This window comes from Pelagibacterium mangrovi (genome assembly GCF_036662815.1).
Taxonomy (GTDB): Bacteria; Pseudomonadota; Alphaproteobacteria; order Rhizobiales; family Devosiaceae; genus Pelagibacterium; species Pelagibacterium mangrovi.
The window spans coordinates 168,949-281,337 of record NZ_JBAFXA010000006.1; the positions used below are offsets into that span (position 1 = coordinate 168,949).

Genomic DNA, 112,389 nt, shown 5'->3' on the forward strand with positions numbered 1-112,389 from the left:
CCGCGCCGCGTTCTCCAGCAGCGCCCGGTTCCAGGCCGTCGCCGCGTTGTGCGTATCGAGGCTCCCCTGCGCCGCCGCCAACGGCGCCTGCCCGTAATGATCGTCCAGCGGATCGAACAGCGACAGATGCAGCACCCGCGCCACCGGCTCGGTATCGAGCATCAGCCGCTGCGTCCTGCCCCCCGCCGTATAGGCATAACCAACCGGCCACCCATCCTTGCCCGCGATCACCGCCATCCGGTCGGGCCGCAGCCCATAAAGCCCCTTCACCTCCCCCTCGACCACCGCCGCATCGAGATAGGCGTTGCCGGCCATCTGCAGATAGGCAAAAACGCTCTCCAGCAGCGCCTTGCCATCCTGCCGCCGGTTGGGCCGCGCGATCAGGTCGAGCAGCGGATGCTCGGTCAGAACCGTCTCGCCATCCCGCACCTCCAGCGGCACCCGCGCCGCGTTCTCGGCGACCAGCCTTACGCAGCGATAAACCACCGGATTGCGCGCAAACCCCGCATCGGCCAGCGCCGCGAACCCCTTTCGCGTTCCCCCGCCGATCCCCAGCGGCGAGAGCGTAAACAGCGTCTGCGCCGATTTGGTCTGCATGGGCGCACGCGATTGCCCGCCCCTCAGGCGGTCGAGCCAGTTGGCCATAATCTCATCCCTCTATGGATTGCCTCACCGGAACGCCGCAGCATCCCCATCATGGCTGAACCCTACCCCACCACCGTCACGCGGGGATAAGTCCGGGAGCATTTTCGCTTTTCTTTCGAACCGCTCAATTGCTCTAAGTCTTTATTTTGTCGCGCTTCCGAACCGCAAAAATGGTAGCCACTTTTGCTGGAAGCACTCTAAACCCGCACCCTCGGCACCGGCCCGTCCCGCAGCAACAATTCCGTCACCCCCCACACCAGCGCATCCAGCCGATCGGGCGAATGCCCCTCGGCCAGCCCGTCCGGCCCGAACGCACAAAGCTCGTCCTCCAGCTCGGCGAACATGCCCGCATGCTTGACCCGTCCCTGCGCGTAAAGCGCGGCGACCGGTTCGGCCCGCACCCATTTGGCCCGGCTCGCCCGCACAGCGCGCACCGGCACGCCGGCATCGATCTGGCGAAGCACCTCCCCCACCAGATCGCCGCCCTGGTTGACCTCGACAACGATGGTATCTGCCGCGAACTCATGGAACGCTTTGACCGCCACCCGCGCCCACCCCACCGGCGAAGTGCCCTTCACCGTCCGATCGGCCAGGATCACCGCCCGGTCGCCCCAGCGCCCGGCCACGACAATCCCGCAGGCGTCCGAATTCTTGCCGCGCGACACCGGCGGATCGACCGCCACCACCACCCGGCTCAATGGGGGCACCTCTCCGATCCGCCCCGCCTCGATCTGCCCCCGGCTCCACAGCGCCCCCGGCATCTCCTCGACAAGTTCCCCATCGAGCTCCTGCCGCCCGAGCACCGTTTCGTTGTATCGCGCCACCACCGCTTCGAGAAAAGCGGGCGCCAGATTGCGCCTGTTCGCCCTTGTCTTCATGCGGGTGATCACCGTGGTCGGCTCAGCCATCAACCGCTTGAGCAGTCGCGTCGGCTTGGGCGTCGTCGTCACCATCTGCCGGGGCCGGTCTCCCAGCCGCAGTCCGAATTGCAGCATGTCCCATGCCGCCTCTGCCTTGGGCCATTTGGCCAGCTCGTCGCACCAGGCCGCCGCAAATTGCGGCCCGCGAAACCGCTCGGGATCATTGGCCGGCATCAGCCAGGCTTCGGCGCCATTGGGCCAGACCAGCATGGCGCGCGCCGCGTCGAAACGGGGCCGCCGGGAACGGGGATGAACCGAAATGATCCCCGACACCCCCTCGACCATGATCGCCCGCGCCTCGCTCATTGTTTCCCCCACCAGCGCGATGGGCGATACGGGCCGCTCGCCGTCCGCAAGCGCGCGCACCCATTCCGCTCCCGCCCGCGTCTTGCCCGCGCCGCGTCCACCCAGCATCAGCCATGTGGTCCAGTCGCCTTCGGGCGGCTGCTGCATCTCATGGCCCCACAGATGCCAGCTATATTTGAACTTTTCGGCTTCGCCCGGCGTCAGATGCCGGGCACGCTCCGCCATCGCCGCCCGCCGGGCGGCAGTCAGCGGCGGAAGCCTACTCTTCGACGTCAAGGTCTTCGATCCGTTGGGCGAGGCGTTCGCGGATGGCTTCGAGTTCGGGGTCCATCCGCTCGCGCGGCTTGGACGTCTTCTTTTCCGCCGCCTCGATATCCCTGATCCTCTCGATGGCCTTGGCCATGGATTCGAGTATCCGCATTTCCGTCGCGCTCATGGGCTCCTCATTGAGTTTGTGTTCCAGCCGTGTGATCTGGCTTGCAAAAATTCCCAGCATCCGCCGCAGCAGGCTCGTGCTCCGCTGCCGTCCGGTCACGGGCGTGCGCAGGGCCCAAAGCCCTTTCTGCCGGCGATAATTGAGCTGGTTGCGCTTGATGTTGTGATTGGCCACGAGGTCGGCGATGGAAATCTCCCCCGCCTCATACTCCACGCGAATTCGCGCCCAGTCCGGCTCAGCCGTCTCGGTCATCATTTTTTCCCGTTCGCTGGATAAGGTCCGGTGAGCCCCGCCGGCCCTCAAGGCCGCAGTAATCTCACCATGCCACAACCATACCCCGCCACCGTGACGCGGGGATAAGTTCTGGAACAAATCGGCCGACCGCCCGCTTTTCAAGCATCGACGCGCCCCGAAGGACATAAGGAAAATCCATGAAGCCCCTCCTGCCCTTGCTCGCCGCCGCCCTTGCCGGCACCGTCTCCCTTCCCGCCCTCGCCCAGGACGCCCTCGAACTGGGCCGCGGGCACTCGGAAGCGTTCCTGGCCGGCGAACTCGAGCCCATCTGGGAGGAAATGAGCGCCGAAATGCAGTCCGCCCTCGGCTCGCTCGACGATTTCACCGCCTTCCGCGACCAGCTCGGCGCCGATCTTGGCGAGGAAGAAACCGTCCTCGACGAGCAAACCGCCACCGAGGGCGAATTCTCAATCTACACCCGCACCGCCGAATGGACCGACGCCCCCGCCCCCGTCCTCATGCAATGGGCCTATGATCCCGATGGCCGCATCGGTGGCTTTGTCGTCCAGCCCCAGCCCGTCGCCGCCGAATCTGCATATCTCGATTACCAGACCCAAGCCGATCTGCGCCTTCCCTTTGACGGGGAATGGTACGTCTTCTGGGGCGGCCACGACATCGCCGACAATTACCACGCCGCCGATCCGGCCCAGCGCTTCGCCTATGATTTCCTCGTCCACGAGGATGGCCAATCCTATTCCGGCGATCCCCAGACGCTGGAAAGCTATCATTGCTGGGGCCGCGAAATCCTCAGCCCCGCCGCCGGCGAAGTGATCGCCACCGTCAACGACTTCCCCGACCACCCCATCGGCGAAACCGACCCGCAAAACCCCGCCGGCAACCACGTCATCCTCGCACTGGCCGAAAACGAATTCGTCTTCCTCGCCCACATGCAGCAGGGCTCGATCACGGTCCAGCAGGGCGATGAAGTCGCCCAGGGCGACGTCCTTGGCCTGTGCGGCAATTCGGGCAACACCTCGGAACCCCATCTGCACCTCCACCTCCAGACCACCCCCGACCTCACCGCCGGCGAAGGCCTCCCCGCCCAGTTCCTCGACTATCTCGCCGACGGCGAACCGGTCGATCGCGGCGAACCGGAGAGAGGGCAGATCGTGTCGCCTGAGTAAACGATCCCCCTCTTCTCCCTTCCTCGTCGTCCCCCCTTGATGGCAACCTTCTGGTTTGTCGGGTCGAGCCCGACAATGACGAGGGGAAACGGAAACGAGGGAGATTCTTCCCTCAACGCTTGCGTCATTCACCCCTTCTCCCCTTGAGGGAGAAGGTGGGCCGGCGAAGCCGGGTCGGATGAGGGGTGCGCTGAGTCAGCGACGCCCACAACGGCCAGAGTCTACCCCCACCCTGCCAACCTCGTCGTCTTCGGGCTTGACCCGGAGACCCGCAACGTCCCCACACCCCGCAGCAGAAGTGTGTCCCCAAACCCCTCCCGCATCACCGGCCAACGTTGCGGATTGTCGGGTCACGCCCGACAATGACGAACAGAGAGCGTGGGGATGATGGAGAGCTTCTTGCCGTAACCCTTGCACCAATCACCCCTTCTCCCCTTGAGGGAGACTTCGAGCCGTCCTTTGGCCAATCGTGCCAATGGCGCGATTGGAGGCGAGAAGGCCATGAGAGCGGCGCCTGCCCCGCGAAGGCGGGGGCTCGAATGGCGGGCCGCGAAGCGGGCGGATGAGGGGGGCGCCGAGCCGGCGAAACACACAACGCCAGAAACTCACACCTCCCCCACAACTTCCCGATTTTCTCGGAACCCCTCCCAGCCTTCGGGATTGTGCCGTGTAAGGCCGAGCACCAATCAAGGGAGAAAACCATGCAGGACGAGCACCCCCCACACCGAGGCTTCGGCTTCTGGGCAGCGATGGCCATCTCCGTGCTCATCCTCATTTTCGGCCTTCCCATCTTCGGCGGCGGCATCTGGCTCGCGACGCTGGGCGGCTCCTGGTATTACATCTTCGCCGGCCTGGGCCTGCTCCTCACCGCCTTCTTCCTATTCCGCCGCTCGATGCTCGCCGTCTGGGTTTATCTCGCGACCTTCATAGGCACCCTCGCCTGGGCCCTCTGGGAAGTCGGCCTCGACGCCTGGGCGCAAATCCCGCGCCTCGTCGCTCCCACCGTCGTTCTGATCCTCGTCCTCGCCCTCATTCCGGTCCTGCGAGGCCGTTTCGCCACGCCGCGCGGCACGGTCGCCGCTGCTCTCGGCGGGGTTTTCGCCCTCGTCGGCTCCATCGCCATCCTCAACATCAGCCATGACGGCACCGCCCTCGCCCAGGAGGAAACCCCCGCCGAGACCGCGCAGGAAGCGTTGCCCGACGACGCAGGCGAAGCCCCCGCCGGCGAGACACCGACCATCGACCAGGACACACCGCAACCTCCCCCAGCCCCCGAGACACCCGTCGATCAAGAGCCGGCGCCCGAGGCTCCGGCGGATGCCGAGCCTGCTCCCGAGGTCGTGCCCGCCGAAACCGCCACCAGCCCCACCGGCGTCCCCCTGCGCGCCGCCATGGAGATGCCCCAGACCGGCGCCGATTGGCCCGCCTATGGCGGCACCCATCACGGCACCCGCTATTCACCCCTCGCCCAGATCACTCCCGAAAACGTCGCCCAGCTCGAACGCGCCTGGGAGTTCCAGACCGGTGTGATGCCCCCCGAGGACGCCGGCGACAGCCAGCGCTGGTCGCCTGAAAATACCCCGCTCAAGATCGGCGACGACCTTTACGTGTGCACCCCCACCAATGTCGTGGTTTCCATCGACGCCCAGAGCGGCCTCGAGGAATGGCGCTACGACCCCGTCGTCGCCCCCGAAATCCTCTCGATCGGCGCCTGCCGTGGCGTTTCCTATTTCGAAGACCCCGAGGCCGATACCGACGCCCTTTGCGCCCGCCGCATCATCTCGGGCACCGAGGATGGGCGCCTCTTCGCCCTCGATGCCGATCTGGGCGAGCTCTGCCCCGATTTCGGCCTCAACGGCCAGGTCGACCTCGAAGACGGGCTGGGCGACACCGTCCCCGGCTGGATCGGCGTCACCTCCGCCCCCACCATCATTCGCGGCATCGTCGTCGTGGGCTACAACGTCAACGACAACGAGGCCGAGGACGCCCCCTCGGGCGTCGTGCGCGGCTATGATGCGGTCAGCGGCGAGCTCGTCTGGGCCTGGGATCTGGGCAACCCCGACAATCGCGGCGCCCCGCCCGAAGGCGAGGTCTATACGCGCGGCACGCCCAACATGTGGACCACGGCGGCCGCCGACGAAGAGCTCGGCCTCGTCTATCTCCCGCTCGGCAATTCGGCCGTCGACTATTACGGCTCGAACCGCTCGGATCTGGAAAACGAATACGCCACTTCGATCGTCGCCGTCGACGTCGCCACAGGCGATGACGTCTGGCATTTCCAGACCGTCTATCACGACGTCTGGGACTACGATCTGGGCAGCCAGCCCGCGCTTGTCGATTTCCCCGCCGAGGGCGGCACCGTCCCGGCGCTGATCCTTTCCTCCAAGCAGGGCGAAATCTACGTCCTCAACCGCGAAACCGGCGAATCCCTCTTCGACGTCGAGGAGCGCGAAGTGCCCCAGGGCGGCGTCGAGCCCGAATACCTCTCACCCGTCCAGCCCTTCTCGACGTATCACTCGCTGGCCATGGACCCCATCGAAGAGCGCGACATGTGGGGCATGACCCCGCTCGACCAGCTCTGGTGCCGCATCCAGTTTCACGATTCGAGCTATGAGGGCATCTACACCCCGCCCACCACCGATGAATGGTACGTCCAGTATCCCGGCTACAACGGCGGGCAGGATTGGGGCGCCATGGCGGTCGACCAGGAGCGCGGCATCCTCATCGCCAATTACAACGACGTCCCCAACCGCCTGCGCCTCGTGCCGCGCGACGAGGCCGACGAGATGGGCATGAGCACCGCCATCTTCGATGACGGCATCGGCGGCGATCCCCAGATCGGGGCGCCCTACGCCATCGATATCGACGTCGGCTGGCGGAGCGATTTCACCAAGCTCATGTGCAAGCAACCTCCTTATGGCGGCATCCGCGCCATCGACCTGGCCACCGGCGAAACGCTCTGGGACCAGCCCTTCGGCTCAGCCCGCGCCAATGGCCCGTTCAACCTGCCGACCTTCCTGCCCTTCGACATCGGCACCCCCAACAATGGCGGCCCGGTGGTCACCGCCGGCGGGTTGATCTTCGTTGCCGCCACCACCGACAACATGATCCGCGCCTTCGATATCGAAACCGGTGACGAGCTCTGGAGCGACGTTCTCCCCGCCGGCGGCCAGGCCACCCCCATCGTCTATGAGCATGACGGGGTGCAATATCTGGTCATGATGGCCGGCGGCCATACGCCGATGGAGACCATCCTGGGCGACCACGTCATCGCCTGGACCCTCCCCGGCGGTTCGGACGCCGGCGAAACCACCGGAGATTCCGAAGCGCCTTAGCTCTCTTTGCCGCGGCGCCGGAAGCGCCCCCAAACTTTTCCACCGTCACGGAACCGTCATCGGCAGGTGACTTGACCGTCACATAACGCCAATAGCGTCCCGCCGACCGAAACCCCATGGAGGCAACCATGTTTCGTCGGACGCTAGTTTCTTCTCTCGCCATTGCGCTCTGCGCATCCACCGCAATCGCCCAGGACCTGGTCCAGGCCGAAAGCGAATACTTCACCGCCGCTCAGGACGTCCTGGCGGATCGCCTCGCCGGCGAGCCCAACACCAACCAGGCCATGAACGTCATCCTGTTCGTCGCCGACGGCATGGGTATCGGCACCAATTACGGCATCCGTCTCTATGACGGTCAGCAGGAAGGTCTGCTCGGTGAAGAGCACAATCTTCCCCACGACCTGTTCCGTCACTCGGCCATCATCAAGACCTACAACATCAACGCCCAGACCCCGGATTCGGCCCCGACCGCCGGTGCGATGAACACTGGCGTCAAGCAGGTGTTCAACACCATCAACGTAGACGAAACCGCCGTCTATGATGATTGCTCGACCGAAGTTCCGCTTCGCCTGTTCTCTGAACTCGTTTCGGACGCCGGCAAGTCGGTTGGCGTCGTCTCCTCGGCCCGCATCACCCACGCCACTGGCGCCGCCGTTTACGCCAAGACCGTGAACCGCAACTGGGAAGGCGAAGCTCCTGAAGGCTGCACCGACATCGCCGCTCAGCTCGTCGACCAGATGGAAGCTGGCGTCATCGACATCGCCCTGGGCGGCGGTGCCCGTGCGTTCGCTCCCGAAGGCGCCAATCTCCCCGTGGGCGCCGGCAACCGTGCCGACGATGTGAACCTCGTCGATCGCGCCGGTGAATTCGGCCAGGTCGTCTTCAACGCCGAAGAACTCGCCGCCGCCGATCTGTCCCAGCCGGTGCTCGGCCTGTTCAACTCCTCGGACATGAACTACGAGCATGACCGTCCGGACAGCGAACCCTCGCTCGCCGACATGACCACTTCCGCCATCGAAGCTCTTCAGAACAATGAAGAAGGCTTCTACCTGATGGTCGAAGGCGGCCGCGTCGACCACGCCAACCACGGTGGCAACGCTCACCGCGCCTTCACCGACGGTGTTGCTTTCGCCGACGCTATCGAAGCCGCCATCGAGATGACCGATCCGGAAAACACCCTGATCATCGTCACCGCCGACCACGAGCACGTCATCAGCTTCAACGGCTATTGCGGCCGTGGCACGCCGATCACCGGCCTTTGCATGGACATCGCGTCCGGCCAGGTCGAGCACACCGGTGAGCCCGTCCTCGCCGATGACGGCCTGCCCTACACCGTCGTCACCTATGCCAATGGCGCCGGCTCGGTTCTGATCGAGCAGGAAGACGGCACGTTCTCGGGTTCGCGTCCTGAACTGACCCAGGAAGAAGCTCTGGACCCCGATTACCTGCAGCAGGCTCTCCTGCCGATGAGCTCGGAGTCCCATTCGGGCGTCGACGTTGGCCTCTGGGCCACCGGCCCCTGGTCGCACCTGTTCGGTGGCACCATGGATCAGGAAATGATCTTCCACATCATGAACCACGCTGCCTTCGGCGCTGAATAAGCCCGGTTCACGAAATCCGGAGGGGCCGGCTTGCCGGCCCCTTTTTCATGCAAGTGTCACACTGGGCGGCATCCCGTCTGCTAGAACCTCTGACGAAAGTCGACCAGCCCCATTAAGGCAAAGGAGATCGTCATGAACCGTCGCGGATTCTTCGCCACCGCTACCGGGGCCGTCATTGCCGCCCCCTTCATCGCCACCGGCGCCATGGCCGCCGAACCGCAGGTCCGCCTGCGCGAACTCTACAACAACGACATGAGCTTCACGCCGTTCGCCGTTGAAAACGAAGGCATCCGCGTCGCCATCGAAGGCTTCATGGCGCCCCCGCTCAAGGCCGACAGCGAGTTCTACGTGCTCACCAACCGCCCGATGGCCGTGTGCCCCTTTTGCTCGTCGGAAGCCGAATGGCCCAACGATATTCTGGCGGTCTATGCCCAGCGCGTGGTCGATGTGATCCCCTTCAACGTCAAGATCATCACTCGCGGCACGCTCGAGCTGGGCACTTATACCGATCCCGAACTCGGCTTCGTCAGCCGCGTCCGCCTCATGGATGCCGTGCAGGAACGCGCCTGAGTCCATCCGGCGCTTCCCCAATCTCAGCTTGTCATTCCGGGGCTTAGTCCCGGAATCCGGCAGCAGCCTGTGCCCGCGCCACCCGCATCGGCTTCCCTCCCGACCCCACCGGCATAATCGATACTCCGGCCCCCGCGAGCCCTCATGACCCTCGGCCTTCACATCACCGACCTCGAGGTCAAAGCCCCGTCGGGCCGCATGCTGCTCGCCGTCCCCACGCTGTCCCTCGCCCCCGGCACGTGCCTTGGCGTGCGCGGCCCCTCAGGCGCCGGCAAATCCACCTTCCTCTTTTCCATTGCCGGTCTTGCCGAAAACGCCACCGGTGCCATCCGCTGGGGCGAAACCGACCTGATGCCGTTTTCCTCTGAGGCGCGCGCCACCTTCCGCCGCCGCAATGTCGGCATGGTGTTTCAGGATTTCCTCCTGTTTGAGGAACTCTCCGCCGCCGCCAACGCCGCCCTCCCCGGCGCCTACGCCAGCCGCTCGCGCCAGTCAGCGATCGCCGACACCGCCAGATCCGTCCTCGCCCGCCTCGGCATTTCCCACGGCGCGCGCACCGTCGAAAGCTTTTCGGGCGGCGAGCGCCAACGCGTCGCCATCGCCCGGGCTCTGGCCGCCGATCCGGCCATCATCCTCGCCGACGAACCCACAGCCAGCCTCGACCGCTCTACCGCCGACGCGCTGATCGACGATCTCATCGCCCTGGTCCGCGACACCGGCAAGACCCTTGTCGCGGTCAGCCACGATCCGCACGTCTACACCCGCATGGATCGCGTCATCGAAATCGTCGACGGCAAAATCGCATCCGACGAGACGATCGATGCGTAACGTGAGTTCCAACGCCACCCCAGCACAGCCCTCATCCCCGTCCCTTTCCCCTCTGAGGGAGAAGGGAGTTCCTCGCGCCGCTCTTGAGTTCTTGTATAGACGCCGCAACGGCTACCCTTCTCCCCCTGAGGGAGAAGGTGGGCTTTCGCTGAAAGCGAAAGGTCGGATGAGGGGTGCGCAGCGCGTCCACAGCCGCTCACCTCTGGGTTTTCTTATTCACCTTCCTGCCCACGCCACGGAAGGCATGACCATCCACAAGCCAGCCCAACCGCCGGGCCCCACAGCGATATCATGAACCCCCTCAGCCCCCTCTACCGCGCCATCGAATGGCTGCCGGTCACAGCGCAGGACGCCATCGTCCTTATCGTCCTGTTGCTCCCTGCCCTGATCGTGGGTGGCCTCGTCCTGTTCGGCTATCGCCCCTTCTCCCTCGTGCGCGCCATGCTCTGGCGTTTCCGCTGGACCAACACGCTCTTCATCGCCCTGATCGCCATATCGGTCGGCATAGGCGTCGGCCTCATCGCCCAGGAGCGTGGCCTGCGTCAGGGCACCGCCCGCGCCGCCGATCCGTTCGATCTGGTGATCGCCGCCCCCGGCAGCGAAATCACCATGCTGTTCGCCGCCGTCTATCTCCAACCCTCCGACGTCCCCCTGCTCTCGGGCGATATCTACGACCGGGTCGCCACCGCTCCCGACGTATCGCTGGCCGCTCCCATCGCCTATGGCGACAGCTTCAATTCCTATCCCATCGTCGGCTCCACCGCCCAGTTTGTCACTCACATGTCCGAAGCCCTCGCCGAAGGCGAGATGTTTGCCGCCCACGCCGATGCCGTCATCGGCGCCCGTGTCGATCTCTCCATCGGCGACAGCTTCACCCCCGCCCATGGCGTGGGCGACGCCGCCGAGCACGACGCGCACGCCCATGTGGAATACACGGTCTCGGGTCGCATGCAGCCCACCGGCTCTCCTTGGGATCGCGCCATCATCGTGCCCGTCGAAGCGGTATGGGAAATCCACGGCCTCGCCAACGGGCACGCTCCCGAAAACGCCGACCAGCTCGGCCCACCCTTCGATCCGGACTATTTCCCCGGCACGCCGGCGATCCTGGTTTCAGCCGAACAGCTCTACGTCAACTATGCGCTGCGCGCCCAGTTCACGACAGCCGAAACCATGGCCTTCTTTCCCGGTGCCGTCCTCGCCAGCCTGCATTCGCTGATGGGCGACGTGCGCCAGGTGATGAGCATCATGGCCATCGTCACCCAAATCCTCGTCACCGCCGGCGTCCTTGCGGGGCTGGTCATCCTCACCCGCCTCTTTGCCCGCCGCCTCGCACTGCTCCGCGCTCTGGGCGCCCCGGCCCGGTTCGTTTTCTCGGTGGTCTGGTCCTATGCCGCCACGTTGATTTTCCTCGGCGCCATCGGCGGCGTCGCCGTGGGCTTTGCCGCCGCCGCGATCATCTCGCGCATCGTCACCGATCAGACCGACATTCTGGTATCCGCCACGCTGAGCTGGCCCGAGTTCCACCTGGTCGCCGGCTTCGTCAGCCTCACCGTCATTCTCGCCCTCGTCCCCGCCTTCATTGCTTTGTCACGACCCGTAGTTACAGATCTGCGCAGTTAGTTTATAACATTCAGCACACGAAACTGGATCATGATCAGAGCCGCCGTCCTCTCCCTCGCTCTCCTGGCCACCCCCGCCTTCGCGCAGGAAGTCCACGACGGTCATGAGGATCACGACGACCATGTCGCCGAGGCCAACGGCATCCGCGCCCTGCACGCCTGGACCAACGCCACCAGCGGTTCTACCGCGCTAGTGTATGTCGAGATCGAAAACGGTTCGGACGCCGAAGTCATCCTGACGGGCGGCGAGACCGAAATCGCCCAGTCCGTCGAACTGGTGGGCCTGCAGAACTCAGGCGGCGAGCTTTCCTACACCGCGATCCCCGAAATGCCGATCGCTGCCGGCTCGGAAATGGTCCTCTCCCCCAACGGCCTCGCCCTCCAGCTCAACGGCCTCAGCGAGGCTCTGGTCGAAGGCGAGCATTTTCACATCGATATCGAATTCGGCGACATCCATCTCGACACCTCCGTCGAAATCCAGTCCGCCACCGCCACCCAGCACAGCCACGCCGGGCACAATCACTAGAGTGTAGAAGACCGCACCACGCGCTTCTCTTCTCCCCTCGTCGTCCTCGGGCTCGACTCGAGGACCCACGACCTCTCACCGGCCCTCAGAAGATCCGACAAACCCCATCATCTCCCCGGTCTCTTCCGCATCCCCCCAATTCACCGCCCCCTGCTGCCGCCACGGCATCGCCCCCGCGCCATCCACAACCACCGTGCTCGGATATCCCAATATCGCGAACGCGTTCCCCACATTCCCCTCGACCTGCCGCCAGCTTTCCAGCCCCACGCCCAGCTCGTCCAGAAACGCGGCCACCCGCTCGTAATCGAGCGTATCCACCGAAACGAGCACCAGCCGTTCGCCCAGGTCCTCCGCCTCGGCGAAAGCCTCCAACTCGGGCAATTCCTCCCGGCAGGGCGCGCACCACGTCGCCCAGAAGTGGAGAATGGTCGGTCCCTCGACAAGCTCGGAAAGATCCACTATCCGCCCGCTGCCATCCTCGAGCATCACCGCCGGCTGCGCCGACGCGTTCGCGCCGAACGCCAGCCCGGCCAAAAGAGCAAGTGCCAAAGTCCTCGTCATGTGCCCTCCCTACCGCGTCCCGATGACCCTGCGGTGACACATTCCCTCGCGCGCCGGTGGCTGCTAAGACGGTGCCAAATACCCGAAGGCCCCCCATGCACGATATCATCCGCGCCATCCTCTCCTCCTCGGTTTACGACGCCGCCGTCGAGACTCCGCTCGAAAAGATGGGTCCACTTTCGGACAAGCTCGGTCGCCCGGTGTTCCTCAAGCGCGAAGATTTGCAGCCGGTCTTTTCCTTCAAGCTGCGCGGCGCCTACAACAAGCTCGCCTCCCTCACCGAGGCCGACAAGGCCAAGGGTGTCATCTGCGCCTCGGCCGGCAATCACGCACAGGGCCTCGCCTATTCGGCCACCCGCATGGGCCTGCGCTCCGTCATCGTCATGCCCACCACCACCCCCTCGATCAAGATCGAGGCCGTCAAGCGCCTGGGCGGCGAAGTGGTCATCCACGGCGACGCGTTCGATGACGCGCGCCTGCACGCGCTGGCTCTGTGCGATGCCCAGAACCTCACCTTCGTGCATCCCTATGACGACACCGAAGTCATTGCCGGCCAAGGCACCATCGGCATGGAAATCCTGCGCCAGCATGGGGGCCCAATCGCCGCGCTCTATCTCCCCATCGGTGGCGGCGGTCTGGCTGCTGGTGTAGCCGCTTACGCCAAATTCCTCAGACCTGACATCAAGATCATCGGCGTCGAGCCCGAGGACGCCGCCTCGATGAAAGCCGCCCTCGCCGCCGGCCGCCCCGTCCCGCTCAACGAGGTCGGCATCTTCGCCGATGGCGTCGCGGTCAGGGAAGCGGGCGAAAAGACCTTCGATATTCTCAAGGATACGCTCGACGATATCGTCACGGTTTCCACCGACGAGATCTGCGCCGCCATCAAGGACATTTTCGAGCACACCCGCGCCATCGCCGAACCGGCCGGCGCCGTCTCGCTGGCCGGCCTGCGCAAGCACGCTCCGACGCTGCAAGCCCCGGGCGCCGCCATCGCCATCTGCTCGGGCGCCAACATCAATTTCGACCGCCTGCGCCACGTCGCCGAACGAGCCGAGCTGGGCGAGCGCGCCGAGGCCGTCCTCGCCGTCACCATCCCGGAAAAGCCCGGCTCCTATCGCGCCTTCATGCGGCTTTTGGGTGCCCGCGCGGTCACCGAGTTCAATTACCGCATCGCGCCGGGCAACAGCGCCCACATCTTCGTAGGGGTCGGCCTCAAGGGCGGAGATGCTGAAAAGGCCGAGCTCATCGCGCTGCTGCGCGAGCACGGCCATAAGGTCCTCGACCTGTCCGACAACGAGGTCGCCAAGCTCCACATCCGCTATATGGTTGGCGGCCGCGTCGAAGGTTTGCGCAATGAATTACTCTACCGCTTCGAATTCCCCGAACGCCCCGGCGCGCTCCTGAAATTCCTCGAAGGCCTGGCGCCCGATTGGAACATCTCACTGTTCCACTACCGCAATCACGGCTCCGACTACGGCCGTATCCTCGCCGGCATCCAGGTCCCGCCCGCCGAACGGGAAGCGTTCGAAGCCTATCTCGACACCCTCGGCTACGCCCATTGGGATGAAACCGACAACCCGGCCTATTCCATGTTCCTGGCCGCCGCCGGTTAGACCCGGGCTCGTGGCCCGGGTCTGGGTCTTATCCCAGAAGGCCGGGCAAAAAGGTCACCATCTGCGGGAAGGCAACCATCAGTAGCGTGATCGCCATGGTGATGGCGACGAATGGCCAGATATCGACCTTGAACACCGATATCTTGGCGATATCGGCGGCAATGAAGAGCTGCAGCCCCACCGGTGGCGTTATCGTTCCCACCATAATGGTGACGATCACGACCATGGCGAACTGGAGCTGATCGATGCCGAAGGTCGAAACCAGCGGCATGAAGATCGGCACGAAGATCAGCATCGCCGCCGTGCCTTCGACGAACAGCCCGATGATCAGGAACAGGCCGATGACGATCATCATGAAGATCATCGGATCGTCGGTGACCGACCCCAGCCACCCCTGCATCATAAAGCCGAAGCCCGACGTGGTGAGCGCGAACCCGAACACCGACCCGGCCGCGATGATGAACACGGGCACCGCCGTCGCCTCCACCGTTTCGGCCAGGATGGGCAGCATGTCCTTGATGGTCAGTTCGCGATAAACGAAGAACCCCAGGAACAGGGCGTAGGCGCAGGCGATCACCCCCGCTTCGGTGGGCGTGGTCGCCCCGGTGAAGATACCGCCCAGGATGAATACCGGCGCGAGCAGTGCCGGCAATGCACCGAGCACCGGCCTCAACCGTCCCTGCCAGGGCGTATATTCATCGCGCGGATAGCCACGACGCACGGCGAGGAACCAGACGACGAGCATCATCCCGATCCCGATCACCAGACCGGGAATGACCCCTGCGAGAAACAGCGCGCCGACCGAGATATTGGTCACCGACCCGTAGATCACCATGGTGATCGAAGGCGGAATGATCGCCCCGATCGTTGCCGAAGCCGAGTTGACGCCTGCGGCGAAGCCCTTGTCATAGCCCTGCCTTGCCATGTGCGGGATCAGGATGCGCCCCTGCGACGCCGCGTCGGCGGTCGCCGAGCCCGACATGCCGGCGAAAAAGATCGACGCCAGCACGTCCACCTGCGCCGATCCGCCCGGAAAGTGCCCGACAAACCCCTTTGCCACGCCCAGCAGCCTGTCGGTCAGCCCGCCACGGTTCATGATGACGGCAGCGAAGATGAAGAACGGCACGGCCAGAAGCGTATAGGAATTGACCGCTCCCAACATGCGCTCGGCGGCGATGGTCACCGGCATCCCGCCCACGAACAGCGAGAGCATCCCCGCCACCAGCATGGCGGCGGCCACCGATGTTCCCGTCAGCAGCAGAACGACGAAGGAGATGAGAAGAACCGCAAGCTCCATCACACCACCTCATGGGGTGTTGGCGCCGTTTTCGCCCGCCGCGAGAGAAGTCCGCGAACCACATAGATCAGCGCCAGCCCGGCGCCCACCGGCACCGCGAGGTAGAAGATCACCCGAGGCACGCCCTGCACCGTGTAAAACGTCGTCGCGCGGTACTGCCAGGCCGTGAGCGCACCCGACCAGAGCATGATCGCGACCGCCGCCAGTTCCACGAGACGCCGGAACGTATCGGCCACCAGCCACTGTTTATCCGGCAGGAGCCCCACCAGCGCATCGAGTTTGATATGGGCGTCCTTGGCGAACGCCACGGCCACCCCGAGGAAAGTGATCCAGACGAACAGATATCGGCTGACTTCCTCGGCCCAGGCCTGGGGGTTGCCGAAAAAGAAGCGCAGGACGACCTGAATGAAGGTGAGAACGACGATGGCGGCCACCAGAATCGCCCCCACGGCAAGGAGCAGCCGCACGAAGCGGCTGTCCTCATTGTGCGAGATTGGCTCCATTATTGCGCCGCCAGCAGGTCGAGCAATTCGGCTGATCCGTCGCCCCGCGCCCGGACTTCCTCGATCAGCGGGGTCATGGCGTCGCGCCATTCCTGCGGATCGGCCGGGTCGGCAACCGTCACCCCCGCTTCGGCCAATAGATCGTAAGCAGCCTGCTCAGCGGGAATGTTGACCTCCTCGTCGAGCGCCTGCGTGATCTGAATTGCAGCGGTTTTCAAAAGCTCTTGGTCTTCCGGCGGAAGCGCCGCGAACTTTTGTTCGTTCATGGCGAACAGCATCGCCCCGAACATATGCCCGGTCTTAAGCAGCGATCCCGAGACCTCCTCGAAATGCATGTCGAGCGCCGTTGCGGGAGGCGAATCCAGCCCCTCGGCCACCCCCGTCTGCATAGCCGTATAGACCTCGCCCCAGGTTACCGGGGTGGGCCGCGCGCCCATCAGTTCAAACATCTTGATGAACACATAGTTCTCCGGCGAGCGGATTGTCATTCCTTGCATTTCGGCGATGGTCGTGGGCGGGGTTTCGGCTGTGAACAGCAGGTCGCGGAAGCCCAAGCCGAAATAGCCCAGAACCTCGATATTGCCCGCCTCGCGCATGCCGTCGGCCAGCGCCTCGCCGAACTCGCCCCGGAAGGCGGTGCTGGCGTGGTCCCAGTCGCGGAACACGAAGGGCAGCGAGGTCACCGACATGGGCGCCCACACGTGATCGGTGATCCCGGTCGAGGTGATCGAGATATCCACCGCCCCCTGATTGACGAGGTCGAAGGCCTCGCGTTCCTGCCCGAGCTGGGCGGCGGGGAACACCTGTATGGTGATCCGCCCCTCGCTCATTTCGTTGACCGCTTCGGCAAAGCGGTTCGCCGCAAGGTCCGCGGCCCCACCCACGGCGTGATGGTGGCCGAGCCTGAAGGTCTGCGCATTGGCAAACCCGGCAAGCATGGAAACCGCGGCAAAAGCGGCGGCTCCCAGAAGGTGTTTAATCCCCATAATGTTCTCTCCTTTGTTTTTTATTGAAAAAGCCGCGGCCTTTTGCGGGCCGCGGCTTTCGAAAGCTCAGTAGCTGACCGTCTGTCCGATCACCGGCAGTTCGCGCGGAGCGAACCCCAGTGTCAGCAGCCGGAAGCCGTTTTCGGTCACCACCAGAAGGTCCTCGGTGTGGTACATCGATCCCTGCTCGTCGCGCGTGCCGGGCTCGATGTTGATCACCATGCCGGGCTTGAGCGGCGTCTTGTCTCCGGGCCGAAGCATGGGGGTCTCGTGCAGTTCCACCCCGAAGCTGTGCCCGATATGGGGCATGTGGAAGGCGATGCCGTTCTTTTTGAACTCGTCGACGCAGATATGGAACAGGTCCTCGGCGAGGATTCCCGGCTCCACCGCGTTGATCGTCGCCACCTGCGCATCGACCAGCGCCGCGTAGGTCTGCTTCTGCATGTCGCTCGGCGAGCCCGCCGAATAGGTCCGCGCGAAATCGCTGGCATAGGCGCCATAGGTGCCGCCCACATCGAAACGGATCATCTCGCCTTCCTTGGGAGCGATTTCCGGATCGGCGATGTGGTGGGCTTCCGCCGTGCGCTTGCCGCTCGAAAAGCACATGAACAGCGTACCGTCCGCGCCGTAGCTGATGATGTTGGACGCGATCCTGTCCGCCATCTGCCGTTCGGTTTCCCCCAGCTTTGCCGCCGCCATGGCGTCGAGCACGGCGCGATGGGTCTGCTTGGTCGTCGCCTCGAGCAGGTCGATCACCTCGGGCGTCTTGATGGCGCGCACCGCCGCTATCGCCTCGGTCGTATTGACCAGCTTGAGTTCGGGCAGCGCCGCCATCAGCCGCTCATGCGAGCTGGCCGGCAGGTAATCGAGATCCATCCCGATCCGGCCCTTGTCGAGCCCGGCGCTCTTGAGCGCCTTCACCAGCTCATCGATGGGATTTTCGGCAAACTCGATATAGGTGCGCAGATCGGTGATCCAGCTTTCCGAGCGGGTCAGCCCCTCCTCGATCTTGCAAATCACCATGAACGGCTCCTTGTCCGCCGGCAGCACCGCGAAGGCCTGACGCGGGCGGATCTTGCCGACCGTCAGCACATAGGCGCCGGAGACATAGGTGAAATTCTCCGGGCTCATCGCCACCAGCGCGTCCAGCCCCTCGGCTTTGACGAGCTGCATCAATGCATCCCGGTTGGGTACAAACTTCATAACAATGGTCCTCACTTTGCAGCCTTCCGGCCGTTACCCCTCAACGTTGTCACCATTTCGAATTCATTTCAACGGTAAATTACGTGCAAAAAGAGCCTATTATAGGTGCAATCTGCTTATTGATTGCGCACGAAAAACAAACGCGATAAGGCGACTGCGATACCGGAATCTGCTAAGGAAGAAGCGTGATGATCATCAGCCTGGAGGCGCAAATGTCAGCCAAGACCGATACCGAACTGGACAAGGTGATGGCGGAGAATTCGGCATTGATGACCCAGTTCGAACAGGCGCTGATCGTCTCCAAAAACGCCTTCGAGCAATGGGTCGTCCGCTGCGGCGCCGCTGCCGGTATGAAGGGCTTTTCCCCACTCGAACTGCTGGTCCTGCACAAGGTTTCCGGCCACGAGCGGCCCAAGCGGATCGCCGACATCTGCTTTTCCATAAAGATCGAGGATACCCACCTCGTCTCCTACGCCCTGCGCAAGCTGGGCAAGGCCGGCTACGTGCAGAGCCGCAAGCAAGGCAAGGAGACCTTTTATTCGGCAACGGCGGCCGGCGGCGAAGTGGTCGACAACTACAAGGCGGTGCGCCGCAAATATCTTATCCGCTCGCTCTCGATGCTGTCATCGAGCGAGGTCGATCTCGAACATCTCGCCTCGATCCTGCACGCGCTTTCCGGCATCTACGAGCAGGCGGCCCGCAACGTCGAATATTCGCTCTAACCGAGCCAAATCGGCCGATGGCCGGGCGAATCTATTCGCCACCACCTCCACCGCCGTCTCCTCCGCCACCACCGAACCCGCCAGTGTCGGACGCGTCGGCGTCGCCCCGGCTGTCGTGGTGACCCGACGTCGCCATGACAGGCGCCCCCGAATCTCCACCGGTGTCGCCTCGCCGCGAATTGCTGCCCGTTCGCGTGAAGGCCCGGACGAACAGCACGGCAATGCCGAGCAAAACGACGATGGCGAAAATGCCGATAGGTTCGATGGTCATGGCGGCACCCTAGCCTCATGACATAACGCAAGGCAATTGCGGGCGCCTCCATGAACTTTCCATGACATTGCCTCCGGCCCCTTGTCAGCCCGCGCCGCCTGTCGCACACATCGCCCGATAAACAAGGGGACCGCCGATGGCCGAGCACGACGACGATCCATCCAGCACCTGGGGCACGCCCGCCGAAGTCTTTCTCGCTTTTCTCAAGCTCGGTCTCACCGCCTTCGGCGGCCCCATCGCCCATCTGGGCTATTTCCGCGACGAGTTCGTCACCCGCCGCCGCTGGCTGTCCGAAGCCGCCTATGCCGATCTCGTCGCGCTGTGCCAGTTCCTCCCCGGCCCCGCGTCCAGCCAGGTCGGCTTCGGGCTGGGACTGATGCGTGCCGGCCCGCTCGGGGCGCTGGCCGCCTTTCTCGCCTTCACTCTTCCCTCGGCCATCCTCATGGTGGCCTTCGCATTCGGCGCCGCTATGATCGAAGGCCCGATCGGGTCGGGCATCCTCACCGGCCTCAAGATCGTCGCAGTCGCCATCGTCGCGCAGGCCGTCTGGGGCATGGCGAAATCGCTCACCCCCGACCGCCAGCGCGCCACCATCGCGGTTCTCGCGGTCCTCATCGTCATCGCGCTGGGCGGTTCGCTCGGCCAGGTCGCCGCCATCGTCTTCGGCGCGGTCGCCGGATACACGGTCTGCCGCAACCTCGCGCTTCCCGAGGCGGGCTCGATGTCCTTCCCGGTCAGCCGGACCGTCGGTATCGTCGCCCTCTGTGCGTTTTTCGCCCTTCTCGCCGGCCTGCCGCTGCTGGCGGGCACCGGCCAGCCCCTCGCCGTCTTCGATGCCTTCTATCGGGCCGGCTCGCTGGTCTTCGGTGGCGGCCACGTCGTCCTGCCCCTGCTCGAAGCCGAAACCGTTGCACGCGGCTGGGTCGGCGGAGATGGCTTCCTCGCCGGCTATGGCGCGGCCCAGGCGGTGCCCGGCCCGCTCTTCACCTTCGCCGCCTATCTGGGCGCCGTCCTCGGCCCCGAGCCCAACGGCATCGCCGGCGCGGCCATCGCCCTGGCCGCGGTCTTCCTCCCCGGCTTCCTGCTGCTGGTGGGCGCGCTGCCGTTCTGGAACGCCCTGCGCGCCCGCCCCTGGGCGCGCGCCGCGATGGCGGGCACCAACGCCGCCGTGGTCGGCATCCTCGGCGCCGCGCTCTACGATCCGGTGTTCACCTCGGCAATAACCAGCCCCGGCGCTTTCGCGCTGGCGCTGGTCTGCTTCGCACTTCTGATGGTGTGGAAGGCCCCGCCCTGGCTGGTGGTGGTCGTCGCAGCCATAGGCGGGATCGCCGTTTAGCTTGCGATCAGCCGCCGCAGCTTGCCAATCGCGGTCTCCGAGTTTTCCTCATAAGCGATAGTGCCGAAGAACTGCCCGTTCTCATCGAGCAGGAATACCGAAGCGGTGTGATTGACGTTATAGCCGCCGCCTTCGAGCGGCGCCTTCTCGGCCATCACGCCCCAGGCTTCGGTCATCTTCTCGATCTCCGCCGGTTCGCCAGTGAGCCCGGTGATCTTGTCGGAAACCCAGCCCACATACTCGCCTAGCACCTCTGGCGTATCGCGCTCGGGATCGACGCTGACGAAATAGGCATCGACCGCGTCGGCGTCATCGCCGAGTTCGGCGAACCAATGCTGCATGTCGCCCAGCGTCGTGGGGCACACATCGGGACAGTGTGTGAACCCGAAGAACACCAGCGAACGCCGGCCGACGAACACCGAATCGTCCGCGGGCTCGCCCTCATGAGTCACGAGTTGATAGTCCCCCGCCCCATATTGTTCTTCCGGTGCCGCCGCCAATTGCGTGGACCCCGATTGCGGCTGGGAGAATGTGTTCGAATACCACAGCCACCCCGCGCCGACCGCCGCCACGGCAACCAGCGTCCAGAGAACCGTGCGAACCGTCTTGAGCGCACCCATCTCAGTGTCCTTCATGTTCGGAATGATCGCTCATGGACGAAGCGCCGAACGCCTCGACCGCAAGCTCGATTTCGACCTCGCCCGCATGCTCGAAGGTCAGCGTCACCGGCACCGTCTCGCCCTCGACGAAGGGCTGGGAAATCTGCATAAACATCAGATGCAGCCCGCCCGGCGCCAGCGCCACCGTTTCGCCGGCCGGAATGTCCAGCCCGTCGGGCAGTTGCGACATCTGCATCACATCGTTGATCACCGCCATCTCGTGAACCTGCACGTCGGGCGAAAACGAGGACGCCGCCCCGATCAGCCTATCGGCTTCCGTCCCATTGTTGGTGATCGTCACATACCCGCCCCCGACGGGCGCATTGGGCAGGGTTGCGCGGGTGAAAGCGCCCGAAAGCGTCAGATCGCCCACCGTCACCCCGTTCGCCGCGTGGGCATGCGCATCCCCGCTGCCTTCTCCCAGGCTCACCACCGGGTCCCAGCCCATAGCCACGTCGCCGCAATATTGCTCGACGGGAAACACGATATCGCTTTCAGGCGCGTCCTCGGCGAAACTGCCGGTAAAGACGAAGGTTTCCACCGCGTCGTCGGCCACCGAGCCGCCCGACCATTCGATATGGCCGTCCCCCTGGTCCAGCGTCCAGCCGTCCTTGGCTTCCGCCTCGGCATCGACAAAGCCCTCGGGCAAGGTCACCCGCACCCTGTCGGTCGGCGCGCCGTCGCAGCCATGGGGCAGGATCAGCACGCCCCGATAGCTTTCGCCGGGCGCCGAGGTGCCGGTCTCAAATGTCATATGCGCCATGGCAGGCGCCGCGAATGTGCTCAAAGCTGCGGCGGCGAGTGCCACGCGCGAAAGAATGCCGATCATTTTCGATCTCCAGCAAATATAGGTCCAAACATTGGGGAGCGACCGGGTCGCTCCGGGGTTCAGACCAGTGCCGGCGGCGCTCGCGGATTGGCCGATCCATAGCCGTCCTGCTCGCGAACGAGATCATCGGCGAGGATGAACCCGGCATCGGCCAGCGCGACATAAGCCGGCTCGGCCACGCATGGCGCGGGCGGCAGGTCCGCCACCCCGGCGCGGCAGGCATGGCACGGCAGATGACCATCGCCCTCGCCATCGGGGCTGGAGCCGCAAAACGAGAGGTCGGCGACTGTCCATTGCAGCCCGTCATCGACCTGGGCCACGGCAACCGGCTGATGCGCGAACGACAGGAACACCAGCGCCAGCACGGCCAGCGCCTTTACGATCTCCCCGCCGATGTCGCGCACAAGGCCCATGCCCCGGCATCCTTCGGTTCTTGCGTTCGCAAGCCTTTTACACCATTCCGCAACAACGCCAATGCGTCATCTTGCTTGTGCCGGAAGATGACATTCGCCTGAGCGTTTAGTCATACTTATACGCCCTCCACAAGCCTCCTGGCCGATTCCGACATCGCCGTTTCCCGGTGGAGATGCCGTTGCTGGACCCCGGGATTTAATCCCGGGGTGACACGGTGCGACGATGGCACGGCTGCGCCACATCCCTAATCTGTCATTCCGGGATTTGTTCCCGGAATCCAATGCTGACTCGGCCACGGGCACGAAATCCGGTGTGTCACATGCCACTGCCCATACCCAATTTTCACACCCTCCCCAACCCAACTTTCCGCCTTTACATATAGTAATACTATATGCAATTGTTCGCATCGCGGCCCGGACCGGAGGGAGGCTTCGCCCGGCGCCAAAAGGAGGAAAAATCCATGAAATTCGTAAAGCAGCTCGCGCTGGGCGTGAGCACTGTCGCCATCCTCACCTCGGCCGCGATGGCTCAGGATGGTCTGTCCGGCATGACCATCGGCTTTTCGCAGATCGGTTCCGAGTCCGGCTGGCGCGCCGCCGAAACCTCGGTCACCCGATCCGAGGCCGAAGCGCGCGGCATCAATCTGCAGTTCTCCGATGCCCAGCAACGCCAGGAAAACCAGATCCGCGCCATTCGCTCGTTCGTCGCCCAGGGCGTCGATGCCATCCTGCTCGCTCCGGTGGTTGCCACCGGTTGGGAGGAAGTTCTGACCGAAGCGCGCGACGCCGAAATCCCCGTCGTCCTTATGGACCGCGGCATCGACGGCCCCGAAGACCTCTACCTCACCGCCGTCATGTCCGATCAGATTCTCGAAGGCCGCGTCGCCGGCGAGTGGCTTGCCGAAACGGTGGGCGATGAGGAATGCCGCGTCGTCGAGCTTCAGGGCACCGTCGGCTCCTCGCCCGCCATCAACCGCAAGCAGGGTTTCGAGGAAGCCATCGCCGACTTCCCCAATATCGAGATCGTGCGCTCCCAGACCGGCGATTTCACCCGCGCGCTGGGCAAGCAGGTGATGGAAGGGTTCCTGCGCGCCGAAGGCGGCGGCGCCGACATCTGCGCGCTCTACGCCCACAACGACGACATGGCCGTCGGCGCCATCCAGGCAATCCGCGAAGCCGGTCTCACGCCGGGCGAAGACATCCTCGTCGTCTCCATCGACGCAGTGCCCGACATCTTTACTGCCATGGCGGCCGGTGAAGCCAACGCCACGGTGGAGCTCACCCCCAACATGGCGGGCCCGAGCTTCGACGCGCTCGAAGCCTATCTCATCGACGGGGTCGAGCCCGAAAAGCTCATCATCACCGAATCCACCCTCTACACACAGGACGACGACCCCGAAGGCGAAGCCCAACGCCGCCGCGACCTGGGGTATTGATGGGGTTGGTGTCTGCCGAAAGGCTGCGCACCCCTCACCCCCGACCCCTCTCCCTCAAGGGGAGAGGGGGGCTCATCCGGCAGCGTCGAAGCTCTTACCGAAACGCTGCGGCACTCTACCCTTCTCCCCTTGAGGGATTGAGGAGTGTCCCGAAGGGCAAATCTCTCCGGTGGAGAGATTTGAATGACGAAAGTGGGCCCGCGAAGCCGGGTCGGATGAGGGGTGCGCAGCGCTTGCTGCAAACGCTGGCGCTTCAATCATGCAGGACAGGCTGAACGAACACACCATGCCCGACCCCATCCTCGCCGCCGCCTCGATCGACAAATCCTTCCTCACCCACAAGGTGCTCGATAACGTCGGCATCGAGCTCTACCCCGGCGAGGTCCACGCGCTGCTCGGCGAGAACGGCGCGGGCAAATCCACCCTCATCAAGATCCTGACCGGCGCCTACACCCACGATTCCGGCACCATCACGCTGGACGGCCAACCCATCCACCCGCGCGACACCCGTCACGCACAGGAATTGGGCATCGGCACGGTCTATCAGGAGGTCAATCTCCTCCCCAACATGACGGTTGCCGAAAACCTCTATATCGGCCGCCAGCCCATGCGCCTCGGCTTTGTCGACACCCGCAGGATGGAGCGCGACGCCCGCGACCTCCTCGCCCGCTACGACCTTGCGATCGACGTGGGTGCCCAGCTCGACACCTATTCGGTTGCAATCCAGCAGATCGTCGCCATCGCGCGGGCCGTGGACATTTCCGGCAAGGTGCTGATCCTCGACGAACCCACCGCAAGCCTCGACAGCCACGAGGTGGAAATCCTCTTTTCCATCATCGGTCAGCTTAAATCGCGTGGGATGGCCATCGTCTTCATCACCCACTTCCTCGATCAGGTCTATGAAATCGCAGACCGCGTCACCGTGCTGCGCAACGGCAAGCGCGTCGGGTCACGCCTGATCGCCGGCCTCACCCGCATGGACCTCGTCACGATGATGCTCGGCGAAGCCCTCAAGCAAGAAGACGCGATGCGCATCGGCACCGCTCGGAAGCCGGGCGAGCTCTACGCCTCGTTCCGCAACTATTCCCTCGTCGGCAAGGCCTCCCCCTTCGACCTCGACCTCCACAAGGGCGAGATCGTCGGCGTGGCGGGCCTCCTGGGCTCCGGCCGCACCGAGATGGCCCGGCTCCTGTTCGGCATCGACAAGCCCGACAGGGGCGACTTGACTGTCGCCGGCAAACCGGCCCGCCTCAACGAGCCCCGCGACGCCATCGCGCTCGATTTCGCCTTCGCCCCGGAAGACCGCAAGGTCGACGGCATCGTGGGCGACCTCACGGTGCGCGAAAACATCATGCTCGCGCTCCAGGCCCATCGCGGCTGGATGCGCCCCATGAGCGGCGCCGAGCAGGCCGAACTCGCCGACCGCTTCATCAAGGCCCTCGACATCCGCTGCACCGGCCCCGAACAGCCGGTCAAATTCCTCTCGGGCGGCAACCAGCAGAAGGTGGTCCTTGCCCGCTGGCTCGCCACCAATCCGAAACTCCTGATCCTCGACGAACCCACGCGCGGCATCGACGTGGGCGCCCATGCCGAGATCATCCGCATGATCAACCGCCTCTGCGACGAAGGCATGAGCCTGTTCGTCATCTCGTCCGAGCTCGAGGAAATCACCGCCTATTCCTCCCGCGTCCTCGTCTTGCGCGATCGCGCCATCGCGGGCGAGCTCAGGGGCGAAGCCATCAACACCACCGCCATCATGGAAATGATCGCCAGCGAGCCGGAGGCCGCCCGATGACCCGCTCGCTCATCAAACCCCAATTCATCGCCCTCGCCGCGATCCTTCTCATCAACTGGCTGCTATTCCCCGGCTTCTTCAACCTCTTCATCCGCGATGGCCGCGTCTACGGCTCGCTGATCGACGTCCTCAATCGCGGCGCCCCGGTCGCCATCCTCGCCATCGGCATGACGGCGGTGATCGCCACGCGCGGCGTCGATCTTTCGGTCGGCGCGGTGATGGCGATTTCCGGCGCCGTCGCCGCCACCATGGTGCAGGGAGACGGCAACGCGCTGATCCTTGTCGTCCTCGCCGCGCTCGCCGTCGGGCTGCTCTGCGGCCTCTGGAATGGCGTCCTCGTTTCGGTCCTCGATCTCCAACCGATCATCGCCACGCTGATCCTGATGGTCGCCGGGCGCGGCATCGCCCAGACCATCACCGAAGGTTTCATCGTCACCTTCAACGATCCGGGACTGATCTTCCTCGGCTCGGGCTCCATCCTGGGTCTGCCAACGCCGATCATCATCATGCTGGCGCTCGCGATAATCACCACCATGGTCATGCGCCTGACCGCGCTGGGCCTGTTCATAGAATCGGTCGGCGTCAACCGCTCGGCCTCCTCCTATGCCGGCCTGCGCGCCCGTTCCTTGCTGATCGGCGTCTATGCCTTCGCCGGCTTTTGCGCCGCCATCTCGGGCATCATCGCCGCCGCCGACATCCGTGGCGCCGACGCCAACAATGTCGGCCTGTGGCTCGAACTCGATGCCATCCTCGCCGTGGTCATCGGCGGCACATCGCTGATGGGTGGACGGTTCTCCATTCCCATGTCGGTGGTCGGCGCGCTGATCATCCAGGCGATGAACACCGGCATCCTCGTTTCCGGCTTCCCGCCCGAATTCAACCTGCTGGTCAAGGCGGCGCTGATCATCGTCATCCTCATCGTCCAATCGCCCCTCGCGAGCCGCATCTGGCACTTCGCCGCCCGCCGCCGAGCGCCGCGCCCCGAGGTCAAACCGTCCGAGGCCAGCCCAAGATGAACCCGCGCTACTGGCCGCTCGTCGCCACCGTCACCATCTTCGTCCTCGCCTATGCGCTGGCGGTCATGCAGTTCCCGGCGCTGTTCTCCACCCGCGTTTTGGGCAACCTTTTGACCGACAACGCCTTCCTCGGCGTGGCCGCCGTAGGCATGACCTTCGTCATCCTCTCGGGCGGCATCGATCTTTCGGTGGGCTCGGTCATCGCCTTTTCCTCGGTGCTGATCGCCGTGTTGGTCACCCAGTTCGGAATTCACCCCCTGCCGGCCTTTGCGATCACGCTCACCGTCACCACCCTGTTTGGCGCCACCATGGGCGCGATGATCCATTATCTCGAAGTCCCGCCCTTCATCGTCACTCTAGCTGGCATGTTCCTGGCCCGTGGCGCCACGTTCCTGCTCACCCAGGATTCCATCTCGGTCGATCACGGCTTCTACGATTGGGTCCGCCAGTTCTATTACGTCATGCCCGGCGGCGGGCGCCTCACCTTCAATGGCGGGCTGATGCTGGTGGTGTTCGCCATCGGCACCATCGTCTGCCACCGCACCCGCTTCGGCTCCTACGTCTATGCGCTGGGCGGCAATCCCCAGTCCGCCGCCCTGCTCGGCGTCCCCGTGGCCCGCACCACCATCGGCATCTATGCGGTTTCGAGCTTTCTTGCCGGCGTCTCGGGCGTCGTCTATTCGCTCTACACCTCCTCGGGCTATCCGCTGGCGGCAGTCGGTGTCGAACTCGACACCATCGCAGCCGTGGTCATCGGTGGCACGCTGCTCTCGGGTGGCTTCGGTTTCATGCTGGGGTCGCTGGTGGGTGTCTTCATCCAGGGGATGATCCAGACCTACATCGTCTTCGACGGCACGCTGTCGAGCTGGTGGACCAAGATCGTCATCGGCGGCCTGCTCTTCGGCTTCATCGTCATGCAACGGGTCATCATCGCGGCATCCAAACGCCGCTGGCGGCGGCGAGGTCCCGCCGCCGCCTGAAGATCGGCGCCATTCAAGCGCTGTTGAGGTGCAGGATATTGCCGTCGGGGTCCTTGAACCACACCATGCGGAAATTGTCCGCCTTGTGGATGCCGTCCTCGTAATCGGCGCCCATCTCGGGATAGTGCTCGAAGGTGACGCCCTTGGCGCGCAGATCGGCCACGATCGCCTCGATATCGTTGCCGCAATCCCAGACCACGGCATTGGCCTTGTTGGTCCCGGCAAAATCGGATGGATAGACAAGCAGATATGTCGAACCGGTCTTATAGACCAGCACCCCGCCCATCCCGTCCTCCTCGAGTTCGAGCCCCAGCGTGTCGCTGTAGAACCTCCTCGCCCGCTCGATATCGCTGACCGCGACTATGGCCGAGGAGATCTTGTCCTTGAGTACACTCATGATGGTTCTCCTTGTGATTACGACACAAGGACGCGCGGTGCGCCCGGGTTCCGACAGCCCGCGCAAAAAAGAGGCGGGAGAAACTCCCGCCCCTCGGATTCATTTGCTGGCGTTCACCGCGCGGCGGTAACCTGTTCGGTGGTCAAAATCCCGAACTCATTGCCCCAGGCGTTGCGGATATAGGTCCCGATCTGGGCGATATCCTCGTCGCTGAGCTGGTTGCCGAATGCAGGCATGTAGCCGAAGCCATGAACGATGGTGTTGGCGACGAAATCGGCATCGGCCAATTCGCCATTGCCCGCCAGAACGGCGCCCGCGCCGCCCTGTCCGCCCGCGCCATGGCAGGCGGCGCAATTGGCCGCGAATTTGGGAGAGCCCAGATTGGCCACCTCCTGCACGTCGGACTCCTCGGTGATCGCGCCGGTCTGCTCGGCGCCATCGTCCTCTGCCGCGCCTTCATTGCCGGTGTTGGGGTCCTCCCATTCCTGCAAATTCTCGCCGCCGCCGGCGGCGGCACCTGCATTGTCACCCGAGGCGATCCCGAGCGAGCCGCCCTCTTCGCCATAGGTGAAGATCAGGATCGAGCCGGGATTGTGCAGCACGGAGGTGTTGAGCCCGTCGCCGAACTTCTGGGCCGCCGAACCGAAGGCGTCGGTCGCGATGAACACCGTGCCGCCATCGGGCGAAACGATCACGTCGCGATACCGGTTCTGGGTCGAAAGCCAGGCTTCGGGCAGCCCGTCGGCGTCCTGCCCATCCTCGGTGAGATGCTGCACATAGAGCGTGCCGTGCTTGAGCGTCGGGATCAGCAGCGAATTGTCCCATTCGGGAATGCCGCCTTCGCCCGCCTCGTAATAGAGCACCGAGGAGGGCGCGATGGTGGGATCGCAGATATAGCCGCAAATCTGGCCGAACTCATATCCATCCTCGACGGTGAAATAGGTCGCGATCGGATCGATCATCTCGCCTTCGAAATCGCTTTCGGCGAATTGCGGCACGTCGTCGGGCAGCGGATCGGTGTTGGTGTCCACGCCCTCGGGCGCTTCGCTCCAGTTGATATAGGTGTAAGCCTGGTCGTCGATGAGGCCGGCCACATTGGGCCAGCCGTAATTGCCGCCCGGTTGGATGATGTTGAACTCGTCGTCCGAAGCCGGTCCGTGTTCGACCTCATAGAGCGTGCCGTCCGGCCCGAAGCCGATACCCTGCGGGTTGCGGTGCCCATAGCTCAGGATGTGGCTCGTAACGCCCTCGATCTCGGGATTGTCCTCGGGGATCGAACCGTCCAATTCCATGCGCAGGATCTTGCCCGAATAGGTGTGCCAGTCCTGAGCCTCCACCTCCTCGGCGGTCGGCAGCACCTGCGCCATGTTGGGCCGGCGCAGATTGCGCCCGAAATTGGCGCCCTGCTCGCCGATCGAATAATAGAGCTTCATATCCGGCCCGATCACCACGCGCCCGGCATTGTGATCGTTCCAGGCCGGCAGGCCTTCGATCACCACCTGCGGGTCGACCAGTTGCTGGAGATTGTTGTCCCAGGTGTACCGCACGATCTGCGCCGAGGGATCGGGCTCTTCGGCCGTGCCGTTGTTGATCGTATAGGAGAGATAGACGTAGTCGTTGCCCGTATCCTGAAGCAGTTCGGGATGCAGCGCGAGGCCGAGCAGTCCTTCATGCTGGGGGCCGGTATAGACGTCTTCGAGCGTCAGCAGCACCTGCTGGGCGCCGGTCGAAGGATCGACACGGGTCACTTCCCCGCTCGTGCGCTCGGTCACCCAGATCATGTCGTCGGGGGCCCAGCGCATCGCCCAAGGGTTGGAGAGCGCCGTGGTCAGCACGCGCGAGGAGAACAGATCGTTCTGGCCCTGGGGGATTTCGACCGGGGTCTCCTGCGCCATCGTCAGGCTTGTTGAAAGCATGAGAGCCGCCGCAACGGCGCCTCCGGCGATAATGCGCGCAAGCGAAATGGTGCCCGCGCCTGATGCATGCCGCGTTGCCATGAGCAATCTCCTATCTGAAAATGAATGCAGTCGTGAGGAAGCGGCCACCGCCAAGGCGGTGGCAACCAGCCCAACGCTGTTCTTATCCCCAAGGTTCCCTCGGTCGGGAAAAAAGCGGATCAGACCCCGCAGGAAGCTCTCACCGGCTCGATTGCGGCCTCGATTCCCTCCATCAGAAAGCTGACGGTTACCGAGCGCTGGGCCTGCGGCGTCGCGCGCACATAGAGCCTTTCGGTTTGCAGCAATTGCTCGATCACCGTCCGCGCGTCGGATTCTTCGTAAAACCCCAGCGCCGTGCGGTCGGGGCTCAATTCGAGCGACTGGCTGCGCGGCGGCTGGCGATCGTATTGCAGGGTGATCGTCCCGCTCTGGGATGTGGGCGTGCCCATGAACTGGCCGGCAAAGGCAAATTGCACCGCAGGCACGCCATCCTGGCAAAGGATGGTCAGCCGGGCCGGCGCGCGACCGCGCGGCAGCGCCGGAATGAGCTGTTCGGACTGGATCGCGGCGAAGGGCAACTCGGTCCCCTCGATCTGGGAAACCTCCACCCCGCTGGCCCACATGCCCTGCGCCGGCATCTCCGTCTCCGGATCGCCGCCGGTGAACTGGTCGGAGCGGAACAGCGAGTCATAGCATTGAAGCCGCTCGGTGGCCGGCCCGATGGCCGCGCAGCGCTCGGGCGAGGGTTGGGCCATGGCCGGCATTGCCGCCGACAGCGCCCCCACCAATGCCAGCACCACCGCCACGCGTTTTTCCGCCATGCACCCACTCTCCCACATTTTTGTCGTTGCCGCCAATGTGGTGGGCTGGCCCGCGTAAGTCCATACGGTTTCACGATGTTGTTTGGCGCGAGGGTATCCCGAACCATTTGGTCAACGCTTCGGCAAGCCCATCGTCTCCGCCCTCGCCCACCCAGGCCACATGCCCATCGGGCCGGATCAGCGCCGCGCTTGGCGCGGGAACAGGTCCGATGACCGGCAGCTCCCATGCCCCCTCGTACCGGGCCTCCACCAGTCGAACCGGCTCGCCGACATCGAAAGCGCCCGGCTCCCCGAGATTGAGCAGCACCGGCCGCCCATCATGGAGCAAGCCATAGACCCGCAGCGGCCCATCCTGCCCCGTCAGCTCCAGATCGGGCATCCGCCGCCCGACCAATGGATGGCTACCACCCAGATCGTAATGGACATCGAGCCCCGATATCATCCCGGCGAAGCGCTTGCGCGGCTCGTCCATGCCCAGCAGTTCGGCCATGGTTTCGCGCAGGGCCCGTGTGCGCTCCTCGGCCCGCCGCAGCAGCGCGACCTGCGCCATGGTGTTGCGCAGCACGCGGGCCGCCACCGGGTGGCGTTCGTCATGATAGGTATCGAGCAGATCGGCCGGAGCACTCCCATTGACCACCCGTGCCAGCTTCCACCCCAGGTTCACCGCATCCTGCACCCCGATGTTAAGCCCCTGCCCGCCGGCCGGATAGTGGATATGGGCCGCGTCGCCCGCCAGCAGCACCCGCCCCTTGCGATAGGCCACCGCCTGCCGCGTCATATCGGTGAACCTCGAAATCGAAACCGGGCTGTGGATGCCGTAATCGGTGCTATAGACAGCAATCAGCGCCGCGCTCAGATCGGCCAGCGTCGGTTCGCCCGTTCGGCCCAGTTCCTGCTCGGTCACCATCACCCGCACCGGCTGGCCCTCGCCCATCCTGCTCAGCCCGTGTATTCCCATCGCGTCGTGGCGCGCGCCCCATTGAGGCTCTTCGGCCACCTCGACCTCGGCGATCAGATGGCTGATCGTGGGGTCCCATCCCACGAACTCGATCCCCGCTGCCTTGCGCACGACGCTTCGCCCACCGTCGCACCCTACCAGATAGGCCGCCCGCAGCGTCCCGCCATCGCCAAGGTTCACAGCAACCCCCGCTTCGTCTTCGACGAACCCGGTCACCTCCGCCTCGCGATAATACCTCACCGCCAGTTCCTCGACCCAGCCGGCGAGAATGCGCTCGATATGGTTTTGCCACAGCGCCAGTCCGTAATTGTGCCGGGTGGGGAAATCGCTGATATCGAGCGGTATCCAGGCAAATCCGGCGACCTGCGCCACCTGCCCCGCATCGAGGAACCGATCTGCGATGCCGCGCTGATCGAAGATCTCGATGGTGCGCGAATGCAACCCGCCTGCCCGCGACCCCACCAGTTCCTGGCCCGCGCGTCGCTCGACGATCGCCACGTCGACGCCCGCCAGCGCCAACTCGCCCGCCAGCATCAACCCGGTCGGCCCGCCGCCGGCGATCACCACCTCATGTTCGCTCATCCCCACTTCCTCGGCCGTCCGTTTCAGGACGCCCGAATCTAGCGAGAAAACCCTGCTCGCCAATTCTTGAACTGAATTCTTTTGCCCCCAGATATGTCATGGCCCCTGGCGGCCCTCCGGCTCCTCTCCCGTTCTCTCTAATTTAACGAAGTTACTCCAGTTTGCCGCACGGGGGAGGCTCGCTGGGTTCGGCGGGCCGTTCTTGAGACACCAACGCTCGAGGAGATCAGTCGAACTCTAATTATCGTCCGGAGCCGGCACACGGCCCTTTAGTAGAGTTTGACTATGCTCAAGATCGTCACCGGCAGCATCGGCCGCCGCATGTCGTTTTTGCTCGTAATGTTTGTCGTCGGCTTCGTCGCGCTCGCGAGCTTCCAGCTTTCCACTACCCATTCCAATCTGATCGAGCTCAAAAAGCAGGAAATCCAGAGCGTCGTCCAGGCGAGCGTTTCCATGCTCGACAGCTTCAACGCGCGCGTCGAGGCAGGCGAAATGACGCTCGAAGAGGCGCAGACGCAGGCCAAGGCCGCGCTCACCGCCGTCAGCTATTCGGGCGACGACTACGTCTTTGCCATCACCCATGACTACATCATGGTGGTCAACCAGAACCCCGACGTTGTCGACACCTATATGCGCGACCGCACGGACTCGCGCGGCAAGCGCTTCATCGAGGAATACACCGATGGCGCCCGCCTCGATGGCTCGATCTTCACCACCTTCGGCTACGACGCCAACGCCTCGCTGGGCGAGGTGGACAAGCTCTCCTATGTCGAAAACTACGCCCCCTGGGGCTGGGCCATCGGGACCGGGGTCCTCCAAACCGATATCGACGCCATCTACCAGAACAATCTGATCACCAGCGGCGGCATCGCCCTTGCGATCATCGCCTTCCTTTCGATCGCCGGCTGGATGCTGTCGCGCAGTCTCACAAAGCCCATCAACACGCTCAACGCCCAGATGGTCCAGATTGCCGATGGCGATTTCGACGTCGAAATCGGCGGCACCGACCGCGCCGACGAGTTGGGCACCATGGCCCGCTCCGTCGAAGTGTTCCGCGACAACGGCAAGAAGGTCACCGAGATGACCGAGGCCGAAGCCGCCCGCATCATCCACGATCAGCAAGCCCGCACCGAAATGATGGCCGAGCTTCAGGAGGCTTTCGGCGACGTTGTCGATGCCGCCATCGCCGGCGATTTCTCCAAGCGCGTCCCGGCCAAATTCCCCGACGCCGAACTCAATGCGCTGGCCGGCTCGGTCAATACGCTGGTCGGAACCGTCCACGAAGGTCTCGACGAAACCAGCCAGGTGCTCGGCGCCCTCGCCAATACCGACCTCACTCGCCGCATGGAAGGCCAATACCAGGGCGCGTTCGCAACGCTCAAATCCGACATCAACTCGGTCGGCGACAAGCTTGCCGAGATCGTCGGCCAGCTTCGCGAAACCTCGAATGCCCTCAAACTCGCCACCGGCGAAATCCTCTCGGGCGCCAACGACCTCTCGGAACGCACCATCAAGCAGGCCGCGACCATCGAGGAAACCTCAGCCGCGATGGAACAGCTCGCCACCACCGTGGTCGACAATGCCAAAAAGGCCGGCGCTGCCAGCGAAAAGGCCGGCAGCGTCTCGCGTTCGGCCGAAGAGGGCGGCCAGGTCATGGCCAATGCCAACGTCGCCATGGAGCGCATCACCACCTCGTCGGCCAAGATTTCCAACATCATCGGCATGATCGACGACATCGCCTTCCAGACCAATCTTTTGGCGCTGAACGCCTCGGTCGAAGCGGCTCGCGCCGGGGAAGCCGGCAAGGGCTTCGCCGTGGTCGCCGTGGAAGTGCGCCGCCTCGCCCAGTCCTCGGCGGAGGCCTCGAGCGAAGTCAAGGCGCTGATCGACCAGAGCGCCGTCGAGGTCAATGCCGGCACCAGGCTCGTCGCCGAAGCCGCCGGCAAGCTCACCGCCATGCTGGATTCGATCCGCGCCACGAGCGAACTGATGGACGGCATCGCCGGCGACAGCCGCGAACAGGCCTCGGCCATCGAGCAGGTCAACGTCGCCGTCCGCCAGATGGACGAGATGACCCAGCACAACGCGGCGTTGGTCGAGGAAATCAACGCCTCGATCGAGCAAACCGAGCGTCAGGCAACCGAGCTCGACCGCGTGGTGGACGTGTTCACCCTCGCCGACACCCGCCAGTCCGCCGAGGCCCGTGCCCCGGGCATCAAGGGGCTGCAACAAAAGGTCCGCGCCGCTGCCAAGACCTATCTCAGCCACGGCAACGCGGCCATCAAGGACGATTGGTCCGAATTCTGATCGAACCTGCAAAAAAGGGCGCCCATCGGCGCCCTTTTTCAGGTCAACGTGAAGCGACGCGTCCAACCCCTCCCGCACCGCCAGCAGCGTTGCGGATCATCCCCCCAATCACCCCAACAACATTTCCAGAATATCGTCATGGATACCCCGCCAGTCTTCCTCGCTCAGGGGGTGGAAATCGAACCCCCGTAGCAGGAACGCCCCCTCGCAGGCCAGCAGCGCCAGCCGTGTCTTCCTGCCCCGTGGCGTCGATGTGTCCAACTCACTCAGCAGCTTGGCGTAATATTCCGAGGCTCCCGCACGATATCGCGGCGAGCGCATGAAATTGACGATCAGCGCGATGCTGCGCTCGGTCATGAGGGTATCGGCATCCCGGCTACCTTCGATGTGCCCCCGAATTCGGCTCTCCGGCGTATCGCCCGACCTTGCGATCACGTCCTCGGCGATCCGGTCCACCGCCGCGAAGACGCGGTTAAACATGGCGTCGATCAGTGCGTCCTTGGTGGGGAAGGCATAAAGCACCCCGCCCTTGGAAACTCCCGCCTCGGCAGCCACGGCGTCGATGGTCAGCTGAGCCGCCCCCTCCCGCTCCACCACGCGCTCGGCCGCGTCCAGCAATGCATCCCGGTCGATAGTTTGCCGTCTGCCCATTTCACCCCTTTTCAATCCGTCTAGACGGATTTATATATCGCCTTCTCATACAACGCAAATTGAGAAACTCATGTCTGCCCCCAACAATCGGTGGCTCGTGCTGGTTGCCGTGATGCTGGCCTTCACGCCCGTGGTCATCGATATGACCATCCTGCACATCGCGATCCCCTCGCTCACCCTGGCGCTGGGCGCGACGGGCACGGAAATCCTCTGGATCATCGACATCTATCCGCTGATGATGGCGGGCCTGCTCGTGCCCATGGGCACGCTGGCCGACCGGATCGGCCACCGCCGCATGCTGCTCACCGGCCTCGTGGTGTTCCTTTTCGCCTCGGTTGCCGCCGCTTTCGCGCCATCGGCCGCCGCGCTGATCGGCGCGCGGGTGTTCCTCGCCGTGGGTGCTTCGATGATCATGCCCAACATCCTGGCCATCATCCGCCAAACCTTCGAGGACGAAAAGGAACTCGGCATCGCGCTGGGCCTCTGGGGCACCATCGGCGCCGCCGGCGCGGCCATCGGTCCCCTGGCAGGCGGGTTTCTGCTCGAGCATTTCTGGTGGGGTTCGGTGTTCCTCATCAACGTGCCCGTCATGCTGATCGTCTGGCCGCTGGCCTATTTCACCGTGCCGCGCCGCGCGCCTCAGGGGCGGGGCAAATGGAGCATTGGCCAGGCCCTTGTGTTGATCGCTGGCCTCATTGCCACGGTCTATGCCATGAAGTCGGGCTTCAAGCCCGCCAGCGACCCGCTGGTTACGGGCGCCAGCCTTGTCGCCGGCCTTGCCTTGCTCGCCTGGTTCGTCCGCCAGCAGATGCGCGCGCCCGAACCCATGCTGGACCTGTCCCTGTTCGCCATGCCGGCCGTTACCGTGGGCATCGCCATGGCGGTCGTCGTGTCCGGGGCGCTGGCCGGGGTCGAGTTGACCATCGCCCAGGAGCTCCAGTTCGTGGTCGGTCGCTCGCCGCTCGAAGCGGGCCTGTTCATGATGCCGCTGGTCATCGCCTCGGCCCTCGGCGGCCCCATTGCCGGCTACATCACCGCCGTTATCGGGCTCCGGTCCGTCGCCGCGCTCTCCCTGCTGGTCGCAGCCGCCAGCCTTGCGGGGCTGGGGTTGAGCGATTTTCACAACGCCGGCTGGGAGGTGATCATCTTTATGGTGACGCTTGGCTTCTCGCTCAGCGTGGGGCTCACCGCCTCGTCCATCGCTATCATGAGCAGCGCGCCTGCCGCAAAGGCCGGGTCAGCAGGGGCGCTGGAAGGCACGGGCTATGAATTGGGCGCCGGTCTGGGCATCTCGATTTTCGGCGTGCTGCTATCCTCGGTCTATGCCAGCGCCATCAGCATTCCGGGGGCTTTGGCCGACCGTGTGGAGGCCGGCGCCGCCAACTCGATAGGCGAAACCATGATCGCCGCCGAACGGCTCGGCGCCGACGGCGCGGCTCTGGCCGAAGCGGGCCGCACCGCCTTTACCGACGCCCATGCCATCGTGCTGCTCGTCGCCGCGACGGCCATTGCGCTGCTTTCGGTGGCGGTGTTCTTCGCCCTGCGCGGTTATCGCGCCGCAAACACCTCGGCTGCCGCTCACTGAGCGGCGGCGCCTTGGCAAGGACACGCCCGCCACCTAAATGTTACGAACACGTCCCGCCAAAGAGGAGCCCGCCATGCCCAATCACCCCGCCTATGACCTCATCGCCGAAGAACAGGTCCCCGAGGTCAGCGCGCTGGCGCGCCATTACCGGCACAAAAGGACCGGGGCGGAAGTGCTCTCGCTCATCAATGACGACGAGAACAAGGTATTCGGTGTCTCCTTTGCCACGCCTCCCGAGGATTCCACCGGCCTGCCGCACATTCTCGAACATTCCGTTTTGTGCGGATCGGAAAAATTCCCGGTCAAGAAGCCTTTCGTGGAAATGCTCAAGGGCTCGCTCCACACCTTTTTGAACGCCATGACCTTCCCGGATAAAACCGTCTATCCGGTGGCCAGCCAGAACCTTGCCGATTTCTACAACCTCACCGAAGTCTATCTCGACGCCGTTTTCTTTCCCCTTCTCAGCCGCGAGACGTTCGAGCAGGAAGGCTGGCATTACGAGGTCGAAAACCCCGCCGAGCCGATGATCTTCAAGGGCGTGGTTTTCAACGAAATGAAGGGCGCCATGAGCTCCCCCGATCAGGTCAACCACGCCTACGCGCTCCAGTCGCTGTTCCCCGATACTGTCTATTCCAATTATTCGGGTGGCGATCCGCGCGTGATGTCCGATCTCACCTATGAGCAGTTCAAGGCCTTTCACACGCGTTATTATCATCCGTCCAATGCCCAGATCATTTTCTATGGCGACGACGATCCGGCAAAGCGCCTCGACCTTCTCGATCAGGTCCTCTCACGCTTCGAGCGCGGCGAAAAGGCGCCGGCCATCGCGCCCCAGCCGAAGTTCGCCGAGCCGCGCCGCGTTGAAAAAACCTATCCTTCCGATACCGAAAATCCGCGCTCGACCTTCGTCACCCTCAACTGGATGCTCGAGGCGACCGACGATATCGAGGAGCAGCTAGCGCGCACCGTCATGCGCCGCGCCCTTGTCGGCAATTCTGCCGCCCCCTTGCACAAGGCCCTGACCGAATCTGGGCTGGGCGAAGCGGTGATTTCCACCGCCCTCGAAATCGCCCAGCCGGCGCTCAATTTCGGCCTGCGCAATGCCAATGCCGGTGATGCGGACAAGATCGAGACGCTTATACTCAATACCCTCGCCCGGCTCGCCGAGCACGGTATCGACGATGCCACCATCGAAGCGACCTTGAACTCCCTCGAATTCGAGCTGCGCGAGCGAAACACCGGCGGCTATCCGCGCGGCATCGCCTATTTCTTCGGCGCGCTCGGCAATTGGCTCTATGGTCGCGATCCCATCGACGGCCTGCGGTTCGAGCAGGCCCTCGAAGCGCTCAAATCCCGCATCGCTTCGGGTGAAAAAGTCATCGAAGCGATGATCCGCACCCATCTGCTCGACAACACCCACCGCACCACGCTCGTCCTGCGTCCCGACCCCGAACAGGCCGAACGCGAAGAGACCGCCGAGCGGGCTCGCCTCGATGCCGTCCGCGCCGCCATGAACGACAATGAATTGGCCGCCGCCGTCGACACGACCAAAAAGCTAAAGGCGCTCCAGAACGCTCCCGACAAGCCTGAAAATCTTGCGCGCATTCCCACCCTCACGGTCGCCGACCTGCCGCGTGAAGGGGCGACAATCCCCACCGAGGAACTGGCCGTCGAAGGCGTGCGCACGCTCTTTCACGACCTCGCCACCAATGGCATCGTCTATTTCGATCTCGGCTTCGATCTGAAGACGCTGCCGCGCGATCTGCTCCCCTATCTCCCGATCTTCTCGCGGGCTTTAAAGCAGACCGGCACCAGCACTGAGGATTTCGTCGCCCTCACCCAGCGCATCGGGCGCTCGACGGGGGGCGTCGCGGTTTCGCGCATCACCTCTCCCATTCTCGGTAGCGATGAAGCCGCCGCCTATCTTCTGGTGCGCGGCAAAGCGGTGACCGAAAAGACCGGCGAGATGCTGGCCATCGTCAACGACATATTGACCGATGCCCGGCTCGATAATCGCGACCGCATCCGCCAGATCGTCGCCGAAGACAAGGCGCGCTCGGAAGCCTCGCTCGTTCCGGCCGGCCATCAATACGTCTTCGCCCGCCTGCGCTCGACGCTTCACGAAGCCGACTGGCTGGGCGAGCAAACCGGCGGCATCACCCAGATCCTGTTCCTGCGCGACCTCGCCGAGCGCATCGAAACCGACTGGCCTTCGGTCCTTTCGGCCCTCGAAGACATTCGCAGCCATTTGATCAACGCCAACGCCGCCATCGTCAACGTCACGACCGACGGTTCGGCCTGGCCTGCCTTCGCCGCCGAACTCGAAGCCTTCCTCAAAGGCCTGCCACGCCGGGACTTCGCCCGCGCCGACTGGTCGCCCCTGCCCCATCCCTCCAATGAGGGACTGACCATTCCCGCGCAGGTCAACTATGTCGCCAAGGGCGTCAACCTCAAGGCGCTGGGACACGAACCTTCGGGGGCGCTGTCGGTGGTCACCAAGTTCCTCGGCACCTCCTACCTCTGGGACAAAGTGCGCGTGGAAGGGGGTGCGTATGGCGGTTTCGCCAACTTCAATCCCCTTTCGGATACCTACGCGTTCGGCTCGTATCGCGACCCCAATCTGGTGGCGACGCTCGACGTTTATGACGCCGCGCCGGCGTTTTTGCGCAAAGGTGTCAGTAAAGCCGATATAGAGCGGTCGATCATCGGCACAATCGGCGATCTGGACCCGTATATGCTGCCAGATGCCAAGGGATTTACTGCGCTGGTCCGCACCCTCACGGGGGTCACCGACGCCTATCGCCAGACCCGCAGAAATCAGGTTTTGTCGGCCTCGGAGGCCGATTTTTCGAGGGCTGCGGACCTGCTCGACGAGGTGGCGCGCAATGGGCATGTAGTGGCTATGGGATCGGAGAAATCTATCACCGCCGCCAACCGCGAGCGCAATGGATTCATGAGTGTTTCCAAGGTGTTGTAGCGGCGATCCATCGCACGCCATAGGGCTCCAGTTCAATCTCGAGGCGGCCGGCCTCGAGGTTGAACACCCCTTCGCCCAGAACCACTTCGGGATGGCCGTAGCGGGCGGTATCGATAGGGAAGTCAACGGCTTGCGGTTTTCCCGAGAGGTTGTGCAGCATCAAAATCCCGCTCTGCGCCGCCCCATAACGATGGGCCAATACCGCGTCATTTCCGGTCTCGATAAACTCGCACCGTTCAGTGCCAAGTTCGTGGTATTGAATGCGGAGTTGAGCCAAGTGTTTAATGTGGTTGAGCAAAGATTTTGAATCGCCCTGCTGATCGGCCACATTCACCTTCTTGTACCCATAGGCATCATCGGGAATTGTCCTGAAGGCGAGCTTGCTCACGGCGGCCGACGAGAACCCGCCATTCTTTCTCCCGCTCCACTGCATCGCCGTCCGCACCGCCTCGCGCTCGGGCAGGTCGAGGTCTTCTCCCATGCCGATCTCGTCGCCATAGGGGATGATCGGGCTGCCGGGCATTGAGAACAAAAGGGAATAGGCCATTTTGAGCCGATCCCGATTGCCCTTGAACATGGGCGCCAGCCGCCGCCTGATGCCGCGACCGTAAATCCGCATGGTCTTTTGGGGCGCGAATTTTTCCAGCACATCATCCATCTCCCCCTCTTCGAGCCGTTCGAGATCGGCCTCGTCGAGATTGCGCAGGAAATTGGCCCATTGTCCGTTGGCCGGCGGGCGCGGGAGGGAGTTTATGGCGTGGTGCACGGGGGCTGCGTCCTCGCGCGCCAGGGCGAGCAGGAGATAATTGTCGAGGTAGAAATTGAACATCATGTTGAGCTGTTCGCCGTCGAAGAAGGACGCCAATTGTCCTGGATCTTCATCGACTTCGCCCATCAGCAGCACGTCGGGCTTGCGGCTGGTGGTGTGCTGATAGATGTGACGGAGGGTGGCGTGGGTGACGTCGATCTCTTTGTCGGGATGCAGGGGCCGTTCGATCAGGTGGGAGGCGGCGTCGATCCGGAAGCCGGAAATCCCGAAGCTGCACCAGAAGTCGATGATCCGCTCTATCTCGTTGCGAACCGCGGGGTTTTCGTGGTTGAGGCCGGGCTGAAAATCGTAGAACCGGTGGTGATAATAGGCGCCTGCGAGCTCGTCATAGGTCCAGACGCCGGTCTCGGCCCCCGGAAACATCGGCCCCCGGCCCGGCGGGGTGGCGGGCGGGTGATCTGACCAGATGTAGTAATCGCGGAACGGGGACTGCCTGTCGTGCCGCGCCGAGCGGAACCAGGGATGCTCGATCGAGGTGTGCTGCACCACCAGATCGGTGATGATTCTTATCCCCTGCTCTCCAGCCGCGCGTATAAAGGCGATGAAATCGTCGAAACTGCCATAACGCGGGTCGACCGCGAAATAATCGGTGACGTCGTAGCCATTGTCGCGGTTGGTGGACGGATAGAATGGAAGGAGCCAAAGGCAGGTGACGCCGAGATCGGCGAGATAGGGCAGCTTGCTCGCAAGCCCCGGAAAATCGCCGACCCCATCGCCATTGCCATCGCAAAACCGCTCGACATCCACCGCGTAGAAGACCGCGTTCTTCCACCAATCATCCATGACCATCCTCACCTCGTTCATCGGTTCGGAACGATGGAGGTTGGGCTTGGTTCCTTGGGGCTACTAAGCCGGCGTCACGCGCCAGACGACATGACCCACGTCGTCGGCGACCAGCAGGGCGCCGTCGCTGGCGATGGTCACCCCGACCGGACGGCCATTGGAGAACTTTTCGTCATCCGAGAGAAAGCCGGTCAGAAGATCGACCGGCTCGCCCAGCGGACGGCCTTGCGCGAAGGGAACGAGGAGCACCTTGTAGCCCGAGAGTTTCGAGCGGTTCCAGGACCCGTGCTGGCCGATGACCATGCCGGCAGGCAGGCCGGGCAGGGATTTTCCATCGTGCCAGCAAAGGCCCAGCGACGCGGTGTGGCCGCCCAGCGCGTAATCGGGAGTGACGGTCTTTGCGATCAGATCGGGCTTTTGGGGCTGGACGCGATCATCGACGATATCGCCCCAATAGACATAGGGCCAACCGTAAAAGCCACCATCGCGAACCGAGGTCAGATAGTCGGGCGGGGTTTCGTCGCCCAACCCGTCACGCTCGTTGACCACGGTCCAGAGCATGCCCCCTTCGGGCTCCCATGCCATGCCGACCGGATTGCGCAGGCCGCTGGCAAATACCCGGTTTTCTTCGGTTTCGATATCGATTTCGACGATCATGGCCCGGCCTTCCTCGGCCTCGAACCCCTCATCGGCGATGTTGGAAAGCGACCCGATGGCGACGTAGAGCTTCTTGCCATCGGCGCTGGCGATGAGGTTGCGCGTCCAGTGGCCGCCGTCCTTCATTGTGAAGATGGTCCGGCCCGGCGCCGAAATCCGGGTCTGGCCCTCCTCATAGGGAAACGCCATGACGCTATCGGAATTGCCGACATAGAGGGTCGAACCGACCAGCGCCATGCCGAAGGGCTGGTGCAGGCCGGAGAGGAAAATTTCCCGCACTTCGGGCACGCCGTCCCCATCTTTGTCGCGCAGCAGGGTAATCCGATTGGCGCTGGGATAAGTGGCCCCGGCGCGCTTCATTGTGCGGTTGGTGGCGAAATCCATGAAGCTGCGGACATCGCGCGCGATGGTGGCCGATTCCGCGACCAGAACGTCGCCATTGGGCAGCACGTAGATCCAGCGCGGATGCTCGAGGTTTTCGGCGAAGGGCGCGACCTTGAGGCCGGAAGCGACGCCGGGCTTTTCCCCATTCTGCCAGCCGCGCGCCGTCGGCATCTTGAGCATGGGAATGGCCCCTTGCGGTTTTGGCGCCGGGATGGCTGGCGAGGTTCCGAACCTCGGCGTCTGGGGTTTGACCCGCGTGTTCCACCAGAGCAGGCCCGCGCCCACCACGATGATGGCCAGCACGATAAGCGCCAGCAGTGCAATTACCCAAGACGACATGAAATCCTCCGCGCCCGCTTCAACGATAGAGCATTTCCGCTTTATCCGAGTCGCGGGGAATGCTCTTGTCCCGACTTCTTCTTATTGCTCGATCATGGACCAACGGCAACCGGACACAACCGTACCGGGCGTTACGGTTTGTGTTTACATCGGCGTGCCGGAGGCGTAGAGATAGGGGTGACAAGGATGACTGCCCCCGATGGCATGAAGCATCCATTGGCCAAATGACCGGCCGGAACCGTAAATCACCTTCGCACCGATAGGTTACCTCATGCCTGCATATCGTTCGAGAACCACCACTCACGGCCGCAACATGGCTGGCGCGCGCGGGCTTTGGCGCGCGACGGGCATGAAGGATGGCGATTTCGGCAAGCCGATCATCGCCGTGGTCAACTCCTTCACCCAGTTCGTGCCGGGTCACGTGCATTTGAAGGATCTGGGGCAGATGGTGGCGCGCGAGATCGAGCGCGCGGGCGGAGTCGCCAAGGAATTCAACACCATCGCCGTCGATGACGGCATCGCCATGGGCCATGACGGGATGCTCTATTCGCTGCCCAGCCGCGAGGTCATCGCCGACAGCGTGGAATATATGGTCAACGCGCACTGCGCCGACGCCATGGTCTGCATTTCGAACTGCGACAAGATCACGCCGGGCATGCTCAACGCCGCCATGCGGCTCAACATTCCCGTGGTCTTCGTTTCGGGCGGGCCGATGGAAGCGGGCAAGGTGGTCCACCGCGACAAGCTGCAGGCGCTCGACCTCGTGGACGCCATGGTGGTCGCTGCCGACGACAGCTACACGGACGAAGAAGTTCAGGCCATCGAGGAAGCCGCCTGCCCCACCTGCGGGTCGTGCTCGGGCATGTTCACGGCCAATTCGATGAACTGCCTGACCGAAGCGCTGGGCCTGTCATTGCCCGGCAACGGCTCGACCCTGGCCACCCATGCGGACCGCAAGCGGCTGTTCCTTGAAGCCGGGCATCTGATCGTCGATCTGGCCCGCCGTTATTACGAACAGGACGACGAAAGCGTCCTGCCGCGTTCGATCGTCACCAAGGAAGCGTTCGAGAACGCCATGGCGCTCGATATCGCCATGGGCGGTTCGACCAATACCGTGCTGCACATCCTGGCCGCCGCCTATGAAGGCGATGTCGATTTCACGATGGACGATATCGACCAGCTCAGCCGCAAGGTTCCGGTGCTGTGCAAGGTCGCTCCGGCCAAGCAGGACGTGCACATGGAAGACGTCCACAGGGCCGGCGGCATCATGAGCATTCTCGGCCAGCTCGACCGCGCCAATCTGCTGCATCGCGAATTGCCGACCGTCCATTCGGCGACCATCGGCGATGCGCTGGATCGGTGGGACATTTCGCGCACCAATTCGGAAAGCGTGCGCCAGTTCTTCATGGCCGCCCCCGGCGGCGTGCGGACCACGCAGGCTTTCTCCACCGAGAACCGCTGGACCGAACTGGACCTCGACCGCAAGGACGGCGTGATCCGTTCGGCCGAACACGCCTTTTCCAAGGATGGCGGGCTGGCGGTGCTCAAGGGCAATATCGCGCTGGACGGATGCGTTGTGAAGACGGCGGGCGTCGATGAATCGATCCTCAAATTCACCGGCAAGGCCGTGGTCTATGAGAGCCAGGACGACGCGGTTTCGGGCATCCTGACCGGTAAGGTCAAGGAAGGCGACGTGGTGGTGATCCGCTATGAAGGGCCCAAGGGCGGGCCGGGCATGCAGGAAATGCTGTACCCCACCAGCTATCTGAAATCGAAGGGGCTGGGCAAAGCCTGCGCGCTGTTGACCGACGGGCGGTTTTCGGGCGGCACCTCGGGGCTTTCGATCGGCCACGTTTCGCCCGAAGCGGCCAATGGCGGGGCGATCGGGCTGGTCGAAGCCGGCGACAGCATCGAGATCGACATTCCCAACCGCACCATCAACTTGCTTGTCTCGGACGCCGAGATGGCGCGCCGCCGCGCTGCCATGGACGCCAAGGGCGAAGCAGGCTGGAAGCCTGTCGAGCCGCGCAAGCGCAAGGTGACGACCGCGCTCAAGGCCTATGCCGCTTTCGCGTCGAGCGCCGACCGCGGCGCCGTTCGCATCCTGCCCGAATAACCCTGCCTTTTCCGCCGCTCCGTTGGAGCGGCGGCTTCTGTTTTTTAGAAAGTCGGAATATGTCCAGTCCGGCCTCCGGGCATCAGGATCGTCGTCTGTTCGCCATCGGACTGGTGCTCATCACCTACGTCTTCTTTACGATCTGCGACACCTGCGCCAAGTGGATGGCGGTTTCGGGCATGCCGCCCCAGCAGGTGGCGTTCGGGCGCTATGCGCTGCAATTTGCCTTCATGGCGGGATTGCTACTTCCCCGGCACGGGCTGGCCAGCTTCAAGACGCGCCGACCGGTTTTGCAGGTGCTACGCGGGATGGGGCTGCTGGGGATGACGGCGTTCAATTTCTTCGCCGTGCTTTATCTGCCGCTGACCCTCACCTCCTCGATCATGTTCGGCATGCCGCTGCTGATCACTGCGCTTTCGGTGCCGATGCTGGGCGAGCAGGTGGGCTGGCGGCGCTGGCTGGCCATCGTCATCGGGTTCGTGGGCATCCTGATCGTCGTGCAGCCCTGGGACGCGGATTTCCACTGGGCGGTGTTCTTCTCGCTGGCCAGCATCATTTCGGCGGCGTTCTATTTCATTCTCACGCGTATGCTGACGGCGACCGAGACGACCAACAGTCTCCAGCTTTATGCCGGACTGGTCGGAACCGTCTGCCTGTTGCCGTTCGCCGTGATGGCCTGGACATGGCCGGAGGGGCCCTGGGCGTGGATCATTTTCCTGGGCGTGGGCACCACGGCGATGATCGGGCACTGGATTTCGATCATCGCGCATCGCTACGCGCCCGCTTCGGTTCTGGCGCCGTTCGCCTATAGCCAGATCATCTGGATGACGCTTTCGAGCTGGCTGATCTTCGCCCAGCCGCCCACCGCGTGGCTGTTCGTGGGCGGGCCGATCGTCATCGGGTCGGGGCTTTATATCTGGCTGCGCGAGCGGGCCCTGGCCAAGCCTTCGGTGAGCCCGACCTCGGCGACGGAAGCCGAGCAACGGACGAATGTGGTGCCGGCAAAATAGCAAATATGGGTGGCGGGGCCTTGGCGAAGCAAAATCTCTTCGCTATAAGGTCGCTCCTTCTCTCGAACCCTGGAGGCGTTGCATTGCTGCTTTTTATCACGCCCTCCACGGGCAGCGCACTGGATTTCCCGCGTTAGGAATCCCCGCGCCCGCCGGCATCTCCGCATCGGCGATATCGGCCTTTTTTCCCATATTCTGATCCGGACAACGGACGCCTGAGGCCGTTGCCGCCTTTGCATAAGGACCAGTGCGCCCGAACGCCTGGCATTCGCAATGACTTCGAGAAAAAAGATCTCGCGGAGCAACGTGTTCCGCTCGGTTTTCGTCTTCGTGTGGCGCTATTGGCGCCGGCAACCCCTTCGGCTGGCGGGGATCAGCGTGCTGATCGTGGCGGCAACGCTGGCCGACGTGCTGACGCCGTACTACGCCGGACAGATCGTCGATGCGGTCGCCAGCGGCTCGACCGGGGACGAGGCGTCGCTGGCCTCGGCGTTGACGGCCTTCGGCATGCTGCTCGCGCTGGGGCTGGGCGCGCTGATCCTGCGGTTCTTCTTTTTCCGCGGCATCATCACCTTCACGCTTTCGATGATGAAGGAAATCGTGGGGGAATCTTTTTTCCGGGTGCAGCGGTTTTCGACCGACTGGCACGCCAACACCTTCGCGGGCTCGACGGTGCGCAAGATGACGCGCGGGATGTGGGCGGTCGATATCTTCAACGATACGATCCTGATGGCGATGCTGCCCTCGGTGGTGATGCTGGTGGGGACGACAGCGCTTCTGGCCGCGTTCTGGCCGCTGATGGGGCTGGTGATCGGGCTGGGTTCGCTCGCCTATATCGTGCTCACGGCGGTGCTGACGGTGACCTATGTCGCGCCCGCCGCTTCGCTCTCCAATAGCTGGGATACGCGCACGGGCGGTGCGTTGGCCGATGCTGTGAGCTGCAACGCCGTGGTCAAGGCGTTCGGGGCGGAGGCGCGGGAGGAAACCCGGCTCGACTGGGTGGTCAACAAATGGCGGGCGCGCACCAGCCGGACGTGGAATCGCGGCAATATCAACGGCACTGTGCAGGTGGCGACGCTGCTCGTGCTGCGCGCGGCGATCCTCGGGGTGGGATTGCTGCTCTGGCAGCAGGGGGCGGCGAGCGCGGGCGATATCGCGTTCGTTCTGACCTCGTTCTTCGTGTTGCAGGCTTATCTGCAGGACGTGGGGATGCACATCCGCAACCTGCAGCGCTCGGTCAACGACATGGAAGAGCTGGTCGAGATGGATGCGCAGGCCTATGGCATCGCCGACAAGCCGGGGGCTTCGCCCATCCGGATCGGCGATGGGGCGGTTGCCTTCGACAACGTCACCTTCCGCTATGGCGGGCACACCAGGCCGCTGTACGAAAACTTCTCGGTCGATATTCGTTCGGGCGAGAAGATCGGGCTGGTGGGGCATTCGGGATCGGGCAAGACGACCTTCGTCAAGCTCATCCAGCGCCTGCATGACATCAACAACGGGAAGATCCTGATCGACGGGCAGGATATCGCCGAGCATGAGCAGATGAGCCTGCGGGGCCAGATCGCCATCGTGCAGCAGGAGCCGATCCTGTTTCACCGCACGCTGGCCGACAACATCGCCTATGCGCGGCCCGGTGCGACCCGGGCGGAGGTGATCGAGGCGGCCAAGATGGCGAACGCCCACGACTTCATCGTGACCCTGCCCAGGGGCTATGAGACGCTGGTGGGCGAGCGGGGCGTCAAGCTCTCGGGGGGTGAGCGTCAGCGCGTGGCGATTGCACGGGCGTTCCTTGCCGACAACCCGATCCTGATCCTGGACGAAGCGACGTCGAGCCTGGATTCGGAAAGCGAGCTTCTGATCCAGCAGGCGATCGAGCGGCTGATGACGGGGCGGACGACCCTGGTCATCGCGCACCGGCTGTCGACGGTGCGGGCGCTGGACCGCATCCTGGTCTTCGACAAGGGCCGAATCGTCGAGGAAGGCGATCACAACGCCCTGATCCGGCGCGAGGGCGGGATCTACCGGCGGCTGTTCGAAAAGCAGGCGCTGGAATTGACCAAGGGGCTGGTGGCTTAGGGCTGGAACCGCTCGGCCTCTTCATCGGGGCCGAGCGGTCCGCCTGCGCCGACCGAGGTGAGATAGGCGTCGATATTGGCGGCGATCCGGTCGGAGGCGGCGGCGAAGCCGGAGCCGGCCGGGCCGGCGGCGATGGCCATTTCCACGGCATAGCCCGCGCCCCGGTCGCAGGCGACGCCGCTCAGGGAATTCTGTTCCTGATCGAGCGCGAAACTGCGGCACAGACCCCCATCGATGGGATAGGACCCCAGAACCATCAGATCGCCCTCCGGAAGGGTGGTCGCGGCGCCCGCCGGGGCCGTGGCGATGGCTAGCGCCACCGAACCGAGCCCCCCATAGGGGCCGGCGGTTTCTCCCGATTGGCCCAGCAGATAACCACCGCCCGCTCCAATGGCCAGCAAGAGGCAGGCGGCGAGCGGCAGGGCGGCACGAACCCAGCGGCGGGCCGGAAAGGGGATGACGGTCGCGGGGGCGCTTTGTTCTTTCACTGCATCGACAAGACCGGACGGCGCGGGAGCGGCGAGGATATCGGCGAAGGCGGAGCGGGCGGCATCGGCGCTTGAGATAAACATCCGGGCGCGTTCGGCCAGCGCCGGGTCGGCGGCGATGGCCGCGGCCACCCCTCGTCCGGTTTCGGGGTCGAGTTCTCCATCGACATAGGCCATCAGCATTTCATCGGTCACTTCTGTCGGTTTCATCTTGTTGTTCCCGCCGTTCTGCCGGTTGCGGCATTGGGTTGAGCCAGACCTTCGGCCAATCTGATCCGGGCCCGCGCCAGACGGCTCATGACGGTGCCCACGGGCACATCGAGGACTTCGGCCGTATCGCGATAGCTCAGCCCTTCGACGCAGACGAGCGTGAGCACGCTGCGCTGTTCCTCGGGCATGGCCGCCATCAAATCCCAGGTGCGCGAGAGTTCGGAACGGTCTTCGACCAGCCTCCTGCCGTCCTCGCCCGGCCTGTCGTTTTCCGGGTCGGTGACGTCCTCGAGAACCTCACGCCGTCGCTTGCGATAGGTATCGACCCAGAGATTGTGCAGGATACGCATCATCCAGGCGTCGAACCGCGTATCGGGCGTATAGCTGTCGCGGGCGCGCAATGCACGCTCGCACGCGGCCTGCACCATGTCGTCGGCGTCGGTCGAGACACGCGTCAGCGACAGCGCGAAGGCCCGCAGCCGGGGCAGGATTGCAATGATCTGATCGCCGATATCGGCCGGCACTTATGCCTCCCGCCTTCACTACGTCGCCATGCAAACGTGCCAGAGCCACGTTTATTCCCCGGCGTGTTCACTTTTCTCAAATTGGGATGAATAATTGCCTGCGCCGGTCGTTATCGATGCAAGCCCGTTTTCCCCCTGAGAGGCCAAATGCCCCTTCGTCCCCTGTTTTCTCTTCTGCTCGCCCTGCTGGTGCTCGCATTCGGCGCATTGGCTCCCGTTACCGTGTGGAACGGCAACGGCTTTGTTTCGGCTGCCATGGCACAAGATGATGACGATGATGATGACGACGATGATGATGATGATGATGATGATGATGGGGACGACGACGATGATGATGATGATGCTAGAGACGATGATGACGACGATGACGAAATCGTCAGGCGCGTGATCGTCCCCCCTGCTCCTCCGGCGCCGATTTTGCCGCCCTCGCCGCCGCAGCGGCCCGAGCCCGATGCTGAATTGCTGATTACTCTGCCTCGGGATTTTTCGATCGAACAGGTCGAAGCCCTGGGTTTTACGGTACTTTCGACAAGCGAAATCGGGCTAATCGAGCGCAGCGTCGCCCGGCTTGCCCTGCCCGACGATTTGCCGCTCGAAGACGCGCGCGCGCAATTGGCGAGCCTGTTTGCGGAAACGGCACCGGTCGAGAACACGCTTTATTCGCTCCAGTCCCTGCCCTGCTCGCAGGACGGGTGCGCGGCGATGGAGATGGTGGGATGGGACGGGGAATTCGTGTGCGAAGCGAGCCCGCGCATCGGCATCATCGACACGCCGGTCGATATGACCAATGCGGGCCTCAAGGACGGCAGGATCGATACGCTTTCGGCGCTTTCGCCCGACAGGCAGCCGGCGCCTTCGGACCATGGCACCTCGGTTGCGGGGCTGATCGTCGGGCAACCGGGCAGCACCGCACCCGGCCCGCTGCCCCATGCCGAACTGATCGCCGTGGGGGCCTTCCATCGCGGGGAGTTCGGGGCGATTTCAGCCGATGCGCTGGATGTGATCCGCGCAATCGATATGCTGGCCGACCATGACATCGACGTATTGAACATGAGCCTTGCGGGCGAGGAGAATTCGTTGGTCGCCGAAGCGCTTGAAGCATTGATGGCTCAGGGCGTTTCTGTAGTGGCTGCCGTGGGCAATCGCGGGCCAGCCGCCCCACCGCAATTTCCCGCAGCGCTGGAGGGGGTTATCGCGGTGACGGCCATCGATGCCGAACGCGAAATCTATCGGCAGGCCGTACACGGCGATCACGTGGATTTCGCGGCTCCGGGGGTCCAGTTATGGACCACTACGGAAGGCGGCGGGGCGTTCCAGTCCGGCACCTCGTTTGCCGCCCCGCTCGTTGCCGCCGCGGTCGCACTGGCCGCTTCGCCCGAAGAGCTGTCCGGCACCGCCCTCGACCTGGGCGCGGCGGGGAGAGACCCGGTGTTCGGGCACGGCCTGATCCAGTTCCCCGGTTGTGGAGTCTGATGTGAAAAAGCCCTCCCGCTGGCGGGAGGGCTTCGTCGACTTTACCGAGGATCAATCCTCGTCGTCGTCGTCGTCGTCATCATCGTCATCGTCGTCGTCGTCATCGTCGTCGTCGCGATCATCATCATCATCATCATCATCGTCATCATCATCGCGATCATCGCGATCATCGCGATCATCGTCGTCGTCGTGCCGGTCGTCATCGTCGCGGTCGTCCCGGTCATCGTCGTCGTCATCGCGGTCGTCCCAATCGTCGTCGCGGTCGTCGTCGCGATCATCCCAATCGTCATCACGATCATCCCAATCGTCGTCGCCGCGATCGTCCCAATCGTCATCGAAGCCGCCGGTCAGGCTGAAGCCGCGATCGTCGCAGAAATCGCTGGCTCCGCGAACGCTGGAACCGAACAAATTCTGGGCGGTGCTGGTGGTGGGACTGCTGCGCAGGGTTTCGCAGGCGTTGCGGATATCGGAGCCCGATTGGGCCTGTACCGGCAGTGCCAGCAGCGAAACGCCGGCGAGCAGGGCCGAAACAGTTAAAATAGAGCGGGTTTTCATCTCAACCTCCTGAGGGGGTGGTTGGCCAAAAGGCCGTTTACACCCAGCAAACGGATGAGATTTCGATTTATTCCCGCAAATGTTTTCGCTCACATCCGACTGATGACCATGGCATCGAAAATCGCGATCAGATGCAGCGTGGCCCCGATCACAACGAAGCTGTGCCAGAGGACATTCTGGAAATGGAGCCGCTCCCACAGGAAGAAGACGATACCCGCCGAATAGGCGATGCCGCCGGCGACGATGAGCCAGAGCGCTGTTTCGGGCAAGGCGGCGGCGAGCGCGTGGAAGGCCACGATGCCGCTCCAGCCGATGGCAAGATAGAACGGAATGGCGAGGCGGCCGAAATGCTGCGGAACCAGGAGCTTGAGCGCAATGCCGACCAGCGCCGTTGCCCAGACGAAAATCAACAGCCGATCGGCTATCGCAACATCGCCCAGGACGGTCAGAAACGGGGTGTAGGTACCGGCGATGAACAGGAAGATCGCCGCCTGATCGATGCGGGCCAGCCAGGGTTTCAGGGGCCCTGCCGGGCACAGGTTGAACGCCATGGAGGCGCCGAGCAGGACCACGAACGAGACAACATAGACCGAAAGCGCGACGGCCTGATCGGGGGCTGTTTGCGTGATGGCGATGGTCAGCAGGACCGAACCGGCAACGAGTGCCACCACGAGCCCGATGCCATGCACGATGGCGTCGGCGACCAGTTCCCCGAGGGTGAAGGCACGGCGGCGGCGCAGGACATATGCCCTGGCGTTGCGGCTCAGTTTGGTGCCCATGCCGGTTTCTCCTTTGCCGTTCATCCCGCCAAAACTAACGCGCGGTTTGGGCAAAATGGTGAACGCTAATGCACGCGGCTTGCCAGCGGCTCGGTCGGTTGGGCAGCGGAAGAAGACACTCCCGGATCGGGCGGCGGCGCGAAGACCACGCAATTGCTGCCGGCCTGCTTGGCACCGTAAAGGCCGATATCGGCATGGGCGAACCAGTGGATGGCCGAACGCAGGCCGGGCGCCAGCGGGGCGATGCCGAAGCTGGCGGTGACCGAGAGAACGCCGCCGGCATGGCGGAAGCGCAGCCTTGCGATTTCCTCGCGCAGGCGCTCGGCGCACTGGCTGGCTTCATAGGCAAGGGTTTCGGGCAGGAGGATTCCGAATTCCTCGCCGGCGATACGGCCGAAGGTGTCGGTGGAGCGCAGGCTTTCGGCGGCGCGGTTGGCGACCGATTTGAGAACTTCTTCGGCCATTTGCGGACCGAGGGCGATATTGACGTCGCCGAACCTGTCGATATCGAAAAACATCAGCGCGGCTGGCCGCTCGTAGCGGGTGGCCCGCACGAATTCGCGCTCGACCTCGGCCTGGAAACGGTGGCGGGTGAACGCACCGGTGAGACTGTCTGTCTCGCGATATTGCAGGGAGGCGAAATGAGACATCGCCAGCCGCGCGAGATCGAGGGCAATCGACACCTCATCGGCGGTGAACTGGCGCGGGCGGGTATCCATTATGGCGAGCACGCCGATGGTGTAGCCATCGGCGGTTTGGAGGGGCACGCCGAGATAGGCGCGCATGCCGGCATCGCAAAGGACGTTGCCGGCGCCTTCCTGGGCGAGCGTATCGGGGATGGCCAGCGGACCGCCGACGACCAGGGCGGCCAGGGAATCGGCGCGGTCGATCATGTGCGGCACGCCATTGCCCGCGAGCACGATTTCCGTGGTGCGCTCGATAATGGAAATGGAGGCGACCGGCGCGCCGATGGCGGAGCGGGCGACGTTCAGGATATGGTCCAGCGCGCCGGGCGCGGCCGATCCGGGCAGGCCGTATCGGCGCAGCGCGCCGAGCCGCCCTTCTTCATCGCTGAGCGTATCCGCAACCATGGGTGGTCCCCTGCTTGTCTCGCCTGGGGACAAATGTAACCCGGATGGGCCCGATTACGCAGTTTCACCGCGTCCTATGGTTACGCAGTCCTAACGGGGGCCCCGATCAGCGCAGTGCAGACAGCAGCGCGCCCGAGGCGTGACCGTCGGCGAGAAGGCCGGCGGCGCGCTGGAAAGCGATGATGCCTTGCCGCGTCTTGGGGCCGATCACGCCATCGGGCGTGCCGACATTGAAGCCACGGCGGTTGAGAAGGCCCTGCAATTCCTCGCGCTGGCTGCGGGTGAGGCCGACCTCGTTGGCCGGGAATGGCCGTGCGAAGGGGCCGACCCCCAGGACACGATCGGCGAGGTGGCCGACCGCCAGGGCGTAATTGTCGGAATTGTTGTAGCGCTTGATGACATCGAAATTGGACAGCAGAACGAAGACCGGGCCGCTGCCGCCGGCCGGCATGAAGATGCGGCCCATATCGGCCGGGCGCGGGAAGCTGCGGCCGCCGGTGCGGCGCACGCCCATCGCCTCCCATTGGCCGAGCGATTGCCGGCCCACATCCCAGGCGCGGCCATAATCGAAATTGCCGGGAAGCTGGACTTCATAGCCCCAGGTCTCGCCGGGCCGCCAGCCGTGGGATTTGAGGTAGTTGGCGGCCGAAGCGAGTGCGTCGGGCACCGAATTCCAGATGTCGCGCTTGCCGTTGCCGTTGTAGTCGACGGCATAGGCCATGAAGCTCGAGGGCATGAACTGGGTGTGGCCCATGGCGCCGGCCCAGGAGCCGACCATCTGCGGGGCGGCGACGTGGCCGGCCTGGAGAATCTGGAGGGCGGTCAGCAGCTCGTTCTTGAAGAAATCGTAGCGGTAATTGCCGTGGGTGAGGGTCGCGAGCGCATGGATGACGTTGTTGCCGCCCATGTAGGAGCCGTAATTGGTTTCCATGCCCCAGATGGCGAGCACGATTTCGGACTGGACGCCCCAGTTCTGCTGGACGACGCCGAGGGTTTGCGCCCATTCCCCGCGCATGGCGCGGCCCGTGGAGATGCGGGTGGAGCTGACGGCGTCCGATACGTACTGGCCGGTGGTCTTGACCATTTCGGGCTGGCTGCGCGTCAGGTCCATGATGCGGCTCGACGGGGAAAACCCCGCGAAGGCCTGATCGAAGATGGCGCGCGAGATGCCGCGCGATGAGGCTTCGGACCACATGGAGGCGACAAAATTCTGCACGCTGGACTGGGCCAGGGCCGCTTGCGGCAGCATGGCGCCTGCACCGGCGGCCAGCGAGAGCGCGAGCAGATTGCGTCGCGACAGCTTGGGCATGTTGGATGAAAGGGCTTTGCTACTCATGGACGGACCTTCTCCGCTTCCAATCGCCGGCCCACCCTGCCACAACTTTATGGCAAGACGCTGTCCTCGCCCCCCGGGGGACAGCCTGATGGTCCGTGGCGTTACTCAACTCGATGGGACAAGAATGGGGCAAGGACTTTAAGAGCGCGTTAAGCACGTTGGCCTTGAGCGCCCGATTGCTTAAACTGGCGTTCACTCTCTCGTGAGCCGCAGATGTTCCTCACCCGATCCGATCTGGTTTCCGACCTCGAAAATCTCGGTGTTTTGCCGGGCGATATCGTCATGGTTCATGCGGCGGTTGGTTCTGTCGGCGAGATGATCAATGGGCCGGACACGCTGATCGATGCGCTTCGCGAGGCGGTTGGCGAGGGTGGGACGATCATGGCCTATACCGATTGGGACGCGCGGTATGAGGCGCTGCTCGACGAGGGCGGGCGCGTGCCGGGGCCGTGGCGGGATAGGATTGCCGGGTTCGACGCGGAGCGGTCGCGGGCGGTGCGGGACAATGGGATATTTCCCGAATTCCTGCGCACGGTGTCGGGTGCGCGGCGCAGCGACAATCCGGGGGCGTCGATGGCGGCGTTGGGCGCGAGGGCCGAATGGCTGACGCAGGATCATCCGCTCGACTATGGCTATGGGCCGGGCTCGCCGCTGGCAAAGCTCGTGGAGGCGGGGGGCAAGGTGCTTATGGTGGGGGCGCCGCTCGATACGATGACGCTCATCCATCACGCCGAGCATCTGGCCGCCCTGCCCGACAAGCGCATCAAGCGCGTCGAGGTGCCGTTTGCGCGCGAGGGAGGCGTTGCGTGGCGGATGAGCGAGGAGTTCGATACGGCGGATGCGGTATGCCCGCAGCTCGATAGTGTCGATTATTTCACCGCGATCGTCTCGGCCTATCTGGAAGGCGGCCGGGGACGGCAAGGGGCGGTTGGCGAGGCGCGATCGGTTCTGGTCGATGCCAGGGGCATGCTCGAGCACGCGGTGAGCTGGCTCGAGCATGCGGTTAGATAGGTCAGAGCGTTTTGGCGAGCGCTTCGAGCTGGTCGGCGCAGATGCCCCAGCCTTCGTGGAAGCCCATCTTTTCGTGCTCCTGCTTGGCTTCGACCGTCCAGTGCTTGGCGCGGGCGATGTAGCGGGTCTTGCCGCCCTCGTCGGCGAAGGTCAGCTCGCAGGTGAAGAACGCCTTGTCGGTTGGCTGCCAGCCGGCGGAGAACGCGTCGGTGAAGACGAGTTTTTCGTTGGGCACGACTTCGAGATAGACGCCGGGATTGGGATATTCATTGCCCTCGGGATCGGCCATCACCACGCTGCACGACCCGCCGGGGCGGACATCGACGTCGGCGCGGGGCGTGGTCCAGGGCTTGGGCGCGAACCATTGGGTGATGAGCTGGGGCTCGGTCCAGCAGCGATAGACTTTTTCGCGCGGGGCGTCGATCAGGCGATCGAGGACGAGTTCTTTTTCATTGGCGGGTTGGGCGGTCATGTTGGTCTCCATTGCTTGATGGCCATAGGACGCCGGGCGGGTCGTGGCGCCGACATTTTGCCAAACATTTTTTCCCGACGATTGACAGATCGAAGGGCATTATATAACTTAACGGATATCAAACTTATTGGTTATGTTATGACTGACGCCGAACGCCTCGATGCAACTTTTGTGGCGCTGGCCGACCCCACGCGGCGGGCCATGCTGGCCCGGCTGCTGGAGGGCGAAGCCACCGTAACGGAACTGGCCGAACCTTTCGAGATGAGCCAGCCGGCGATTTCCAAGCACATCAAGATGCTCGAACGCGCCGGGCTGGTGTCGCGCAGCCGCGATGCGCAGCGCCGCCCGGTCAAGATCGAAGGGTTGGCGCTCAAGGAGGCCACCGATTGGCTGGAGAAATATCGCAAGGTCTGGGAGGCCAATTTTTCCCGCCTTGACGATTTGCTCGTCGAACTCAAGGGAAAGCGCGAAAAGGAGCGTAACTGATGGGCCTGTCGACCACATTCACCGTTTCCACCCCCACCGATCTCGAAATCGCCGTCGAGCGCATGTTCGACGCGCCCTCAGATCTGGTCTTTGATTGCTACACCAAGCCCGAACTCGTCCGCCGATGGCTGACGGGACCGGGGGAATGGACGCTCCCGACATGCGAGATCGATCTGCGCCCGGGCGGGACATACCGCTATGTCTGGGCGGGGCCGGAAGGAGAAAGCATGGGCATGACCGGCACCTTCCACGAGATCGAGCCAACCTCCCGGCTGTCTTCGACAGAAGTGTTCGACGATGATTTCGGGATGGGAAAGATGCTGGTCACGTCGCTGTTCCAACCCCAGGGAGACAGGACGCGGCTCAGCCAGACCATTCTTTTCGAAAGCAAGGGGCAGCGGGACGCGGCGGTCGCGACCGGAATGTCGGATGGAATGGGGATGAGCTTTGAGTCGCTCGATGCGCTGCTGGCCGAGGTGAGGCCATCGTGAGCGCGGCGACGGCGGAAGCGTTCAAGGCGGTTCTGGCGACGCTCCAGTCGGATGCGGAAAAGGAAAAGTACAAGCGCTATTTCAAAACCGGTGAAGGCGATTACGCCCACGGCGACATCTTCATGGGCGTGCGCATGGGGAAGGTCTTCGATACCGCCAAGCAGTTTATCGACATGGAGCCTTCCGAGATCGAAATCCTGCTCGAAAGCGATATCCACGAACACCGGGCCGGCGCCGTCTCGATCATGGCCAAGCAGTATCGGGCCAAAAAGACGACCGAGGAGCGGCGGGAGGCGCTTTACGCGCTTTACCTGAGCCGCCACGACCGGATCAACAATTGGGACCTCGTCGACCTGGGGGCCTGGAACGTGGTGGGCGAACATCTGGTGGAGCGCCCACGCGACATTCTCTATCAATTGGCGCGCTCGGAGGTGATCTGGGAGCGGCGCACGGCGATGCTGGCGACTTTCGCCTTTATCCGGCGCAAACAGTTCGATGACGCCCTGGCCATCGCGGAAATCCTGCTCCACGATCCCCAAGACCTGATCCACAAGGCTTGCGGGTGGATGCTGCGGGCCATCGGGGCGGATACGCCGCAGCTTCTGGCGTTTCTCGACCGCTACGCCGCCGAGATGCCGCGCACCATGTTACGCGCGACGCTGGAAAATTTCGATCCGGACAGCCGGGCGAAATACATGACCGCCAAGAACCGTTAGGATTTTTTCTATTTTGTCGCGCTTCCGAACCGCAAAAGTGGAAACCACTGTTGCTGGAAACGCTCCGGTTACCACCCGAACACGAAGCCCAGGCCGGACTGGCCACCGTTCTGGCTGACATGGGCATTGGTGCCTTTGCCGAACTGGAAAAGCCCGTAGCTGTTGCCGCCGCCCTGCTGGTCGAGCGTGCCGTTGTGGCTGTTGCCTTCCTGATGGACGATGCCGAGATTGTTGCCGCCGCCCTGCGCGATGCCGGCGATGTTGCCGATGCCGTTCTGCCGAATCGAGCCGCTTTCGATTTCGTTGACCAGCGCATAAAGGCCCAGCCCTGCCTGGAGCATGCGATGCTGATCGGAATTGGAGGGAGCCAGATTGATCGAGAGCTGGCCGGCCTGGGCGGGCGCGACAGCCGAAGCGAGCGCGATTGCGAGGGCAATGCCTGCGAAAGTGGTTTTATGTGCCATGATCGAACTCCGTGTGTTTGGGTCGACGCCTGTGCGCCTGTGATGGAGAGATTGGCGCACTGGCCCTGAACCGACTTGGAAGGGGGCATTTATCTGGCGTTAAGATTGGCGACCCTGGGGAAACGCAAGCGTGAGGGAACCGCGAATGGCGGTCGCTTGTTTTCCGTGCTGAGGGAAAGCGCCGCGCACCCGGACGCAGTATTTTTCAATTGCTCATTGGCCCTTTGGGGCAAAAAGGATTTGCCATGGACGAGACAGAGACCGAAACCGCAGCCTCCAGAAACAATCCGCTGATTTTGGCACTGGGCGGATTGGCCGTCGTGGGCTGGCTGGCCTTTCTGATTCTCTGGTTGAGCTCGTCCGCCAGCACCGGGGGGCTTCGCAACGAGATCAATACGCTCACCTCGGAACGCGATCAGCTTGTAAGCGATCTGGACGCCATGGAAGAATCCGGTACGACGCTGGACGAATTGCGGGCGGAAGTCGAAACGCTGACCCAGGAACGCGACGCGCTGAGCACCGAGCGGGACGCCATAGTCGCCGAAAGCGACGAGGCGCAGGCAGCGCTGGAAACCGCCACCCAGGCGCTTGCCGAGCGGGAGGGCCGGATCGATCAATTGCAGGGCAATCTGACCGAGGCCGAACAATCTTTTTCCGACGTTCAGGACCGGATTGCCCAGAGCACGGCGGAACTGGCCGATGTGGGCAGCAGGCTTGAAACTGCACGGTCCGAAGAAGCGCAATTGCGCCAGACCGCGGCGCAACTGACCCAGGAAGCGGCCGACGCGACCAGTTCAGCCGCCGAAATCGAGGCACACGTCCAAACGGCGCGTGAAGCGCAGGCGGCGGCCCAGAGCCAATTGGCCGAGCTTCGGGCCAGCCAGGCGGAATTTCAGGAACAGCGCGAGAGCCTCGAAACGGTGATTGCCGAGTTGGAAACCCAAAGGACGACGCTGCAATCGCAGATCGAGAATGCCCAGACCCAGCGGGACGAATTGCAGGCCCAGACGACTTCGCTTGCCGATACGCTGTCGCAACAGGGCGAAGAGGTTGCGGCGCTGGAGGCCGAAATCGCGGAGCTGCAGAGCCAGGGGGATGTGGCGGCGCAGGCGTCGATCGATGGATTGGCGCCGGGGCGCTATATCGCACAGGCCGAGAGCGGGCGCGTCTTGACATTTCTTTTTGGGGAGGATGAGTCCTTTGCCGCGTGGCCCAGCCTCGTGCTCGATGCATCTTCGGCCGAGCCGGCGATGAGCGGGACATATTCGGTGGGGGACAATTCGCTGGCCATCGAGAGCATCGACGGGGAAAGCGGCGTGGAGACCCCGATCGAATGTAATTTTGCGTCCGGCGCTGGCGGGCTCACGCTGGAGGGCGATTGCGTGCTTTCGGGACTGACGCTGCGGCAATTGCGATAGGGGTCAATCGACATTCAGTCGAATGACACCAATCGCCTCGCTGGCTGTGGATAGGCTGCTGCTGGACCCCGGGAATAAATCCCGGGGTGACAGGGGGTGGGTGTGGGCATGGCGGGCGCCGTTTTGGTTCAGGCTCGCTTTCCGTTCGGTTCCAGACAATCGAAGGTCTGGTTTCCCACCTCCACGGTGAAGTCGATGTCATAGCTGGGGGCATTGCCCACTGTGACGCGGCCCAGCGAGATCGGGCCGGCGGCCGGGGCTGAAAAGCCACCGCCCTGATTGATGTTGGTGTTTCCCGCGCCGCCGACGGTCTTCACCGAAAAGCGATAGGTGCCGTTCTCGGGGCCCTGCGCGTTGTAGATCGCTTCGAGGGTGGTGCCGCCGCCCGCCGTGGTGGCGACCACTTCGCATACGACGGGGATCGTGGTGCCGGCATCGTTGGAACCGGCGTAGCTGGCCGTGCCGACCACCGTCATGGCGGCAAGGGCGAGGGCCGAGAACGTAAGGGTCTTGTTACCAATGATGGTGCCAATCATGGCCACCTCCTTTTTCCCGCCGGCCGGGCCGGAGCCCGAGCCGGCTGAAAGATGGTTGGGATATATATCAGCAGACCTGAACGAAGGCCGCAACGTTGCCCGAGCCGTACTGATCGACATTGGCCGAGCAGCCATTGCCGACCTGGACACCGGCGGCGACGTTGCCATTGCCGTCCTGGGTCAGGATCGAGGTGTGGTTGGAGCCGAATTGGCCGACGCCCGCCTGATTGTGGTTGCCGTACTGCCAGGTCTGCGCATCGTTTCTGTGGCCGTCCTGACCGGACGCGGCGACGTTGCCGTTTCCGTACTGGTTGTTGGAGGTCGAGTTGCGCCAGCCGTTCTGGTGGATGCCGATCTTGTTGCCCCAGCCGGACTGATGACCGCCCGCCGAGTGCTGCCAGCCCCACTGATTGATGAAGATGTCGTTGGCCATTGCGGGGGCGGCGACCGAGCCGAGGCTGGCGACCGAGAGCGTGGCTGCGATAACGAATTTCCTGATCATGTTCCGTCTCCTGGTTGACTGGCGGGTGTTGCTGCCGCCGGATGTCTCTTGCAGGATCAGGTTTAGAGCCGGCCGTTGGAACCGGCCCTGAAGCGGCTGTTCAGAAAGCGTTCATGGCCGAAAAAATGTCGGCGCCGATTATTCCTCGGGTTCCCAATCGACCCAATCGATGATGTGGCTTTCCCAATCGCTGGTGTCGGCCTCGTTTTCGGCAACCGTCCGGCCACGGATGGAAATGCCAGCGGCGTGGACGGTGTTGGGGTCGCCGGAAACGAGCGGATGCCACCAGGCGAGCCCCCTGCCCTCGGCGATCCGGCGATAGGCGCAGCTTTTGGGAATCCAAGCGATCTCGCGCACCTTTTCCGGCGTGAGCTTGATGCAATCTGGCACCTTGGCCTGCCGATTGGGATAATCCGAGCACGCGCAGGTTTCGCCATCGAGCAGCTTGCAGCGCACGTTGGCGGCGTAGATTTCGCCGGTGTCCTCGTCCTCGAGCTTGAGGAGGCAGCAGCGGCCGCAACCGTCGCAGAGTGCTTCCCACTCTTCGGTCGTCATCGCTTCGAGGGGTTTTTCATCCCAGAAGGCCATGGGGAAACCCACTCCAAAATCTTAACCCAATCGGAAGGTCTTACACAAAATTGTGGTGACCCGCCGTTTCAGTTAGCAATACAATATGCGCGGTTCGAGATCGAGCGCGCCCGATCGCCGCGTTCATACCATCAAAACCGAAGGCCCCACGGTGCAGGATCCGTTTTACACAAAACAGAAGCGCTCCAAGGGCAAGAACCGTCTGCTCCAGGCCGACGCATGGCTGGATTCGTTCCTTTACGACGGCATGCGGTCGACGAGCCGGGTCTATACCAAGATCCAGGACTTCTTTTCGCTGTTTTCCGTGCGCGGTATCAGCCGTTTCCTTGTCGAAATTGCGTCCGATGCCCTCAGCTTCGGGGCGATGGGATCGGTGCTGATGGTCGCGCTGGCGCTGTCAGCCATGGATGCGACGGCGTCGGGGGAGTTCAACAGGGCCGAGGATTACTCGGTGATCTTTCTCGATCGCTACGGCAATGAGATCGGGCGTCGCGGCATCCGGGCCGACGATTCCGTGGCGCTGGCCGAAATCCCCGACTTCATGATCCGGGCGACGCTGGCGACCGAGGACCGGCGCTTCTACGAGCATCTGGGCATCGACGTGTGGGGAACGGTGCGTGCACTGCTCTCCAATGCCGAGGGCGATTCGAGCCTGCAGGGCGGCTCATCGATCACCCAGCAACTGGCCAAAAACCTCTTCCTTTCCAACGAGCGGACGCTGGAGCGCAAGATCAAGGAGCTGTTCCTCTCGTTCTGGCTGGAGGCCAATTACAGCAAGGACGAAATCCTAAAGCTCTATCTGGACCGGGCCTATATGGGCGGCGGCAATTTCGGGGTGGTGGCGGCGGCCGAATATTATTTCGGCAAGCAGATTCAGGATATCGACCTGGCCGAGGCCGCGATGTTGGCCGGGCTGTATAAAGCTCCCACGCGGTTTGCGCCGCATGTGGACATCGCCGCGGCGCGCGGGCGGGCCAATGTGGTGCTCACCAACATGGTCAATGCGGGCTATCTGACCGAGGGCCAGGTGACCGCAGCGCGGCGGCGGCCGGCCGAGCCCGTGGACCGGTCCGACGAGATCAATTCGCCCAATTATTTTCTCGATTGGGCATTTCTGGAAACCAAGCGGATCGTCGCTGATAGCCCGGAAATTGGGTTCGTGGTGCGCACGACCATCGATCCGGAGCTGCAGACCCATGCCGAGGACGCGATCATTTCGGTGCTGCGCGAACAGGGCGCTGCCTACGAAGTGAGCCAGGGCGCCATGGTGGTGATGGAGCACAATGGCGCCGTGCGGGCCATGGTGGGCGGCACCGATTACGGCCAGAGCCAATTCAACCGCGCCACCGCGCCCAACCGTCAGCCGGGGTCGGCCTTCAAGCCCTTCGTCTATGCGACGGCGTTCGAGATGCTGGGGATCACCCCGCGTTCCTCGATTTCGGACGCGCCGGTCTGTATCGGCAATTGGTGTCCGCAGAATTATGGCCGCTCCTATCGGGGGGCCACCACGATCCGGGCGGCGGTTGCGTCCTCGATCAACACGGTGCCGGTGCGGCTTTCGATCGAGACGGGGCGCGAGCCGATTGCGGATATGGCGCATCGATTGGGGATCAGGAACGATTTTCCGGTGACCCGTTCGCTGGCGCTGGGTGTGGCGTCGGTAAGCGCGCTGGACATGGCATCGGCCTTTGCGGTGTTCGCCAATGGCGGCTACAAGGCTACCGGCTTCGGGATCACGCGCATCACAACGCTGCGCGGGGAAGTCGTCTATGAGGCTCATCCGGACCAAAATCGCGAGCGGCTTCTGGACGAGCAGATCGTACTGGCGATGAACGACGTGCTCCATGCCGTCAATTATGGCGGCACGGGCGGCCGGGCTGTTGTCGAAGGTGTTCCCAGCGCGGGCAAGACCGGCACGACCAGTTCCTACCGCGATGCGTGGTATGTCGGCTATACCGGCAATTACGTCGCATCGGTCTGGTATGGGAACGACAATTATTCGGCCATGAACAATCTGACCGGCGGGGTGCTGCCGGCCATGAGCTGGCAGAAAATCATGGCCTATGCCCACTCCAATATCGAGGTGAAGCCCCTGTTCGGCGTCGATATGGAGCCGCGTCCGCTGATTATCGCGGATGCCGAGGGGGGCGAAGGGGAAGAAGCGGCAATCGAACGCGCGCCGACGCTGGCGCCGGCCGCCGCTATCAAGCTGCTTGATCTGTCCGAGCAAATGCGTCAGGCACTGGGCAATGGCGCGGGCGGCGGACTCGAGCAGGCCGCCCTGCCCTCCCTGCGCAATGGATCATTCCCCAGTTTCGCGGAAACAGGAGAATGAATCCAAGTCCCTGTTTGATCGCGTTTCCGAACCGCAAAAGTGGATTCCACTTTTGCTGGAAACACTCTAGCGAAAGTCTCTGACGCCTTGGGGTTGCTGTTTCGACTGCTGGTGGGCCTCGCGGTCGCGATCTCGGTGGGGTTCGGCGCGAGCTATTATGCGCTGACCGACGGGCGATTGTTCGCGGCGGTGCGGGTTGGCCCCTGGGCGGCATGGCCGCAGGTGGGACAACCGCTGCCCGATCCCTATACGCGCGCCTATCTCGCCCGGTCGGGCACGCTCCAGCTCGGCTATGCCGAGGGTATTCTGTTCACCGCCTCCACCGACGCTTCCGGCGAACCGCTCAATGCCAATTGCCAATACCGCGTGACCGGCATGGTGCCGGGGGCGAGCTTCTGGACGCTGGTTGCGACCGACCCGCAAGGCACCAATATCGCAGCATCGTCCAGCCTCTCCGCGCTGCACAGCGAGCGGGTGGCGCGCAGCGGGGATGGGGCGCTGGTGGCCAATATCGGCCCGGTGCTGGCGCCCGAAAACTGGCTGGAGATCGAGCCGGGCGGGCCTTTCCAACTGCAATTGAGGCTTTATGACGCCGTGGTATTTTCCGGCGGCAACACGACAATCGAGGCCATGCCGTCCATCGAGCGGGTGGAATGCATATGAGCCGCCTGCTGTTCTGGATTTTCGGGGGACTGGTGCTTGGGGGGCTTATCCACCTCGTCGTCATCCTCACCCTGCCCGGCGCCGCCACGCGCGACATCTGGCATCGGTTCGAAGCCGTGGCACCACTCGAAACGCTCGTCGTTTTCGACGACATCGCACCGGGCGAGGCCAATCCGCTGGGACTCGACCCCGAACTGCTTTACGCGGCGTGCCGGCTGGAGCTGGGGGACGGCCCGGGCATCGTCAATGGGCAACTGCCCCTGGCGTTCTGGTCGGTGTCGGTGTTCAACCGGCAAGGGCATGTGATCTATTCGACGACCAACCGGTCAGGATCGGGTGCCTTGCTGGATATGGGGCTGTTCAACCCCGCGCAGACGCGGCTGCTGGCCGAACAGCGGTTCGAGATCGATGAAGGCTTGCTGATCGTGGAAGCGGGTGGGAATGACGCGACTGTGGTGGTGCGGCTGGCCCCGCCGCACCCGGCGATGCGCGAGCGCTATCGTGAGGCGCTGGCCAACCTTAGCTGCGACACGATCCAATAGTTCGATTATTTGCGGATGGATGGTTCGGGCGTGAACGGCGTTGTCTGATAGCGCGACGGGACACCTGTGTCCTTATAGACCATCCCTCCCCCGCCGGTGAGGCAGAAATCGCCGGCGCGGGCGCGCTCCACATAGGGCTCCATCAGGGCGAGCTGGGCATCGACCGCGCGGGCTTCCTCATGGGGCGTTTCGACAAGGAGGCGTTCGAGAGCTGTCGAATATGACGCGAAACGGTAGGTGAGCGCGCGGGTGAACCAGCCGATCTTTTGCTGGTTTTCCCATTTCCGGGCCGCGACCTCGGCCGGGGCATCGGCGGCGGCGAGCGAGACGCTGCTGACGGCGATGGCCCGCTGGCGATCGACCTCGATCACCCGGCAGATGGCGGCAAATGTCGAAGGGATGGTTGCGATATCGATCTCGATATCATTGGCCACCTTGCGATAGCGCACGCGGGACGACTGGAATTGTTCGCCGCGCAAATAGGCGTAGTAGCGATCGACCACGAAATTCGTGTCGAGATTGGACGCGAGCCGGGTGCGCTGGAGCTCGACGGCGGTGTCGTAGAACCAGTCATTGGCGTGGGGAGCGACGAGGAAGCGCCAGACGCGATCATGCATCTCGCGTTCTTCGTCGGTGAGGTTGAAATCCGAGACGGGTTCGCCATGGGCGGCGGCACGGCTTGCCCCGAGGGCGGGGAGAATTTCATCGTGCAGCACGCCGGGCTGGGCGCGCCCGAAATCGCCCGTGGGACGCGCGGTGCAGCCGGCAAGCAAAGCAAGCGCCGTGGCGGCAGCAAGGCCGCGAATCAAACGATGTTTCAACACCCTCAGCCCTTGCGTGTGCGCTTTAACCCGCTTGTCGGCTTGGGAGTGTTGGCGACGGCGCCGCGTTCATAACGGACGCCGGTGAACAGAATGACCTCCGCTGGTCCGCAAACCGGCGGCGCCGGGCGCGAACGCGGGACCTTGGGGCTGAATTGCAGCAGCATACCCATCGATGGCCTCGTTTTTTCCGTTCGTCCCCGGGCGAGCCCCAACCGACACTATGCCGTTCCGGGTGATCCGAACAAGGGCCATTAAGACTTCGTCAAGGTTAACAGTCCGCTAACGAATCTGGATCAATGTGGGACACAATGAGTGGACCGGGGGAACGAGTCGACGACATGATCGGCTTTCAGCCATATGAGACATTCCAGTTGCTGATCGAAACCGGCGGCATCGAACGCGCCAACACCCTTCTGGTGGCGGCGTGCGATGCCTATGCGCGGCGGGCAAAGCCGTTGCCCGCCGAAGCCGAGCAGTTCGAAACGCTGGCAAAGCGGCTGTTCCCCGCCGCCGCTGTGGAAGCGCGCACCAGGGCGGCCGGCATCCTCGCCAGCGCGCAGAACCTGACGCCGGCGCTGGAAATCCTCGTTTACGAAAATCTCGGCAAAGGGCTTATCGCCCACCTCGAAAACGCGCCAAGACTTTCGGAAGACCTGCTGCTGCGGCTTGTCGAAAAGGGCGAAATCGATGTGATCGCCGCCGTGGCGCGGCGGCCCGACCTTACCAGCGGCGTGTTGGCACGGCTGTTTCCCATCAACAGCCGCAAGGTTTATCGCGCGCTGGCCGGCAATATGGCGATCCCACCGCGCGGGGCCTATCTCAACGCGCTGACGCGGTCGGCCGCGATGGATCGCGAGGTCGCCGCGATCCTTGCGGGGCGGGCAGATTTCGACGCCGCGCTTGTTACCGATCTGTTTTTCGACCTGCCCGAGGATGGGCGGATCGGCGTGCTCAACGCCTATCGCAAGCGCGATTTGCCCCAGGTGCCCATGATGCGCACCTTCGAGCAGATTTCGGTGGCGACCGGGGAATTCACCGGCGCGCTGATGAAGCTCTTTTCGGAGAACCGGCGACCCAAGATCACGCGCCTGCTCCAGCAGATCACCGGGCTGGACGAATTGCTGTGCGCCGAAATTGCGCACGATACCAGCGGCGCGGCGCTGTTCGTGGTGCTGCGGGCGTTCGGGTGCACCTCCTATGACGGGCTCAAGGTGTTGATTCACGCGACGAGCCATGACGCGGACCGATCCAAGACGCTGGCGGGGTTTGCCCGGCTGTTTGAAGACGTCAGCGTTTCGGCGATGGTCTATGTGATGAGCGTGTGGCGTGGGGACGTCAGGACCACGGAATTGACCAACCCGCAGTACAGCCGGTTCGTTGAGCCGAGCCGACGGACGCCGGACGCCAAACCGACCCGACGCAATGTCGGCGACGAGGCGCTGGAAGCACTCGACAAGCTGCAATCGACCCGCAAGGCCGGTTAAAAAACTTCAGGCGCTGCCGATTACTGGACCCCGGATCAAGTCCGGGATGACAGTATGGAGCGGCGAAGGCTTTGGACACACGTCAGGCTCAGACCACATCGACCCCGATATCGTCGCCCCGCATGTCCAGCGAAAGGACCCAAAGGTCCTGATCGAAGGAGATTTCGCGGGCGATGCGGTCCTTTACGGTCAGCGGATCGGTGTGCGCGAAGCGCCTCTGGAAGACCCGATCGTCCGGGGGAGGATCGAGCAAGGCACCGGGCGCCGGGGTAAACAGCGAGATCGTGCCGTCGAGGTGATCGACTTCGATCCAGACCTGGCCGGCGATCGCGTCTCCCCTTCGGGAGACCACGCAGAAATTGCCCTTGTCGTTGTGGCGGCGCACAAAGGCGGAGCACCAGATATCGGACCGCAATTGCTGCATGGCGTGGCCCTTAAAGATAAGCGCCCGCTTCGACCAGCATCTGGCGCAGCACGGGGGAAACCTCGCCGGTCGGCCTGTAGTTGTTGAAAATCTGGAACTGGCGGATGGCGCGGGCCGTGGCCTCGTCGGCAACGCCATTGACCGGAGCCTGCAGGAAGCCGAGCCGGCTCAGGCCGCGCTGGATATCGCTCACCAGATCGCTGTCTAGGGCCGGCGGGACGTCAGGCTGTGCGCTTTCCGCCAGCGGTGCGGCAGGCGTGGGCGCGTCGGGCGAAATATCGGCGACGGTCTGACGCTCCTGAGTGGTCGGTTCAACCGGCTCGACGGGCGCGGAGGCTGCCTCCTGCTGCATCTGGGCGACGAGCGGGGCGATATCGTCTGTGTTGGGTTCGGCGGCAACCGAAGGCGTGGGTGCGGGAGCCGGCGCTTCGGAAGTCTGAAGCGGTGCGTTGCGGACGGCGTCGATGACCTGCGGGGTTGCCGCGCCCGTGCGGGGCAGGTTGAAACGGGATTCGAAGGCGCGGATGGCATCGGCGGTCTTGGGACCGTAATAGCCATCGACCGTGCCCTGGAAGAAGCCCAGCGCCTGCAGCTTTTCCTGCAGATCGGCGATGTCCTGATTGCCGATGGCCGGTGTGGACGGTTCGGCGGGCGGTTGAGTGGATTGGGTGGTGGTCGGGTCGGGCGCGGGATCTACGGCAGAGGTCCGTTCGACCACCGGCTGTTCGACCGGGCGTTGCGGGATGGCTTCGGGTTCGACGACCACGGGCCGGATCTGCGCGGGCGTGGCCGAGCCCGAGACAAACAGCGGCGCGGGATGGCGCTCGTCCTGGAGAAACAGGGCGTTGGTGGCGGCCAGCAGCGTCAGGCCCGACACAAGGACGAGCCCGGTGGAGGCCATTGGGGAGCGGAGGAAATGATTGGCGCCCCATGAAAAGGCGCGGCCAACGACATCGACGGCGCCCGCACCGACGGCCAAGGGAATCTGGGCAAAGGCTGACGTCATTGTGCTGCGCTTCTTTTTTCGTCTTCGAGCCATTTGTCTTCGTCGCTGTCGCGTCTCGTCTTGTAGAGGTGTTCGATGTTGGCCGTGCGCATGGCGCACGAGGGACCATCGATGGGAAGCAACACGCTGACCGTGGTGCCGGTGCCCGGTTCGGAGAGGACTTCGAGCCGCCCTTCATGCAGCGACACGAGGCCGTTGACGATGGAAAGGCCCAGCCCCGTCCCTTCATAACGCCGGGACAATCCATCCTGGGCTTGGAGGAACGGTTCGCCGATCCGCTCGATCGTTTCCGGATGCATGCCTACACCCGAATCGGTAACCGAGATGTTGAGCATCCGTCCCTGGCGCTTGAGGGCCAGCGTGACGCTGCCGCCATCGTGACTGAATTTGACGGCGTTGGACAGAAGATTGATCAGAATCTGCCGGCAGGCCCGCTCGTCGCCCACGATCTGGGGCAGCCGCTCGGGGATGGCCGTGTGGATGGTGATGGCGCGGTCGCGGGCGAGTTTTTCCACCATTTGCAGGCAGGGTTCGACCAGCCCCTGGGGGGCGAACAGCTCGGCGTGAACCTCGAACTTGCCGGCCTCTATCTTGGACATGTCGAGCAGCATGTTGACGACGTCGAGCAAATGATGGCCGCTGCGGCTGATATGGCCGGCATATTCCTCATGCGTCGGCGAGAGCGTGCCGCCGATCCCTTCGGACATCATGTCGGAAAATCCGACGATGGCGTTGAGCGGCGTGCGCAATTCGTGGCCGATGGTGGCCAGGAACCGCGACTTGGCTTCGGAGGCGTCTTCGGCCTGCCTGCGCGCGGTTTCGAGCTGGCGTTCGGCATCCTTGCGGGCGCCGATGTCGCGCAGGACGCCCAGGACTTCGCAAGGGGTGGTCGCGTCGAGTTCGGCGGGCATGGGGGCAAGCGAGAGTTCCACCCAGACATATCGTGCTCTGACGCCGGGCTCGCTGGCGTCGCGACGCAGACGCAATTCGAGGGTGGCGGGCGCGGCGCCATTGGCGGCATCGGAGATGGCCTTGCGATAGGCCGGGCGGTCCATGACATGGACACGCTCGAAAAGCCCGGCGCCGTCGAGTTCGAACGGGCGGCACGCGAGGAGAGCGCTGGCGGAGCGGGAGACGAACACGGGCGTGCCCTCGGCGCCGTAGCGGACGACAGCGCCGAGCATGGTTTCGGCAAGCGCCGCGAAGGTGTGCGTCTGGTAGGTGGGCGCTTCCCTGGGGAGGGTTTCGAGACGGGCGAAGGTCATGATGGCGACGGCGGCAGCGACGCCCAGCACCGCAAGAATGGCGATGGAAGCGACCATCGTCGCCGGAGTGGAATTGCCGCCCAACAGCAGGACGAGAACGAGGGGAAGCGCAAGGGCGAGGCCAGCGGCCACAAAGAGCGTATTGAGCTGAACCATTCGCCTCATGGCCTCGGCGCGGTCCGCCACACGGGCGAACGGCAACCATTGGCTCGCGACACTCAACACTGCAAACAGATTACGCATGAACGCTCGACTCTTGGGACCACGGTACGCTGTGGCCTGGCTTTCGGGAGGTGCTCCCTCGGCATGCGCCACACTTCCACCCAAGCCCTAAAACACCCTTAAGTCTTCGGGGTTTGGGAGCCGGGAGCGGAGAATCAGGCAACGCGCGAGGGCGATTTCTGGGGGTAGCGTAAACAGAGTCTTGCTTAACGGGGTCCTCTGGCGACCGGCGGCATTGGCATAAAATTTTAGGCAAGTTTTCCAACAATGCTTCACATCGACAGCGCTAGGTTGTTCACTAAGTTGTCCACGCGTTTGAGGACGTCCAAAGGTACAGCGTATGTTTCTGGTCCGCTCGGCATTCTGGCTTTCTGCCGCTTTCATCGTCATGGCACCGACCGTGGGGATGGATGTGGGCGAGGCCGCGCGCTCGACCGGGAACCAGTTGATCAGCCAGGGCACGCAGGCCGCTACCGATGTGTTGCTGCCGGAAAGCTGCACGACGGTCGAATGCATGGTCGGGCGTTCGGTGTTGAGCCAGGTGGGCGCGGCGTCCGCGACCGAAATTGCCGAAGCGCCGGAGGTGGCGGCGCCGGCGTTGGAGCCGGCATCGGCTTTTCCCCCTCCCCGTCCCGATTGGGCGTACTGAGCGTTCTGCCTCTTTTCTTACGGCCTGCCAGGGTCTAAACAGCAGATATGAGCAAGACGACGCCTGCCTTCGACGAGATTGCCGAAAACCTTTCCTTCCTGGACGATTGGGAAGATCGATACCGCTACATCATCGAACTGGGCCAGCAGCTTGCCCCGCTGGCCGACGGTGAGCGGTTGGCCGACAACAAGGTATATGGCTGCGCGTCGCAGGTGTGGCTGGTGACCGAGAGCGCGGCGGGGGCTAATGGGACGATCCTTACGTTCCGTGGCGATTCCGACGCCATGATCGTCAAGGGGCTGATCGCCATCGTTCTGGCGCTGTATTCGGGCCGGGTCGCCGCCGATATTGCGGCGACGGACGCCATGCCTATTCTCGATTCGATCGGGCTGCGCGAACATCTTTCCACGCAGCGTTCCAATGGGCTGGCCGCCATGGTGACGCGACTACGCGGCGACGCGCAGGCGGCGGCACAGCCGAGCTAGCCAAATTCTGCGGGGCGGGCGCCCTCTTCCATCCATGTCTGGACCCGCGTCGTCGAGGCTCCCGTTGCATTCGAGGTGAGCCCGAAGCGCTGGGCAGCGGCTTCGAGCCCGATGCGCAGCACGAGCTTGGCGCTGCGGCGCGGCCAGCCACGTTCGGTCTCGGCCTCCTGCAAGCCCTTTTCGAAACCGCAGATATCGACGACCAGATCGGCGCAATCGGCCGGCAGGGCGGCATAAAGGCCCGCCAATTGTCGGCGGGCATCGGCGGCCATGTCGCCAATGTCATTGCCATGGCCGCGTCCGCCCCCGATGCGGGGACCATAATGCATGGTGACGCGCGGACGCAGGTGGCTCCGTTCAAAAAGCGCCTGCACCCGCCGCGCGGCCTCCAATTGGTGCGGTTCGAGGAAAGCGGGCTCCCCGCCCCTGCCCCGGCCAAGAAGCGCCAGGGCGCCGGGCATGTCGCGATCAGAGATGGGCATGGAACGCCTCCATCTTGACCCGCGCGCCTGCATTGCGTGCGCTATCGATTTGGGCTTCGAGCGCCAGGATGCGGATATCGGCGGGGCTGCCCTCGTCGCGCCCGTCTTCCACCTGCCGGCAGGCGTGGGCGACTGTGGTGCGGTCGCGCCCGAAGAACTGGCCGACCTCGGTCAGTGTAATGCCCAAAAGGGTGTGGCAGAGGTACATGGCCAATTGGCGCGCGCTGGCCGTGTGCAGGCGCATGCGCGAACGCGCGAAGAAATCGCAGTAGCGCACACCCGTGGCCGACGCCACGGTGAGCACGACCAGCCGGCAATCGCGCCGACGTGCCGGCGTCAGCTTCTCGCGGCCTCGCCCGCTGTTGCAAATCCAGATCATCATAGGACCACTCTCTCATATATAGGATATAATTCCTATAATGGAGAGTGCGGATAGCGGGGATAAGTGCCGGTGGACGATCTTAATCGGGTTCGAGGTGGCGGGGACGAAATTCGCTTAGACGTAAAAAAGGGGCCGCTGACGCGCCCCCTTTAAAACACGGCGGTGGAAAAGGCTTAGCCTGCCTTGCGGCCCAGCCCGTTATCCTTGGCGAGCTGGGAACGGGTTGCCGAATAGGAGGGGGCAACCATCGGGTAGTCGGCCGGCAGGCCCCATTTCTCGCGATATTCTTCGGGCGAAAGATTGTAATGGGTGCGCAGGTGACGCTTCAGCGACTTGAACTTTTTTCCGTCTTCCAGGCAGATGATGTAATCGGGGGTGACCGACTTGCGGACGGGAACCGCGGGCTTTTTCTCTTCGGCCGGGACCACGACCTCTTCAGTACCCAGCGCTTTGAGCGCAGCATGTACATCGGCAATCAAGCGGGGAAGATCAGTCGGGCTGATCGCATTGTGGCTTACATAAGCTGCAACGATATCAGTACTGTATTCGACAAAATCAATGTCTGCCTTGTTCTCGGCGGGGGCCAGAGCGGTCATCGTAAATCCCTTCTTGGGTGTGAGGGCTATTCATCGGCGGTCAAAGATCGCCAGCCGATCCAATCCCGATCACTTACTGTTGTTTTTTCCGGTTGGCAAGCATTGGGATACAACTTGTCAAAATTTAGGGCAAATCGTCATTTACTTGGAAGATCGCCGGTATTCTCCAACTCATCCACCACAAATCCGGCGGGAGGCCTATAACCGGCAATATAGGCGGCGCGCGCCAGAAGATGGGCGGAGATGGGCGCGGTGAGCATGAAAAAGACGATGCCCAGCACCGCCCGCAACATCACTGCCCCATCGAAGCTGACCAGCACTATGGCCAATAGAGCGAGGCCCGACCCTACGGCGCCGGCCTTGGACGCGGCATGCATGCGCGTATAAAGATCGGGGAGCCGCACGATGCCAAAGGCTGCGAGGAAGCTGAAGGTTGCCCCGCAAATCAGCATGATTCCGGCGATATAATGAAGAGCCTCGACGATCATTTCCGCTCCTCCTCGAGATGGTCTTCCTGGGCTGCGTTATTGATCTGCCAGCGCTGGAACACGAAGCGGGCGAAGGCCACGGTGGAGAGAAAGCCGACGAGCCCCAGGGCGATGGCGATGTCGAGATAGAGGGTGAAGCCGGTGCGCAGGGCGATGACGACGATATAACCGATGGCGACGGCCACCAGCATATCGAGGGCAAGAATACGGTCCGGAAGGCTGGGGCCGACAATGATGCGGTAAATTGTCACAAGTAAAGCGAGAGACAGAATACCCAGCGCTATGGTGGTGGCGAGGTGAAGGAATTCAGGACCGGTCATCATTGAAACACCTCGATGATCCGCGCTTCGAACCCGTTCTTGATCGATGCGATGGTCTCTTCGCGATCATGCATTTCGAGGACGTGGATGTAGAGCACACTGCGGTCTTCCGAAACGTCGACGCTCAGGGTGCCCGGAGTGAGCGTGATGAGATTGGCCAGAAGCGTGATCTGCACGTCGGATGTAACCGTGAGCGGATAGGCGATGATGGAGGGGGCCAGCCGTTTTTTCATATTCGGCGAAACCACGAGGATCGCCACGCGCCACGCCGACAGCGCAAGTTCGACAATGAACAGCAAGGCCAGCGACAACACCCGCCCCAGGCGAGTGGCGAGATGGGGGCGGCCAATCCGGTCGCGGATGAACAGGGCGGCGATGCCGCCGACCAACGCGCCCAACAGCAGGTTGAGGACCGTGAAGCTGCCGGTGACAGCGGCCCATATGAGCGAAAGCGCGACGACGAGAAAGACGAAGGTCATGGCTGGGGCACCTCGGCGAACACGGCATCAATGTAGCGTTCGGGCGAAAGCATATCACGGGCGGCAATACCCGAGGCGCTGAACAGCCAGTTCGGGAACAGGCCCAGCACGATGATGACTGCGAAAAGCGCAATGGTCGGCGCAAGACCGAAGGCGGTTTCGGTTCTGTCGAGGCGGCGGAGATCGGGATTGGGCTGCTCGGACCGATCCCCCTCCTGGCCGTTGCGCCAGAAGATGTGGGCCCAAAGACGGCTGGCGGCAATCAGCGTCAGGAAGGAATTGAGCAGCAACGCCGCGACCAACCACCAATTGTCGGCGCGCACCCCGCCTTCAACAAGAAGGATCTTGGGCCAGAGGCCGAGGAAAGGCGGCAGGCCGGATATGGCGAACACCATGACGATAAAGAGGATCGAGACCGGCGCGTTGGCAGCGTAGATGCCGCCCATCTTGCGGATGTCGGTCGTGCCCGTCATGCGTTCGACCAGCCCGGCCAGAAGGTAGAAAGCCGTGATGGCCAGCATGGAATGGAAGGCGTAAAAAACCGCGCCGCCGATGCCGTGCATGGTGCCCAGCGCGAAACCGGCAAAGATCACCCCGATGCCGCCGATGACGAAAAAGCCGATGGCGCGGCGCAGATTGGTCTGCGCCAAAGCGCCCAGCGGGCCGAGGATGAGCGTTGTGAACGCCGTGGCGGCGATGACGCCCTGAAGCTGGGCATGTCCTTCGGGAACCGCCATGACGAGCACCCGGATGGCGGCATAGGCGCCAACCTTGGTGAGAAGGCCGCCGAACAGGGCAGACACCGAAACTGCCGGGGTGTGATAGGAGGCCGGCAGCCATGCATTGGCCGGAAAGGCCGCCGCCTTGACCCCGAAGGAGAAAAGGAACAGCGCGGCGACGGTGACCAGCGGGCCGAGCGGGATGTCCCCGCTTTTGGCGACCAGATCGGCGAAATTGAGCGTGCCGGTGAGGCCATAGAGATAGGCGATGGTCACCAGAAACAGGGTTGTCGCTATGAAGTTGAGGAAGCCGTATTTGATGGCGCCATCGAGCTGAAGGCGACGGCCGCCCAGGATCAGCATGCCGAAGGACGAGATCAGCATCACCTCGAACCAGACATAGAGGTTGAAGATATCGCCGGTCAGGAACGAGCCGCTGACGCCGCAGAGCAACAGCAACAGCATTGGGTAAAAGCCGAAGCGGTGCCCGCGATCGGTCAATTCGGTTTGCGCGTAGAAGGCGACGATCAATGCGGCGATGGATGCGGCGAGCGAGAAGACGGCGCTCGTCATATCGGCGGCGAAGGTGATGCCGAAGGGAGGGAGCCATTTGCCCATGGTCATGGCGACCGGGCCGGATTCGAAAACGCGGACGAGGAGATAGAGGTTGGAGGCCATGATCGCCAGGATCACCGCCACCGCGAAACCCAGTTGCATGTGGCGCTGGCTGCGCAGCATCACCAACAGGCCTGCACCGAACAGGGCAAGCGCCACCGGCCAGACCACCACCCAATCGGCAGCGGGCGTGGCCGCCTCGATCATGGCGGGGGGCAGGTCTAGCGAATCGTATGATGTTCCGGCTGTCGCCATTGTCCAGATTGCCTAATAGCTCAGGGGCGGACGCGGAGCGTCTTCGGGCTCCGCGATGCGCATGTTGTCGGTGTTGTCCGCATCGAGCTCCTGATAGGCGCGATAGCCCAGGACCAGCATGAACGAGAGCAGCGCGAAGCCGATCACGATGGCCGTAAGGATCAAGGCCTGCGGCAGAGGATTGGCGGAGCCTTCGAGAGGCAGATACTCGCCGGCGGGCACGATCGGCGGCACTTCGACGGTGAGCCGCCCGATGGTGAAGATCAGCAAATTGACGCCATTGCCCAGGATCGCCATGCCCAGAAGCATGCGGATCACGGCCTTGGAGAGCAGCAGATAGATCGCTATCGTAAAAAACAGCCCGATCAGGGCGGCAAGTGCGACTTCCATCAGTCCTCCCCTCCGCCGCCTTCGAGCGCCAGCCCGATGGTGCCCACGGCGCCCACGACGACGGCATAGACCCCGATATCGAAAATAAGCGGCGTTGAAAGAGCGATTTCCGACCCGTCGACCTCGAAAATCCACCACAGGCCCGTGAGGAACGGCACCTCGAGGGCGAGCGAGATAAAGCCGGAAATGGCGGCGAGCACGACGCCCAGCCCGGCGAGGGTGATGGGATGCACGCGCAGAGCCTTGCGGGTGGCATCCACGCCCATGGCGATGGAATAGATAAGGATGCCCGAAGCGCCGATCAGCCCACCGATGAAGCCGCCTCCCGGCTCGTTATGGCCGCGTAGAAGGACGAACACCGAAAACACCAGCATCAGGGCCGTGAGCACGGGGGCGGCGGTGCGGAAGATGACTGTATTCATGTCGTGCTCCCTGTTTTTCGCGGCGCCTTGCGGTTGGTGGGCTCGGTGCCGCTCGAGCGGGCGCGCAGCTTGATCAGCGCCAGGATGGCGAGGCCGGCGGCCATGACCACGGAAATCTCGCCCAGCGTATCGATGGCGCGGTAGTCGACGAGGATCACGTTGACGATGTTGCGCCCGTGGGCGATGGGCGTGCTGGTGGCCCGGAACAGTTCGGTGAGCGTCAGATCGAGCTCGGTCTGGAGCACGACGAGTATAAGCAGCGTGATGCCGATGCCCACAGCGAGCGCCACCGCGCCATCGCGGATGGCGGTTTCGAGTTCGCGATGGTCGGTCTGGTCGAGGTGGAGACGGGTCATGACCATTGCGAGGATGATGACCGTCAGGGTTTCGACCATGAATTGGGTGAAGCTCAGATCGGGGGCGCCGAACAGCATGAAGATAACGGCGACGGCAAAGCCCTGGATGCCGAGGGCGACGATGGCTGTCAGCCGCGTTTGCGCGCCGAGGACGGTCAGCAGGCCAATGGCGGCGATGATCACGATGCCCCATTCATAGAAGGTGAGCATGGGCCAAGCGGGGACGGCAGGCAGGCTGCCGGTGGCGATCAGGGGCGCGGAAAGCGAGACGGCCAGCACTGCGAACATCAAAAGCAGATACCATTCGAGACGCCCGTGATGGAGGACCCGCGTCAGCCGATCGGCAAAGCGGATGAGACCGAACATGGCGGCATCGAACCCCTTGTCGAACGTCCAGCCGATGGTCTCGCCCGTCCGGCGCAGGGCCGCGCGAACCGCGTCGGCCTTCCAGAACAGGACCGCGCCGAGTGCCCAGGTAACGATCGAAGCCCAGACGGCAGGATTGGTGATATCGAAAGCCAGATGAATGTGGGCATCCACATCGCCGTTGTAGATCGACGCGCCGGTGGGATTGAGCACGGCGAGATTGAGCCAGTCGGTGAAAAGACCGGCAACAACCCCGAGAATGGCAAGGATCACAGGGCCGATGAAAAGGCTTAACGAGCCTTCATGCGGGGTATGCGGCGTGGGGCGGAGATCGCCCAGGAACGGCTTGAAGGCGACGATAAGGGCGACGACCATCATCAGCGCGTTGCCGATAATGAGAACGGCGAGGAACGCAAGATCGGGCCAGAGGCCGCTCGTCAGCGCCAGATACATCTCTTCCTTGGCGAGGAAGCCGATGGCGATGGGGAAACCAGCCATCGAAATGCCGGCGAGGATGGCCGCGATGAAGGTGACCGGCATGGCCTCGCGCAAGCCGCCCAGAACCGTGATGTCGCGCGTGCCGGTGCCATGGTCGATGGTGCCGGCGATCATGAACATGGCACCCTTAAAGAGCGAGTGGGCGCACAGATAAAGGATGGCGCCGAGAATGGCTTCCTTGGTGCCGAAGCCGATGAGCAGGACCAGAAGGCCCAGCGAACCCAGGGTGGTGTAGGCCAGCATCTGCTTGAGATCTGTCTGGCGCACGGCCAGAATGCCGCCCATCAACAGCGTCGCGCCGCCGAAGAGGGTCAGAATCCAGAACCAGGGCTCGGTGCCGCCCAATACCGGGTTCATCCGCGCCAGAAGATAGACGCCGGCTTTCACCATGGTCGCCGAGTGCAGATAGGCGGAAACGGGGGTGGGCGCTTCCATGGCGTTGGGCAACCAGAAGTGGAGCGGCACCTGCGCGGATTTCGCGAACGCCCCCGCGACCACCAGCAGCAGGGCGACCATATAAAGCGGGCTTTCCTGCACGGAGCCGGCCGTCGTCAGCATGCCGACGAGGCTGTTCTGGCCGGTGATCAGCGTCAGAACGATCAGCCCGGCCAGTAGCGCCAACCCACCACCGCCGGTGACAACGAGGGCCTGAATGGCGGCGCGGCGAGCGGCCTGGCGGCTGTGATCGAACCCGATCAGCAGGAACGAGGTGATCGAGGTCAATTCCCAGAAGACGAACAGGGTGAAGACGTTATCGGCCAGAACGAGGCCGAGCATCGAGCCCATGAACATCAGGATATAGGAAAAAAACCGCCCTTGATGGGGGTGCCCGGCCAGATAGCCGCCCGAATAGATGACGATGAAGGTGCCGATTCCCGAGATCAGCACGCCGAAGACAAGGCTCAGGCCATCGATGAAGAATGAAAAGCTGATGCCATAGGCCGGAATCCAATCGAGACCGGCGCGAATGACGGTCATTTCTGACACCGGGCCGATAAAGCTCAGGAAGGTGGCGAAAATCGCCGCGGGTACGATCGCCAATATCCAGCCCGCCAACGGGCCGGTAAACGTCTTGATCCAGGGCGCGAAGACGGCCGCAATAAAAGGTGCGACCGCAATCAGCGCGACGATGACGTCAAGGCTTGGTCCCAAACGAGCCCCCGAACTTGTTCGCGTCTCTCCGAATCCCCTGGCGGGAATCAGTTTGGCAGACAGTAACGTCCTACAACGCAAGCTCAACCAAAACCGGACGGGGGAACGCGGTGTTGACCCAATAAGTTATGATCACCACATGGGTACAAGCCGACTATAGTGGTCAATTCACAGATACAGGGATGGCGCAACGATGAGCGACACGCACAAGACGTCCAGCGCGGAATGGCGCGAAAAACTGACACCCGAGCAATATCACGTCACGCGCGAGCACGGCACCGAACGGGCATTTTCCCACGCCTATAATGTGGAAAAACGCGACGGCATTTATCATTGCGTCTGTTGCGATGCGCCGCTCTTTACCTCGGAAGCCAAATATGAATCCGGTTCGGGCTGGCCGAGCTTTTTCCAGCCGGTTTCCGAAGACGCGATCAAGGAAGTGGACGACCGCAGCCATTTCATGCGCCGCACGGAAATCCTGTGCGCCAATTGCGATGCCCATATCGGCCATGTCTTTCCCGACGGACCTGCCCCGACCGGCCTGCGCTATTGCACCAACGGGCTTGCGCTGGACTTCAAGCCCGAAGAATAGTGCGCCTGCATTCGAGTCCCCAGGCCTAGAGCATTTCCGCGTTTCTTCGAATCGCTTCAATTGCTCTTAGCCCTTGTTTTATCACGTTTCCGAACCGCAAAAGTGGTATCCACTTTTGCTGGAAACGCTCTAAGGAATTGTGATGACTGACACCGCGCCAATCGCCGCGCTGCGCGCCCATTCGGACACGCGGCACGGGATCACTCGCCAAGACCCCTACACCTGGTTGCGGGCGGACAATTGGCGCGAGGTGATGGCCGACCCTGCCGTGCTGCCCGCCGATATCCGTGCCTATCTCGAAGCGGAAAACACCTGGTATGAAGCCGGGTTCGGCACGCCCACCGAGACGCTGCGGGAGACGATCTACAAGGAAATCCGTGGCCGGATCAAAGAGGACGACGCCTCGGTTCCGGCGCCGGATGGACCGTTTGCCTATGGCTCGCGGACACGCGAGGGCGATCAATATCCGTTGATCGTGAGGACACCGCGCGAAGGTGGCGAGGAAACCGTGCTGCTCGACTGCAACGCCGAGGCGGGCGAAGGCTATTTTGGATTTGGCGGCGCGGAACATTCGCCCTGCCATACGATGGTGGCCTGGGCGGCGGACCGGAACGGATCGGAATATTACACCATCGCCATCCGCGACGTCGCGACGGGGGTCGACCGCGAGGAGCGGATCGAGAAATCGGGCAGCGGGGCGGTCTGGGCCAATGATTCCAGCCGGTTCTACTATGTGGAACTCGACGAGAACCACCGCCCCTTCCGGGTGCGCGAGCATGTGTTGGGGACGCCGCAGGCTGACGATGCGATCGTTTACGAGGAAAAGGACCCCGGCTTTTTCGTGGGCGTGGATATGACGCAATCGCGCCGGTATCTCACCATTTCCGCCCATGACCACCAGACTTCGGAAGTGTGGCTGATCGATGCGGAAAAGGGCGGCGCGCCGTTCTGCGTGGAAAAGCGGCACGAGAATACCGAATATTCGCTCGAGGAGCGGGGCGGCACGCTCTATATCCTCACCAATGACGACGAGGCTGAGGACTTCAAGATCGTGACGGCGCCGGTATCGGCACCGGGGGTCGAAAACTGGCCCGACCTTGTGCCCCATGAAGCGGGCCGGCTGATCCTCGATATCGAAGTGCTCGCCAATCACCTCATCCGCCTCGAACGCAAGGACGGCTTGCCGCGTATAGTGGTGCGCGATTTGCGCGACGGGAAAGAAGAAACTATCGCCTTTCCCGAGGAAGCCTATTCGCTTGGGCTGATCGGCGGGTATGAGTTCGACACCTCAACCATCCGCTTCTCCTATTCCTCGCCGACCACGCCGTCCCAGGTTTTCGACATGGACCTCGAAACCGGCGAGCGGGTGCTGCGCAAGGAGCAGGAAATACCCTCGGGGCATGATCCGGAACTCTATGAAACTCGGCGCCTGTTCGCCACCGCGCCCGATGGCGAGGAGGTGCCGGTCACCCTGCTTTATCGCAAGGGGCTCGAACTCGACGGGAGCGCGCCGTGCCTGCTTTATGGCTATGGCGCCTATGGCCATTCGATGCCTGCCGGCTTTTCTGTTTCGGTGCTTTCGCTGGTCGACCGCGGGTTCGTTTATGCTATCGCCCACATTCGCGGGGGGATGGACAAGGGCTATCGCTGGTACAAGAACGGCCGCGCGGCGCATAAGACCAACACGTTTACCGACTTCATCGCCGCCGCCGAAATGCTGATCGAGAGGGGATATTCGGCCAAGGGACGGATCGTCGCCGAGGGCGGTTCGGCGGGCGGCATGCTGATGGGCGCCATCGCCAATATGCGCCCCGACCTCTGGGGAGGCGTGATTGCCGTGGTGCCCTTCGTCGACGTGCTCAACACTATGCTCGACGACACGCTGCCGCTGACACCGCCCGAATGGCCCGAATGGGGCAATCCGATTACCTCGGCCGAGGAATACAAGCGCATTGCGTCCTATTCGCCTTACGACAATGTCGAAGCCAAGGACTATCCGCCGATACTGGCGCTGGCCGGGTTGACGGACCCCAGGGTGACCTATTGGGAGCCCGCCAAATGGGTGGCGCGGCTGCGTGCAACCAAGACCGATGACAATCCATTGTATCTGCGCACCAATATGGATGCCGGTCATGGCGGTGCTTCAGGCCGTTTCGAGCGCATCAAGGAGACGGCCATCGTCTATGCCTTTGCGCTTTCGTGCGCTCGATTGGCATAAGTTTCCACTTGGTGCCGTTGCACGCCGGATCGTGCGGCGGTATATAAGAAGCATTGGCTTGGAAAATTCACCAAGCTTACGAATTTTCACTAACGAGACTAAGGAGGCCCTCCCATGAGTTTTTCACTTCCCGACCTGCCGTATGCCTATGACGCACTTGCGCCCTACATGTCGGCGGAAACGCTTGAGTTCCACCACGACAAGCACCATCAGGCCTATGTGACGAACGGCAACAAGCTGCTCGAAGGCTCGGGGCTCGAGGGCAAGAGCCTCGAAGAGATCGTCAAGGAGAGCCATGGCAAGAACCAGGGCCTCTTCAACAACGCCGGTCAGCATTACAACCACATCCACTTCTGGAAGTGGATGAAGCCCAATGGCGGCGGCAAGTCCCTGCCGGGCAAGCTGCAGGCGGCAATCGATTCCGACCTTGGCGGGTTCGACAAGTTCCGTGACGATTTCCTCGCCGCCGGCGCGGGTCAGTTCGGCTCGGGCTGGGCCTGGCTGGCGATCAAGGACGGCAAGCTCGAAGTGACCAAGACGCCCAACGGGGAAAACCCCCTGGTCCATGGCGGCGTGCCGCTGCTCGGCGTCGATGTGTGGGAGCACTCCTACTATATCGACTACCGCAATGCGCGCCCGAAATACCTGGAAGCCTGGTTCGACAGCCTCGTCAACTGGGACTATGTGGCCGAACTTCACGAAGCCAATTCGTAACAAAAACAAACGGTTGCTCTTTGCCATGGCCCGCCTGTCCACAGGCGGGCCATATGCTTTAAGGTTACCGGCACCCTCGCCTTCCGACTCTTTGGGCCCTGTGTTAAGTCTCCGGTAACCATTGGAAATATGCCACGGAGACAAGGCCAAGTGCTGCCCATTCCCACTATTGCGGTACTTTCGAGCAGCCCGGCTTTGACCTCCGTATTGGGGGCGACGCTGCGGCGCGGGCATCGCTGGCGGGTGCGCGAATTTCGCGAAAGCGCGGTGCTTCGGGACTATATGCGCATCGCGCCGCTGGCGCTTCTGGTGACCGATTACGATCTGGCTGACACCAACGCTCCCGAGATCGCGCTGGCCATTCGCTGCGATATCGAGCTTGTAACGCGGCGTGTCCAGATCATCGCGCTGAGCCGGACCGTCGACCCGCAGATGCGGCAAAGATGCGTGCAGGCGGGAATAGACGAGGTCATCGTCAAGCCCATGAGCCCGATCTATCTCGAAGAACGGATCGCCACGCGGCTGAAAGACGGGACATCGGGCTATGTTTCGGCGCTGCCCCACTATCTGGGGCCTGAACGGCGGGACCGGATTTCGATGAGCGATACGCGCGACATACCGCTCGAGCGCCGGGGAGAGAACGTCGTCTCCTTCCTCGCGCACAAGGCGATGCGCGAGCGCGAAATCAGACCAGACGCGTAAGCCTGTTCCACAGATCGTCGAAGGTTTCGGCGACCTGGATCAGCGCATCGATATTGCCGCGCCCGACCGAGGCGACGTCTGCGGCAAAACCTTTCACCACCTCATAGGACCGATTGTGGTTGAGCAGACCCACCGGGCGATTGCTCTGCGCACCACCGGCAGCGGCCCAAGCGCTATAGAGGGTTGCCGCCGTATCGATTCCGCCGGGCATGCCGATCACCACCTGCCCTGCCCCGATGATGCGTATGGCCGCCTCCTCATTGGAGGCTTCATCGAGAACGGTGACACCCTGGGGAACGGTCAAACGGCGCGACATGGGGCCGGTTGCCACGGTGACGCGGCCGCCTGAGGCGAGTGCGGATTCGATCAGCGCGCGGGGCCACTGACCGTTACAGGCCAGGCAATAGAGGTGGGCGCCGTGGCGGGCGATGGTTTCTCCCGCCTGCCGATAAAGCGCCTGGTGAGCGGTGACTCCGCAATCGGCGAAGATGGCGACATTGGTCAATCTTGCCATGATCACTTTCCGCGTGAGAGCGAGCCGAGAATGCCGCGAACGAAGGACTCGCCGGCGCGCCGGGCCACGGTCCGCGCAAAACTGTTAAGCGCTGCTTCCACGGGGGTCTGGCGGCTCGACCGGCGCGGGGCGGTAGTGCGGCTGCGTTCCTTTTCGAGAGCTTCCCGGGCCGCGTCGATTTCGGCATCGCGCAGCGCCTGGGCGGCGCGAGTGTCGAGAATCTCATAGGCGGATTCGCGGTCATCGACGGCGTCGTAAAGGCCGGCGACGGGGCTGGAAGCCAGCACCGAAGACCGCTCCTGGGCGGTCAGCGGACCCATGTGCGAGGACGGCGGGCGGACGAGCGTGCGGCCCACCACCGAGGGGATGCCCTTTTCCTCGAGTACGGAAACCAATGCCTCGCCGGTGCCGAGTTGGGTAATCACCTCGGCGGTATCGAAATCGGGGTTGGGGCGGAAACTTTCGGCGGCGATGCGGACCGCTTTCTGCTCTTTGGGCGTATAGGCGCGCAGGGCGTGCTGGATGCGGTTGCCGAGCTGGGCGAGGACCGGTTCGGGCACGTCGGCGGGGTTCTGCGTCACGAAATAAACGCCGACGCCCTTGGAGCGGACGAGCTTGACGACCTGCTCGATCTTGTCGAGCAGCGCTGCGGGTGCCTCGTTGAAAAGCAAATGCGCCTCGTCGAAAAAGAAGACGAGCTTGGGCTTGTCGGGGTTGCCCACTTCGGGGAGCTGCTCGAAGAGTTCGGACAGCAGCCAGAGCAGGAAAATGGCGTAAAGGCGCGGGGAGCGCATGAGTTCGTCGGCGGCGAGGATGGAGATATAGCCCCTGCCCTGCGCGTCGGTGCGCATCAGGTCGGAAATATCGAGGGCGGGTTCGCCGAAGAAGTTCTCGCCACCCTGCTGTTCGAGAACCAGGAGGGCGCGCTGGATGGCGCCGACCGAGGCCGTGGAGATGTTGCCATAGCGGGCCGAAAGCTCGGCGCGGCGTTCGGCGACATGGGTCAAAAGTGCCCGTAAGTCCTTGAAATCGAGGAGAAGAAGCCCTTCGTCATCGGCCAGTTTGAAGGCGGCGTTGAGGATGCCTTCCTGGGTGTCGTTGAGCTCGAGCATGCGCGAGAGAAGCAGCGGGCCCATCTCGGAAACCGTGGTGCGGACCGGGTGGCCCTGGCGGCCGAAAAGATCCCAGAAGATGGTTGGGAAATTCTCGAATTTGTAGTCGGAAAACCCGATCTTCTCGGCGCGTTCGGCCAGGAAATCCTGTGGCTCTCCGGGCTTTGCGAGACCGGCCACGTCGCCCTTGACGTCGGCGCAGAAGACCGGAACGCCGGCGCTGGAAAAGCCCTCGGCGAGGATTTGCAGCGTCACCGTCTTGCCGGTGCCGGTGGCGCCGGTGACGAGGCCATGGCGGTTGCCGTATTCGAGGTGGAGATATTCGGGGCGCGTGCTGGTTCCCAGGTAAACGGCGTCGCTAACGAGCATGGGCGATATGATCCGATTCAACAGCGGGGACCAATCTATAGCGGGGGTTAAGCGCCGACCACAAGGATTCACCCTATGGATCGATATTGCTGGTGTTGAAGCATGTATTGACCGTTAGGTTGGCGGAAACGGAGCAGATGATGAAAATCACGCGGCGCAAGGCCATGATCGGGGGGGCGATGGGCGCTTTTTTCAGCCCGTTCATCGCCGGAAAATCTCTGGCACAGGATGCCAATCTCCTCCCCGACGCCGATTTCGATCAGACCGCTGCGCTGCAGGCGGCGATCGATACGGCGAGCGGGTCCGGACATCTGTTTGTCGGCGCGGGGCGCTATCGCGTGAGGGGGCTTCGGCTACCATCCGGGTTTATGCTTACGGGCGTTCCGGGGGCGACGGTGCTGGTCCATGCCGGGAGCGACCCCCTGTTGCTCGTGGAGGGGCAGGAGGATGTTTCGATCGTCGGGATGGGGTTCGACGGGAGCGGTGCTGGGGGTGAGCTTTGGCATGGGGGGCTGGTTCATGTTGCCGACAGCAGCAACGTCATCGTGCGTGATTGCGCGATCGGCAACACGGCACTCAACGCGATAACGCTGTTGGCGAGTTCGGGGCGTGTCGAGAACTGCCGGGTGAGCGGATCGGACTATACCGGAATTTTTGTCTATGACGCCGCCGGGGTGTGGGTCGATGGAAACACCATCACCGACTGCGGCAATGGCGGGATCAGGGTGTGGCGCGGAGAAGCGGGGGCGGATGGCACGATGGTCACCGGCAACCGGATCGGCGACATCGACTGGACCGATGGCGGCAACGGGCAGAACGGAAACGGGATCAATATTTTCCAGGCCGATGGGGTGATCGTCGCCGACAATCATATCTCGGACTGCGCCTTTTCGGCGGTGCGGCTCAACGCCACCAACAATACCCAGATCAGTGGCAACACCTGCCTTGCCAGCGGGGAGGTGGCGATTTTCTCCGAGTTCGCGTTCACGGGGTCGGTCATCGCGGGCAACATCATCGACGGGGCGGCGGCCGGGATTTCGATGACCAATTTCACCGATGGCGGCCGGCTGGCGGCGTGCACCGGCAATATCGTGCGCAATCTTTATGAGCGGTCAGAGGTCAATCCCGACCTCGACAGCCCCTATGGCATTGCGGCGGAAGCCGATGCGATCATTTCGGGCAATATCGTCGAGAGCGTGCCGGGGACCGGGATCGTCGCGGGATGGGGGCCGTATCTGCGCGACGTGACCATCAGCGGCAATCTGGTGCGCGAAGTGGAATTCGGGATTGCGATCAGCGTGGCCGACGAGGCAGGCGCGGTCAGCGTGGTGGGCAATACGATCACCGAGGCCCGGCAGGCTGCGATCACCGGCAATGCGTGGTGGGATATCATTTCGGACGATCTCGCGGCGGAAGCGGAGCGCTATCCGCAGGTCACCCTGCGCGGCAATCGGGTGCTATAGGCTCAGTCGGGCGGCGTCGGTCGCTTCGAGATATCCCACGTCCATGCCGGTCCAGTTGCGCTGGAGCTGGCGGGCGCGGCTTTCGAGGACCTTGGCTTGCGCCGGCGTGGGATCGGCGATGGCAAGCAACAGGGCGGCGACCATTGCGGTTGCGGCGGGCACGGAGCCATCATCGCATTTGAGCGCGAAGCCGAGCCCCTTGTCGCGCAGCGCGCCGCAATAAACGCCGTCGGCGCCGAATTTGAGCATCAGCCGCCCCTCAAATGCCTCCATGGCTTGGGTGTCGAACGATCCGGTTCCGCCGACAAGAAAGGGGTGATGCGTGGCCGCATCGAAGATGGCAGTGGCGGCAGCGGCGGTTTCGGGGGCCAGTCCTTCGCCGGTGGCCATGCGGGCAAAGCCCCTGGCGAAAGCGTGGATGGGGGCGGCCCAGGTGGGGATCGAGCAACCATCGGTGCCGCACTTCCCCTCGGTCAGCGGATGGTCGAGCACGTCCTCGATGGCGCGGCGGACGCGCTGCTGGACGAGATGGTCGGGCGCCGAATAACCCTTGGGGTCTTCGCCCATTGCGCGGGCGACGGCCAGCATGCCCGAATGCTTGCCCGAGCAGGCGTTGTGAAGGGCGCTGGGTTTGCCGCCCTGGGCAAACAGCGCCTTGCGCGCGGCCGGATCGATGGGCGGATGGGCGCCACATTCGAGCGCGGTTTCATCGAGGCCGATGGCGGCGAGGATCGAGGCGGCGAGCTCGGTATGGGCCGGCTCGCCATTGTGGGACGCACAACTCAGGGCGATGGCCGGCTCGCCCAGGCCAAACCCGACATTGGCGCCGGTGGCGAAAATGGGCAGCGCCTGCATGGCCTTGATGGCGGAACGGGGGAAAATATCGACGGAGATATCGCCGACGGAAGCGAGGACGGCGCCTTGGGCATCGGTTACGCAAATGGCGCCACGATGGCGGTTTTCCACCCAGTTTCCGCGCACCGATTGCGCCAGCACAGGATTGGCCGTCATAAAAAAATCCCCACGGAAAACGTGTCCTGGTGGACCGCAGGCCGTGGGGAAAGTCAAGGAGGTCAGAGGAAAGAAGGTATTTGCGTTCTATCGCGGGTCGAGGAAGCGCGAGTTGACCCAGCCCTTGATCGAACCGCGTTCGACAAGGCACCAATCGGATGAATTGTCGACTTCGATGCAGCGTTCGACCCACACCCATGCGGAGGGCTGCAACGCACCGACCTGGGCAGAATAGTGCGCCGGCCAGCGGCGGACGTTGAGCTGGTCCCAGGAGGGAACGCCGGTCACCACGGCGCGGGTTTCGACCGCATAACCGCGCGCCTGCGCGGGCGGCGCGAAGACGCCGGAAGCAACAACAAGTATGAGGCCACCGACGACGGCGGGCAGTGTAAGACGAGACGAAAGTGACATTTTGATACCCCCTAGTTTATTTCGTAATCTCTGCGAAACGACGAAATGAACTCACGCGTTGCTTCATCGCGCTTCCGGACCGCTAAAGTGGTTTTGAGCCATCGGGAAAACCCCGAAGACGCGCTTTTGCTGGAAACGTCCAACAGTGCCGATGCCCTGGACTGTTGTAAAAGCAAACTAGCGGAGGGCGATTGAACGCACTCTGATTTGACCATTCAGCTTCTGTTCATCGGGGTAAAAGGCTAGTAAATCTGGATAATCGACTGTTGGCCCGACTCACCACCCGGCAACAGGGCAGTCGCTAAGGCCCAGAACGGGCAATTGGGGAAGGAATAGAAAATGTCGGCAACCCGCCTTTTGGTTCTCGCATTCGTGAGAGCACATCGACGCGCGCATGGTTATCTCGTCGGGCAGGAGTTGATGGCGTGGGACGCCGACAAATGGGCCAATACCAAGACCGGCTCGATCTATCACGCGCTGCGGCAACTGGGTAAGGAGCGCCTCCTGGAAGAATTCGAGGTGCCCGCAACCGCCGCCGCCCCCGCGCGCACCGATTACGCGATCACCGAGGCCGGGGACGCCGAATTTCATCGCCTTATGGAAAAGGCCCTGACGGTGCCCGAGATGCGGCCGGACATGCTGTGTGCGGGGCTCGTGCTGATGTCGGCGCTTCCGCGCGCCGAGGTGCTGGGGCATTTGCGCGAACGTTTGGGGAAGCTGGTCGAGCAACGTGAAGACGTGGCGCAGGCGAACCGCAGCGCTTCGTTTACGGGGGAGCGCCCCCTACCCCCGCATGTGGAGGCGCTGTTGAGCTTTTGGACGAGCAATACGACGGCCAATCATGACTGGCTGGAGGGGTTGATCGGCAAGATCGAGGGCGGGGCGTATATTTTTGCCGATGAGGACGAGAATGCGTTTGGGTCGCCTACGGGGACGATGGTGGTGCCGTAGGGGGTTGGGGTGCATGAGGATGATGGGGGGAAGGAGCCGAGGACGGCGAGCATACCTTGCCCCGGGATGAACCCGGGGTGACAGCGGTGGGGCGCTTCGGCGGGTCAGCCTTCGGCGTGGGTGCGGCGGGGGAAGCTGGTTTCGGATATGAAGGTGTCGATGGCGGCCGTGGCCCGGTCGCGGCAGGCGTGTTCGCCTTCGGCGCGGCTGGCGCGGACGCGGTCGATCATGCGGGCCGGCTGCAGGGGCGGCCAGATCTTGATCTGCCAGTGCTTGTCGAAAATGGTTCTGACGCGAAAGCCGCGATATTCGAATTCTGACATGGCCTCATCCTCCGCTATGGGTATTGCTCCCGGACGCCGAGGATGCTTCTTCTCATGTTCCTGCGACGCCGATGTGACTACGCCTGGCACTAAGGAAGGTATTTGCGCCGGGTAAGCGGTACGCTCTTTACCCGCCGCATCTGATCCGTTGCCCCGCAATCATGGTTTCATGAAGGCCAAGACGCGGCGGGGAAGAAAAGGTTGCCCGTTCTCAACAGGTTTTGATCCAGAGCAAGCCCGCTCAGTTGAGCGTGGGGCGCTGCGGCAGGCTTTGGGTGAACGCGAGAATGATTTCGGCCAGCATTTCGGGCTGTTCGACGCAAGGGATGTGCCCTGCCCCCTTGATGATTTCGAACCGCGCGCCGGGGATGGATTTGGCAAGTTCGGCGACCGTTTCGACGGGCGTGGACCCATCCTCCTCGCCGACGACGCACAGGGTGGGCACGCCGATCTGGCGGGCGGCGTCCCGCAGGTCGGCATCGCGCAGCGCTGCGCAACTGGCGACGTAGCCGCGCGGGGACTGGCGTTCGAGCATCGTACGATAGCCGGCCAGCTCGTCGGACCGCGCCGAGCGGAATTGGGGGCCGAACCAGCGCTCCATGATGCCATCGGAAAGCGCGGCGATGCCATTGGCTTCGACGGCGGCGATGCGCTGACTCCACATGTCCGCATCGCCGATTTTGGCGGCGGTGTCGCAAAGAATGAGCGCCGAGACCAGATCGCGCCGGTCGGCGTAGAGCTGCTGGGCGATCAACCCGCCGATGGACAGGCCGCAGACGATGGCCTTGCCGGTGCCGGCCGCATCGATAATGGCGGCGAGGTCTTCGGCGTGGCGGGCGATGGTGACCGGGCCATCGCCGGTTTCCGAAAGGCCGTGACCGCGCTTGTCATAGGTGAGGATGGTGAACTTGCCGGCGAGGCGCACGATCACGTCGCGCCAGATGCGGAAATCGGTGCCCAGGGCGTTGGCGAAGACGAGCGCGGGCGCGCCTTGGGGACCGCCGATCACCTGATAGTGCAGGACGGCATCGTCGACTTTGAGAAACTGCATGGCGCGTCGTCCTTCCGGTTCGTTGGGTTCAGAGCATAGCCGGATTCGCCCGCGATGGGCCAAGGGAGCGCTACTGGGCCTGATCGGAATTGAGCCATGCGAGATGGGAGACGGCCTCGGCGGTGACCGCCGTAAAGCTGTTCTGGACGAGGAGCTGGGTTTCGGTGCCCGAGAGCACTTCGGGGAAGGAAAGGTAGAATTTGGTCCGCGCGTCGATGCCGTCGACGGGCCTCCAGGTGAGCGTGTCGTCGGAACGGCAAACGATGGAGGCCATCAGGGCATTGTTGAACGAAAGGGCGTTGAGAACCCCGCTCATGCGGATGGTGAAATTGGCGTAGGGCGATTGCAGCACGTTGCGGGAGTTGAGCCGGTTGCGGCTGAACAGATCGCGGTAATACTGGAAATAGGGATCGCGGCGCGAGGGCCAGATGACGTCATAGCCGTCGATCTGGGCCAGCTCGATCCGTTGCTGTTGAGCAAGCGGGTGATCGGCGCGCAGGATGCACACCTGGGGCACTTCGCATTGGAGCAGGTTGACGATGTTGGCGTGCTGGAGGGGGCGGGTGTGGAAGGCGAAATCCACATGGCCTTCGGCGACGGCGTTGGTCATCTCGTCGACCGGGTGGGAAGTGACCGAATAGCTGCCCTTGGGATGATGCTTGTGCACCTCGGCGAGCAGCGGAGGCAGGATTTCGCTCATGAACGAGACGGTCGCGGCGATGCGGATATGGGAGAGGAGCTTGTCGGACCGGGGCTTGAGGTGCATCTCGATGCGGTCGATCAAGGCGAGCAGATCGCGGGCGTCGTCATGCATGGCTTCGGCGCGATGGGTGGGGAAGATCGCGCCGTTGCGGCGGACGAACAGTGGCGCGCCGACCGATTTTTCGAGATTGCCGATCAACTGGCTCACGGCGGGCTGGGACAGGTTGAGCTGACGCGCAGCCGCCGAGATCGAGCCGGTCATGATCACGGCCGAGAAGGCCTCGATATATTTGAGCCGCCTGATGTTGCGCGGCGGAGATTGAGCCATTTGCGGTTCCGGGGAAGACGTGCCGCCCAATTTCGCAGCATGACCGCCCCGGGGCAAGGGATTATCGCCGCTCACGCCAGCTCCACGCGGGGCATGGCGTCGAGCAATTGGCGCGTATAGGGCTCGCTGGGCGCGGTCAGCACGGTTTCCGCCTCGCCTTCCTCGACGATCCGGCCGGCGCGCATGACGATGACGCGGTCGCACATCTGGCGCACGACGGCCAGATCGTGACTGACGAAGACGAGGGTCAGCCCCAGCGATGCCTGAAGCTCCTTCATGAGGTTGAGAACCTCGGCCTGCACCGTCACGTCGAGGGCGGAGGTCGGCTCGTCGCAGAAGATCAGCTCCGGGCGGAAGGCCAGCGCGCGGGCGATACCGATCCGCTGCCGCTCGCCGCCCGAAAAGGCGTGCGGCATCTTGCCGGCGGCCTCGCGCGGCAGGCCGACGACTTCGAGCAGATCGCCGGCGAGCTCGCGGGCCTGGGCGCGGGTGACGAGGCGCTGAGCCTGGAGCCCGTAGGTGATGTTGGTGCCCGCGTTCATGCGCGGATTGAGCGAGGAATAAGGGTCCTGAAAGATGCACTGGAGAGCGCGGGAGAGGCGGATGCGATCGGCGCGGGTTTTCAACTGGGAGATGTCGCTGCCTTCGAGCGCGATCCGGCTGCCGGGGTCGGGCTCGATGAGCGAGAGGATGGAGCGGCCGATGGTCGATTTGCCCGAGCCGGACTCTCCGACGATCCCCAGGGTTTCGCCGCGAAAGACGGTGAAGCTCACGTCGTCGATGGCCTTGAAGCCTTCGCCCGAGCGGCGGGAAACGTCATAGGTCTTGGAGAGATTGCGGACCGTGAGGATGGGTTCGCCCCTCTGGCCACTGGCGATGCCGGAGCGCAGGAACTCGGTGCCTCGGGCGCGGCCGGGAGTTTCGGCAAAGGCGTCGAAGACGTTGAAGCGCTCGCGGCGGTGGTCGACGGTGGGAATGGCCGCCATCAAATCCTTTGTATATTGCTCGCGCGGGGTGCGGATGACCGATTGAGTGGGGCCGTGCTCGACCAGACGACCGCGCGAGAGGACGTAAACGTCGTCGCACATCTGGGACACCACGCCCATGTCGTGGGTGATGAGCATGATGGCGATGTCTTCCTGCCGGCACAGCTTGAGCAGGGTATCGAGCACGGCCTTCTGCACGGTGACGTCGAGGGCCGTGGTCGGTTCGTCGGCGATGATCAGGTCGGGCTGGGCGGCGATGGCTATGGCGAAGACGATGCGCTGGCAGAGGCCGCCCGAGAGCTGATGGGGGTATTTGGTCAGCCGTTCCTCGGCGTGGGTCACGTCGGCGCTTTCGAGCAGGTCGATGGCGTAGGCGCGTGCCTCCTTGCCGCGCTTGGAGGTGTTGGCCTCGATCGCCTCGATGATCTGCTCGCCGATTGAAAGCACCGGATTGAGGGCCGACATGGGGTTCTGGTAGATGTAGCCGATTTTCTTGCCGCGAATGGCGGCGAACTGGCTCTCGGAGAATTTCGAGAGCTCCTGGCCGTCGAAGACGATCGAGCCCTCGACGATATCGGCATTGTCGCCCAGAAGGCCGAGGACGGCCTTGCCGATTGTCGATTTGCCCGCCCCGCTCTGGCCCACGACGCCGACGACCTTGCCGCGTTCGAGGGTGAGATCGAAGCCGGAGATGGCGCGCAGTTCGGCGCCACGGGCGAGGCGGTAGGCGATGGCGAGATTGCTGATCTGGAGAAGCGGAGCCATGGTTTATCTCGCTTCCAGATAGGGGTTGGCTCTGTCGCGCAGGCGATCGGCCACCACGTTGATCGAGAGCACCATCAGGACGAGGACGAGGCCGGGCACCACGCTGATCCACCAGCGGCCCGAGAGCAGATAATCATTGCCGTTGGAGATCAACAGGCCCAGCGAGGGTTCGGTGATGGGAACGCCGACGCCCAGGAACGAGAGGGTCGCTTCGGCGACGATGGCGCTGGAAATGGCCATGGGCATGATAACCAGCACCGGGGTGATGGCGTTGGGCAGGAGGAAGCGGAACATGATCCGCAGGTCGCCGATGCCGGAAATGCGGGCGGCGGCGATATATTCCTTCTTGAGCTCGGCGAGCCCGACGGCGCGGACGAGGCGCGCGTTTTGCGCCCAGATGCCGACCGCAAGGGCCATGATGACCTTGTCGACGCCCGAGCCGAAGACGGCCAGAAGCATCAGGGCGAGGAGGACGCCGGGGAAGCTGACGGTGAGATCGACGGCGCGCATGATCACCGCTTCGACCCACCCTCCCCGCATGACGGCGATAAGGCCCAGCAGCACGCCCACTATGGTGCCGATGCCCACGGCAACGAGCGCGACGAAAAGGGAGGTGCGCATGCCGTACATCACAGCCGAAAGGATGTCGCGGCCCACTGCATCTGTGCCCAGCAGGGCGATGCTGCCGTCGAAAAATTCGCCCATGGGCGGGAGCAGGCCGCTCATGATGTCGAGCTGGCTCTGGTCGAACGGATTCTGGGGCGCGATCCAGGGCGCGAAGATGGCGATGAAGGCGAAGACGACAACGCCCAGCAGGCCGGCGATGGCCGCCGGATAGCCCGAAAAGGCGAGGCGGAACTGTTCCATGAACGGATTGGCGGGGCGCTCTGTTTCGATGTGGCTCATGAGTAGCGAATCCTAGGATCGAGCACCGCGTAGATGATGTCGGCGACAAGGTTGATGACGACGAACATCAGCGTGATGAGGATCATGTAGGCGACGACCACGGGCCGGTCCGACCGGTAGATCGAATCGAGCAGCAGCTTGCCGATGCCGGGCCAGGAGAACACAGTTTCTGTGACCGTGGAAAAGGCGATGAGCGTGCCCAGTTCGAGCGCGGTGATGGTGACGATGGGGATGAGGATGTTGCGCAGGAGATGCCGGCCGATCAGCCGGGGCCTGGAAATGCCCTTGGCGCGCGCGAACATCATATAGTCCTGATACATCACTTCCTGGGTGCCCGAACGCGCCAGCCGGGTCTGCATGCAGACCAGCGCCACCGCGAGGTTGGCGGCGGGCAGGATCAGATGGCGCAGGCCGTCGGGATTGAACAGCGACCAGCCGATGCCGAAGATTTCGGTCGTGTCTCCCCTGCCCGAGGCGGGCAGAACGCGCAGCCAGACCGCAAAGATCAGGATGAACAGCAGCGCCTGCCAGAAATTGGGAATGGAATAGCCCACCGTGGTGCCGAAGCTGATGAGCTTTGTGGCTGGCTTCTTGCGGTTGAGCCCCGAATAGATGCCCAGCGGAATGCCGATGGCGAGGCCGAGCACCATGGCGAGGAACACGACTTCGAGCGTTGCGGGAAGCCGCTCGAAAATCAGGTCGATGACCGGACGGCCATAGACGAAGGAATTGCCGAAATCGCCTTTCAGGAGGTTACCCAGAAAGGTGAGATATTGCAGCGGCAAGGGCCGGTCGAGGCCATAGGCGGCGGCAAGTGCGGCCCTGTCGGCCTGGGTCGCGTCCTCCCCGGCGAGAACCGCCACGGGGTCGCTGACCACATACATCCCGCAAAATACGAGAAGGGACATGATCAGGAGAAGGATGGCGCTCTGGCCGATACGCCGCGCGATATAGTTGATCATCGGGTGGCAATTCCCATTGAAGCGGCGCAGGGGACAGCCCCTGCGCCGGATCGAAAGCCCCTGCCCGGCCAAGGATGAGCCGTGCAGGGAAGCGTGAGATTTATTTCGAATGGACCATGGTGGCCATGGTCCGCGCTTCGGCGCCGCCGGTCAGTTCGAGATCGACCCGGTGCGCCCAAAGCTCGTGGTTGTAATAGAGCGGAATGCCGGGCATGTCGGCAACCGCCTGCTCCATCGCTTCGGCGACGAGCGCGTTGGAGCGTTCGGGATCGGTTTCCACGGCCCAGGCGCGGATGGCTTCCTCGAAGGCGGGGCTGTTGTAGTTGGAGAAATTGGCCGCGCCCAGGCCCAGATCGTCCTCGCGCTGCGCGAAGGCGCCCGAGATGAGCTGGGCAGCACCCTGCGGATGGCCCCAGCCATACATGAACGCACCGAGCTGACCTTCGGTCCGGCGCGTCTGGAACACCGACCACGGCTCGGTGGTGAGCGTCACATCGAGCCCGAGACGGGTCCAATACTGGGTGAGCGCCTGCGCCACTAGCGGGCCGTTGGTGTAGCGATCGGCCGGAACGTTGAGTTCGATGGCGAAGCCTTCGGGATAACCCGCTTCGGCCAGCAGGGTTTTTGCCGCTTCAGGGTCAAACGGCAGCTCGGGCATTTCCGGCGCGCCGGCCATATAGGACGGGGCGAACTGGTTGGCGGGCGTTGCGTGACCCGTGAACAAACGCTCGGTGATGGCGTTGCGGTCGATAGCCATGGACATGGCTTGCCGCACCTGCACGCTGGCCAGTGGGCTGGACCCGTCGGCGGCGGTTACGCCGGCCGCACCGTCTTCGCTGGTGTCCAGGACGATAAAGATGGTCTGAAGGCCGGGAACGGTGGTGTAGGTGAAATTCTCGTCGTTATCGATGATGGTGAGATCTTCGGCGCTGGGCTTTTCGACGATGTCGTAATCGCCCGCCAGAAGCCCGGCGATGCGGGCACCATTGTTGGGAACCGAGCGGATTTCGACGCGATCCCATTCGGGGGCTTCGCCCCAATAGGCATCGTTGCGAACCAGATCGGCATCGCCCGTGGCTTCGAAATTCTCATAGACATAGGGGCCGGTGCCGATGGCCGCCGTGCCGTTGTCGAAATCGGCCTGGGTGGGATAGGAGGCGGAAATGCCGCAATCGCCTTCCTGATCGAACGCGATCTCGCCCTCGACACCGGCTGCTTCAGCCGAGAGGATTTTGAGGAATTTGAATTTCTGGGTGATGATCGGATAGGGCGCTGTGGTTTCGAACCGCACCGTATGATCGTCAACGGCAACGACATCGGTCACCGGGCCCAGAGCGGAGGTGACGACATTGGGCTTGCCGTCGACCCGGTACATCATGCGGCACATGGAATAGACCACGTCGCGGGCAACGAAGGGCGAGCCGTCCGAAAACGTCACGCCCTCGCGCAGGTTCATCACCATCGAGGTCGGGGTTTCCCACGCCCAATCGGTGGCGAGCAGCGGGCTGTCATCGAGCGCGACGAGCATTTCGAAGACGTGCTCGGCCAAAGCGCCGGTCTGGGTGTCGCTATAGGGATAGGGATCGGCGCTGACCGGGGCCGTGCCATAGGCCATCCGGAGCGTTTCGGCCGAAGCACCGCTCGCCAGAAGCGAGGTGCCGGCCAAAAACAGCGTTGCGAGAATATGTTTGTTCATTGTGACGTTCCCTTTGTTGTTGGATATCGCCGCATCAAGCCGCCGGTTGGGCGCCCGTGAGGCGATTTTTCAGAAATTGCTTGAATTCGGTGAGGACCGCCGCGCAGTCGTTCTGCACAGCATCGAAACGGTCAGTCCTGAGGCGGGTTTCCTCGTCCATATAGAGATCGCGGCGCAGTTCGATCTGAACGAGGTGCTGGTTGATTTCGGGCCAGCCATAACGCAGCGTGATCTCCCCGCCGGCAAAGCGCCGGTTGAGGCCGACGTCGTAACCGCGTTTGGCAAAGCTGGAGACGATGGCTTCGGCGACGTCGGGGGCGCAGGATTCGCCGTAACGCGTGCCCACATCGATCTCGGGGCGCGGGCGCCCGCCCTGTGCGGTGGTGTCGAACTGCATCATCGAATGGCAATCGATGACGAAAGCGCAGCCGAAGCGGCGGCGCATGGCCTCGACCATCATCGTCAGCGATTGATGATAGACCACATGGCAGGTGGCGAGCCGGCGCTTGGCCTCGGCGCGGGTGAGCTTGCGGTCGTAGATATCGACTTCCTTGGCCTTGGACCAGAACAGCGTCGTGCCGTTTCTCAGCGCTGTGGGCTGCAACCGTCCGTACCAGCCGGCCGGATCGTCGAGCATGTCGCGATCTATATCGTGCTGGTGGCGGTTGACGTCGATATAGGCGCGCGGAAAGTTCGCCTTGATGGTCGGCAGGCCGAGCGCGTGGGCGTGGGAGAAAATCTCATCGACGTATTTGTCGGATGGATAGTCTATGACCGCATAGGGCAGTTGCTCGGCATAGCCGAAATCGTCCGGATAGCGGTCTCCGCTGTGGGGAAACGAGAGCAGAAGCGGCACTTCGGGTTCCGCGGCCCAATGCACGGAGACATTGGGATCGACCAGACTCAGGTCATCGATCGCGGTATCGTGCTTCACGCCTTGTTCCCCTTGATGTCGTTGCCGACCTTGTTGGAAGGCACGCTAGAAACTTTGTTATCGGCAGAAAACCATATTCATTTCCCCTCTAACTCCATAAGGCTGCGTTATGGATGATCGAAGGCCCGAGCCATAAGCAAACCCGATAGAGGGTTTGCAAAAATCCAATAGGCTGGACCGGGTGGAGCGATGGGCGTAGGTCAGCCCCTACAGGTTCAAAGAGGATATGCATGAGCCAGCAACGCCCACTCGTTGCCGTTTCTCTCGGCGCGGCCACCGACCCGGTTCCCTATGTCCGCGCGCTGGATGCGGTCGGCCTCGATACGAGATTGCTTGTTCCCGGCGAGGGTAATCAGGATCTGCCGGAAGACGCGCGGGGCATTGTTTTCTGCGGCGGGGCGGCCGTTCATCCCTCACGCTTCGGGCAGGATCTCGACCCCAATATCAAGAAGGCCGTCGACGAGCCACGCGACGCCATGGAATGGGGGTTGATGGACGCGGCGCTGGCGCGCGGCCTGCCCATTCTCGGCATCTGCCGGGGGTTCCAGATGATCAATGTCTATCTGGGTGGCACGCTGACCCAGAATTTAAACGCCGAAGACTGGCAGGACGACCACCGCCCCGATGCGGCGCGCGATGCGCTGGCCCATCCGGTCGTCGCCACGGGCGGGGAACTGGAGACGGTGTTCGGACGCGATCCGTTTACGGTGAACAGCATCCACCGCCAGGGCATCAAGGTTTTGGCCGAGGGATTGCTGGCGAGCGTTCACACCGAGGACGGTTTGATCGAGGGCTATGAAGACGCAAGCCGGAAGATCATTGCCGTGCAATGGCACCCTGAAGAGCTGATCGCCCTGCCCGAGCAAAAGCGATTGCTGGAGCATTTCGCGCAGAGGGTTGGGGCTGGGGACTGATCGGGTTCAGCGGGCCAGCCAGCCGCCATCGACGTTGAGCACCGCGCCGTGGATGTAGTCGGAGGCCGGGGCGCTGAGGAAAACGGCGGCCTGGGCGATGTCTTCGGGTTTGCCCCAGCGGCCGGCGGGGATGCGATCGAGGATGGCGGCGGAACGGTCGGCATCGGCGCGCAGGGCCTGGGTGTTGTTGGTTTCGATATAACCCGGGGCGATGGCGTTGACGTTGATGCCCTGGGCCGCCCATTCATTGGCGAGGATCTTGGTCAGCCCGGCGACGCCGTGCTTTGAGGCGGTGTAGGCCGGGACGCGGATGCCGCCCTGGAACGAGAGCAGCGAGGCGATGTTGATGACCTTGCCGCGCCCCTGCCTCGCGAGGACTGACTTGGCGAAGGCCTGGGTGGTAAAGAACAGCGCCTTGAGGTTGACGTCCATCACCGCGTCCCAATCGGCTTCGCTGTAGTCGATGCTGTCCTCGCGGCGGATGATGCCGGCGTTGTTGACGAGGATATCCACCTCGCGTTCGGCAAAGATGTCGGTGGCGGCCATGGGGTCGGCGAAATCGAGCGTGAGTTCGGTTCCCCGGGCGCCTTTGGCGGCGAGCTGGGAAAGCGTTTCCGCGCAGGAGCGCCGGGCAGCGCAGATCACTTCGGCTCCGGCGACGGCAAGGGCGATGGCTATGGCCTGACCGATGCCGGTGTTGGCGCCGGTGACCAGCGCGCGGCGGCCGGTGAGGGAAAAGGGATTGTCCAAGGCATCTCTCCGTGGGCGGGGATCAGGGCAGAGGTGAAGCGGGGCCGACCGAGGCGCGATCGACGATGCGGCAGGCCAGCTCGACCCGGCGGGGCGGGAAATTTAGCCCGCTCAATTCATCGCGCAGCAGGTCGAGGGCCAAGGCGCCGATCTGATGCATGGGAATTTCCACAGCCGAGAGCGGGGGCGATTGCAGCTCGCATTGCGGCAGGCCGTCAAAGCCCATGACGCTGACTTCGCCCGGCGTATCGACGCCCGCCTCGGCCAATCCGATCAAAGCGCCGAAGGCGAGGCTGTCGCCGGCGGCGAGGATGGCCGTGAAATCGCGTTTCCCCCTGGCGAGGCGGTCCTTGATGGCCTGCGCCGCCAGATCGGGCAGCCAGTCGTCGACCTCGACCAGCAGGTCGGCGCCGGCATCGAGGCCTTCGGCGCGCATGCGATCGTACCAGCCTTCCTGCCGCCGCTCGATGGTGCGGCGGCCGGGCTTGGAGAGGAACAGGATGCGCTTGTGCCCCAGATTGATCAGATATTCGGTGGCGTGGGCGGCGGCGCTGCGGTTGCAGGGTGAAACCGAGCATAGGCGCATTCTGGGGTCGTCGGCGTTGACGAGTACGACGGGTTTGTCGAGGGCGGCGGCGGCAGCGATTTCGGCGTCGTTTTGCGGCGTGAGCAGGATGTAGCCGGCGGCGTCGCCGGCATCGAAAGAGGCGTCGATGGGGCCCGAGGCGGTGCGGATGTCGAGCTGCATGCCCAAAGTGGTGGCGCGGGCCCGCATGCCTTCGATGAGGTGCAGCGTGAACTGCCCGCGCGCCAGATCGACCATGGCGTCGCGGCTGGCGATCAGCACGGCGCGCTGGCCGGCCACCGAGGACGGCATGGCGTAGCCCATGGCGGACGCCGTGTTGCGGATGGCCGTGCGCAAATCCTCGCGCACCCCCGGCTTGCCGGCGAGCACGCGGCTGACGGTGGCGACCGAAACCCCACATTGCTCGGCCAGATCCTCCATCCTGATCCGACGTGACGCCATGACTCTCCTCATCACTTTCCGTTCAATCTGCAAATTTTTTACGTTCTTTGCAAACAATTTTCCATGCGCTATCGTGATTGAGGGAGGATGGAGAATGTCGGCAGACCACGATGTCGGTCGGGTGTTGGGGCGCCTTGTCGAAGGGTTGACCGCGCTGCGGGACAACGGACGCTTTCACGAGCCCAATCTCGACGGCACGGCAGGCGACTACATCAGCTTTCAATCCTGGGAATGGCCGCAGGGCGTGGGGCTTTACGGTTTGGCCAGGCTTTGGCGGCAGACCGGGGACGACCGGCTGCGCGCGACGCTGGAGGACTGGTATGACGCGCATAGGGAGCGTGGGCTCCCTGCCCTCAACGTCAACACCACGGCGCCTATGCTGGCCCTGACATTGCTCTGGGACCGCACCCGCGACCCGCGCTGGCAGCCCATGCTCGAGGATTGGGCCGACCGGCTGATGGCACAGGCGCCGCGCACCGGCGAGGGCGGGTTCCAGCACGACGTCTCAGACAAGGTCAATGAGGGCGAGCTTTGGGACGACACGCTGTTCATGGTCTCCCTGTTCCTCGCCGCCTATGGGGAAGCATCGGGGCGGCGCGAGCTGGTGGAGGAAGCACAGCACCAGTTTCTGGTCCATGCGCGCTATCTTTGCGACGTTACGACAGGGCTGTGGTTTCACGGCTGGAGCTTTGCGCGGCGGGACAATTTCGCGGGCGCGAGGTGGGCGCGGGGCAATGCGTGGATCACCGCCGGGCTGGCCGATCTGCCTGAGCTATGCCGCCTCGATCCCACCATCGAACGGTTTCTCAATGGCGTGCTCGCCACCCAGATCGAGGCGCTGCTGCCGCTCCAGACGGCGGCCGGGGCGTGGCGCACGCTGCTCGACGACCCGCAATCGTATGAAGAGACCAGCGCCACTGCCGGGATCGCCTATGGGTTGATGAAGGCGGCGCGCACAGGCAGGGCCGGGGCCGAGGCGCTGGCGGCGGGGAAACGCGGGCTGGCCTATGTCATCGACCGGATCGGGCCGAACGGCATGGTCGATGGCGTTTCCTACGGCACGCGGATGGGCCACGATCTGCAATTTTACCGCGACATTCCCGTGCAGCCGACCGGATACGGCCAGTCGCTTGCCATTTTATGCCTTGCCGAAGGCCTCAACCACATGGAGCCGAAATGAATTGGACAACGCGCTATGGCGCCTCGCCGGCACAGATCGATGCCATGAACACAACGGCGCTGCGCGACGAATTTCTCATCGAATCCGTCTTTGTGCCCGGCGAAGCGCGTTTGGGCTATACCCATATCGACCGCATGGTGGTGGGCGGGATCGTGCCGACCCGTGAGGCGATCGCCATCGGGGACGGCGCGGAAGTGGGGACGGAGAAGTTCTTCGATGCGCGCGAGGCGGGCATCGCCAATCTCGGCCATGGCGCGGGGTCGATCACCGTGGATGGGGAGACGTTCGAGCTTGCGTCGCGCGACGTGCTCTATGTCGGGCGCGGGGCAAAAGACGTGCGGCTCAGCTCGGCCGACGCGGGCAATCCGGCGCTGTTCTATCTCAATTCGGTGCCGGCCGGCGCCGACATTCCGCATCGGCTGATCACGCGGGGCGAATCCAAGATGGTGTCGTTCGGGACGCCGGAAAAGGCCAATCATCGCGATCTGCGGATGTATATCCACCCCGAGGTGGCGCCCTCCTGCCTGCTGCTGATGGGGATCACCGACCCCTCGCCGGGCAATGTGTGGAACACCATGCCGCCGCACCTGCATGAACGGCGCATGGAGGCCTATCTCTATTTCGACATGTCCGAGGAGGACCGGGTGTTCCATTTCATGGGCCGCCCCGACAACACGCGGCATCTGGTGGTGGCCAGCGGCGATGTGGTGCTCTCGCCCGCCTGGTCGATCCATATGGGCGCTGGGACCGGGCCTTATGCTTTCGTCTGGGGGATGACGGGGGAAAATCAGGTCTATCAGGACGTCGACCCGGTGCCGGTGAAGGATCTCAGATGACAATTCTGGCGCGGACGCTCGACATCGGTGAACCGATAACGCTCTGGCGGCACTCCGCCGTGAGCGCCGAGCTGTTCGACGTGCCGGAACGTCCGATGGAAGGGGAGATGGACCCGTTCTTTTTCCTCACGCGAGAAAAGAACTTCATCCCCCATGAATATCCGTGCCGGACCGATTTCGCTCAAATCTATCGCGACAAGCGCCCCGATGAACGGGCAACGGGCGAGCCCGATACCGTGTGGCTGGGGTTCGGTTCGCCGCGTCTCGACCTTTCGGGGTTTTGGTTCCGCGCGACGCGGATCGCGGCCCGGGCGGAGACGCTGATCCGGGCGGAAGCCGCCGGGCCGTCGCGGCTTCGGCTGGCGACGTGCGGCGGGGCGATCCTCACTGTCAATGGACGCGAGGTTCTCTGGACCGGGCACTATCGCCGTAATTTCGAGAACGCAATCGAGGTCGAAATCGAGCTTGAGGCCGGCGAAAACCGGGTCGAAGTGTTCTTCGACGATCTGGCCGAGCGCGATACGCGGTTCTATGTCCAGCTCGACTATCTCGCCGGGCCGGCGGCGGATCAGGCCATTCCTGTCGATTGCCCGTCCGAGGATGCGGCGGCCATCGAAGCGGCGCTCGAGGCGTTTCATTTTCCGCACGCCACCCATGACGGGATCGACGTGCGGCTCGTGCTGCCGCACCCGCTCGGCGTTGCGGCGCAGGCGGAAATCGCGGTCGAGGGCGATTTCATGTCGCACGACGTCATGGCGCCGATCCGGCGTGCGCTTTCGCCCGATTCCACCGAGATCGATCTGGGCCCGGCTGACAATCTGCCTGCCGATTTCCGCCATTTCGTCCTGCGGCTTTCGAGCGGAGGCTTTACCGCCAGCCGAGTGTTCGGCACCGAAATTTCCCATGCCGGGAAACAGGGAACTGCTCCTGAGAGCGAAGCGGCGCGGATCGCCGAGGCGCTTTCCGCCGTTGCCGAGGGCGGGGAAGCCGATACCGTTAGGGCGCTGGCCCGGCTGGCGCTGGGTGATGGCGGGGAAGAAACTCGCGCCATGATCGCCGCCGCGCTGGAGCGGATCGATGCGTGCTGGGATTGCGCCGATTTCGCGCTGGTTCCGTTGATCTGGTGCCGCACGCGCTGGCCGGAGCTGCTGGGCGAAGAGTTCTGCGCACGGATCGACCGTACCATCCTGGGCTACCGCTATTGGATGGATGAGCCGGGCAATGACGTGCAGTGGTATTTCTCCGAAAACCACGCCCTGCTCTTTCATACCGCCGCCCATCTGGGCGGGGCGCTGCTGCCCGATGTGGTGTTTGCGCGTTCGAGGCGCACGGGTCGGGAACAGTCGCAGGTGGGGCGCGAACGGCTCGAAAAGTGGTTCGATCATTTCGAGGCCTGGGAAATGGCCGAGTTCAATTCGGCGCCCTATTTCCCCATCGACCTCAAGGGATTGACGGCGCTCTTCGCGCTCTCGCCCGATGCCCGGCTCCGCGAACGGGCCGGACGCGGCATCGCGCGGCTGATCGAGCTGGTCGCCAATTCCTCCCATCAAGGGGTGCTGACCGCCGCGCAAGGCCGCAGCTATGAGCACACGCTGCGCGGCACCACCACTCTGGAGCTTTCGGCAATCGCGCGGATGCTGTGGGGCAAGGGAAGCTATGGCACGCGCTTTCACGCAACGCCGCAACTGGCGCTGTGCCTGCGCGATCATGGGCTGGAACTGCCCGACCTTGCCGACCGGGCCTGTCTATCCGATGACGAGGCGCAGGAATGGCGGTTCGCGCAGGGGGAAAATTGCTTTGCGCGCCTCTACCACCACAAGAGCGCCGACCACGCGATGGGCAGCGCCATGGCCTATCGCTGGGGCGAATGGGGCTATCAGGAGACGCTGATCCACCTTCGCCTTGGAACACGGCCCGAAACGCAGATCTGGATCAACCACCCCGGCGAAATCATTCATTCGGGCTTCGGCCGCCCCTCCTATTGGGGTGGTTCGGCCTCGATCCCGCGCGTGCAGCAATATCGCGACCTTGCCATTGTGATGTTCGATGGCGTGGCGCCCCAGCCCGAATTTACCCATTGCTGGTTTCCAGCACGCGATTTCGACATGGCCAGCGTATCGGGCGATACTGCGCTGGCGCAGTCTGGCCGGGCGCAACTTGTCTTGCGCGGGTCGGGCGCGTTCGAGCAAGTCGCCGACGGCCCGACGGCTGGATATGAATTGCGGCTGGCGGGCCGCAAAAGCTGGTGGTTGGTTCGATTGGGATCGGACGCGCTTCACGGCGACGGGAGAGGGTTTTCTGCCCGATTTTCCCGGCTTGCCCCTCGGGAGGAGAGCGGGCGCCTGATCGTCGAAGATCCCGATTACGGAGCGGTGGTATTTCATGCCGACGGGGTGGTGGAGGCCGAAGGCCGCCGCATCGACCCTGCCGACATGACGGTTTCGGGTACGCGGGAGGCCCTGCCTCGCGGCCCCATCTGATAGCGCAGGGTGTCAAAGGTCGGCCCGATGGGCCGTAGTCTCAGGGAGGAGACTTAAGATGAAGACGATTTTGCTTTCCGGTGTCGCCCTGGCCGTTTTGGCTCCGGGCGCCTTTGCACAGGATACGACCGAAGTTCGTGTCATGTGGTATTCCGACGGCAATGAAGGCGAGGTGATTGCCGACCTTCTGGACCGCTTCGAACAAGAGAACCCCGATATCGACATCGTGCTCGACAATGTCGCCTATCAGGTGATCATGGAGCAGCTTCCCATCCAGCTCGCCGCCGGCGAAGGCCCCGATATCGCGCGGGTGACCAACCTCAAGGCCCAGGCCGAACACTGGCTCGACCTGCGGCCCTATCTGGCCGATCCGGCCTATTGGGACGAGAATTTCGGCGACCGTTTCGACTGGATGCGCGAAGACGGTTCCGATGCCATCACCGGCTACATGACCCAGCTTACCCTCACCGGCGGCTTTGCCAACGCCACCCTGTTCGAGCAGGCGGGCGTGGAGATGCCCGGCGAGGGCGCGACCTGGGACGATTGGATCGAAGCCAGCCGTCTGGTGATGGAAGACCAGGGCCTTCCGGCCGCCTTCGCCATCGACCGCTCCGGCCACCGCGTCGCCGGGCCCGCCATCTCCTACGGCGCCAATTTCATCGCCGACGATGGCATGCCCGCTCCGATCGACGATGGCGCCATGGCGTTCCTGTCGCGCCTCGCCGACTGGACCGAACAGGGCCTGATGTTGCCCGAAGTGTGGGTTTCGGCTGCCGGGACCACCTATCGCGCCGCGGCTGACGATTTCATCAACGCTCAGATCCCCTTCTACTATTCGGGGTCGTGGCAGGTGTCGAACCTGTCGAGCAAGATCGGCGATGCCTTCGATTGGGTCATGGTCGGCTCGCCCTGTGGCGACGCCGGGTGCGTGGGCATGGCGGGCGGCGCCGCTCTTGTCGGGATCAAATACACCGAGCACCCCGAAGAGGTGGCACGGGTGATGGATTTCCTCGCTTCCGAAGAGATCCTGCGTGAATTCAGCGAGCGCACACTGTTCCTGCCGGCGCATGCGGGCGTCGTCGCGGCGGGCGGCCTTGAATTCCAGTCCGACGATCCGCTGGTGCCGCCTGCCCTCAACGCGTTCGTTGCGGCTTCGGCCCAGACATTGCCCGCCAGTGACGCCATGCCGGCGTGGGTGTGGGCCAATGCCTATTACGGCGCAATCGTCACCCGCATCAGCCAGGTGATGGCCGGGGAGCTCGATATCGAGCAGGCGCGCTCCATGATCGACAGCGATGTCGCCGATCAGGTCGAGGCGGCCGGGCAGTAAGCCATGGCAGGGTTCGGCGAAACTGCTGGACGGGTGGCAAGTCTGCCGCTCGTCCTCATTGCCCGGGCCTTCGATCCGGTGCTGCGCCTATGGCAGCGCTGGACGGGCACCGGCGGGATGGTTGCATTCTTCCTCCTCCCGAACATGGCGATTTTCGGCGTGTTCGTCATCATTCCGCTGGTGCTCAACGTCGTTTATTCGCTGACCGGCGGCACCGATATTCTGTTGGGCGACCGCAATTTCATCGGCTTCGGCCAATATGGCCGGCTGCTCGAATGCGGCAACTACCTCCAGCCGCTGACCTGCCGCGAGGACCAGTTCTGGACGGCGGTGCGCAACACGGCGCTTTTCGTGCTGTTTCAGGTCAGCCTCATGGTTTGCGTGAGTATGATCACGGCGCTGATCCTCAACCGCAACATCGCCGGGCGCGGGTTCTTCCGGGCGGTGTTCTTCTTTCCCGTGCTGCTCTCGCCGGTGGTGGTGGGGCTGATCTGGCGCTGGATTTTGCAGCGTCAGGGGCTGATGAATTTGATCGTCACCAATCTGGGTTTTGACCCCGTGGTCTGGCTCAACGACCGCTTCTTTGCCTTTTCCGCCGCCGTGGGGGTTTCCACCTGGGCGCATATGGGGTTTTACACGCTGATCCTTCTGGCCGGGTTGCAGGCTATCCCGAAGGACCTTTACGAAGCCGCCGAAATGGATGCGACGCCGCCGGGCCGGGTGTTCTGGCGGATCACGCTGCCGCTGCTCGGGCCCAACCTCGCTGTGGTTCTGGTGCTTGCCCTGATCCGTGGCGTGCAGATTTTCGATGAGGCCTATGTGCTGACCGGCGGCGGACCGGGCACCAGCACGCTGTTTCTCACCCAATATATCTACGAAGTGGGCTTTGCCTCCTTCCTGCGCAATCCGGGCCTTGCGGCGGCTGCCTCGATCCTGATGGGGCTGGTGCTTGTCGTTCTCACGCTGATCCAGCTTGGGCTGTCGCGGCGATCAGAAAGGGGGAACGCACGATGAGCGCGATCACCAATTTCGTGTTTCGCCGAAGGGGGCGGAATGGCGGCTGGCACTGGACCGACATCGTCACCTGGGTCTGGCTGATCGGCGGCACCGTGCTGATGTTCGGGCCGGCCTTGTGGCTGGTATCTTCGTCCTTCAAGGGGCCGGCGCAACTGGCCGAATTTCCGCCCACCCTGCTGCCTTATGTGCAGGAGATGGCGACGGTGGAGGGCCATGATGCGCCGCTGCCGCTGTTCGAAGTCACCATGGAGGACGGCACCACCCGCACCCTCGCCGAAGTGCGCAGGATCGGGACCTCGGCGCAGATGGTCGATCCGGCCGATCCGGAAGAAAGTATCAATGTGGACCTCACCGCCCGGACGCCGCTGCGCGAGGTGGGGCTGGCGGTCAACAATTATACCGATCCGTTCCTCGCCTTCGACTTCATGCGGTATCTGGGCAATTCGGTTTTCGTCACGGTGATGGCGACGTTCCTGACGCTGCTGACTAATTCCATGGCCGCCTATGCGCTCTCCAAATACCGCTTTCGCGGGCGCGACGCGGTGATGCTCTTGATCGTGGGAACGCTGATGGTGCCGCTGTCGGTCATCCTCGTGCCGCTCTATTCGGTGGTGAGCGCGGTGGGGCTGCTCAATTCGCTGTGGGGGGTGATCCTGCCCACCATCGCGACGCCGACGGGGGTGTTTCTGCTGCGCCAATACATGCTCACCATTCCCGACGAGTTGATCGAGGCGGCGCGTATGGACCATGCCTCCGAGTGGCAGATCTATTGGCGCATCATCCTGCCGCTGGCCGCGCCGGCTCTCGCCGTGCTGGCCATCTTCTCGGTGGTGTGGCGGTGGAACGATTTCCTCTGGCCGCTGATCGTCTTGTCGCGGCGCGAGCTCTATACGCTGCAGATCGGGCTCAATACCTATGCGGGCGAGCTCAACGTGCAGTGGCACTATATCCTCGCCATGACCGTGGTCACCATGATCCCCGTGGTGCTGGTGTTCATTTTCCTGCAGCGCTTCATCACCACCGGCATCGCCGGGGCGGGCATCAAATAGGAGGGGCGCATGGGGCGCATCGCACTTAGGGATATCCGCAAATCGTTCGGCGCTGTCGATGTGATCCACGGGATCGATCTCGAGATCGACGAAGGGGAACTTGTGGTCTTTGTCGGCCCGTCGGGCTGCGGGAAATCGACGCTGCTGCGGCTGATCGCCGGGCTGGATCAGCCGACATCGGGGAAAATCGAGATCGATGGCGTGGATGCGACCCGCAAGGGTGCCGCCGATCGCGGCCTTGCCATGGTGTTCCAATCCTATGCGCTCTATCCGCATATGACAGTGCGCCAGAACCTCTCGTTCGGGCTTGAAAACGCGCGCATGGCCAAGGCGGAAATCGCCACGCGGGTGGAAGAGGCGGCGCGCATGCTCGATATCGGCGATCTGCTGGCGCGGCGCCCGACCCAGCTGTCGGGTGGGCAGCGCCAGCGCGTGGCCATCGGGCGGGCCATCGTGCGCAACCCCACAGCGTTCCTCCTCGATGAGCCACTCTCCAATCTCGACGCCGAATTGCGCGGCACGATGCGCGCAGAATTGGCGGCACTGCACGCACGGCTCGCGACCACCATGATCTACGTTACCCACGACCAGATCGAAGCCATGACCCTCGCCGATCGCATCGTGGTGCTGCGCAAGGGGCGGATCGAGCAGGTCGATACTCCGCTCAATCTCTACAACAATCCCCAGAACCTATTCGTGGCCGGGTTCATCGGCGCGCCGAACATGAATTTCTTCAGGACCGAAGCCAAGGGCGGACGGGCGGGGTTGCCCGGCGGCGCCGAGGTTCCGCTGGGGCATGAGGGTCCGGTGACTATCGGCCTGCGGCCTCAGCACTTGCGGCTGGCGCGGGAGGGCGAACGGGCCATCGCCGCCAAGGTGCATCTGGTCGAGGCGTTGGGGGCCGAGACGGTGGTGCATGCATCGGCGGAAGGCGCTGGGTCGATCCTCACCGTGCTTGACGGACAGCCGCAGATCGAGCGCGGCGAGGAAATCCGCCTCGCGTTCGATGATGAAAATATCCACGCCTTCGACGCCGATGGGCAGAGGATCGGTTAGCCCCCGATAAGCGAGGCGAGGGGCGTGGCGCAGAGCGCCAGCCCCGAAGCCAGTAGCAGGCCGGCGGCGATGCGGCGCAGGATGGCCAGCGGCATCGGGGGCGGGAATTTCTGGGCCAGGGTTGTGCCCAGCCAGACCATGGGCAGCGCACCGGCGGCGGCCAGCCAGATGCGGGAAGAAATGCCCGTGGTGGCAAAGACGAAGACGAGGCGCGCCGCCGCGTTGAGAAAGAAGACGCTGACCAGCGTCGCGCGCACCATGACGTGGGTGAAAGGCTGGCGATACATCTGCCAGATGATCGGGGGACCGGCGGTCGAAAACAGCCCACCCATGACGCCGCCGGCGAGGCCGGTGGCGATGAACGAGGCAGTGCCGCTACGCTGGGACTGCGGCTGGGGACGGCCGAGCATCTGGAGGGATGCGAAGACGATCAGCGCGCCGAGTATAAGTGCCAGCGCCGAAAGTGCGCTCGTCGCCAGATAAAGCAGCAGGCCATAGCCGATGGCGAGCCCCGGAAAACTGCCGAGCAATAGCAGACCGAGCCCTTTGCGATCGATCGCGCGCCAATCCTTGCGCAGCACCATGATGCCGTTGAAGATCACCAGCAGGCTGGCGACGATGGCCGCCTCTGGAAGCGGGATGAGGCCGAAGAGCCCGACAACGCCCATCAGGATCAGCCCGAAGGCAAAGCCGGTCAGCGTCTGCACCCAGGCGGCACCGCCCGCGACCAGCCAGAGCAGCACCAATTGCGGGCTCAAGATATCGCTCAAAATGTTCATCTAGATCATTTCCGCGTTTCTTCGAATCGCGTCAATTGCTCTAAGTCCTTGTTTTATCGCGTTTCCGAACCGCAAAAGTGGTGTCCACTTTTGCTGGAAAAACTCTAGAGTCCGCGTGCCTGCCGGAAAAGGTCGGCAAACCTGCTTTCCGGATTGAAGTAAACCGCTGGCTGGCCGATCGGCGCGGGCGCGTCAACCCATTGCCCGCCCTGCGTGACCTCGCCGTTCCAGAGATGCTCCCAGGCGTGGTCGGACGGAAGATATAGCTTTCGGGAATCCTCGCCGGCCTGCCAGACGGGCGAAACGAGCATGTCGGGGCCATAGAGGTATTGGTCCTGGATGGCATAGGTTTGGCTATCGCCCTCGTAGTGGAGAAAGAGCGGCCGTTGCACCGGCAGGCCGGTCGCCGCCGCTTCGGCGGAAAGATGCTTGAGGTAGGGCGCGAGCAGGCAATAGAGCCTTGTCATACGCGCGAAATGGGCGAGAACGTCCGAGTCCTGATCGAGCTGGAGGTTTTCGGTGGGACGGTTGCCCTCATGGCTGCGCATCACCGGGGTGAAGGCCGCCATTTCCGACCAGCGCATCAGAAGTTCGGCCGTTCGCACATTGCCGAAGAGGCTGGTGTAACCGCCGATATCGGAATGGTGGTAGGCGTTGCCCAGAAGGCCTGACGACAAGGCGCCGCAGATGACTGTAACCAGACCATCGTGGCGGGAGAAATCCACCGATTGATCCCCCGCCCAGAGCAAGGGACAATGCGCTCCGACGCCGGTGAACCCGGCGCGCATGAACCAGAGCGTATCGCCGGTTTTGTCGCGGCTGGCCACGGCTTTTGCGTTGACCTCGGCCCAGAGCGTGGGCCAGGCGTTGTGCATCACGCGGGCATCGATACCATTGGCGAGCCTTACGTCGATGGGAAGGTATTCGCCGAAATCGGCCATCCAGCCCGAGAGGCCGAAATCGAGCATGTTCCGGCCGATGATGCGCTCCGCAAACCAGTCGGCGGCGGCGGGATTGGTGAAATCGACGACGCCGCACTCGAATTCGCCGAAATCGACAAGCGCCGTTTCGCCCTTCTCATCGGTTGCAAAATAGCCCTCCCGGTCGGCCTCGACGAACAGAGGACCGTCGACGGCGAGGTAGGGATTGACGTAGCCCAGGAAGCGGATGCCGCGAGCGTTCAATTGAGCAATGCGCTGGCGAAGATCTGGATAGCGGGCGTCGCTGGCCTGCCAGTCCCAGAAGAGGCGCGCACCGAACGAGGTGTGGCGCAGACCCACCCAATCCTCGCACCAGAGCCCCGAAACCTTCACGCTGGCGGCGATCATCTTTTCCATGCGCTCAAAGGAATTGGTCCCGTCCTTGAGGCCGATGATCGCGCCGCCATAGACCCAATCGGGAAGCTCGGGTTGCCGCCCGAAGCGGGCCGAGAGCTTGCCGACGAGTTCGATGAAATTTTCTGCATCGAACAGTTCGATGCGGGCCGGCACTTCCCATACTTCGACTTCGTGGAAGCCGGCATCGCGGAAGTCGAAGGCCGAATAACAGGCGGTTTGCACGTGCAGCGCATAGCGGCGCGAAGAGACCCAGGTGGGCTGGGGATAATTGGTGTTCCAGTAATCGCCACCCGCCTTGTTGTGGAGATCGGACAGACGCGTGATCTCGGTGCTCTTGTCGCGCCCGACGCCCGGCTCGGAGGTCCAGAGCGGGAAATGGCGGCCGCGCAGGTCGAAATAGGACATCTGCTCGCCACCGCCCCAAACATGCTCATCGGGTTCGGCCGCAACCTGCAGCCAGAACCGGTTGATGGACGAGTCGAGCGTTTCGAAATCGAGGCCGGACGCGGTGACGGTCAGCGTGAGAATGGGAGCATCGCCATCCGAAACCGACAGGGAGACGCGGTTGTTCTCGACCACCGTGCCGCACAGGGCAATGCGCTCGGAGACATGATCCTCGATCTCGAAATTGCCGCGATACATGTCCATCCGGGCCTCGCCCCGGCCCACGAAAATGGCGGGCGCGGCTGCGGTATGGGCGAAAATCAACTTGTTGCCGAGCCGGATTTCAAAGCCGGCCGGGACGGTTTGCAAGTGGATCATGGCTTGTCGATCAATTCTGGGTCAGCCCGGCATCGACGACGAAATTGGCGCCTGTCGCGCCGCCGCTTTCGTCAGAGGCCAGAAACAGCGCCATGCGCGCGACGTGGCTGGCATCGAGCCGGAATTTGAGCGCCTGGAGGTCGAGGAACTGCTGATTGAGTTCGGGCGTGAGCCAGAGCTTTTCCTGCCGATCGGTCAGGATCGCGCCGGGGACGATGCAGTTGACGCGGATCGCTTGCGGGCCGAGTTCGCGGGCCAGCGTGCGCGTCAGCCCGTTGATCGCCGCCTTGGCGGTGGTATAGCCCACCATGCCCGGCTGGCTGCGCATCCAGGAGACCGAGCCGAGCATGATGATCGAGCCGCCTCC

107 protein-coding genes (2 of these 107 cut by a window edge) are annotated in these 112,389 nt (G+C 63.4%); 46 read left to right on the top strand and 61 right to left on the bottom strand.

Translation table 11 applies throughout. The features are described 5' to 3' along the window. The 3 genes from V4T21_RS12035 to V4T21_RS12045 form a co-directional block, all read right to left on the bottom strand. Nucleotides 1-645, bottom strand: partial view of a phage portal protein gene (locus V4T21_RS12035; RefSeq protein ID WP_332716987.1) — the 5' portion only. 513 nt of this gene lie to the left of the window's left edge; only the first 645 of its 1,158 coding nucleotides appear in the window; its start codon is at nt 643-645; its stop codon lies beyond the left edge, outside the window. A gap of 197 nt (nt 646-842) precedes the next feature. After that, nucleotides 843-2,096, bottom strand: coding sequence for a DNA-packaging protein (locus V4T21_RS12040; RefSeq protein WP_332716989.1), 1,254 nt, complete (start codon nt 2,094-2,096; stop codon nt 843-845). A 34-nt stretch (nt 2,097-2,130) separates the two neighbouring features. After that, on the bottom strand, nt 2,131-2,559 hold the full coding sequence (locus V4T21_RS12045; protein WP_332716991.1) for a hypothetical protein: 429 nt from the start codon (nt 2,557-2,559) through the stop codon (nt 2,131-2,133). A 179-nt stretch (nt 2,560-2,738) separates the two neighbouring features. Between V4T21_RS12045 and V4T21_RS12050 the strand changes: the two genes are divergently transcribed. The 7 genes from V4T21_RS12050 to V4T21_RS12080 all read left to right on the top strand — a co-directional run bounded on the left by V4T21_RS12050 (nt 2,739) and on the right by V4T21_RS12080 (nt 12,204). Then, nucleotides 2,739-3,725 carry a M23 family metallopeptidase gene (locus V4T21_RS12050; RefSeq protein ID WP_332716993.1) on the top strand — a complete coding sequence of 329 codons (987 nt, stop codon included), beginning with the start codon at nt 2,739-2,741 and terminating at the stop codon, nt 3,723-3,725. A gap of 701 nt (nt 3,726-4,426) precedes the next feature. Further along, on the top strand, nt 4,427-7,060 hold the full coding sequence (locus V4T21_RS12055) for an outer membrane protein assembly factor BamB family protein (protein ID WP_332716994.1): 2,634 nt from the start codon (nt 4,427-4,429) through the stop codon (nt 7,058-7,060). A gap of 128 nt (nt 7,061-7,188) precedes the next feature. Beyond that, the gene (locus V4T21_RS12060; RefSeq protein ID WP_332716996.1) at nt 7,189-8,661 is read left to right on the top strand and encodes an alkaline phosphatase; all 1,473 of its coding nucleotides are present in this window, start codon (nt 7,189-7,191) and stop codon (nt 8,659-8,661) included. A gap of 132 nt (nt 8,662-8,793) precedes the next feature. Continuing rightward, the gene (locus V4T21_RS12065; RefSeq protein WP_332716998.1) at nt 8,794-9,231 is read left to right on the top strand and encodes a hypothetical protein; all 438 of its coding nucleotides are present in this window, start codon (nt 8,794-8,796) and stop codon (nt 9,229-9,231) included. Between the two features lie 144 nt (nt 9,232-9,375). Then, a complete protein-coding gene (locus V4T21_RS12070) occupies nt 9,376-10,059 on the top strand; it encodes an ABC transporter ATP-binding protein (RefSeq protein WP_332717000.1) in 684 nt (227 codons plus the stop codon). A 291-nt stretch (nt 10,060-10,350) separates the two neighbouring features. After that, nucleotides 10,351-11,679 carry an ABC transporter permease gene (locus tag V4T21_RS12075; protein ID WP_332717002.1) on the top strand — a complete coding sequence of 443 codons (1,329 nt, stop codon included), beginning with the start codon at nt 10,351-10,353 and terminating at the stop codon, nt 11,677-11,679. A 30-nt stretch (nt 11,680-11,709) separates the two neighbouring features. Then, on the top strand, nt 11,710-12,204 hold the full coding sequence (locus V4T21_RS12080; protein WP_332717004.1) for a copper chaperone PCu(A)C: 495 nt from the start codon (nt 11,710-11,712) through the stop codon (nt 12,202-12,204). A 75-nt stretch (nt 12,205-12,279) separates the two neighbouring features. Here V4T21_RS12080 and V4T21_RS12085 read toward each other — a convergent pair whose 3' ends face one another. Continuing rightward, a complete protein-coding gene (locus V4T21_RS12085; RefSeq protein WP_332717006.1) occupies nt 12,280-12,765 on the bottom strand; it encodes a TlpA family protein disulfide reductase in 486 nt (161 codons plus the stop codon). 95 nt (nt 12,766-12,860) lie between these two features. Here V4T21_RS12085 and ilvA point away from each other — a divergent pair, with 95 nt between their 5' ends. Continuing rightward, on the top strand, nt 12,861-14,378 hold the full coding sequence (gene ilvA / locus V4T21_RS12090; protein WP_332717009.1) for a threonine ammonia-lyase, biosynthetic: 1,518 nt from the start codon (nt 12,861-12,863) through the stop codon (nt 14,376-14,378). Between the two features lie 28 nt (nt 14,379-14,406). On the opposite strand, the gene V4T21_RS12095 is transcribed toward ilvA, so the two are convergent. From V4T21_RS12095 to V4T21_RS12110, 4 genes are all read right to left on the bottom strand, one after another. Further along, nucleotides 14,407-15,675: a TRAP transporter large permease gene (locus V4T21_RS12095; protein ID WP_332717012.1), complete on the bottom strand. Its 1,269-nt coding sequence runs from the start codon at nt 15,673-15,675 to the stop codon at nt 14,407-14,409. Next, a complete protein-coding gene (locus V4T21_RS12100; RefSeq protein WP_332717015.1) occupies nt 15,675-16,178 on the bottom strand; it encodes a TRAP transporter small permease in 504 nt (167 codons plus the stop codon). Before V4T21_RS12100 ends, V4T21_RS12095 begins: the two co-directional genes overlap by 1 nt. Next, complete coding sequence (locus V4T21_RS12105) at nt 16,178-17,164, bottom strand: TRAP transporter substrate-binding protein (protein ID WP_332717018.1); 987 nt, start codon at nt 17,162-17,164, stop codon at nt 16,178-16,180. Before V4T21_RS12105 ends, V4T21_RS12100 begins: the two co-directional genes overlap by 1 nt. Before the next feature lie 66 nt (nt 17,165-17,230). Then, nucleotides 17,231-18,337 carry a M24 family metallopeptidase gene (locus tag V4T21_RS12110; protein ID WP_332717021.1) on the bottom strand — a complete coding sequence of 369 codons (1,107 nt, stop codon included), beginning with the start codon at nt 18,335-18,337 and terminating at the stop codon, nt 17,231-17,233. 242 nt (nt 18,338-18,579) lie between these two features. Here V4T21_RS12110 and V4T21_RS12115 point away from each other — a divergent pair, with 242 nt between their 5' ends. Next, nucleotides 18,580-19,089, top strand: coding sequence for a winged helix DNA-binding protein (locus V4T21_RS12115; protein ID WP_332717024.1), 510 nt, complete (start codon nt 18,580-18,582; stop codon nt 19,087-19,089). Nucleotides 19,090-19,120: 31 nt separating this feature from the next. On the opposite strand, the gene V4T21_RS12120 is transcribed toward V4T21_RS12115, so the two are convergent. Continuing rightward, entirely contained in the window at nt 19,121-19,360 is a 240-nt protein-coding gene (locus tag V4T21_RS12120) for a hypothetical protein (RefSeq protein WP_332717028.1), read from the bottom strand. A 136-nt stretch (nt 19,361-19,496) separates the two neighbouring features. On the opposite strand from V4T21_RS12120, the gene chrA reads away from it, so the two are divergent. After that, on the top strand, nt 19,497-20,696 hold the full coding sequence (chrA, locus tag V4T21_RS12125; protein WP_332717031.1) for a chromate efflux transporter: 1,200 nt from the start codon (nt 19,497-19,499) through the stop codon (nt 20,694-20,696). Here chrA and V4T21_RS12130 read toward each other — a convergent pair. From V4T21_RS12130 to V4T21_RS12140, 3 genes are read right to left on the bottom strand one after another with little or no spacing between them, the layout of a single operon-like run. Then, nucleotides 20,693-21,316 (bottom strand): SCO family protein, encoded by a 624-nt coding sequence (locus tag V4T21_RS12130; protein ID WP_332717034.1) that lies wholly within the window; start codon nt 21,314-21,316, stop codon nt 20,693-20,695. The two genes, chrA and V4T21_RS12130, sit on opposite strands and share 4 nt — an antisense overlap. 1 nt (nt 21,317) lies before the next feature. Further along, complete coding sequence (locus tag V4T21_RS12135) at nt 21,318-22,184, bottom strand: copper chaperone PCu(A)C domain-containing protein (RefSeq protein WP_332717037.1); 867 nt, start codon at nt 22,182-22,184, stop codon at nt 21,318-21,320. A 59-nt stretch (nt 22,185-22,243) separates the two neighbouring features. Then, entirely contained in the window at nt 22,244-22,597 is a 354-nt protein-coding gene (locus V4T21_RS12140; RefSeq protein WP_332717040.1) for a hypothetical protein, read from the bottom strand. Nucleotides 22,598-23,058: 461 nt separating this feature from the next. Here V4T21_RS12140 and ytfQ point away from each other — a divergent pair, with 461 nt between their 5' ends. From ytfQ to yjfF, 4 genes are all read left to right on the top strand, one after another. Then, nucleotides 23,059-24,033 (top strand): galactofuranose ABC transporter, galactofuranose-binding protein YtfQ, encoded by a 975-nt coding sequence (gene ytfQ / locus V4T21_RS12145; RefSeq protein ID WP_332717043.1) that lies wholly within the window; start codon nt 23,059-23,061, stop codon nt 24,031-24,033. Nucleotides 24,034-24,292: 259 nt separating this feature from the next. Further along, entirely contained in the window at nt 24,293-25,828 is a 1,536-nt protein-coding gene (locus tag V4T21_RS12150; protein ID WP_332717046.1) for a sugar ABC transporter ATP-binding protein, read from the top strand. Then, complete coding sequence (locus V4T21_RS12155) at nt 25,825-26,844, top strand: ABC transporter permease (RefSeq protein ID WP_332717049.1); 1,020 nt, start codon at nt 25,825-25,827, stop codon at nt 26,842-26,844. Before V4T21_RS12150 ends, V4T21_RS12155 begins: the two co-directional genes overlap by 4 nt. After that, the gene (yjfF, locus tag V4T21_RS12160; protein WP_332717051.1) at nt 26,841-27,824 is read left to right on the top strand and encodes a galactofuranose ABC transporter, permease protein YjfF; all 984 of its coding nucleotides are present in this window, start codon (nt 26,841-26,843) and stop codon (nt 27,822-27,824) included. The genes V4T21_RS12155 and yjfF overlap by 4 nt, the downstream gene beginning before the upstream one ends. A gap of 13 nt (nt 27,825-27,837) precedes the next feature. Here the strand turns inward: yjfF and V4T21_RS12165 are convergent, their stop codons facing one another. The 4 genes from V4T21_RS12165 to V4T21_RS12180 all read right to left on the bottom strand — a co-directional run bounded on the left by V4T21_RS12165 (nt 27,838) and on the right by V4T21_RS12180 (nt 32,519). Then, entirely contained in the window at nt 27,838-28,221 is a 384-nt protein-coding gene (locus V4T21_RS12165) for a VOC family protein (protein ID WP_332717054.1), read from the bottom strand. 113 nt (nt 28,222-28,334) lie between these two features. Beyond that, entirely contained in the window at nt 28,335-30,218 is a 1,884-nt protein-coding gene (locus V4T21_RS12170) for a glucose/sorbosone family PQQ-dependent dehydrogenase (protein WP_332717058.1), read from the bottom strand. A 119-nt stretch (nt 30,219-30,337) separates the two neighbouring features. Then, nucleotides 30,338-30,979, bottom strand: a complete 642-nt coding sequence (locus tag V4T21_RS12175; RefSeq protein WP_332717060.1) for a type VI secretion system-associated protein TagO — start codon at nt 30,977-30,979, stop codon at nt 30,338-30,340. A 70-nt stretch (nt 30,980-31,049) separates the two neighbouring features. Continuing rightward, nucleotides 31,050-32,519 carry an FAD-dependent monooxygenase gene (locus V4T21_RS12180; protein WP_332717063.1) on the bottom strand — a complete coding sequence of 490 codons (1,470 nt, stop codon included), beginning with the start codon at nt 32,517-32,519 and terminating at the stop codon, nt 31,050-31,052. Between the two features lie 285 nt (nt 32,520-32,804). Between V4T21_RS12180 and V4T21_RS12185 the strand changes: the two genes are divergently transcribed. Beyond that, the gene (locus tag V4T21_RS12185) at nt 32,805-34,826 is read left to right on the top strand and encodes a methyl-accepting chemotaxis protein (RefSeq protein ID WP_332717066.1); all 2,022 of its coding nucleotides are present in this window, start codon (nt 32,805-32,807) and stop codon (nt 34,824-34,826) included. 108 nt (nt 34,827-34,934) lie between these two features. Here the strand turns inward: V4T21_RS12185 and V4T21_RS12190 are convergent, their stop codons facing one another. Beyond that, nucleotides 34,935-35,477: a TetR/AcrR family transcriptional regulator gene (locus V4T21_RS12190; RefSeq protein WP_332717069.1), complete on the bottom strand. Its 543-nt coding sequence runs from the start codon at nt 35,475-35,477 to the stop codon at nt 34,935-34,937. Between the two features lie 70 nt (nt 35,478-35,547). Here V4T21_RS12190 and V4T21_RS12195 point away from each other — a divergent pair, with 70 nt between their 5' ends. Together V4T21_RS12195 and V4T21_RS12200 are read left to right on the top strand one after the other, a co-directional pair. Then, a complete protein-coding gene (locus V4T21_RS12195) occupies nt 35,548-37,062 on the top strand; it encodes an MFS transporter (protein ID WP_332717071.1) in 1,515 nt (504 codons plus the stop codon). Between the two features lie 73 nt (nt 37,063-37,135). Next, entirely contained in the window at nt 37,136-40,039 is a 2,904-nt protein-coding gene (locus V4T21_RS12200) for an insulinase family protein (protein WP_332717073.1), read from the top strand. Here V4T21_RS12200 and V4T21_RS12205 read toward each other — a convergent pair. After that, on the bottom strand, nt 40,014-41,657 hold the full coding sequence (locus V4T21_RS12205; RefSeq protein ID WP_332717075.1) for an alpha-amylase family protein: 1,644 nt from the start codon (nt 41,655-41,657) through the stop codon (nt 40,014-40,016). The genes V4T21_RS12200 and V4T21_RS12205 overlap by 26 nt on opposite strands. Before the next feature lie 57 nt (nt 41,658-41,714). Continuing rightward, the gene (locus V4T21_RS12210; protein WP_332717078.1) at nt 41,715-43,031 is read right to left on the bottom strand and encodes a PQQ-dependent sugar dehydrogenase; all 1,317 of its coding nucleotides are present in this window, start codon (nt 43,029-43,031) and stop codon (nt 41,715-41,717) included. A gap of 271 nt (nt 43,032-43,302) precedes the next feature. Here V4T21_RS12210 and ilvD point away from each other — a divergent pair, with 271 nt between their 5' ends. The 3 genes from ilvD (at nt 43,303) to V4T21_RS12225 (ending at nt 48,236) form a co-directional block, all read left to right on the top strand. Then, the gene (gene ilvD, locus V4T21_RS12215; protein ID WP_332717080.1) at nt 43,303-45,147 is read left to right on the top strand and encodes a dihydroxy-acid dehydratase; all 1,845 of its coding nucleotides are present in this window, start codon (nt 43,303-43,305) and stop codon (nt 45,145-45,147) included. Nucleotides 45,148-45,206: 59 nt separating this feature from the next. Continuing rightward, nucleotides 45,207-46,157 carry a DMT family transporter gene (locus tag V4T21_RS12220; protein WP_332717082.1) on the top strand — a complete coding sequence of 317 codons (951 nt, stop codon included), beginning with the start codon at nt 45,207-45,209 and terminating at the stop codon, nt 46,155-46,157. Between the two features lie 273 nt (nt 46,158-46,430). Then, nucleotides 46,431-48,236 carry an ABC transporter ATP-binding protein gene (locus V4T21_RS12225; RefSeq protein ID WP_332717085.1) on the top strand — a complete coding sequence of 602 codons (1,806 nt, stop codon included), beginning with the start codon at nt 46,431-46,433 and terminating at the stop codon, nt 48,234-48,236. Here V4T21_RS12225 and V4T21_RS12230 read toward each other — a convergent pair. Continuing rightward, the gene (locus tag V4T21_RS12230; protein WP_332717087.1) at nt 48,233-48,934 is read right to left on the bottom strand and encodes an anti-sigma factor; all 702 of its coding nucleotides are present in this window, start codon (nt 48,932-48,934) and stop codon (nt 48,233-48,235) included. The genes V4T21_RS12225 and V4T21_RS12230 overlap by 4 nt on opposite strands. Continuing rightward, nucleotides 48,931-49,458: an RNA polymerase sigma factor gene (locus V4T21_RS12235; RefSeq protein ID WP_332717090.1), complete on the bottom strand. Its 528-nt coding sequence runs from the start codon at nt 49,456-49,458 to the stop codon at nt 48,931-48,933. The genes V4T21_RS12230 and V4T21_RS12235 overlap by 4 nt, the downstream gene beginning before the upstream one ends. Nucleotides 49,459-49,605: 147 nt before the next feature. Here V4T21_RS12235 and V4T21_RS12240 point away from each other — a divergent pair, with 147 nt between their 5' ends. Continuing rightward, nucleotides 49,606-50,931 carry a S8 family serine peptidase gene (locus tag V4T21_RS12240; RefSeq protein ID WP_332717092.1) on the top strand — a complete coding sequence of 442 codons (1,326 nt, stop codon included), beginning with the start codon at nt 49,606-49,608 and terminating at the stop codon, nt 50,929-50,931. 51 nt (nt 50,932-50,982) lie between these two features. Here V4T21_RS12240 and V4T21_RS12245 read toward each other — a convergent pair whose 3' ends face one another. The 4 genes from V4T21_RS12245 to V4T21_RS12260 form a co-directional block, all read right to left on the bottom strand. Next, nucleotides 50,983-51,486, bottom strand: a complete 504-nt coding sequence (locus tag V4T21_RS12245) for a hypothetical protein (protein ID WP_332717094.1) — start codon at nt 51,484-51,486, stop codon at nt 50,983-50,985. Nucleotides 51,487-51,575: 89 nt separating this feature from the next. Beyond that, a complete protein-coding gene (gene trhA, locus V4T21_RS12250) occupies nt 51,576-52,265 on the bottom strand; it encodes a PAQR family membrane homeostasis protein TrhA (protein WP_332717097.1) in 690 nt (229 codons plus the stop codon). 65 nt (nt 52,266-52,330) lie between these two features. Beyond that, nucleotides 52,331-53,356: a GGDEF domain-containing protein gene (locus tag V4T21_RS12255; RefSeq protein ID WP_332717099.1), complete on the bottom strand. Its 1,026-nt coding sequence runs from the start codon at nt 53,354-53,356 to the stop codon at nt 52,331-52,333. 106 nt (nt 53,357-53,462) lie between these two features. Continuing rightward, nucleotides 53,463-54,692, bottom strand: coding sequence for a lytic murein transglycosylase (locus tag V4T21_RS12260; RefSeq protein WP_332717102.1), 1,230 nt, complete (start codon nt 54,690-54,692; stop codon nt 53,463-53,465). A 213-nt stretch (nt 54,693-54,905) separates the two neighbouring features. Here V4T21_RS12260 and aac(3) point away from each other — a divergent pair, with 213 nt between their 5' ends. After that, on the top strand, nt 54,906-55,703 hold the full coding sequence (gene aac(3), locus V4T21_RS12265) for an aminoglycoside 3-N-acetyltransferase (protein WP_332717104.1): 798 nt from the start codon (nt 54,906-54,908) through the stop codon (nt 55,701-55,703). Nucleotide 55,704: 1 nt separating this feature from the next. Here the strand turns inward: aac(3) and V4T21_RS12270 are convergent, their stop codons facing one another. After that, the gene (locus V4T21_RS12270; protein WP_332717106.1) at nt 55,705-56,175 is read right to left on the bottom strand and encodes an SRPBCC family protein; all 471 of its coding nucleotides are present in this window, start codon (nt 56,173-56,175) and stop codon (nt 55,705-55,707) included. A gap of 138 nt (nt 56,176-56,313) precedes the next feature. Here V4T21_RS12270 and V4T21_RS12275 point away from each other — a divergent pair, with 138 nt between their 5' ends. The 3 genes from V4T21_RS12275 to V4T21_RS12285 are packed head-to-tail and all read left to right on the top strand — an operon-like array spanning nt 56,314 to nt 57,868. Beyond that, nucleotides 56,314-56,661, top strand: coding sequence for an ArsR/SmtB family transcription factor (locus tag V4T21_RS12275; protein ID WP_332717108.1), 348 nt, complete (start codon nt 56,314-56,316; stop codon nt 56,659-56,661). Beyond that, complete coding sequence (locus V4T21_RS12280; RefSeq protein ID WP_332717111.1) at nt 56,661-57,152, top strand: SRPBCC family protein; 492 nt, start codon at nt 56,661-56,663, stop codon at nt 57,150-57,152. Before V4T21_RS12275 ends, V4T21_RS12280 begins: the two co-directional genes overlap by 1 nt. After that, nucleotides 57,149-57,868: a DNA alkylation repair protein gene (locus V4T21_RS12285; protein ID WP_332717113.1), complete on the top strand. Its 720-nt coding sequence runs from the start codon at nt 57,149-57,151 to the stop codon at nt 57,866-57,868. The genes V4T21_RS12280 and V4T21_RS12285 overlap by 4 nt, the downstream gene beginning before the upstream one ends. Before the next feature lie 68 nt (nt 57,869-57,936). On the opposite strand, the gene V4T21_RS12290 is transcribed toward V4T21_RS12285, so the two are convergent. Further along, nucleotides 57,937-58,332: a curlin gene (locus V4T21_RS12290; RefSeq protein ID WP_332717115.1), complete on the bottom strand. Its 396-nt coding sequence runs from the start codon at nt 58,330-58,332 to the stop codon at nt 57,937-57,939. 245 nt (nt 58,333-58,577) lie between these two features. On the opposite strand from V4T21_RS12290, the gene V4T21_RS12295 reads away from it, so the two are divergent. Beyond that, on the top strand, nt 58,578-59,750 hold the full coding sequence (locus V4T21_RS12295; protein ID WP_332717117.1) for a coiled-coil domain-containing protein: 1,173 nt from the start codon (nt 58,578-58,580) through the stop codon (nt 59,748-59,750). A 128-nt stretch (nt 59,751-59,878) separates the two neighbouring features. Here the strand turns inward: V4T21_RS12295 and csgH are convergent, their stop codons facing one another. From csgH to V4T21_RS12310, 3 genes are all read right to left on the bottom strand, one after another. After that, nucleotides 59,879-60,286, bottom strand: a complete 408-nt coding sequence (gene csgH / locus V4T21_RS12300; protein WP_332717120.1) for a curli-like amyloid fiber formation chaperone CsgH — start codon at nt 60,284-60,286, stop codon at nt 59,879-59,881. Between the two features lie 67 nt (nt 60,287-60,353). Then, complete coding sequence (locus V4T21_RS12305; RefSeq protein ID WP_332717123.1) at nt 60,354-60,788, bottom strand: curlin; 435 nt, start codon at nt 60,786-60,788, stop codon at nt 60,354-60,356. Nucleotides 60,789-60,926: 138 nt separating this feature from the next. Further along, nucleotides 60,927-61,376: a YcgN family cysteine cluster protein gene (locus tag V4T21_RS12310; protein WP_332717125.1), complete on the bottom strand. Its 450-nt coding sequence runs from the start codon at nt 61,374-61,376 to the stop codon at nt 60,927-60,929. Between the two features lie 85 nt (nt 61,377-61,461). On the opposite strand from V4T21_RS12310, the gene V4T21_RS12315 reads away from it, so the two are divergent. The 3 genes from V4T21_RS12315 to V4T21_RS12325 all read left to right on the top strand — a co-directional run bounded on the left by V4T21_RS12315 (nt 61,462) and on the right by V4T21_RS12325 (nt 64,916). Next, on the top strand, nt 61,462-63,711 hold the full coding sequence (locus V4T21_RS12315) for a transglycosylase domain-containing protein (protein WP_332717127.1): 2,250 nt from the start codon (nt 61,462-61,464) through the stop codon (nt 63,709-63,711). Nucleotides 63,712-63,798: 87 nt separating this feature from the next. Beyond that, nucleotides 63,799-64,374: a DUF1214 domain-containing protein gene (locus V4T21_RS12320; protein ID WP_332717130.1), complete on the top strand. Its 576-nt coding sequence runs from the start codon at nt 63,799-63,801 to the stop codon at nt 64,372-64,374. After that, nucleotides 64,371-64,916, top strand: a complete 546-nt coding sequence (locus tag V4T21_RS12325) for a DUF1254 domain-containing protein (protein WP_332717132.1) — start codon at nt 64,371-64,373, stop codon at nt 64,914-64,916. The genes V4T21_RS12320 and V4T21_RS12325 overlap by 4 nt, the downstream gene beginning before the upstream one ends. Before the next feature lie 5 nt (nt 64,917-64,921). Here V4T21_RS12325 and V4T21_RS12330 read toward each other — a convergent pair whose 3' ends face one another. Continuing rightward, complete coding sequence (locus V4T21_RS12330; RefSeq protein ID WP_332717134.1) at nt 64,922-65,737, bottom strand: hypothetical protein; 816 nt, start codon at nt 65,735-65,737, stop codon at nt 64,922-64,924. Nucleotides 65,738-66,078: 341 nt separating this feature from the next. Here V4T21_RS12330 and V4T21_RS12335 point away from each other — a divergent pair, with 341 nt between their 5' ends. Then, nucleotides 66,079-67,224, top strand: coding sequence for a DUF2336 domain-containing protein (locus V4T21_RS12335; RefSeq protein WP_332717137.1), 1,146 nt, complete (start codon nt 66,079-66,081; stop codon nt 67,222-67,224). Nucleotides 67,225-67,312: 88 nt separating this feature from the next. Here the strand turns inward: V4T21_RS12335 and V4T21_RS12340 are convergent, their stop codons facing one another. Genes V4T21_RS12340 through V4T21_RS12350 form a run of 3 tightly spaced genes read right to left on the bottom strand, consistent with a single transcriptional unit; the run spans nt 67,313 to nt 70,162 of the window. After that, on the bottom strand, nt 67,313-67,648 hold the full coding sequence (locus V4T21_RS12340) for a DUF1491 family protein (protein WP_332717139.1): 336 nt from the start codon (nt 67,646-67,648) through the stop codon (nt 67,313-67,315). 10 nt (nt 67,649-67,658) lie between these two features. Beyond that, complete coding sequence (locus V4T21_RS12345) at nt 67,659-68,654, bottom strand: peptidoglycan-binding domain-containing protein (protein ID WP_332717142.1); 996 nt, start codon at nt 68,652-68,654, stop codon at nt 67,659-67,661. Next, a complete protein-coding gene (locus V4T21_RS12350) occupies nt 68,651-70,162 on the bottom strand; it encodes a sensor histidine kinase (RefSeq protein WP_332717145.1) in 1,512 nt (503 codons plus the stop codon). The genes V4T21_RS12345 and V4T21_RS12350 overlap by 4 nt, the downstream gene beginning before the upstream one ends. A gap of 319 nt (nt 70,163-70,481) precedes the next feature. Here V4T21_RS12350 and V4T21_RS12355 point away from each other — a divergent pair, with 319 nt between their 5' ends. Both V4T21_RS12355 and V4T21_RS12360 read left to right on the top strand, forming a co-directional pair. Continuing rightward, entirely contained in the window at nt 70,482-70,790 is a 309-nt protein-coding gene (locus tag V4T21_RS12355; RefSeq protein ID WP_332717147.1) for a hypothetical protein, read from the top strand. Between the two features lie 47 nt (nt 70,791-70,837). Next, on the top strand, nt 70,838-71,275 hold the full coding sequence (locus tag V4T21_RS12360; RefSeq protein WP_332717149.1) for a SufE family protein: 438 nt from the start codon (nt 70,838-70,840) through the stop codon (nt 71,273-71,275). Here V4T21_RS12360 and V4T21_RS12365 read toward each other — a convergent pair. From V4T21_RS12365 to V4T21_RS12410, 10 genes are all read right to left on the bottom strand, one after another. Beyond that, the gene (locus V4T21_RS12365) at nt 71,272-71,757 is read right to left on the bottom strand and encodes a DUF6456 domain-containing protein (protein WP_332717151.1); all 486 of its coding nucleotides are present in this window, start codon (nt 71,755-71,757) and stop codon (nt 71,272-71,274) included. The two genes, V4T21_RS12360 and V4T21_RS12365, sit on opposite strands and share 4 nt — an antisense overlap. Then, on the bottom strand, nt 71,744-72,139 hold the full coding sequence (locus tag V4T21_RS12370; protein ID WP_332717153.1) for a helix-turn-helix domain-containing protein: 396 nt from the start codon (nt 72,137-72,139) through the stop codon (nt 71,744-71,746). Before V4T21_RS12370 ends, V4T21_RS12365 begins: the two co-directional genes overlap by 14 nt. A 173-nt stretch (nt 72,140-72,312) precedes the next feature. Beyond that, nucleotides 72,313-72,735 carry a Ros/MucR family transcriptional regulator gene (locus tag V4T21_RS12375; RefSeq protein ID WP_332717155.1) on the bottom strand — a complete coding sequence of 141 codons (423 nt, stop codon included), beginning with the start codon at nt 72,733-72,735 and terminating at the stop codon, nt 72,313-72,315. A 137-nt stretch (nt 72,736-72,872) separates the two neighbouring features. Then, nucleotides 72,873-73,223 carry a monovalent cation/H(+) antiporter subunit G gene (mnhG, locus tag V4T21_RS12380; protein WP_332717158.1) on the bottom strand — a complete coding sequence of 117 codons (351 nt, stop codon included), beginning with the start codon at nt 73,221-73,223 and terminating at the stop codon, nt 72,873-72,875. Continuing rightward, nucleotides 73,220-73,546: a cation:proton antiporter gene (locus V4T21_RS12385; protein ID WP_332717161.1), complete on the bottom strand. Its 327-nt coding sequence runs from the start codon at nt 73,544-73,546 to the stop codon at nt 73,220-73,222. Before V4T21_RS12385 ends, mnhG begins: the two co-directional genes overlap by 4 nt. Beyond that, on the bottom strand, nt 73,543-74,022 hold the full coding sequence (locus V4T21_RS12390) for a Na+/H+ antiporter subunit E (protein WP_332717164.1): 480 nt from the start codon (nt 74,020-74,022) through the stop codon (nt 73,543-73,545). Before V4T21_RS12390 ends, V4T21_RS12385 begins: the two co-directional genes overlap by 4 nt. Next, a complete protein-coding gene (locus V4T21_RS12395) occupies nt 74,019-75,611 on the bottom strand; it encodes a Na+/H+ antiporter subunit D (protein ID WP_332717168.1) in 1,593 nt (530 codons plus the stop codon). Before V4T21_RS12395 ends, V4T21_RS12390 begins: the two co-directional genes overlap by 4 nt. Before the next feature lie 12 nt (nt 75,612-75,623). Then, on the bottom strand, nt 75,624-76,001 hold the full coding sequence (locus V4T21_RS12400; RefSeq protein ID WP_332717171.1) for a Na+/H+ antiporter subunit C: 378 nt from the start codon (nt 75,999-76,001) through the stop codon (nt 75,624-75,626). Beyond that, nucleotides 76,001-76,423 (bottom strand): Na+/H+ antiporter subunit B, encoded by a 423-nt coding sequence (locus V4T21_RS12405; RefSeq protein ID WP_332717174.1) that lies wholly within the window; start codon nt 76,421-76,423, stop codon nt 76,001-76,003. The genes V4T21_RS12400 and V4T21_RS12405 overlap by 1 nt, the downstream gene beginning before the upstream one ends. Then, on the bottom strand, nt 76,420-78,795 hold the full coding sequence (locus tag V4T21_RS12410) for a putative monovalent cation/H+ antiporter subunit A (protein WP_332717177.1): 2,376 nt from the start codon (nt 78,793-78,795) through the stop codon (nt 76,420-76,422). The genes V4T21_RS12405 and V4T21_RS12410 overlap by 4 nt, the downstream gene beginning before the upstream one ends. Before the next feature lie 193 nt (nt 78,796-78,988). Here V4T21_RS12410 and msrB point away from each other — a divergent pair, with 193 nt between their 5' ends. The 4 genes from msrB to V4T21_RS12430 all read left to right on the top strand — a co-directional run bounded on the left by msrB (nt 78,989) and on the right by V4T21_RS12430 (nt 83,021). After that, complete coding sequence (msrB, locus tag V4T21_RS12415) at nt 78,989-79,387, top strand: peptide-methionine (R)-S-oxide reductase MsrB (RefSeq protein ID WP_332717180.1); 399 nt, start codon at nt 78,989-78,991, stop codon at nt 79,385-79,387. 142 nt (nt 79,388-79,529) lie between these two features. Then, nucleotides 79,530-81,605: a S9 family peptidase gene (locus tag V4T21_RS12420; protein ID WP_332717183.1), complete on the top strand. Its 2,076-nt coding sequence runs from the start codon at nt 79,530-79,532 to the stop codon at nt 81,603-81,605. A 114-nt stretch (nt 81,606-81,719) separates the two neighbouring features. Further along, entirely contained in the window at nt 81,720-82,319 is a 600-nt protein-coding gene (locus tag V4T21_RS12425; RefSeq protein ID WP_332717186.1) for a superoxide dismutase, read from the top strand. Between the two features lie 150 nt (nt 82,320-82,469). Further along, the gene (locus V4T21_RS12430) at nt 82,470-83,021 is read left to right on the top strand and encodes a response regulator (RefSeq protein ID WP_332717189.1); all 552 of its coding nucleotides are present in this window, start codon (nt 82,470-82,472) and stop codon (nt 83,019-83,021) included. Here the strand turns inward: V4T21_RS12430 and V4T21_RS12435 are convergent. Together V4T21_RS12435 and V4T21_RS12440 are read right to left on the bottom strand one after the other, a co-directional pair. After that, entirely contained in the window at nt 83,005-83,535 is a 531-nt protein-coding gene (locus V4T21_RS12435; RefSeq protein WP_332717192.1) for a hypothetical protein, read from the bottom strand. The two genes, V4T21_RS12430 and V4T21_RS12435, sit on opposite strands and share 17 nt — an antisense overlap. Nucleotides 83,536-83,537: 2 nt before the next feature. Next, nucleotides 83,538-85,016 carry a helicase HerA-like C-terminal domain-containing protein gene (locus tag V4T21_RS12440; RefSeq protein WP_332717196.1) on the bottom strand — a complete coding sequence of 493 codons (1,479 nt, stop codon included), beginning with the start codon at nt 85,014-85,016 and terminating at the stop codon, nt 83,538-83,540. A 137-nt stretch (nt 85,017-85,153) separates the two neighbouring features. Between V4T21_RS12440 and V4T21_RS12445 the strand changes: the two genes are divergently transcribed. Beyond that, nucleotides 85,154-86,479: a TIGR03808 family TAT-translocated repetitive protein gene (locus V4T21_RS12445; protein ID WP_332717199.1), complete on the top strand. Its 1,326-nt coding sequence runs from the start codon at nt 85,154-85,156 to the stop codon at nt 86,477-86,479. On the opposite strand, the gene V4T21_RS12450 is transcribed toward V4T21_RS12445, so the two are convergent. Next, a complete protein-coding gene (locus V4T21_RS12450) occupies nt 86,474-87,490 on the bottom strand; it encodes an asparaginase (RefSeq protein ID WP_332717202.1) in 1,017 nt (338 codons plus the stop codon). The two genes, V4T21_RS12445 and V4T21_RS12450, sit on opposite strands and share 6 nt — an antisense overlap. An 87-nt stretch (nt 87,491-87,577) precedes the next feature. Next, nucleotides 87,578-87,901 carry an SH3 domain-containing protein gene (locus V4T21_RS12455; RefSeq protein ID WP_332717205.1) on the bottom strand — a complete coding sequence of 108 codons (324 nt, stop codon included), beginning with the start codon at nt 87,899-87,901 and terminating at the stop codon, nt 87,578-87,580. A gap of 339 nt (nt 87,902-88,240) precedes the next feature. On the opposite strand from V4T21_RS12455, the gene V4T21_RS12460 reads away from it, so the two are divergent. Next, nucleotides 88,241-88,852, top strand: coding sequence for a PadR family transcriptional regulator (locus V4T21_RS12460; RefSeq protein WP_332717208.1), 612 nt, complete (start codon nt 88,241-88,243; stop codon nt 88,850-88,852). Between the two features lie 104 nt (nt 88,853-88,956). Here V4T21_RS12460 and V4T21_RS12465 read toward each other — a convergent pair whose 3' ends face one another. The 8 genes from V4T21_RS12465 to V4T21_RS12500 form a co-directional block, all read right to left on the bottom strand. Beyond that, nucleotides 88,957-89,175, bottom strand: coding sequence for a hypothetical protein (locus tag V4T21_RS12465; RefSeq protein WP_332717210.1), 219 nt, complete (start codon nt 89,173-89,175; stop codon nt 88,957-88,959). A gap of 241 nt (nt 89,176-89,416) precedes the next feature. Further along, complete coding sequence (gene pcaD, locus V4T21_RS12470) at nt 89,417-90,226, bottom strand: 3-oxoadipate enol-lactonase (RefSeq protein ID WP_332717213.1); 810 nt, start codon at nt 90,224-90,226, stop codon at nt 89,417-89,419. Nucleotides 90,227-90,296: 70 nt separating this feature from the next. Further along, complete coding sequence (locus tag V4T21_RS12475; protein ID WP_332717215.1) at nt 90,297-91,256, bottom strand: LysR family transcriptional regulator; 960 nt, start codon at nt 91,254-91,256, stop codon at nt 90,297-90,299. A 71-nt stretch (nt 91,257-91,327) separates the two neighbouring features. Beyond that, nucleotides 91,328-93,007: a dipeptide ABC transporter ATP-binding protein gene (locus V4T21_RS12480; protein WP_332717218.1), complete on the bottom strand. Its 1,680-nt coding sequence runs from the start codon at nt 93,005-93,007 to the stop codon at nt 91,328-91,330. Nucleotides 93,008-93,010: 3 nt separating this feature from the next. Next, nucleotides 93,011-93,913: an ABC transporter permease gene (locus V4T21_RS12485; protein ID WP_332717220.1), complete on the bottom strand. Its 903-nt coding sequence runs from the start codon at nt 93,911-93,913 to the stop codon at nt 93,011-93,013. After that, nucleotides 93,910-94,875 (bottom strand): ABC transporter permease, encoded by a 966-nt coding sequence (locus V4T21_RS12490; protein WP_332717223.1) that lies wholly within the window; start codon nt 94,873-94,875, stop codon nt 93,910-93,912. The genes V4T21_RS12485 and V4T21_RS12490 overlap by 4 nt, the downstream gene beginning before the upstream one ends. A 100-nt stretch (nt 94,876-94,975) precedes the next feature. Further along, nucleotides 94,976-96,571, bottom strand: coding sequence for an ABC transporter substrate-binding protein (locus V4T21_RS12495; RefSeq protein ID WP_332717225.1), 1,596 nt, complete (start codon nt 96,569-96,571; stop codon nt 94,976-94,978). Nucleotides 96,572-96,605: 34 nt separating this feature from the next. Beyond that, nucleotides 96,606-97,505 carry an N-formylglutamate amidohydrolase gene (locus V4T21_RS12500; RefSeq protein WP_332717228.1) on the bottom strand — a complete coding sequence of 300 codons (900 nt, stop codon included), beginning with the start codon at nt 97,503-97,505 and terminating at the stop codon, nt 96,606-96,608. Between the two features lie 230 nt (nt 97,506-97,735). On the opposite strand from V4T21_RS12500, the gene V4T21_RS12505 reads away from it, so the two are divergent. Beyond that, on the top strand, nt 97,736-98,419 hold the full coding sequence (locus tag V4T21_RS12505) for a gamma-glutamyl-gamma-aminobutyrate hydrolase family protein (RefSeq protein ID WP_332717231.1): 684 nt from the start codon (nt 97,736-97,738) through the stop codon (nt 98,417-98,419). 6 nt (nt 98,420-98,425) lie between these two features. Here the strand turns inward: V4T21_RS12505 and kduD are convergent, their stop codons facing one another. Continuing rightward, a complete protein-coding gene (kduD, locus tag V4T21_RS12510; protein ID WP_332717234.1) occupies nt 98,426-99,169 on the bottom strand; it encodes a 2-dehydro-3-deoxy-D-gluconate 5-dehydrogenase KduD in 744 nt (247 codons plus the stop codon). 22 nt (nt 99,170-99,191) lie between these two features. Further along, a complete protein-coding gene (locus tag V4T21_RS12515; RefSeq protein WP_332717236.1) occupies nt 99,192-100,196 on the bottom strand; it encodes a LacI family DNA-binding transcriptional regulator in 1,005 nt (334 codons plus the stop codon). Nucleotides 100,197-100,290: 94 nt separating this feature from the next. Here V4T21_RS12515 and bglB point away from each other — a divergent pair, with 94 nt between their 5' ends. The 7 genes from bglB to V4T21_RS12550 are packed head-to-tail and all read left to right on the top strand — an operon-like array spanning nt 100,291 to nt 109,144. Continuing rightward, complete coding sequence (bglB, locus tag V4T21_RS12520) at nt 100,291-101,376, top strand: beta-galactosidase BglB (protein ID WP_332717239.1); 1,086 nt, start codon at nt 100,291-100,293, stop codon at nt 101,374-101,376. Next, nucleotides 101,373-102,212, top strand: coding sequence for a 5-dehydro-4-deoxy-D-glucuronate isomerase (kduI, locus tag V4T21_RS12525; protein ID WP_332717241.1), 840 nt, complete (start codon nt 101,373-101,375; stop codon nt 102,210-102,212). Before bglB ends, kduI begins: the two co-directional genes overlap by 4 nt. Then, on the top strand, nt 102,209-104,692 hold the full coding sequence (locus V4T21_RS12530; RefSeq protein WP_332717244.1) for a hypothetical protein: 2,484 nt from the start codon (nt 102,209-102,211) through the stop codon (nt 104,690-104,692). The genes kduI and V4T21_RS12530 overlap by 4 nt, the downstream gene beginning before the upstream one ends. A gap of 58 nt (nt 104,693-104,750) precedes the next feature. Further along, complete coding sequence (locus V4T21_RS12535; protein WP_332717246.1) at nt 104,751-106,022, top strand: ABC transporter substrate-binding protein; 1,272 nt, start codon at nt 104,751-104,753, stop codon at nt 106,020-106,022. Between the two features lie 3 nt (nt 106,023-106,025). Next, the gene (locus tag V4T21_RS12540) at nt 106,026-107,036 is read left to right on the top strand and encodes a carbohydrate ABC transporter permease (RefSeq protein ID WP_332717248.1); all 1,011 of its coding nucleotides are present in this window, start codon (nt 106,026-106,028) and stop codon (nt 107,034-107,036) included. After that, nucleotides 107,033-108,088, top strand: a complete 1,056-nt coding sequence (locus V4T21_RS12545; RefSeq protein ID WP_332717250.1) for a carbohydrate ABC transporter permease — start codon at nt 107,033-107,035, stop codon at nt 108,086-108,088. The genes V4T21_RS12540 and V4T21_RS12545 overlap by 4 nt, the downstream gene beginning before the upstream one ends. 9 nt (nt 108,089-108,097) lie before the next feature. Beyond that, on the top strand, nt 108,098-109,144 hold the full coding sequence (locus tag V4T21_RS12550; protein ID WP_332717252.1) for an ABC transporter ATP-binding protein: 1,047 nt from the start codon (nt 108,098-108,100) through the stop codon (nt 109,142-109,144). Here the strand turns inward: V4T21_RS12550 and V4T21_RS12555 are convergent. From V4T21_RS12555 to V4T21_RS12565, 3 genes are all read right to left on the bottom strand, one after another. Then, nucleotides 109,141-109,923 (bottom strand): TSUP family transporter, encoded by a 783-nt coding sequence (locus V4T21_RS12555; protein ID WP_332717254.1) that lies wholly within the window; start codon nt 109,921-109,923, stop codon nt 109,141-109,143. The two genes, V4T21_RS12550 and V4T21_RS12555, sit on opposite strands and share 4 nt — an antisense overlap. Before the next feature lie 104 nt (nt 109,924-110,027). Beyond that, entirely contained in the window at nt 110,028-112,019 is a 1,992-nt protein-coding gene (locus V4T21_RS12560; protein ID WP_332717480.1) for an alpha-glucosidase, read from the bottom strand. Between the two features lie 13 nt (nt 112,020-112,032). Next, on the bottom strand, nt 112,033-112,389 hold the final stretch of the coding sequence (locus V4T21_RS12565; RefSeq protein ID WP_332717256.1) for an SDR family NAD(P)-dependent oxidoreductase. The gene runs 402 nt beyond the window's last position; the window shows 357 of its 759 coding nt (coding positions 403-759); the start codon falls outside the window, past its right edge — the gene reads right to left on this strand; its stop codon occupies nt 112,033-112,035.

Excerpts from the sequence above, each read along its gene's own strand:
- V4T21_RS12065 (WP_332716998.1), top strand. The coding sequence starts at position 8,794 with ATGAACCGTCGCGGATTCTTCGCCACCGCTACCGGGGCCGTCATTGCC.
- V4T21_RS12180 (WP_332717063.1), bottom strand. The coding sequence starts at position 32,519 with ATGAGCGAACATGAGGTGGTGATCGCCGGCGGCGGGCCGACCGGGTTG.
- V4T21_RS12310 (WP_332717125.1), bottom strand. The coding sequence starts at position 61,376 with ATGGCCTTCTGGGATGAAAAACCCCTCGAAGCGATGACGACCGAAGAG.
- V4T21_RS12130 (WP_332717034.1), bottom strand. The coding sequence starts at position 21,316 with ATGGGTGCGCTCAAGACGGTTCGCACGGTTCTCTGGACGCTGGTTGCC.
- V4T21_RS12245 (WP_332717094.1), bottom strand. The coding sequence starts at position 51,486 with ATGAAAACCCGCTCTATTTTAACTGTTTCGGCCCTGCTCGCCGGCGTT.
- V4T21_RS12405 (WP_332717174.1), bottom strand. The coding sequence starts at position 76,423 with ATGAATACAGTCATCTTCCGCACCGCCGCCCCCGTGCTCACGGCCCTG.
- V4T21_RS12105 (WP_332717018.1), bottom strand. The coding sequence starts at position 17,164 with ATGGGGATTAAACACCTTCTGGGAGCCGCCGCTTTTGCCGCGGTTTCC.
- V4T21_RS12365 (WP_332717151.1), bottom strand. The coding sequence starts at position 71,757 with ATGCCCATCTCTGATCGCGACATGCCCGGCGCCCTGGCGCTTCTTGGC.
- V4T21_RS12420 (WP_332717183.1), top strand. The coding sequence starts at position 79,530 with ATGACTGACACCGCGCCAATCGCCGCGCTGCGCGCCCATTCGGACACG.
- V4T21_RS12070 (WP_332717000.1), top strand. The coding sequence starts at position 9,376 with ATGACCCTCGGCCTTCACATCACCGACCTCGAGGTCAAAGCCCCGTCG.
- V4T21_RS12190 (WP_332717069.1), bottom strand. The coding sequence starts at position 35,477 with ATGGGCAGACGGCAAACTATCGACCGGGATGCATTGCTGGACGCGGCC.
- V4T21_RS12390 (WP_332717164.1), bottom strand. The coding sequence starts at position 74,022 with ATGACCTTCGTCTTTCTCGTCGTCGCGCTTTCGCTCATATGGGCCGCT.
- V4T21_RS12340 (WP_332717139.1), bottom strand. The coding sequence starts at position 67,648 with ATGCAGCAATTGCGGTCCGATATCTGGTGCTCCGCCTTTGTGCGCCGC.
- V4T21_RS12230 (WP_332717087.1), bottom strand. The coding sequence starts at position 48,934 with ATGAAACCGACAGAAGTGACCGATGAAATGCTGATGGCCTATGTCGAT.
- V4T21_RS12440 (WP_332717196.1), bottom strand. The coding sequence starts at position 85,016 with ATGCTCGTTAGCGACGCCGTTTACCTGGGAACCAGCACGCGCCCCGAA.
- V4T21_RS12480 (WP_332717218.1), bottom strand. The coding sequence starts at position 93,007 with ATGGCTCCGCTTCTCCAGATCAGCAATCTCGCCATCGCCTACCGCCTC.
- V4T21_RS12185 (WP_332717066.1), top strand. The coding sequence starts at position 32,805 with ATGCTCAAGATCGTCACCGGCAGCATCGGCCGCCGCATGTCGTTTTTG.
- V4T21_RS12450 (WP_332717202.1), bottom strand. The coding sequence starts at position 87,490 with ATGACGGCCAATCCTGTGCTGGCGCAATCGGTGCGCGGAAACTGGGTG.
- yjfF (WP_332717051.1), top strand. The coding sequence starts at position 26,841 with ATGAACCCGCGCTACTGGCCGCTCGTCGCCACCGTCACCATCTTCGTC.
- V4T21_RS12460 (WP_332717208.1), top strand. The coding sequence starts at position 88,241 with ATGTCGGCAACCCGCCTTTTGGTTCTCGCATTCGTGAGAGCACATCGA.
- V4T21_RS12545 (WP_332717250.1), top strand. The coding sequence starts at position 107,033 with ATGAGCGCGATCACCAATTTCGTGTTTCGCCGAAGGGGGCGGAATGGC.
- V4T21_RS12295 (WP_332717117.1), top strand. The coding sequence starts at position 58,578 with ATGGACGAGACAGAGACCGAAACCGCAGCCTCCAGAAACAATCCGCTG.
- V4T21_RS12455 (WP_332717205.1), bottom strand. The coding sequence starts at position 87,901 with ATGTCACTTTCGTCTCGTCTTACACTGCCCGCCGTCGTCGGTGGCCTC.
- V4T21_RS12085 (WP_332717006.1), bottom strand. The coding sequence starts at position 12,765 with ATGACGAGGACTTTGGCACTTGCTCTTTTGGCCGGGCTGGCGTTCGGC.
- V4T21_RS12555 (WP_332717254.1), bottom strand. The coding sequence starts at position 109,923 with ATGAACATTTTGAGCGATATCTTGAGCCCGCAATTGGTGCTGCTCTGG.
- V4T21_RS12325 (WP_332717132.1), top strand. The coding sequence starts at position 64,371 with ATGAGCCGCCTGCTGTTCTGGATTTTCGGGGGACTGGTGCTTGGGGGG.
- V4T21_RS12195 (WP_332717071.1), top strand. The coding sequence starts at position 35,548 with ATGTCTGCCCCCAACAATCGGTGGCTCGTGCTGGTTGCCGTGATGCTG.
- V4T21_RS12475 (WP_332717215.1), bottom strand. The coding sequence starts at position 91,256 with ATGGCTCAATCTCCGCCGCGCAACATCAGGCGGCTCAAATATATCGAG.
- ytfQ (WP_332717043.1), top strand. The coding sequence starts at position 23,059 with ATGAAATTCGTAAAGCAGCTCGCGCTGGGCGTGAGCACTGTCGCCATC.
- V4T21_RS12165 (WP_332717054.1), bottom strand. The coding sequence starts at position 28,221 with ATGAGTGTACTCAAGGACAAGATCTCCTCGGCCATAGTCGCGGTCAGC.
- V4T21_RS12305 (WP_332717123.1), bottom strand. The coding sequence starts at position 60,788 with ATGATCAGGAAATTCGTTATCGCAGCCACGCTCTCGGTCGCCAGCCTC.
- ilvD (WP_332717080.1), top strand. The coding sequence starts at position 43,303 with ATGCCTGCATATCGTTCGAGAACCACCACTCACGGCCGCAACATGGCT.
- V4T21_RS12050 (WP_332716993.1), top strand. The coding sequence starts at position 2,739 with ATGAAGCCCCTCCTGCCCTTGCTCGCCGCCGCCCTTGCCGGCACCGTC.
- V4T21_RS12360 (WP_332717149.1), top strand. The coding sequence starts at position 70,838 with ATGAGCAAGACGACGCCTGCCTTCGACGAGATTGCCGAAAACCTTTCC.
- V4T21_RS12355 (WP_332717147.1), top strand. The coding sequence starts at position 70,482 with ATGTTTCTGGTCCGCTCGGCATTCTGGCTTTCTGCCGCTTTCATCGTC.
- V4T21_RS12315 (WP_332717127.1), top strand. The coding sequence starts at position 61,462 with ATGCGCGGTTCGAGATCGAGCGCGCCCGATCGCCGCGTTCATACCATC.
- V4T21_RS12260 (WP_332717102.1), bottom strand. The coding sequence starts at position 54,692 with ATGAGTAGCAAAGCCCTTTCATCCAACATGCCCAAGCTGTCGCGACGC.
- V4T21_RS12100 (WP_332717015.1), bottom strand. The coding sequence starts at position 16,178 with ATGGAGCCAATCTCGCACAATGAGGACAGCCGCTTCGTGCGGCTGCTC.
- V4T21_RS12385 (WP_332717161.1), bottom strand. The coding sequence starts at position 73,546 with ATGATGACCGGTCCTGAATTCCTTCACCTCGCCACCACCATAGCGCTG.
- csgH (WP_332717120.1), bottom strand. The coding sequence starts at position 60,286 with ATGATTGGCACCATCATTGGTAACAAGACCCTTACGTTCTCGGCCCTC.
- V4T21_RS12095 (WP_332717012.1), bottom strand. The coding sequence starts at position 15,675 with ATGGAGCTTGCGGTTCTTCTCATCTCCTTCGTCGTTCTGCTGCTGACG.
- V4T21_RS12040 (WP_332716989.1), bottom strand. The coding sequence starts at position 2,096 with ATGGCGGAGCGTGCCCGGCATCTGACGCCGGGCGAAGCCGAAAAGTTC.
- V4T21_RS12530 (WP_332717244.1), top strand. The coding sequence starts at position 102,209 with ATGACAATTCTGGCGCGGACGCTCGACATCGGTGAACCGATAACGCTC.
- V4T21_RS12505 (WP_332717231.1), top strand. The coding sequence starts at position 97,736 with ATGAGCCAGCAACGCCCACTCGTTGCCGTTTCTCTCGGCGCGGCCACC.
- V4T21_RS12445 (WP_332717199.1), top strand. The coding sequence starts at position 85,154 with ATGATGAAAATCACGCGGCGCAAGGCCATGATCGGGGGGGCGATGGGC.
- V4T21_RS12200 (WP_332717073.1), top strand. The coding sequence starts at position 37,136 with ATGCCCAATCACCCCGCCTATGACCTCATCGCCGAAGAACAGGTCCCC.
- V4T21_RS12075 (WP_332717002.1), top strand. The coding sequence starts at position 10,351 with ATGAACCCCCTCAGCCCCCTCTACCGCGCCATCGAATGGCTGCCGGTC.
- V4T21_RS12465 (WP_332717210.1), bottom strand. The coding sequence starts at position 89,175 with ATGTCAGAATTCGAATATCGCGGCTTTCGCGTCAGAACCATTTTCGAC.
- V4T21_RS12115 (WP_332717024.1), top strand. The coding sequence starts at position 18,580 with ATGTCAGCCAAGACCGATACCGAACTGGACAAGGTGATGGCGGAGAAT.
- V4T21_RS12290 (WP_332717115.1), bottom strand. The coding sequence starts at position 58,332 with ATGGCACATAAAACCACTTTCGCAGGCATTGCCCTCGCAATCGCGCTC.
- V4T21_RS12400 (WP_332717171.1), bottom strand. The coding sequence starts at position 76,001 with ATGGAAGTCGCACTTGCCGCCCTGATCGGGCTGTTTTTTACGATAGCG.
- ilvA (WP_332717009.1), top strand. The coding sequence starts at position 12,861 with ATGCACGATATCATCCGCGCCATCCTCTCCTCCTCGGTTTACGACGCC.
- V4T21_RS12225 (WP_332717085.1), top strand. The coding sequence starts at position 46,431 with ATGACTTCGAGAAAAAAGATCTCGCGGAGCAACGTGTTCCGCTCGGTT.
- V4T21_RS12490 (WP_332717223.1), bottom strand. The coding sequence starts at position 94,875 with ATGATCAACTATATCGCGCGGCGTATCGGCCAGAGCGCCATCCTTCTC.
- V4T21_RS12210 (WP_332717078.1), bottom strand. The coding sequence starts at position 43,031 with ATGTCGTCTTGGGTAATTGCACTGCTGGCGCTTATCGTGCTGGCCATC.
- V4T21_RS12240 (WP_332717092.1), top strand. The coding sequence starts at position 49,606 with ATGCCCCTTCGTCCCCTGTTTTCTCTTCTGCTCGCCCTGCTGGTGCTC.
- V4T21_RS12345 (WP_332717142.1), bottom strand. The coding sequence starts at position 68,654 with ATGACGTCAGCCTTTGCCCAGATTCCCTTGGCCGTCGGTGCGGGCGCC.
- V4T21_RS12255 (WP_332717099.1), bottom strand. The coding sequence starts at position 53,356 with ATGGTTGCGGATACGCTCAGCGATGAAGAAGGGCGGCTCGGCGCGCTG.
- V4T21_RS12395 (WP_332717168.1), bottom strand. The coding sequence starts at position 75,611 with ATGGCGACAGCCGGAACATCATACGATTCGCTAGACCTGCCCCCCGCC.
- V4T21_RS12045 (WP_332716991.1), bottom strand. The coding sequence starts at position 2,559 with ATGACCGAGACGGCTGAGCCGGACTGGGCGCGAATTCGCGTGGAGTAT.
- V4T21_RS12375 (WP_332717155.1), bottom strand. The coding sequence starts at position 72,735 with ATGACCGCTCTGGCCCCCGCCGAGAACAAGGCAGACATTGATTTTGTC.
- V4T21_RS12135 (WP_332717037.1), bottom strand. The coding sequence starts at position 22,184 with ATGATCGGCATTCTTTCGCGCGTGGCACTCGCCGCCGCAGCTTTGAGC.
- V4T21_RS12280 (WP_332717111.1), top strand. The coding sequence starts at position 56,661 with ATGGGCCTGTCGACCACATTCACCGTTTCCACCCCCACCGATCTCGAA.
- V4T21_RS12110 (WP_332717021.1), bottom strand. The coding sequence starts at position 18,337 with ATGCAGCTCGTCAAAGCCGAGGGGCTGGACGCGCTGGTGGCGATGAGC.
- V4T21_RS12495 (WP_332717225.1), bottom strand. The coding sequence starts at position 96,571 with ATGAACAAACATATTCTCGCAACGCTGTTTTTGGCCGGCACCTCGCTT.
- V4T21_RS12540 (WP_332717248.1), top strand. The coding sequence starts at position 106,026 with ATGGCAGGGTTCGGCGAAACTGCTGGACGGGTGGCAAGTCTGCCGCTC.
- V4T21_RS12060 (WP_332716996.1), top strand. The coding sequence starts at position 7,189 with ATGTTTCGTCGGACGCTAGTTTCTTCTCTCGCCATTGCGCTCTGCGCA.
- V4T21_RS12120 (WP_332717028.1), bottom strand. The coding sequence starts at position 19,360 with ATGACCATCGAACCTATCGGCATTTTCGCCATCGTCGTTTTGCTCGGC.
- msrB (WP_332717180.1), top strand. The coding sequence starts at position 78,989 with ATGAGCGACACGCACAAGACGTCCAGCGCGGAATGGCGCGAAAAACTG.
- kduI (WP_332717241.1), top strand. The coding sequence starts at position 101,373 with ATGAATTGGACAACGCGCTATGGCGCCTCGCCGGCACAGATCGATGCC.
- V4T21_RS12155 (WP_332717049.1), top strand. The coding sequence starts at position 25,825 with ATGACCCGCTCGCTCATCAAACCCCAATTCATCGCCCTCGCCGCGATC.
- V4T21_RS12335 (WP_332717137.1), top strand. The coding sequence starts at position 66,079 with ATGATCGGCTTTCAGCCATATGAGACATTCCAGTTGCTGATCGAAACC.
- V4T21_RS12275 (WP_332717108.1), top strand. The coding sequence starts at position 56,314 with ATGACTGACGCCGAACGCCTCGATGCAACTTTTGTGGCGCTGGCCGAC.
- V4T21_RS12350 (WP_332717145.1), bottom strand. The coding sequence starts at position 70,162 with ATGCGTAATCTGTTTGCAGTGTTGAGTGTCGCGAGCCAATGGTTGCCG.
- V4T21_RS12170 (WP_332717058.1), bottom strand. The coding sequence starts at position 30,218 with ATGGCAACGCGGCATGCATCAGGCGCGGGCACCATTTCGCTTGCGCGC.
- V4T21_RS12550 (WP_332717252.1), top strand. The coding sequence starts at position 108,098 with ATGGGGCGCATCGCACTTAGGGATATCCGCAAATCGTTCGGCGCTGTC.
- bglB (WP_332717239.1), top strand. The coding sequence starts at position 100,291 with ATGTCGGCAGACCACGATGTCGGTCGGGTGTTGGGGCGCCTTGTCGAA.
- V4T21_RS12535 (WP_332717246.1), top strand. The coding sequence starts at position 104,751 with ATGAAGACGATTTTGCTTTCCGGTGTCGCCCTGGCCGTTTTGGCTCCG.
- pcaD (WP_332717213.1), bottom strand. The coding sequence starts at position 90,226 with ATGCAGTTTCTCAAAGTCGACGATGCCGTCCTGCACTATCAGGTGATC.
- V4T21_RS12370 (WP_332717153.1), bottom strand. The coding sequence starts at position 72,139 with ATGATGATCTGGATTTGCAACAGCGGGCGAGGCCGCGAGAAGCTGACG.
- V4T21_RS12270 (WP_332717106.1), bottom strand. The coding sequence starts at position 56,175 with ATGACCGCCCAACCCGCCAATGAAAAAGAACTCGTCCTCGATCGCCTG.
- V4T21_RS12435 (WP_332717192.1), bottom strand. The coding sequence starts at position 83,535 with ATGGCAAGATTGACCAATGTCGCCATCTTCGCCGATTGCGGAGTCACC.
- V4T21_RS12080 (WP_332717004.1), top strand. The coding sequence starts at position 11,710 with ATGATCAGAGCCGCCGTCCTCTCCCTCGCTCTCCTGGCCACCCCCGCC.
- V4T21_RS12515 (WP_332717236.1), bottom strand. The coding sequence starts at position 100,196 with ATGGCGTCACGTCGGATCAGGATGGAGGATCTGGCCGAGCAATGTGGG.
- V4T21_RS12175 (WP_332717060.1), bottom strand. The coding sequence starts at position 30,979 with ATGGCGGAAAAACGCGTGGCGGTGGTGCTGGCATTGGTGGGGGCGCTG.
- trhA (WP_332717097.1), bottom strand. The coding sequence starts at position 52,265 with ATGGGCACCAAACTGAGCCGCAACGCCAGGGCATATGTCCTGCGCCGC.
- chrA (WP_332717031.1), top strand. The coding sequence starts at position 19,497 with ATGGCCGAGCACGACGACGATCCATCCAGCACCTGGGGCACGCCCGCC.
- V4T21_RS12485 (WP_332717220.1), bottom strand. The coding sequence starts at position 93,913 with ATGAGCCACATCGAAACAGAGCGCCCCGCCAATCCGTTCATGGAACAG.
- V4T21_RS12205 (WP_332717075.1), bottom strand. The coding sequence starts at position 41,657 with ATGGTCATGGATGATTGGTGGAAGAACGCGGTCTTCTACGCGGTGGAT.
- V4T21_RS12140 (WP_332717040.1), bottom strand. The coding sequence starts at position 22,597 with ATGGGCCTTGTGCGCGACATCGGCGGGGAGATCGTAAAGGCGCTGGCC.
- V4T21_RS12055 (WP_332716994.1), top strand. The coding sequence starts at position 4,427 with ATGCAGGACGAGCACCCCCCACACCGAGGCTTCGGCTTCTGGGCAGCG.
- V4T21_RS12150 (WP_332717046.1), top strand. The coding sequence starts at position 24,293 with ATGCAGGACAGGCTGAACGAACACACCATGCCCGACCCCATCCTCGCC.
- V4T21_RS12220 (WP_332717082.1), top strand. The coding sequence starts at position 45,207 with ATGTCCAGTCCGGCCTCCGGGCATCAGGATCGTCGTCTGTTCGCCATC.
- mnhG (WP_332717158.1), bottom strand. The coding sequence starts at position 73,223 with ATGATCGTCGAGGCTCTTCATTATATCGCCGGAATCATGCTGATTTGC.
- V4T21_RS12425 (WP_332717186.1), top strand. The coding sequence starts at position 81,720 with ATGAGTTTTTCACTTCCCGACCTGCCGTATGCCTATGACGCACTTGCG.